Annotated in this window: 108 protein-coding genes and 1 tRNA gene; 40 read left to right on the forward strand and 69 right to left on the reverse strand. The window is 61.2% G+C overall.

The annotated features are described in order from the left end of the window. The coding region (locus CVS28_RS19690; protein ID WP_165788123.1) for an HNH endonuclease signature motif containing protein at window positions 1–458 on the forward strand (458 nt) is incomplete at its 5' end. An 88-nt stretch (window positions 459–546) separates the two neighbouring features. Here CVS28_RS19690 and CVS28_RS10025 read toward each other — a convergent pair. Continuing rightward, entirely contained in the window at window positions 547–2,088 is a 1,542-nt protein-coding gene (locus CVS28_RS10025) for a flotillin family protein (protein ID WP_103481429.1), read from the reverse strand. A 188-nt stretch (window positions 2,089–2,276) separates the two neighbouring features. On the opposite strand from CVS28_RS10025, the gene CVS28_RS10030 reads away from it, so the two are divergent. Together CVS28_RS10030 and CVS28_RS10035 are read left to right on the forward strand one after the other, a co-directional pair. Next, window positions 2,277–4,115, forward strand: coding sequence for a hypothetical protein (locus CVS28_RS10030; RefSeq protein ID WP_133159098.1), 1,839 nt, complete (start codon window positions 2,277–2,279; stop codon window positions 4,113–4,115). Further along, the gene (locus tag CVS28_RS10035; RefSeq protein ID WP_133159099.1) at window positions 4,112–5,212 is read left to right on the forward strand and encodes a hypothetical protein; all 1,101 of its coding nucleotides are present in this window, start codon (window positions 4,112–4,114) and stop codon (window positions 5,210–5,212) included. The genes CVS28_RS10030 and CVS28_RS10035 overlap by 4 nt, the downstream gene beginning before the upstream one ends. On the opposite strand, the gene CVS28_RS10040 is transcribed toward CVS28_RS10035, so the two are convergent. The 6 genes from CVS28_RS10040 to CVS28_RS10065 form a co-directional block, all read right to left on the reverse strand. After that, entirely contained in the window at window positions 5,209–5,472 is a 264-nt protein-coding gene (locus CVS28_RS10040) for a hypothetical protein (RefSeq protein WP_103465646.1), read from the reverse strand. The genes CVS28_RS10035 and CVS28_RS10040 overlap by 4 nt on opposite strands. Then, complete coding sequence (locus CVS28_RS10045; RefSeq protein ID WP_103481432.1) at window positions 5,469–5,948, reverse strand: GNAT family N-acetyltransferase; 480 nt, start codon at window positions 5,946–5,948, stop codon at window positions 5,469–5,471. Before CVS28_RS10045 ends, CVS28_RS10040 begins: the two co-directional genes overlap by 4 nt. A gap of 6 nt (window positions 5,949–5,954) precedes the next feature. Continuing rightward, window positions 5,955–6,461, reverse strand: coding sequence for a phage tail protein (locus CVS28_RS10050; RefSeq protein WP_103465648.1), 507 nt, complete (start codon window positions 6,459–6,461; stop codon window positions 5,955–5,957). A 2-nt stretch (window positions 6,462–6,463) separates the two neighbouring features. Further along, on the reverse strand, window positions 6,464–6,880 hold the full coding sequence (locus CVS28_RS10055) for a hypothetical protein (protein ID WP_103465649.1): 417 nt from the start codon (window positions 6,878–6,880) through the stop codon (window positions 6,464–6,466). A gap of 2 nt (window positions 6,881–6,882) precedes the next feature. Then, a complete protein-coding gene (locus tag CVS28_RS10060) occupies window positions 6,883–8,385 on the reverse strand; it encodes a collagen-like domain-containing protein (protein ID WP_103481433.1) in 1,503 nt (500 codons plus the stop codon). A gap of 294 nt (window positions 8,386–8,679) precedes the next feature. Then, complete coding sequence (locus tag CVS28_RS10065) at window positions 8,680–9,144, reverse strand: GatB/YqeY domain-containing protein (protein WP_103481434.1); 465 nt, start codon at window positions 9,142–9,144, stop codon at window positions 8,680–8,682. 346 nt (window positions 9,145–9,490) lie between these two features. On the opposite strand from CVS28_RS10065, the gene CVS28_RS10070 reads away from it, so the two are divergent. Next, window positions 9,491–10,258, forward strand: a complete 768-nt coding sequence (locus tag CVS28_RS10070; RefSeq protein WP_207797187.1) for a DUF427 domain-containing protein — start codon at window positions 9,491–9,493, stop codon at window positions 10,256–10,258. An 8-nt stretch (window positions 10,259–10,266) separates the two neighbouring features. Here CVS28_RS10070 and CVS28_RS10075 read toward each other — a convergent pair whose 3' ends face one another. Further along, window positions 10,267–11,310 (reverse strand): NAD(P)-dependent alcohol dehydrogenase, encoded by a 1,044-nt coding sequence (locus CVS28_RS10075; protein WP_243399818.1) that lies wholly within the window; start codon window positions 11,308–11,310, stop codon window positions 10,267–10,269. 98 nt (window positions 11,311–11,408) lie between these two features. Between CVS28_RS10075 and CVS28_RS10080 the strand changes: the two genes are divergently transcribed. After that, window positions 11,409–12,086 (forward strand): TetR/AcrR family transcriptional regulator, encoded by a 678-nt coding sequence (locus CVS28_RS10080; protein WP_103481435.1) that lies wholly within the window; start codon window positions 11,409–11,411, stop codon window positions 12,084–12,086. A 4-nt stretch (window positions 12,087–12,090) separates the two neighbouring features. Here the strand turns inward: CVS28_RS10080 and CVS28_RS10085 are convergent, their stop codons facing one another. The 4 genes from CVS28_RS10085 to CVS28_RS19695 form a co-directional block, all read right to left on the reverse strand. After that, window positions 12,091–13,722: an HD domain-containing phosphohydrolase gene (locus CVS28_RS10085; RefSeq protein ID WP_243399819.1), complete on the reverse strand. Its 1,632-nt coding sequence runs from the start codon at window positions 13,720–13,722 to the stop codon at window positions 12,091–12,093. 26 nt (window positions 13,723–13,748) lie between these two features. Continuing rightward, complete coding sequence (locus CVS28_RS20300) at window positions 13,749–13,880, reverse strand: hypothetical protein (protein ID WP_279325067.1); 132 nt, start codon at window positions 13,878–13,880, stop codon at window positions 13,749–13,751. Next, window positions 13,877–14,656, reverse strand: coding sequence for a hypothetical protein (locus CVS28_RS10090; protein ID WP_103481436.1), 780 nt, complete (start codon window positions 14,654–14,656; stop codon window positions 13,877–13,879). The genes CVS28_RS20300 and CVS28_RS10090 overlap by 4 nt, the downstream gene beginning before the upstream one ends. Before the next feature lie 348 nt (window positions 14,657–15,004). Then, window positions 15,005–15,169, reverse strand: coding sequence for a hypothetical protein (locus CVS28_RS19695; protein ID WP_165788124.1), 165 nt, complete (start codon window positions 15,167–15,169; stop codon window positions 15,005–15,007). 194 nt (window positions 15,170–15,363) lie between these two features. Here CVS28_RS19695 and CVS28_RS10095 point away from each other — a divergent pair, with 194 nt between their 5' ends. After that, window positions 15,364–16,071, forward strand: a complete 708-nt coding sequence (locus CVS28_RS10095) for a YceI family protein (protein ID WP_103481519.1) — start codon at window positions 15,364–15,366, stop codon at window positions 16,069–16,071. 7 nt (window positions 16,072–16,078) lie between these two features. Here CVS28_RS10095 and CVS28_RS10100 read toward each other — a convergent pair whose 3' ends face one another. After that, window positions 16,079–16,294 carry a helix-hairpin-helix domain-containing protein gene (locus CVS28_RS10100; RefSeq protein WP_243399820.1) on the reverse strand — a complete coding sequence of 72 codons (216 nt, stop codon included), beginning with the start codon at window positions 16,292–16,294 and terminating at the stop codon, window positions 16,079–16,081. Window positions 16,295–16,347: 53 nt separating this feature from the next. Then, the gene (locus CVS28_RS10105) at window positions 16,348–17,535 is read right to left on the reverse strand and encodes a phosphotransferase (RefSeq protein ID WP_133159100.1); all 1,188 of its coding nucleotides are present in this window, start codon (window positions 17,533–17,535) and stop codon (window positions 16,348–16,350) included. 372 nt (window positions 17,536–17,907) lie between these two features. On the opposite strand from CVS28_RS10105, the gene CVS28_RS10110 reads away from it, so the two are divergent. The 8 genes from CVS28_RS10110 to CVS28_RS10145 all read left to right on the forward strand — a co-directional run bounded on the left by CVS28_RS10110 (window position 17,908) and on the right by CVS28_RS10145 (window position 28,359). Continuing rightward, the gene (locus tag CVS28_RS10110) at window positions 17,908–18,720 is read left to right on the forward strand and encodes a metal-dependent hydrolase (RefSeq protein ID WP_103465656.1); all 813 of its coding nucleotides are present in this window, start codon (window positions 17,908–17,910) and stop codon (window positions 18,718–18,720) included. A gap of 79 nt (window positions 18,721–18,799) precedes the next feature. Next, window positions 18,800–19,432, forward strand: a complete 633-nt coding sequence (locus tag CVS28_RS10115) for a phosphoribosylanthranilate isomerase (RefSeq protein WP_207797188.1) — start codon at window positions 18,800–18,802, stop codon at window positions 19,430–19,432. 108 nt (window positions 19,433–19,540) lie between these two features. Continuing rightward, a complete protein-coding gene (locus CVS28_RS10120) occupies window positions 19,541–20,707 on the forward strand; it encodes an ROK family protein (RefSeq protein ID WP_165788125.1) in 1,167 nt (388 codons plus the stop codon). 192 nt (window positions 20,708–20,899) lie between these two features. Further along, window positions 20,900–21,790: an ABC transporter permease gene (locus CVS28_RS10125; protein ID WP_103465659.1), complete on the forward strand. Its 891-nt coding sequence runs from the start codon at window positions 20,900–20,902 to the stop codon at window positions 21,788–21,790. 9 nt (window positions 21,791–21,799) lie between these two features. Next, complete coding sequence (locus CVS28_RS10130; protein ID WP_103481440.1) at window positions 21,800–22,597, forward strand: ABC transporter ATP-binding protein; 798 nt, start codon at window positions 21,800–21,802, stop codon at window positions 22,595–22,597. 69 nt (window positions 22,598–22,666) lie between these two features. After that, entirely contained in the window at window positions 22,667–23,689 is a 1,023-nt protein-coding gene (locus tag CVS28_RS10135) for an aliphatic sulfonate ABC transporter substrate-binding protein (protein ID WP_103465661.1), read from the forward strand. 6 nt (window positions 23,690–23,695) lie between these two features. After that, window positions 23,696–25,219, forward strand: a complete 1,524-nt coding sequence (locus CVS28_RS10140) for a sulfatase family protein (RefSeq protein ID WP_103465662.1) — start codon at window positions 23,696–23,698, stop codon at window positions 25,217–25,219. A gap of 56 nt (window positions 25,220–25,275) precedes the next feature. Next, on the forward strand, window positions 25,276–28,359 hold the full coding sequence (locus tag CVS28_RS10145; RefSeq protein ID WP_103481441.1) for a family 20 glycosylhydrolase: 3,084 nt from the start codon (window positions 25,276–25,278) through the stop codon (window positions 28,357–28,359). Window positions 28,360–28,497: 138 nt separating this feature from the next. Here CVS28_RS10145 and CVS28_RS10150 read toward each other — a convergent pair whose 3' ends face one another. From CVS28_RS10150 to CVS28_RS10170, 5 genes are all read right to left on the reverse strand, one after another. Then, a complete protein-coding gene (locus CVS28_RS10150) occupies window positions 28,498–29,052 on the reverse strand; it encodes an AAA family ATPase (RefSeq protein ID WP_103481442.1) in 555 nt (184 codons plus the stop codon). Beyond that, window positions 29,043–29,351: an AbrB/MazE/SpoVT family DNA-binding domain-containing protein gene (locus CVS28_RS10155; protein ID WP_103481443.1), complete on the reverse strand. Its 309-nt coding sequence runs from the start codon at window positions 29,349–29,351 to the stop codon at window positions 29,043–29,045. Before CVS28_RS10155 ends, CVS28_RS10150 begins: the two co-directional genes overlap by 10 nt. An 18-nt stretch (window positions 29,352–29,369) precedes the next feature. After that, window positions 29,370–30,371 carry a phosphoribosylaminoimidazolesuccinocarboxamide synthase gene (locus tag CVS28_RS10160; protein WP_103481444.1) on the reverse strand — a complete coding sequence of 334 codons (1,002 nt, stop codon included), beginning with the start codon at window positions 30,369–30,371 and terminating at the stop codon, window positions 29,370–29,372. 21 nt (window positions 30,372–30,392) lie between these two features. Further along, on the reverse strand, window positions 30,393–31,712 hold the full coding sequence (locus tag CVS28_RS10165; protein ID WP_103481445.1) for an RNA-binding protein: 1,320 nt from the start codon (window positions 31,710–31,712) through the stop codon (window positions 30,393–30,395). A 148-nt stretch (window positions 31,713–31,860) separates the two neighbouring features. Then, window positions 31,861–32,622 (reverse strand): dienelactone hydrolase family protein, encoded by a 762-nt coding sequence (locus CVS28_RS10170; protein WP_133159101.1) that lies wholly within the window; start codon window positions 32,620–32,622, stop codon window positions 31,861–31,863. 201 nt (window positions 32,623–32,823) lie between these two features. On the opposite strand from CVS28_RS10170, the gene CVS28_RS10175 reads away from it, so the two are divergent. After that, on the forward strand, window positions 32,824–33,396 hold the full coding sequence (locus tag CVS28_RS10175; RefSeq protein ID WP_103465837.1) for an NADPH-dependent FMN reductase: 573 nt from the start codon (window positions 32,824–32,826) through the stop codon (window positions 33,394–33,396). A 14-nt stretch (window positions 33,397–33,410) separates the two neighbouring features. Here CVS28_RS10175 and CVS28_RS10180 read toward each other — a convergent pair whose 3' ends face one another. The 4 genes from CVS28_RS10180 to CVS28_RS10195 all read right to left on the reverse strand — a co-directional run bounded on the left by CVS28_RS10180 (window position 33,411) and on the right by CVS28_RS10195 (window position 37,367). Next, window positions 33,411–34,604, reverse strand: a complete 1,194-nt coding sequence (locus CVS28_RS10180; RefSeq protein WP_243399822.1) for a GDSL-type esterase/lipase family protein — start codon at window positions 34,602–34,604, stop codon at window positions 33,411–33,413. Window positions 34,605–34,786: 182 nt separating this feature from the next. Beyond that, a complete protein-coding gene (locus CVS28_RS10185) occupies window positions 34,787–35,656 on the reverse strand; it encodes a metal ABC transporter permease (protein WP_103481446.1) in 870 nt (289 codons plus the stop codon). Further along, window positions 35,653–36,396, reverse strand: a complete 744-nt coding sequence (locus tag CVS28_RS10190) for a metal ABC transporter ATP-binding protein (RefSeq protein ID WP_103481447.1) — start codon at window positions 36,394–36,396, stop codon at window positions 35,653–35,655. The genes CVS28_RS10185 and CVS28_RS10190 overlap by 4 nt, the downstream gene beginning before the upstream one ends. Continuing rightward, window positions 36,393–37,367: a metal ABC transporter substrate-binding protein gene (locus tag CVS28_RS10195; protein WP_103481448.1), complete on the reverse strand. Its 975-nt coding sequence runs from the start codon at window positions 37,365–37,367 to the stop codon at window positions 36,393–36,395. Before CVS28_RS10195 ends, CVS28_RS10190 begins: the two co-directional genes overlap by 4 nt. Window positions 37,368–37,672: 305 nt before the next feature. On the opposite strand from CVS28_RS10195, the gene CVS28_RS10200 reads away from it, so the two are divergent. Then, a complete protein-coding gene (locus CVS28_RS10200) occupies window positions 37,673–38,017 on the forward strand; it encodes a hypothetical protein (RefSeq protein ID WP_103465672.1) in 345 nt (114 codons plus the stop codon). Window positions 38,018–38,502: 485 nt separating this feature from the next. Continuing rightward, window positions 38,503–38,892, forward strand: a complete 390-nt coding sequence (locus tag CVS28_RS10205) for a VOC family protein (protein WP_103465673.1) — start codon at window positions 38,503–38,505, stop codon at window positions 38,890–38,892. Here CVS28_RS10205 and CVS28_RS10210 read toward each other — a convergent pair. From CVS28_RS10210 to CVS28_RS10220, 3 genes are all read right to left on the reverse strand, one after another. Beyond that, a complete protein-coding gene (locus CVS28_RS10210) occupies window positions 38,861–40,147 on the reverse strand; it encodes an RNA polymerase sigma factor (protein ID WP_243399823.1) in 1,287 nt (428 codons plus the stop codon). The two genes, CVS28_RS10205 and CVS28_RS10210, sit on opposite strands and share 32 nt — an antisense overlap. Next, window positions 40,129–40,506 (reverse strand): YciI family protein, encoded by a 378-nt coding sequence (locus tag CVS28_RS10215; RefSeq protein WP_103465674.1) that lies wholly within the window; start codon window positions 40,504–40,506, stop codon window positions 40,129–40,131. The genes CVS28_RS10210 and CVS28_RS10215 overlap by 19 nt, the downstream gene beginning before the upstream one ends. Window positions 40,507–40,628: 122 nt before the next feature. Then, window positions 40,629–41,255 (reverse strand): LysE family transporter, encoded by a 627-nt coding sequence (locus tag CVS28_RS10220; protein WP_165788126.1) that lies wholly within the window; start codon window positions 41,253–41,255, stop codon window positions 40,629–40,631. A gap of 68 nt (window positions 41,256–41,323) precedes the next feature. Here CVS28_RS10220 and CVS28_RS10225 point away from each other — a divergent pair, with 68 nt between their 5' ends. Both CVS28_RS10225 and CVS28_RS10230 read left to right on the forward strand, forming a co-directional pair. Continuing rightward, window positions 41,324–41,743 carry an Lrp/AsnC family transcriptional regulator gene (locus CVS28_RS10225; protein ID WP_103481451.1) on the forward strand — a complete coding sequence of 140 codons (420 nt, stop codon included), beginning with the start codon at window positions 41,324–41,326 and terminating at the stop codon, window positions 41,741–41,743. Window positions 41,744–41,897: 154 nt separating this feature from the next. Further along, window positions 41,898–43,376 carry an MDR family MFS transporter gene (locus tag CVS28_RS10230; RefSeq protein ID WP_103465677.1) on the forward strand — a complete coding sequence of 493 codons (1,479 nt, stop codon included), beginning with the start codon at window positions 41,898–41,900 and terminating at the stop codon, window positions 43,374–43,376. Window positions 43,377–43,816: 440 nt separating this feature from the next. On the opposite strand, the gene CVS28_RS10235 is transcribed toward CVS28_RS10230, so the two are convergent. The 18 genes from CVS28_RS10235 to CVS28_RS10320 form a co-directional block, all read right to left on the reverse strand. Further along, entirely contained in the window at window positions 43,817–44,548 is a 732-nt protein-coding gene (locus CVS28_RS10235; protein ID WP_103481523.1) for a polyprenol monophosphomannose synthase, read from the reverse strand. 422 nt (window positions 44,549–44,970) lie between these two features. Further along, a complete protein-coding gene (locus CVS28_RS10240) occupies window positions 44,971–46,614 on the reverse strand; it encodes an amidohydrolase (RefSeq protein WP_103465678.1) in 1,644 nt (547 codons plus the stop codon). 80 nt (window positions 46,615–46,694) lie between these two features. Beyond that, entirely contained in the window at window positions 46,695–49,556 is a 2,862-nt protein-coding gene (locus CVS28_RS10245) for a DEAD/DEAH box helicase (protein ID WP_103465679.1), read from the reverse strand. Window positions 49,557–49,575: 19 nt separating this feature from the next. Then, on the reverse strand, window positions 49,576–50,370 hold the full coding sequence (tatC, locus tag CVS28_RS10250; RefSeq protein ID WP_103465680.1) for a twin-arginine translocase subunit TatC: 795 nt from the start codon (window positions 50,368–50,370) through the stop codon (window positions 49,576–49,578). A 59-nt stretch (window positions 50,371–50,429) separates the two neighbouring features. Beyond that, window positions 50,430–50,741: a Sec-independent protein translocase subunit TatA gene (gene tatA / locus CVS28_RS10255; protein WP_103465681.1), complete on the reverse strand. Its 312-nt coding sequence runs from the start codon at window positions 50,739–50,741 to the stop codon at window positions 50,430–50,432. 21 nt (window positions 50,742–50,762) lie between these two features. Further along, window positions 50,763–51,134 carry a hypothetical protein gene (locus CVS28_RS10260; RefSeq protein ID WP_103481452.1) on the reverse strand — a complete coding sequence of 124 codons (372 nt, stop codon included), beginning with the start codon at window positions 51,132–51,134 and terminating at the stop codon, window positions 50,763–50,765. Between the two features lie 9 nt (window positions 51,135–51,143). Further along, window positions 51,144–53,198, reverse strand: a complete 2,055-nt coding sequence (locus CVS28_RS10265; RefSeq protein WP_103481453.1) for a helix-turn-helix transcriptional regulator — start codon at window positions 53,196–53,198, stop codon at window positions 51,144–51,146. Between the two features lie 133 nt (window positions 53,199–53,331). Next, window positions 53,332–53,727: an FKBP-type peptidyl-prolyl cis-trans isomerase gene (locus CVS28_RS10270; protein ID WP_103465684.1), complete on the reverse strand. Its 396-nt coding sequence runs from the start codon at window positions 53,725–53,727 to the stop codon at window positions 53,332–53,334. Window positions 53,728–53,748: 21 nt separating this feature from the next. Beyond that, entirely contained in the window at window positions 53,749–54,732 is a 984-nt protein-coding gene (locus CVS28_RS10275) for an FKBP-type peptidyl-prolyl cis-trans isomerase (protein ID WP_103481454.1), read from the reverse strand. Between the two features lie 181 nt (window positions 54,733–54,913). Continuing rightward, complete coding sequence (gene pafA, locus CVS28_RS10280) at window positions 54,914–56,284, reverse strand: Pup--protein ligase (protein WP_103481455.1); 1,371 nt, start codon at window positions 56,282–56,284, stop codon at window positions 54,914–54,916. Window positions 56,285–56,298: 14 nt separating this feature from the next. Further along, entirely contained in the window at window positions 56,299–57,045 is a 747-nt protein-coding gene (gene prcA, locus CVS28_RS10285; protein ID WP_103481456.1) for a proteasome subunit alpha, read from the reverse strand. Between the two features lies 1 nt (window position 57,046). After that, complete coding sequence (gene prcB / locus CVS28_RS10290) at window positions 57,047–57,868, reverse strand: proteasome subunit beta (RefSeq protein WP_103481457.1); 822 nt, start codon at window positions 57,866–57,868, stop codon at window positions 57,047–57,049. Between the two features lie 6 nt (window positions 57,869–57,874). Continuing rightward, a complete protein-coding gene (locus CVS28_RS10295; RefSeq protein ID WP_103465689.1) occupies window positions 57,875–58,081 on the reverse strand; it encodes a ubiquitin-like protein Pup in 207 nt (68 codons plus the stop codon). Between the two features lie 112 nt (window positions 58,082–58,193). Next, window positions 58,194–59,771, reverse strand: a complete 1,578-nt coding sequence (gene dop, locus CVS28_RS10300; RefSeq protein ID WP_103465841.1) for a depupylase/deamidase Dop — start codon at window positions 59,769–59,771, stop codon at window positions 58,194–58,196. 14 nt (window positions 59,772–59,785) lie between these two features. Then, a complete protein-coding gene (gene arc / locus CVS28_RS10305) occupies window positions 59,786–61,576 on the reverse strand; it encodes a proteasome ATPase (protein WP_103481458.1) in 1,791 nt (596 codons plus the stop codon). A gap of 51 nt (window positions 61,577–61,627) precedes the next feature. Continuing rightward, complete coding sequence (locus CVS28_RS10310) at window positions 61,628–62,683, reverse strand: tRNA (adenine-N1)-methyltransferase (RefSeq protein WP_103465691.1); 1,056 nt, start codon at window positions 62,681–62,683, stop codon at window positions 61,628–61,630. A gap of 85 nt (window positions 62,684–62,768) precedes the next feature. Next, window positions 62,769–63,929, reverse strand: coding sequence for a site-2 protease family protein (locus CVS28_RS10315; protein ID WP_103465692.1), 1,161 nt, complete (start codon window positions 63,927–63,929; stop codon window positions 62,769–62,771). Continuing rightward, window positions 63,926–64,663: an HAD family hydrolase gene (locus CVS28_RS10320; protein WP_103465693.1), complete on the reverse strand. Its 738-nt coding sequence runs from the start codon at window positions 64,661–64,663 to the stop codon at window positions 63,926–63,928. Before CVS28_RS10320 ends, CVS28_RS10315 begins: the two co-directional genes overlap by 4 nt. Before the next feature lie 139 nt (window positions 64,664–64,802). Here CVS28_RS10320 and CVS28_RS10325 point away from each other — a divergent pair, with 139 nt between their 5' ends. Next, window positions 64,803–65,651: a proteasome assembly chaperone family protein gene (locus tag CVS28_RS10325; protein ID WP_103465842.1), complete on the forward strand. Its 849-nt coding sequence runs from the start codon at window positions 64,803–64,805 to the stop codon at window positions 65,649–65,651. 26 nt (window positions 65,652–65,677) lie between these two features. Here the strand turns inward: CVS28_RS10325 and mshC are convergent, their stop codons facing one another. Beyond that, on the reverse strand, window positions 65,678–66,973 hold the full coding sequence (gene mshC / locus CVS28_RS10330; protein ID WP_103481459.1) for a cysteine--1-D-myo-inosityl 2-amino-2-deoxy-alpha-D-glucopyranoside ligase: 1,296 nt from the start codon (window positions 66,971–66,973) through the stop codon (window positions 65,678–65,680). Between the two features lie 58 nt (window positions 66,974–67,031). Then, window positions 67,032–67,871, reverse strand: coding sequence for an undecaprenyl-diphosphate phosphatase (locus CVS28_RS10335; protein WP_103465695.1), 840 nt, complete (start codon window positions 67,869–67,871; stop codon window positions 67,032–67,034). Window positions 67,872–67,962: 91 nt separating this feature from the next. On the opposite strand from CVS28_RS10335, the gene CVS28_RS10340 reads away from it, so the two are divergent. Further along, window positions 67,963–68,895, forward strand: coding sequence for an aldo/keto reductase (locus CVS28_RS10340; protein ID WP_103481524.1), 933 nt, complete (start codon window positions 67,963–67,965; stop codon window positions 68,893–68,895). A gap of 109 nt (window positions 68,896–69,004) precedes the next feature. Here the strand turns inward: CVS28_RS10340 and CVS28_RS10345 are convergent, their stop codons facing one another. Next, window positions 69,005–69,280 carry a hypothetical protein gene (locus CVS28_RS10345; protein ID WP_103481525.1) on the reverse strand — a complete coding sequence of 92 codons (276 nt, stop codon included), beginning with the start codon at window positions 69,278–69,280 and terminating at the stop codon, window positions 69,005–69,007. Window positions 69,281–69,412: 132 nt separating this feature from the next. Between CVS28_RS10345 and CVS28_RS10350 the strand changes: the two genes are divergently transcribed. After that, window positions 69,413–69,652 carry a DUF5703 family protein gene (locus CVS28_RS10350; protein ID WP_103465696.1) on the forward strand — a complete coding sequence of 80 codons (240 nt, stop codon included), beginning with the start codon at window positions 69,413–69,415 and terminating at the stop codon, window positions 69,650–69,652. 479 nt (window positions 69,653–70,131) lie between these two features. Then, window positions 70,132–70,644 (forward strand): bacterial transcriptional activator domain-containing protein, encoded by a 513-nt coding sequence (locus CVS28_RS10355; RefSeq protein ID WP_165788127.1) that lies wholly within the window; start codon window positions 70,132–70,134, stop codon window positions 70,642–70,644. Between the two features lie 25 nt (window positions 70,645–70,669). Here the strand turns inward: CVS28_RS10355 and CVS28_RS10360 are convergent, their stop codons facing one another. From CVS28_RS10360 to CVS28_RS10375, 4 genes are all read right to left on the reverse strand, one after another. Continuing rightward, on the reverse strand, window positions 70,670–72,253 hold the full coding sequence (locus CVS28_RS10360) for a DUF6895 family protein (RefSeq protein ID WP_103481461.1): 1,584 nt from the start codon (window positions 72,251–72,253) through the stop codon (window positions 70,670–70,672). Window positions 72,254–72,364: 111 nt separating this feature from the next. After that, the gene (locus CVS28_RS10365) at window positions 72,365–72,619 is read right to left on the reverse strand and encodes a hypothetical protein (protein ID WP_133159103.1); all 255 of its coding nucleotides are present in this window, start codon (window positions 72,617–72,619) and stop codon (window positions 72,365–72,367) included. Between the two features lie 175 nt (window positions 72,620–72,794). Beyond that, the gene (locus CVS28_RS10370; protein ID WP_423716395.1) at window positions 72,795–73,955 is read right to left on the reverse strand and encodes an acyl-CoA dehydrogenase family protein; all 1,161 of its coding nucleotides are present in this window, start codon (window positions 73,953–73,955) and stop codon (window positions 72,795–72,797) included. A 9-nt stretch (window positions 73,956–73,964) separates the two neighbouring features. Continuing rightward, a complete protein-coding gene (locus CVS28_RS10375; protein ID WP_103465700.1) occupies window positions 73,965–75,269 on the reverse strand; it encodes a M20/M25/M40 family metallo-hydrolase in 1,305 nt (434 codons plus the stop codon). 189 nt (window positions 75,270–75,458) lie between these two features. Between CVS28_RS10375 and CVS28_RS10380 the strand changes: the two genes are divergently transcribed. Continuing rightward, window positions 75,459–75,541, forward strand: a tRNA-Leu gene (locus tag CVS28_RS10380). A 122-nt stretch (window positions 75,542–75,663) separates the two neighbouring features. On the opposite strand, the gene CVS28_RS10385 is transcribed toward CVS28_RS10380, so the two are convergent. Further along, window positions 75,664–76,500, reverse strand: coding sequence for a PhzF family phenazine biosynthesis protein (locus CVS28_RS10385; protein WP_103481462.1), 837 nt, complete (start codon window positions 76,498–76,500; stop codon window positions 75,664–75,666). 121 nt (window positions 76,501–76,621) lie between these two features. On the opposite strand from CVS28_RS10385, the gene CVS28_RS10390 reads away from it, so the two are divergent. After that, window positions 76,622–78,304 (forward strand): alpha/beta hydrolase, encoded by a 1,683-nt coding sequence (locus CVS28_RS10390; RefSeq protein WP_165788128.1) that lies wholly within the window; start codon window positions 76,622–76,624, stop codon window positions 78,302–78,304. A gap of 424 nt (window positions 78,305–78,728) precedes the next feature. Here CVS28_RS10390 and CVS28_RS10395 read toward each other — a convergent pair whose 3' ends face one another. The 3 genes from CVS28_RS10395 to CVS28_RS10405 are packed head-to-tail and all read right to left on the reverse strand — an operon-like array spanning window position 78,729 to window position 82,379. After that, window positions 78,729–79,640 (reverse strand): MaoC/PaaZ C-terminal domain-containing protein, encoded by a 912-nt coding sequence (locus CVS28_RS10395; RefSeq protein ID WP_103465703.1) that lies wholly within the window; start codon window positions 79,638–79,640, stop codon window positions 78,729–78,731. After that, on the reverse strand, window positions 79,637–81,013 hold the full coding sequence (locus CVS28_RS10400; protein WP_103481464.1) for a 3-oxoacyl-ACP reductase: 1,377 nt from the start codon (window positions 81,011–81,013) through the stop codon (window positions 79,637–79,639). Before CVS28_RS10400 ends, CVS28_RS10395 begins: the two co-directional genes overlap by 4 nt. Window positions 81,014–81,017: 4 nt before the next feature. Then, a complete protein-coding gene (locus CVS28_RS10405; protein ID WP_103481465.1) occupies window positions 81,018–82,379 on the reverse strand; it encodes an acetyl-CoA C-acetyltransferase in 1,362 nt (453 codons plus the stop codon). A gap of 65 nt (window positions 82,380–82,444) precedes the next feature. Between CVS28_RS10405 and CVS28_RS10410 the strand changes: the two genes are divergently transcribed. Both CVS28_RS10410 and CVS28_RS10415 read left to right on the forward strand, forming a co-directional pair. Continuing rightward, window positions 82,445–83,200 (forward strand): TetR/AcrR family transcriptional regulator, encoded by a 756-nt coding sequence (locus CVS28_RS10410; protein WP_103465706.1) that lies wholly within the window; start codon window positions 82,445–82,447, stop codon window positions 83,198–83,200. Then, window positions 83,197–85,272, forward strand: coding sequence for an acyl-CoA dehydrogenase family protein (locus CVS28_RS10415; RefSeq protein WP_103465707.1), 2,076 nt, complete (start codon window positions 83,197–83,199; stop codon window positions 85,270–85,272). The genes CVS28_RS10410 and CVS28_RS10415 overlap by 4 nt, the downstream gene beginning before the upstream one ends. 110 nt (window positions 85,273–85,382) lie before the next feature. On the opposite strand, the gene CVS28_RS10420 is transcribed toward CVS28_RS10415, so the two are convergent. Beyond that, the gene (locus tag CVS28_RS10420; protein ID WP_243399824.1) at window positions 85,383–85,934 is read right to left on the reverse strand and encodes a hypothetical protein; all 552 of its coding nucleotides are present in this window, start codon (window positions 85,932–85,934) and stop codon (window positions 85,383–85,385) included. 362 nt (window positions 85,935–86,296) lie between these two features. Then, on the reverse strand, window positions 86,297–87,085 hold the full coding sequence (locus CVS28_RS20305) for a DUF6318 family protein (RefSeq protein WP_279325068.1): 789 nt from the start codon (window positions 87,083–87,085) through the stop codon (window positions 86,297–86,299). Between the two features lie 269 nt (window positions 87,086–87,354). Between CVS28_RS20305 and CVS28_RS10430 the strand changes: the two genes are divergently transcribed. Beyond that, a complete protein-coding gene (locus CVS28_RS10430; RefSeq protein ID WP_103481467.1) occupies window positions 87,355–89,355 on the forward strand; it encodes an HNH endonuclease signature motif containing protein in 2,001 nt (666 codons plus the stop codon). A gap of 1 nt (window position 89,356) precedes the next feature. Here the strand turns inward: CVS28_RS10430 and glgA are convergent, their stop codons facing one another. Further along, complete coding sequence (glgA, locus tag CVS28_RS10435) at window positions 89,357–90,559, reverse strand: glycogen synthase (RefSeq protein ID WP_103465710.1); 1,203 nt, start codon at window positions 90,557–90,559, stop codon at window positions 89,357–89,359. 105 nt (window positions 90,560–90,664) lie between these two features. Between glgA and glgC the strand changes: the two genes are divergently transcribed. The 4 genes from glgC (at window position 90,665) to pepN (ending at window position 97,344) form a co-directional block, all read left to right on the forward strand. Beyond that, window positions 90,665–92,095: a glucose-1-phosphate adenylyltransferase gene (gene glgC, locus CVS28_RS10440; protein WP_103465711.1), complete on the forward strand. Its 1,431-nt coding sequence runs from the start codon at window positions 90,665–90,667 to the stop codon at window positions 92,093–92,095. Then, entirely contained in the window at window positions 92,092–93,531 is a 1,440-nt protein-coding gene (locus CVS28_RS10445) for an SDR family oxidoreductase (RefSeq protein ID WP_103481468.1), read from the forward strand. The genes glgC and CVS28_RS10445 overlap by 4 nt, the downstream gene beginning before the upstream one ends. An 89-nt stretch (window positions 93,532–93,620) precedes the next feature. Then, complete coding sequence (locus tag CVS28_RS10450; RefSeq protein ID WP_243399834.1) at window positions 93,621–94,634, forward strand: YeiH family protein; 1,014 nt, start codon at window positions 93,621–93,623, stop codon at window positions 94,632–94,634. A gap of 82 nt (window positions 94,635–94,716) precedes the next feature. Beyond that, window positions 94,717–97,344: an aminopeptidase N gene (pepN, locus tag CVS28_RS10455; RefSeq protein ID WP_103481470.1), complete on the forward strand. Its 2,628-nt coding sequence runs from the start codon at window positions 94,717–94,719 to the stop codon at window positions 97,342–97,344. Between the two features lie 12 nt (window positions 97,345–97,356). Here the strand turns inward: pepN and lplAB are convergent, their stop codons facing one another. The 6 genes from lplAB to CVS28_RS10485 all read right to left on the reverse strand — a co-directional run bounded on the left by lplAB (window position 97,357) and on the right by CVS28_RS10485 (window position 101,814). Continuing rightward, on the reverse strand, window positions 97,357–98,418 hold the full coding sequence (gene lplAB / locus CVS28_RS10460) for a lipoate-protein ligase LplAB (protein ID WP_103481471.1): 1,062 nt from the start codon (window positions 98,416–98,418) through the stop codon (window positions 97,357–97,359). 154 nt (window positions 98,419–98,572) lie between these two features. Continuing rightward, the gene (locus CVS28_RS10465; protein WP_103465716.1) at window positions 98,573–98,827 is read right to left on the reverse strand and encodes a type B 50S ribosomal protein L31; all 255 of its coding nucleotides are present in this window, start codon (window positions 98,825–98,827) and stop codon (window positions 98,573–98,575) included. 95 nt (window positions 98,828–98,922) lie between these two features. Then, a complete protein-coding gene (locus CVS28_RS10470; protein WP_103465717.1) occupies window positions 98,923–99,384 on the reverse strand; it encodes a peroxiredoxin in 462 nt (153 codons plus the stop codon). A gap of 18 nt (window positions 99,385–99,402) precedes the next feature. Beyond that, window positions 99,403–100,212 (reverse strand): TrmH family RNA methyltransferase, encoded by an 810-nt coding sequence (locus CVS28_RS10475; RefSeq protein WP_103465718.1) that lies wholly within the window; start codon window positions 100,210–100,212, stop codon window positions 99,403–99,405. After that, entirely contained in the window at window positions 100,209–100,988 is a 780-nt protein-coding gene (locus CVS28_RS10480) for a sulfite exporter TauE/SafE family protein (protein ID WP_370739501.1), read from the reverse strand. Before CVS28_RS10480 ends, CVS28_RS10475 begins: the two co-directional genes overlap by 4 nt. A 40-nt stretch (window positions 100,989–101,028) precedes the next feature. Beyond that, a complete protein-coding gene (locus CVS28_RS10485) occupies window positions 101,029–101,814 on the reverse strand; it encodes an ABC transporter ATP-binding protein (RefSeq protein ID WP_103465719.1) in 786 nt (261 codons plus the stop codon). Between the two features lie 95 nt (window positions 101,815–101,909). Between CVS28_RS10485 and serB the strand changes: the two genes are divergently transcribed. Continuing rightward, the gene (gene serB / locus CVS28_RS10490) at window positions 101,910–102,818 is read left to right on the forward strand and encodes a phosphoserine phosphatase SerB (RefSeq protein WP_103481472.1); all 909 of its coding nucleotides are present in this window, start codon (window positions 101,910–101,912) and stop codon (window positions 102,816–102,818) included. A gap of 122 nt (window positions 102,819–102,940) precedes the next feature. On the opposite strand, the gene CVS28_RS10495 is transcribed toward serB, so the two are convergent. Beyond that, window positions 102,941–103,681: an SDR family oxidoreductase gene (locus tag CVS28_RS10495; protein ID WP_103465721.1), complete on the reverse strand. Its 741-nt coding sequence runs from the start codon at window positions 103,679–103,681 to the stop codon at window positions 102,941–102,943. A gap of 145 nt (window positions 103,682–103,826) precedes the next feature. Next, window positions 103,827–104,561 carry a beta-ketoacyl-ACP reductase gene (locus tag CVS28_RS10500; protein ID WP_103481473.1) on the reverse strand — a complete coding sequence of 245 codons (735 nt, stop codon included), beginning with the start codon at window positions 104,559–104,561 and terminating at the stop codon, window positions 103,827–103,829. A 184-nt stretch (window positions 104,562–104,745) separates the two neighbouring features. Between CVS28_RS10500 and CVS28_RS10505 the strand changes: the two genes are divergently transcribed. From CVS28_RS10505 to CVS28_RS10520, 4 genes are all read left to right on the forward strand, one after another. After that, a complete protein-coding gene (locus tag CVS28_RS10505; RefSeq protein WP_103481474.1) occupies window positions 104,746–105,210 on the forward strand; it encodes a DUF3099 domain-containing protein in 465 nt (154 codons plus the stop codon). Continuing rightward, complete coding sequence (locus tag CVS28_RS10510; protein ID WP_103465724.1) at window positions 105,207–105,446, forward strand: acetone carboxylase; 240 nt, start codon at window positions 105,207–105,209, stop codon at window positions 105,444–105,446. Before CVS28_RS10505 ends, CVS28_RS10510 begins: the two co-directional genes overlap by 4 nt. Window positions 105,447–105,449: 3 nt before the next feature. Further along, window positions 105,450–106,343, forward strand: a complete 894-nt coding sequence (locus tag CVS28_RS10515) for an SURF1 family cytochrome oxidase biogenesis protein (RefSeq protein ID WP_103481475.1) — start codon at window positions 105,450–105,452, stop codon at window positions 106,341–106,343. A gap of 63 nt (window positions 106,344–106,406) precedes the next feature. Further along, the gene (locus CVS28_RS10520; protein WP_103481476.1) at window positions 106,407–106,898 is read left to right on the forward strand and encodes a YbaK/EbsC family protein; all 492 of its coding nucleotides are present in this window, start codon (window positions 106,407–106,409) and stop codon (window positions 106,896–106,898) included. 45 nt (window positions 106,899–106,943) lie between these two features. On the opposite strand, the gene CVS28_RS10525 is transcribed toward CVS28_RS10520, so the two are convergent. Next, entirely contained in the window at window positions 106,944–108,542 is a 1,599-nt protein-coding gene (locus tag CVS28_RS10525; RefSeq protein ID WP_103465727.1) for an ABC-F family ATP-binding cassette domain-containing protein, read from the reverse strand. Between the two features lie 258 nt (window positions 108,543–108,800). On the opposite strand from CVS28_RS10525, the gene CVS28_RS10530 reads away from it, so the two are divergent. Genes CVS28_RS10530 through CVS28_RS10540 form a run of 3 tightly spaced genes read left to right on the forward strand, consistent with a single transcriptional unit; the run spans window position 108,801 to window position 110,718 of the window. After that, entirely contained in the window at window positions 108,801–109,343 is a 543-nt protein-coding gene (locus CVS28_RS10530; RefSeq protein WP_243399825.1) for a biotin transporter BioY, read from the forward strand. Window positions 109,344–109,363: 20 nt separating this feature from the next. Next, the gene (locus tag CVS28_RS10535; protein ID WP_103481528.1) at window positions 109,364–110,059 is read left to right on the forward strand and encodes an energy-coupling factor ABC transporter ATP-binding protein; all 696 of its coding nucleotides are present in this window, start codon (window positions 109,364–109,366) and stop codon (window positions 110,057–110,059) included. Then, a complete protein-coding gene (locus tag CVS28_RS10540) occupies window positions 110,059–110,718 on the forward strand; it encodes an energy-coupling factor transporter transmembrane component T family protein (RefSeq protein ID WP_103481477.1) in 660 nt (219 codons plus the stop codon). The genes CVS28_RS10535 and CVS28_RS10540 overlap by 1 nt, the downstream gene beginning before the upstream one ends. Window positions 110,719–110,754: 36 nt before the next feature. On the opposite strand, the gene CVS28_RS10545 is transcribed toward CVS28_RS10540, so the two are convergent. Both CVS28_RS10545 and CVS28_RS10550 read right to left on the reverse strand, forming a co-directional pair. Then, entirely contained in the window at window positions 110,755–111,963 is a 1,209-nt protein-coding gene (locus tag CVS28_RS10545) for a thiolase family protein (protein ID WP_103481478.1), read from the reverse strand. Next, window positions 111,929–113,446, reverse strand: a complete 1,518-nt coding sequence (locus CVS28_RS10550) for an AMP-binding protein (protein WP_103481479.1) — start codon at window positions 113,444–113,446, stop codon at window positions 111,929–111,931. Before CVS28_RS10550 ends, CVS28_RS10545 begins: the two co-directional genes overlap by 35 nt. Window positions 113,447–113,508: the final 62 nt, after the last annotated feature.

Consider the following 113,508-nt stretch of genomic DNA (forward strand, 5'->3'; position numbering starts at 1 on the left):
TCGAGGGCTACGGACCCATCCCGCCCGAACAAGCCCGGGAACTGGCAGCCGGGGCAACCTCGTGGCAGCGGATACTCACCGACCCCGAGAAAGGCACCCTACTGAGCATCGGCCGCCAATCATACAAACCCCCGGCCGACATGGTCCGGCTCGTCAGACTCAAGGACCCGGTATGCACCGGGATAGGCTGCGACACGCCCGCACGATCCTGCGAGATCGACCACACCATCCCCTTCCACCAAAACCGCTACGGCCCCGACGGCACCCTTCTACCCCAAGGCGAAACCAGCATCGAGAACCTGCGCCCCCGATCAAAGTACTGCCACCGCCTCAAGGACGACCCCACCACCGGATGGACCGTAGAGCCTGATGGTCTAGGCATCACCAAAACCACCACCCCCACCGGCCGCATATACCTCCACACCCAAAACGAAGAAAACCAACCGGCACCCTTCTAGCACCCCATGCAACGCACGCCGGCGACCCACCCCAGGTGAGCCGCCGCCGTGTTGTGCATGTAAGCCGTGCCGGGCAGGTAAATAGCCTCTAGTGCATGAACTCCAGCTCATCGTCAACGGATTCATTGCCGGCAGCCGGTTTGTTGCTGTGAGTAGCAACGGGCTTGGTTCCCTGACTGGGATCCTCAACAGCAGGCGCACCGGCCATCATGCCCTGCAGGAGGCCGATAATGTCCAATCCAGTGGAGTCCTTGATCAGTTGTGTTGTTTGCTGAACGCCGTTCGAGACGTTCTTGCTCAACTGGCTGGCACCGTCGTTGGAGACAACAGTCATGTTCTTGATGGCGGACATGGGCGCCGCAACTTCACGGGCCATGGCCGGGAGAACTTCCAGGACCTTGCTGAGGATTGCAGCCTCATTGAACTTCTCATAGGCTTCAGCCTGCGCGGCAATACCGGCCGCTTCAGCCACGCCCTTGGCCTCGGTGGATTCAGCCTCGGCCTGGCCCAGAGACTTGATGACTGCCGCATCGGCACGGCCCTTGGCCTCGATCACAGCAGCCTGGGCTGTACCGCGGGCAGTTGAGGCAGCCGCATCAGCCTCGGCCGCAACCCTGTCACCCTCGGCGGTGAGCTTGCGCTTGGCAAGTTCCACGGTTGCCTCAATTTCAGCGGCCTCTGATGCACGACGTCGTTCCTCAAGTTTTGCGTCTGCCTGCTGAATGAGCCGGTACTTCTCGGCGTCGGCCGGTTTGCGCACCTCGGTGTCGAGCTCCTTCTCACGCAACTCCGCCCGGCGCAGGGCCACCTGCTGGTCTCGGAGGATAACCTGCTCCTGCTGCTCGGCGGCAGCCAGGGGTCCAGCCGCATCGGCCCGCGCCTGCCGGGCGTCAGCAACTTCCTTGAGCTCGGCACGTTTGATGATCAATTGCTGCTGGGCCAGGGCCACTTGCTCATCGGCCAGGGCCTTGGCCTGCTCGGCTTCCTGGAGGAACTGTGCTTCGGCAATCTTGGCGTTCTTCTCCGCCAGCGCAGCTTCCGGGCGGCCCAGGTTGAGCAGGTAGCCCGAATCGTCGTCAACCGACTGGATCTGGAAGGTGTCAATTTCCAGCCCCTGATTGTGCATTGAGTGCTCGGCCTCCTCCTTCACGCTTTTGGCAAAGGTGGCGCGGTCCTTGATGATCGATTCCACCGTCAGGGTGCCCACAATGGAGCGCAGGGAACCGGAGAGCGTCTCCTGCGTGTAATGGTCAATGGCGTCCTGTTGGTTCAGGAAACGTTGGGCCGCCTTGCGCACCGAATCGGCGTCCCCGCCCACCTTCACCTGGGCAACGCCTGTGAGATGGAGCTTGATTCCATTCATCGAGATCGCCTCAATCTTCAAGGAAACCTGCCGGGATGCAAGCGAAAGAGGGTATGCGCGTTGTGTAAAGGGGTTGATGAAGATGCGGCCAAAGACCACACGCTGGCTGTTGGGATCGGGCTGGCTCTTATTATCCTTGGAGGAGATGACGAGCGCTTGGTCCGGGCTGGCAATATGCAGGGCCATCCGGGAAATGACAGCAGCAATGATGGCAATCACCACCAATGCGCCTAGGGCAATAATCCAGGGAATGAGGGTCAGTAACATGAGACCTTTCGGGTTTCACGGCGGCCTGTTCTGAGACTTCCAGCCCGCCTCCTGCTTACGATCCTACGTAACTCAGCCGAATTCTCCACATGATGGAGTAAAGGTGTCGCACAGAGTCGAAGCTTGAGGGGGCACATGAGTCTTTCCCAGACGCTTCACAGAAACCGTACAGTGGCCCATCATGAAGTATGGACAATCCAGTTACTCGGAGGAACCCGGATCATGTGGTGATTCTGGTTCATGGCATGGGCAAAGCACTCAAGGGTGGAACCCTGCAGGAGTGGACGCAGCCGCTGTTGCAGAGATTGAACGACATTGCCCTTGACTACAGGGATCGCGACGAAACGGCCCCGGAGTTCCGGACCCTGCCACCGCTCATCATCGACTCAGCAGACGCCGTCCGCGAATCACCAAACACGTTCATCAGAGTGCTTCGCGCCAATCCCAGATACAAGGACGACTACGCCTCGATACTGATTACGGAAGCTTCATGGGGGAAAGATTTCCTGCCTGCAACTGCAGGCGCCACCTATGGGTGGGCATGGCTCAGCGCTGTCAAGGTCATTTTCCGCGCCGCCCGGCTGGTCTCCTGGAACATGGGGCCACAAGTCGCGGCCAAGCACGTGAGTGAGCACATGCCTTGGCTGCGGTGGATCTTGGCTGTGCTTGTCACGCTACTGGCGTCTCCATTGATTGCTGTGGGCCTGATAGTGCTGGGAGTGCTGATCGTGCTGACCGCGATACCAGCAGTAGGGCGCCTGACTGGTAGCTTCATATCCCTCTTTGCCGACTTTTTGGGTGATCCTGAAACGTGGCAGCGCAAGCCCCTGCAGGCCGCCGCCATGCGCGAGAGGGTTAGTCACGCCCTTCTGAAATGGTCCGGCGATCCGCAGAAGAAGGTGAAGGCCACGCCAGTCACTGTCCTGGCCCATAGCCAAGACGCCGCCATCAGTGCCCAAGTTCTCTTGCAAGGCGGTGTGGACGCAAAGATTTTCATTTGTGTGGGGAATGGGCTTCCCTTGCTTGGTTATGCCCGGTGGGGTGACTTCATCCTTCTCAAGCACCACATACATGACGAATCGATTTTTGGGGCGATTGGCCTCAGAAAAGTCACTCCAACTCCTCAACAGGATCCGATCCAGGACTGGAAGAACCATGCCTCGAATCTGCGGTGGGTCAATCTCTGGGCCAAGTTTGATTTTGTTCCTGCAGGCCCCGTGGGTGGCACTGCCGGGCAAGACAATGAGGAAGCCTTCAAGAATATGTACACAGGCACCCTGGGCAGCGATTATGGCCCGGAAGAACACGCCATCTACAACAGCTCCGCATTGATCAAAGATCATATTGTTTACTCCAAGAATAGGATTGAAGTCATTGATCCGGTGGCGCAGCTCATTTTTAGAGATTGGGCCATACCGCCCGAAAAGGTAACCGGTGACCTTTGGCTGCCGCCCTTGGCAACCGGCAGCCCGATAATTGACACCCGCATGAAAGTGCACCAGAGGATGGTGAAATGTTTAGGCCTGGGCAGGGTGCTGGCGTTCACGGCCGGGGAGTTGTTGAGTTGGCAGTTACTCAGCAACCCTGCTGTCACCGAAACACTGTTCCGCTTACCTCTGGTGAATATGCCGCAGATGCAGTGGTTCCGGCAGAATGATGAGTTAACGTGGCTTACAGTGACTGCGCTCTTGGGAGTGATCATCCTGCAAATACTCAACAGGTGGCTGTGGGTATTGCTGCATGGGAGAGTTGAACGGCGTCGAACTAGTGACGGGAAACCCGTGGAAGCAGTGGGGCAAGGGTGCTTGGTCCTGTACCTGGCAGCGGTGTTCCTGTTGAGCGTGGCCGTTCCGGCGGCTGTGGTGTCCACGTCCGCAGCGCCTGTTCTGGTGGGACTGCCCCTGATCTGGATTCTCGGCTATGTGGGGCTTTTCGCCGTGCTTGTTGTCATCTCACTTGCAGGGCGTCCAGTGAAACCACTGCCTGCCCGTGTTCCCCAGCCGCCTACGAGCAAGGTCAATAAGTGACGGAAGTAGATTCGGTGACAATTATCATTGAGGACGACGGGCCGGTGCTGGTCATCTTGTTTCTTGTCATCGCCCTCATTTCCATTGGTGTGCAAGTACTGGAAAATTCGCGGCAGCGCAGGAAGCTGGTGGTGGAGGCCGGACACAATCAGGAGACTCGCCAGAAAAGTCGACTGTTCTTTTATACCGTCCTGGTCCTTGGCCTGATCACGGTGGTGGTCAACTACATCACCGGTATCACCTCCAGCATGGCCGCCTCACACTTTGATGACGTCACGGACCCGATCAGTCTGCTGTCGCTGCCGGGAATTGGATTCACCGGACTCACCCTGGGGATCTATGCCGTATCCATCGTGGTGATCGCAGCCCTGTTCCTGAAGAACGAACGCATTGAGCTCCCCGAACTTTTGGCCGACCTCAACGACGCCAGAAAATTCGGGGCCTTGGACAGCCCCCGGCAGATCGCGCACTACTCGGCCGAGCTGGAGCAGTTGCGCCACACCCGCGATGAAGATCGAGCCAAACAGTTCACCGACGGCGACTTTGACCGCTGGTTCACCGCACAGGAGGCGCAGGAGCGGCCCCGCGTACGCCAGCAGATCCACTATCTCAGGAACCACCCGGAACGCCGCGCGCGAACCACGTACCTCCACCGGAGGCTGTTGCTCAACTACCGGCTGGCGGCGGGCAAATGGTTGCTGCCCCTTGGCCTGCTAGCGGCGCTGTCGTTCGTTCTTGCCGCCAAGGAACTGGTGGCTCCTGGCGACGGCGGGACCGACTTTTCACTGGCAGCGGCCTGGGCCGTTGCCAGCCTCTTGGGCATTGCAGCTTTTTCCGGGCAGTACCGCTGTGACGTGGGCAAGGTCTTGCTCAAGGCCCGCAAAGAGTACATCGCTGACCAGACCGAGGCTGAATGCCGCTCCATCCTCGAGGAAGCAAGCGAAGACTTGCCGGATCCCGCTCCCCGGGGATCCGATGCCGGGTCCGCGAGGGAAGGGTTAGGGGCCCCGCTGTTCAGCATGGGACCCTGGGCAGTCTTTCGGCGTAAGGCAATAACCCGCCCCAATGGCGATCCGGCGCCGACACCAGAAGGTTAGGGCTCCATTCCCGCCTGAACGGGAACAAATTCCACGGCGTTCCTGCGGTGGATCTTCTTGTCGTGGCGGTCGAAACCTTTGGCGTCCATGTTGTTGTGGAGCCTGAAGTCTGCCAGCGCCTGGTCGTATAAACCATTGAGTCGCAGCCCCGTGTACTCACCCTCGGTACCATCGGCAAACGTGATGGAGATCAGGGTTTTCGACGGAAAATGCCGGCTCATGCGGACAAAGCCTTCAGCGTCTTGCTTGAGTCTAATCATGAAGTTGTTTCCTCTTTAGCAGCACGCTTCATGGTCAATGAGAGCCCGCTGGTGTCCCCCGCATTCATGCAGGGCTGGAAGTCAAGACTCTCATAGAGATGGCGGGCCACCGCATTGTCAGTGTTGACAGAGAGTTCGAGGGCAAGCCCTGCCGCATCCGCGGCATCGCAAAGATCAGTCATGATGCGCCGGCCCAGACCTTCACCACGAAGGCCGGGAGCCACACTCAAATCCACGACGCGGACACCCGAGGCGCCCCAACCCACCCAAATTCGGGCCACCGGGGCGCCGTCGCGCTCCACTATTGATTCCCCGTCTCCCCAATGGCTGCTCCACTGCTGGCGCTGAAGGTGTTCCTGCAGCTCCAGCATGTCGTGGGGCAGATGCTCGCGTCCTGGTGATGCCGACGTGAACAGGGCGAGCAGCCACTGCGCATCGGTGGTTCGTGGCGCGCGGTACAAGATGAGATCATGCAACAGTCGTCACCACCTCGAAGGGAAGATGCCCTCCAAGGCAATGATGAAGTTCAAAACTAGGCTTGGTTGTGTGTTGTCAAACGGTTGATTGCTTCCCACCACTAGGTCCGGTGCCATGACAGAGTATGAGGCAACTGGACCGTAGGATCCGCCGGGCGCGGGTGCGAGGCCGACGCCCGGCTTGTCGGAACTCTGGCCGTCTGCTGAAGGGACCGCATGAGTGTGCGCGGGCATATTGGCTTGGGTCAGAGATACAGTATTCTGACCGAACTGGTTACCCAGAACCTGCGCCGCTGCGCTTGCGCCTGTGTACGACTGGTGCACAGGAACCCGCCCCTGGAGGTTGGGGAGCTGGAAAGTTACTTGACCGTCGCCGCCGTACGTTGTGCCCAGGAGCGAGAACAAGGCCGAGTTCTGCGAGATGGACATCATCTGGCCATTACAAAGCGCCCATCCTCTGGGCGCGAAATTGCCGGCAAACATTCTGATTTCGGCAAGAAATGGATCTGACATAGTTATCCCTTAAGTTCTGGGGACAGCCACTCGGCGCCCCTGCGGTCGATGGACGCCACGGCCGTGGCGGTTCCTTGAGTGGTAAATAGGACTACGGGCCCTGCTTGGGGGTGCTGCACGGTGATCAGCTCGGCATCCAAGACCCCGGCCACCACTGCAAAATGCAGCCGGAAACGGTCGGCGCTGCTGTCGACTTCACCTTTCACGGCCGGCTTGCGAAGATCAACCACCTGCTCCACGCGCAGGGTTGCGCCGCCGTCGACCATCACCTCCTTGCCCAGAAGGTTTGACCAGGCCTGAAGAGAGTACGGTTCCAGGGCGGTGGCGGTTGAGATTTGAGGGGCAGTCACCAGCAGTGCCGCAGCACCCAAACCGCCGGCGATGAGTGACCGCCTGCTCAAATTCTGTACGTTGCCCATGACTAGTTCCCCTTGAAGGCTAGGGAGAACCGCAAGTTGCGCACGGGCTGACCCGTCGTGGTGTTTTCAACTTTTACTGCCACATTCTGCTGCGCGGCAATGGGCGCCTCCAAGACTGCACTGTTACAGCTGGTGGCACTGGCGGCGATGGTGCACGTAACGGGAGTAGCTACGCCATTCACGACGATTGTCAGCTTCACGGCGGGACCTACGCTGATGTTGGCGTTCAAGCCGCTCAAGGTGCCACTCTGAGGCAGAGTCACTGCCGCGTCACCAACCGCTGGCGACACACTTGAACTACCTGCCAAGGGCAAGAATCCAACCCCGTCGGATGGATCCACAAACTTGACTGACCCGGTAAAGATGCTCTGTGCCGCTGCCACGCCTGCGGGGCCTGCAGGACCAACCGGTCCCGTTAGTCCGGTGTCACCCTTGTCACCCTTGAGCCCGGCGGCACCAATGCTGCCCTGGGCGCCAACAGCACCAGTGAGGCCTTGGTTTCCCGTAAGGCCTTGAAGGCCCTGTGGCCCAATGGCGCCCTGTGGGCCAATCAAGGACTGACTCAGCAAGGGCCACGCGCCCAAAGCCTTGGGACCGTACATCTTGTAGGTAGCCCGGTCTAAGTAGAAGTCGCCATTGGTTCCCAGCGCATCATTCGGCACGCCGATAGCGTTCAACACAGAGTTGCCGTTTGTCCCGGCGATGCCCTGGGCGCCAGTGGCTCCTTGAGCGCCCGTTGCACCCGTTGCGCCTTGGGCTCCAGTGGGACCCGTGGGTCCGGCGTCGCCCTTGGCACCTGCAGCGCCGGTCAGCCCAGCGTCACCCTTCGAGCCTGTGAGCCCTGTATTGCCCTGGGCACCTGCAGCGCCGATTGCACCCGTGGTTCCGGTGTCCCCTTTGGCACCGGTGGCACCTGTGAGCCCTGTATCGCCCTTGGCACCGGTGGCACCATCGGTGCCGTTGCTGCCATTCGAACCAGCTGCCCCAGTGGGACCTGCGGCGCCTGTATCACCTGTGGATCCGGTGGCTCCCGTTGCACCCTGGGTGCCGGTATCGCCCTTGGAACCGTTAGTTCCTGTGTCGCCCTTGATGCCTTGTTGGCCAGTTGAACCAGGAACGCCGTCCTGGCCATTCTCGCCGTTAGCGCCAGGTTCACCGGCGGGACCCGTTGCGCCGGAAGTTCCAGCTGGTCCTACGTCGCCATCCTTGCCCGCTGTTCCATCTTGGCCCGTCTTGCCGTCGACGGCTGCGGCAGCTTCTTTGCCCCAGGAAACACGCACGGCTCCGTCCGCGCAATCGGCGGCAGAGTTGCCACTGGCAATCTGGGTCAACGTTCCTGCGGTGTCGAGGCAGCCAGAAATAGTGCTTGCGTTGGCGTTGCTTGCCGGCGTGCAACCACTTGCAACTACACCAACCAACAGGGCCAGACCAACAGCGGGCAGGATGGTTTTGCGCGAACGTAGGGTCCGGGCAGTGTTCGGATTCTGGGCAAAGTCTTGCGACATGGATTCCCTCTGGGTCTCTGCGCGGCTCACACAAGAGGCTGTTCCGCAGGGGTGAATTCTAGGTTCCGTGAATACGGGATTTCAGGTACACAATACGTGGGAATTCGCATTCCGGCATTCTTGCGTGCGTAATCTTCATAATATGTCCTGATTCATCAGCCAGTGGACAACACAAAGGCCCGCACCGTGTGAGCAACTCACTATTCCCGGTGCGGGCCCCGTCAATCTTTATTTGCCTGTCAACAGATCAGACGGATTGATATTCACACTAAATGGTTGCTGATTCGTGGATTGTTACGCCAGACGCTTGCGCACCATTTCAGAAATGGCTTTCCCGTCAAAGCGTCCGGCAATTTCGGCAGTAATGGGCTTCATGGCCAGACCCATCTGTTTCATGGAGAGTTGACCCTGCTCAGCTTCAAGTGCAGTGATGATCCGGTCCACGATGCCAGCCGCCTCGTCGGCGCTCAGCGGCTGCGGCAGGTAGGCCTCGATGACCTCAGCCTCGCTGATCTCCGCTGCAGCCCGGTCCAGCTCATTCGCCTCAGTGTAAATCTGGGCAGTGTCGCGTCGCTTTGCAGCCTCTTTTTGCAGCAAGGCGGTAACCTGGGCGTCGTCGAGCTCAATGGGGGTCTTGCCTGACTTTTCGCGCGTTTCTATTTCACCCAAGACGTTGCGCACGGTGGTCAAGGCCAGTTTGTTGCCAGCCTTCATATGGACGACGACGTCGGACTTCAGTTGCTGCTTCAGCTTGGACATGAGCTCCCTTACGGTTTGAAAACGTTGCGACACGAACGCCGCGGTAGTAATTATCCTCCCCCCTTCCCGCAGCACCTGCACGCACCCGTCAACGCCGCCTTGGATCGGCACCCAAGGCCATGGAGGATTCCTTGGCAGCAGGCAACGGCTGGCCCGGTCCATCAGTTTCTGTGCCCAGGCAGAGTTTCTGGACCCAACATCCTTTCTCGGTGCCGGCATGATGCGGGTATTCTCGTACGTTTTGTAGGGCGCACCCGTGCTGGAAAGTTGGCGGAACTTTCCAGCAAAGGCGCCTGTAGGGGCGTAGAATTCTTTCTAATTCACCGGCAGAAATCAGGTGGTTCTGGTGCGAACCGAAATCAGCGAAAAATGGGTGCGGGCCATGGTGGGCGGCACGGCAATAGTGGACACCCGCACGCCCATGCTCTTCTGGGAGGATTCATTTCCCGTCCCCTCCTACGCCTTCGCGGCAGCCGATGTCCGCACGGACCTGCTCATCCCCACGGAGCAAAATCCGGCATCGCACAACTTCTTTCACCTGCCCAAGGGTCCCGTGGCCCAGTGGTTCGACCTCCATGTTGACGGCAAGGTCTTCAACAATGCAGCATGGATTCGCGATGACCCGTCCGTGCATGACCGGATCGTTTTCACCTGGCAGGCAGGGGTCGTGGACCGCTGGCTTGAGGAGGACGAGGAAGTCCACAGCCATCCCCGCGACCCCTACAAGCGGGTTGAAGCGCTGCATAGTTCACGCCATGTGCGTGTTTCGCTCGACGGCGTGACCCTCGCCGAAACCAGCAGCCCCGTGCTGCTCTTTGAAACTTACCTGCCCATCCGCTATTACTTCCCCAAAGCGGATGTGGACTTGAGCAAGCTGCGCAGCAGCCACAATCGCAGCCAATGCCCGTACAAGGGGTTTGCCGACGAGTACTGGGATGCGCCAAATACCCCAGGCGTCGCCTGGTCCTACCCGCATCCGTATCCCGGCGTTCAAGCCATCGAAGGCAGAGTGGCGTTTTACAACGAGCTCGTCGACATCGCCGTCGATGGCGTGGATCTGCCCCGCCCCGAGAGCGTCTTCTCGCTGAAGAAGCACCGGCCAGGAAACGATTGAGCGGAACGCTACCTGGGATTCAGCACCGAAATGGCGATCTTGCCGCGCACTCTGCCCTCGGCCAGATGCCTCATGGCCACCTGCGCCTGCCCCAGCGGGTAGACAGTGTCCACACACGGCGCAACGGAGCCCGCCTCCATCAGAACAGTGAGCTTCTCCAAGTCACTGACGCGCTGCTTGGAGATAAACATGATGAGCCGTTGGGAAACCAGGGGAGAAAGTAACGCCGCACGCAGCTGCTTGCTGATGCCGGTGATGGTTTCGCCTTGTTCCCCGCCGCCGACCACCAAGGTGCCCCGCTTCGTCAGCATGTGCCGCATGCGGCGCACCGGGGTGTTGCCAGCAAAGTCCAGAATCACCTCATACCGCTCGGCAGACGTGCTGAAATCTTCGGCCGTGTAGTCGATGACGTGGTCGGCTCCGAGCGAGCGAACCCAATCCATTTTGGCGGTGCTGCACACACCAGTCACCTCTGCCCCGGCGGCCTTCGCGATTTGCACGGCAAAGCTGCCCACTCCCCCTGAGGCACCCGTGATCAGCACCTTTTGGCCGGCACTGACGCGGCCGGCGTCGTGCACAGCTTGCAAGGCCGTGCCGCCCGAAATGGGCACCACTGCTGCCTGCACAAAACTGAGGCTGGCCGGCTTGGCAGCCAGCTGGTTCTCCTTGACGGCGGCAAACTCAGCAAAGGTTCCCTTGCCAAAACCGAACACCTCCACACCGGGTTCGAAGCGGGTGACGGCGGGGCCCACAGCCACCACCGTACCGGCCAGGTCGATGCCGGAAACGGGGTTCCTTGGTCCGCGAAAGCCGAATCCCAGCCGCAGCAAATATGGCCGGCCCGTCATCAGGTGCCACGTTCCACGGTCAAGACCAGCCGCATGAACCCGCACCAAGACGTCGTCGTCTGCCAGCGTGGGCCTGGAGACCTGCGCCACGTGCAGCACCTCGGCGTCGCCGTATTTATCCTGCACGACGGCGTTCATGAACTCCCCTGCCTGACTGGCAGTCTCGCTTGCACCGCCTGCATCCTGCGTTTCTTCGTTGACCATGACTGGAGTCCTTTGCTTCCGTGATCCCCAATGACGCATTACCTTACTTAGTAAGTCAGCTTATCTTACAATGTAAGGCAATGCGATAGGCTGGCGGCATGTCAGTGGAAGAAATCGCCCAAAACGGCCAAGTTCGCGAGCCGCTGAGCCGGGAACGAGTCCTACACTGCGCCGTGGGTATTGCCGATGCCCAAGGCATGGCGGCCGTGACCATGCGCTCCATCGCCGCTGAGTTGGGGGTGAAACCCATGTCCCTCTACTACTATGTGGCCAATAAGGGCGCCCTTCTTGACGGGCTCATTGACATAGTTTTCAACGAGGTTGAGCTACCCACCAACACGGGGCACTGGGAGGCGGCCATGCGGGTTCGCGCCCACTCTGTCCGCCGGGCGCTGGGTCGCCACCCCTGGGCCATTGGCCTGTTGGAGTCGCGTACGGAGCCCGGACTGGCCACCCTGCGCCACCACAACGCCACCTTGGGTGTGCTGCGCCAGGCGGGATTCTCCATTGCTCTCAGCGCCCACGCCTACGCACTCATCGACAGCTTTATATACGGCTTTGCACTCCAAGAGAATTCCCTGCCCTTTACCGGCGACGGCGACGACGTGGCGGAGATTGCCGCTCCCATGGTGGAACAGTTTTCCGGAGGGGAGTTCCCGTTCTTGGTGGAGATTGCCATGGAGCATGTCCTGAAACCCGGCTACAAGTTTGGTGACGAATTTGAGATTGGCTTAACACTCATCCTCGAGGGCTTGGCCCGGTGGCTCCCGCGCTAGCGGCTCATCGTAGCGGCCGGCTGCCAGTTCGCTCCCACAGCCCGTTGTCCAGGGCAAACAAAGTGGCTGCAACCCGGTTTCCAGCACCAATCTTTTGGTAGATGTGCTCAACATGGTTGCGCGCCGTTTTTGGTGCGATGACCAAGGACTCGGCAATGCCCTTGTTGTTCATCCCTTGGCACAACAGCCTGAGCACTTCAAGCTCCCTGCTGGTCAAGCCGGCCGGCAAGCTGCGCCGTGGCGCCTGCCGTTGGCCGGCCGCAACCAGGACGGCGTCGGCGAGATGTCCGTCCAGGCGTCCGCAGCGTACCTCCTCGCGCAGCCGCAGCTGGGCCTGCAGCGGGGTCATCCCGGGCCGGTGCGGGCGAGGTTCCAAGTACGTTTGATAAGCGTCAGCAGCAGCAAGAATACGGTGGCTGGTACTGAGATCAGCACCGCTGATTCCCCGGGGATACCCGGAACCGTCCAGGCGTTCATGGTGTGCGCCAGCCAACTCAGCCACTTTCCGCATGCCCGGAACCCGGCCCAGAATCCGCTCACTCAGGTACGGGTACATCTGCAGCCGTTCGCGATCAACTGCCGACAGCGCCGACTTCTTGTCCCAGATTGCATTGGAGACGCCCATCCTGCCCAAGTCATGGGTCCAGCCGGCCCGGCGAAGCGCCTGTTGCTCGGCCGCGGTGAGCCCGCACTCCCCCGCAGTGGCCGCGGCCAGCGAGGCAACGGCCCGGGAGTGTCCGGCCGTGAAAGGGGATTTGAGATCGGCAAAGTCACCAATGGCCGCCAGCACGGCATCCAGCTCAGCATCGGTCAAGGGGGCGTCATGGGGGGCCGCGGCCAAGGCAGCTGGCCAGGGATCCAGCTCGAGCAACCCCGCGGTCAGCTCCTTGGCCCGCGCGCAGAACAGGTCCGCCACGGCCGGATCAAACTGCGTTCCGCGGCGGTCCGCGACGGTGGCAGTTGCTGCCTCCAATCCGGCCGTGCGCAAGAAGACCTCGGCCGTGTCCGCGAGCTGGGCAATCCGCATCTCGAGCGGAATCTGGACACCGGATTTCCCCGCGGGGAGCCCCTTTCCGTCCCAGCGTTCAAAGGAGTTGTTCAAGATGGCCGGCATGCCATGATCCAAACCCACCCTGTTGGCGAGCTGCCCGGCGGATGTGCAATGCGAGCGGATCAGGGATTTGACAGCAGTATTTGCTGTTGCCGCAAATTCGGAACGGCGGACGGCACGTTGCCAGCGCGGCAGCTCGGCTCCCGTGTGTCGCAGCATCAACGAAAGCATGGGCAGGCCGTGGGCGTCGAGGAGGTAGTAGTCGGATCGGAAGCCGATGTCGTCGCCAAACAGGGCTGCCAGTTCAAAGGAGTCGGCGTGGCAGCCAATCCAGGCCAGCAGATTGGCGTAGTAGATTCGCCCTCGCCCCGCTTGGTCAACGCCCATCAATTCCGCTATCCGCAAGCCCAGCAAGGTGGCTCGGAGCATGTGTTCCATGGGCTGGCCCAGTCCCAGATCGATGGCCAGGGACAAGGCGGCCAAGATTTCCGGACGGCTTGGTGCCGCAGTATTGCGCAGGGAAGGACCCGCTGGCCCGGAGGCTGTGGGTGGCTGGTGAGAGATGCCTGAGCTTTGCTCCGCCACACACCCATTTTACGGCTGGCTGGGACCTAACGGGACATCAGGTCCTCCGCCACCATGAACGTCAGCGACTTCTTGCCGTTGGCCAGCTGGTCATCGGCGTAAATCCGGGAGCCACGTCCTGTGACCAGGACTTCTGGGATGGGTTCTGCGATGCTCATGACGCCCGGCTTTTCTTGCGTGGCACAGCAGTTGTTGGTCCTTCAACCGAGGCGGTCGAGGGGAATCGCAGGCTCAGTTCTGCCACGAACAGCCCGCGTTGAGGCAGCCAGAAGTCCGCCAGCCTGTCCTGTTGAGGCAACGGCCGCGGCACACCTGCGTCAACGCCGCCGATTGAGGCACGGCTTGAGGCGACAGCCCACACCCGCAACGGCTTCGCCTGGAAGGATTGGCCGTTGGGGACCCGCCCGGCGAAGGACAGCTTTCCCGTACCCAGCACAGGTCCCATCAGCGTGCCCATGGCACCAAGTACGCGGTCATTGCGCCATAGTGACGGGGGCATCCGGCGGGCCATCGCGGTGACGGCGGCTGTGCTCACGGTTGCTCTCATCTCAAGCTCCCAATGGACCACACCGGGCACCCTCACCGTGAGCTGACACGGACCGGTCCACTCGGCTGAGACCGGCGAGTACTTGGTTTCCGTCAATGCGGCGCCAAAGTACCTGGCACAGCTAAGTTCTGGCGGGGCATCGGCATAAACGCTCCACTGCTGCTCCGGGCTGCGCAGCCACACGGCATGATAGCCGGGGCCAATGGAGCTGGCAGGGAAGCGCCGGAAGGCCAGGTAGGAGCCGGAGCTAAATGGCATGCCCATGACTGCATAGCCGGCGAATCGTTCGGCCGTATCGTTGAGCAGTGAATTTGGCACTGCTGCCGGGGAACGTAAGGCGTCAGACTCCGCCTGGGCTGCTGCCGTTTGTGGTGTTGTGGTTTTCATGTGGGGCTCCTTCACGGTATGTGATGAGCCTAAAACCGCAGCCGAAACATTGCATGGGGCAGATGCCCCATCTTTTCGGGATTGCTTGGCAGCGGGCCGCAGTCAGGGGGCGTTTGGATCCGATGGCGCCATGGGGTCCTGCGGGAAGCTGGGATCCGGCGGGAACGGCGGAGGGAAAGGCTCCCCGGGTGGCGGGGGCCGGTTGGGATCGGGTGGCCGCGTTGGATCCGGTGTTATGGGTGGTCGGCTGGGATCCGGAATGGTGGCGTGCAAGGTTCCGGCCAGCGGCAGCTCTGGCTTGGTCACAATATTCACCCTCTCTTGTGTTCGATGCTTGCAGCCCGGTACTTAGGACCCTGTAACGCGGGGCTCAATGTCGGGGTCGGTGGTGGTTTCTTCTTCGAGCAGCTCGGGCGCCGGGACTATCAGACCGATGAATTCCTCCAGGGGTGACGTGTCGTCGCCGTGGGTGGAATCGCTGCCCGACTGGCCATGGGCTGGTTCTTTGTTCATCTTTCGACCCTACGCCCATCCACCAGATTCGTGAACCCCTCCTGCTGGCTTGCCTGCCTGCCTCATGGTGCGAGACTCCGGAAGACACACTGCCCACATCGGCACAGAATCCTGACAGAGTGGTCACAGCTCCCGCTCAGCTCGCACCGGCAGAATTCCAAACAGAGAAGGTGCGTCCAATCAAGGGGAAGACCATGCGAAAAAAGTTGATCGTCATAGGAATTGCACTGGTGGTGCTCATCGCCGGCGTGTGGGGCGGCAGTGCCATCTACGCTTCGCTTGAGAACGACAGAGCTCCAGAGCAGCTGGCCCTGTCCACGCCCACCGCCGCGGCAAGCAGCACCGCCACCGAAAGCACCACTTCCGGGGACACCAGCACCCAAACCCCTGCAAACCTTGCCGGTGACTGGAAAATCAGCTCCGGCTCGCAGGCTGGCTACCGCGTCAAGGAGGTCCTGAATGGCCAGGATGTCACAGTGGTGGGCAGGACCAACGACGTCGAGGGCCAGGTGACCATCGACGGGACGAGCTTGAGCGCCGCCCAAGTCACCGTGTCAATGACGAGTGTTGCCACTGACAACAACAGCCGCGACTCACAGTTCCTGGGCATCCTGAAGACCTCGGAATTCCCTACGTCAACCTTCACCTTGACCCAGGCCGTGGACATGGCCGCCATCAAGGACGGCGTCGCCTCGGTGAGCGCGGTAGGTGAGCTGACGGTGGCGGGCGTCACCAAGTCGGTGACCGTGAGCCTGAATGCGCAAACCACCGCTAGCGGCGTGGAGGTTCAGGGATCCATTCCCATCACCTTCTCCGATTTTGGCATCGCCGCCCCCAACCTGGGCTTCGTCAAGGTTGAGGACTCCGGATCAGTTGAAATGTTGCTTCAACTGAACAAGTAGGAACTGGCTAGTCGCCGTCAAATGCCAAGCCGCGCAGCGTTAGCTCCTCACGCAACAGGCGGATTGCCTTGGGTCCCACGCCATGTAGTTGCAACAGTTCCGCCGCACTGACATCGACCAGCTGTTCATAGCGGGTAAGGCCAGCCAAGGCCAAGGCCCGCGTGGCAGGCTGACCCATGGCGCGCGGGAACTCCATGGCGGGTCGGGGGCTTGGCTCCGGCACGATTTTTCCTCCCAGATTTAGATGGTGAGTCCATTGTTGCCCAGTGGCGCCCGTCAGTGCGTTTCCGCCAGCAAGTCCAACACAAACTGGGCCATCTCCAGCCGCCCTGCCATGAAGTCGCGCAGCGAATCCGAATCAGCTTCCCCCAACCGCTGACTCGCCACGGCTGACAGGCCCGTGAACAGGGCCATGGACAGGGCGTGGCCCCGCCGAACCACGGATTCTGCAATGGCGGCGCCAGACTCGGCCAAGCCGTCGCAGTAGGCTGTCAGGCAGAGCGGCTCCAGCCGGTACAGGTCGCGCCCGCGCATGGCTCCCTCATTCACCCAGCCTGACAACAACTGGCCAAGATCAAAGCCGGCGCAGGCGCCCCCGTACATGCCCCAATCAATGACCACAAAGCCCGTGCGACCGTCGGGCTCGGTGGGTATGTTCTCGATCAAGAGGTTCTGTGGGCTGGCATCGCCATGGGCCGGGAAGGTGGGCAGCAGCACAATCTCATCGGCCAGCTCGTAGGCCCGTCCGGCCAGTGCCCGCAATCCGCTAATCAGTCCGGGGGTTGCAGCACAAGCCACGGCCGGCACCTGCCACAGGTCATCGCCTTCAATGCCGGGAATGAACACGTTTCTACCAACGCCATCTAGGTAGAACCGCAGCCTGTCGGCATCCCTTGCCGCAGAAATTTGCGGGCCCAAGCCCGCGACGGCGCGGCTTCCGGCCAGACACCCCAACCAGTACGCGGCGTGGGTGAATGTGGCGTCAGACCACGTGGCAGCTGGGTGCTCCTGGACATCCTCCATCCAGATGGCGGTGCGCTGCGGATCAACCTCGATGACTCGGTAGATCTCAGGAAGCCGGCCGCCCGGGGGCAGCACCTGTCCCAGATCCGAGGCGTAGACCTGCACTTCAGTGCGCCACGGGTACCGCAGGGCGAGCTCCTCCCGCATATGCGGTGGAACTTGATCAATATGCTGCCACAGCAGTGGTGATTGAACCAGTTTCACGACGGCGCTGAACGGCACCTGCGGCTCAGCAGAACCAGCCAACGAGGCAGTCCCCCGCACCCGCCACAACCCACCAGTGGTCATGTTGAGCACGGGCATCTCGATGGCCGATGCGCCAGCCACTACTCCTGTCACGGATGGTTGCTGCAGGGCAGCTTCGGCTATGCCTGCGAGCGCTGTAGGGTTTGGTGCGGCTGGGCCCAGTTGGTCCAGGCTTGCCAGTCTTGGTGCTTCCACGACTGGGTCCCTTCTTGTGGCGATGGGCGTTCACCAGACTCAGAAGGGGTGAACGTGCTTTAGCTGTAAAGCTAGAGTTCCACTCGGTGTGGAGTCAATGCTTTCGGGTGAGCCCATCGCAGGCTGTTCCTGGCTGCGAGTCCGGCTTCACCCTTACTCCGGAGACTGGAAGCCAGCCAATCCCCTTGTTCGAACATAGATTCGAACGTTGGTCCGAATAAGCGTCCTCTATGAGCCTCCCCACAGATCCTTCCCCTGCGGCGGCGCCCACGCGTGGATGTCACGGGCTTCCCCTAGGCTTGAATCAGCAGGTTTTGTCCACGTATCACGGGATCAGAACATCAGAACCCGAGTATGCAAGGACGTGCCCTCATGATGGGAGCCCATCACGCTGCCAGCGGCGCCGCCGTATGGCTGGCCCTGACCACACAATTCAACGTTAACCTGGGCGCCGTGCACCAAGTCCTGCCGCACATACCCGAACAGATCTCCCTTGGCATGGGGCTCCTTGATCTCACCCCCACAGCCGTGGTGGCCGGCGCACTTGTCACGGCAGGGGCGGCGCTGGTGCCCGACGCCGACCATCGGCATGCCACCATTGCCCATTCGCTGCCTCCGCTCTCCAACATCATGTGCATCCAGGTGGGCAAGATGTCCGGCGGGCACCGTCATGGCACCCACTCCATCCTGGGCCTGGCCGCTTTCGTGGGTATAGCTTGGCTGGCGGGGATGTGGACTGTTGAGGTGGCGAACCTGGGCACGATTTTTCCGGGCGCGGGCCTACTGGCCGTTCTCCTTGCTTCCTTCGCCGCCAAGTCACTGAAGTTCATTCCTGACACCATGCGAAAGTTCCCGTGGGTGGTGGGGCTGGCTGTGGGCACCTTTGTCACCTTGTTTGCCCCGCAGGAACCATATTGGTTCCCCTTGTCCATGGCTTTGGGCGTGAGCATCCACATTGTTGGAGACATGCTCACCACCGGCGGCTGCAACCTCCTATGGCCCTTGCGCATCAGGCCCCCGCGGATGCTGCGCAAAATACCGCTGGTGAAGAACATCTGGCGACCCAGCGGAAACATAGCCATCCCCCTGCTGGGCAATGCCGGATCGGTGCGCGAATGGCTGGTTCTGATACCCGTGAGCGGCTATGTCATCTGGGCCATTGCCGACGCCGTCTTCAGCGCATAACATCCTTCGCAGACATGGCTGTTAATATGGGAGCAGGCCCCGCACTTGTGAGTGCCGCCCCGGAGCGATGTCGAGATGAATGGACCGAAACTCAAAAATGTACATCAAGATCTGTGGCCTGCAGACTGTCGAAACCGTTGCAGCCGCTGTGGAGGCCGGCGCCAACGCCGTGGGATTCATCTTCGCCCCCGGCAGCCCCCGGACCATCACGGCCGCGCTCGCAGCCACATTGGTGAGCAGCGTCCCTGAGGGCATTGAAACCGTGGGCGTGTTCCGCGATCAGCCCCTTGACGAGGTTCTGGCAACCTCCCGTGAAGCGCAGTTGACAACCGTCCAGCTCCACGGGAATGAACCACTGGCACATGTCACGCGATTGCATGCGGCGGGTTTCCGTACCTTGCGGGCATTTTCAGTCGCCGCCTACAATGCCTTGAATCCTGAGGACAAGCGTGCGTGGAAATCCGAGCGGATCTTGCTGGACGCCGTCGAACCTGGCGCAGGAGAGACCTTTGACAGCAGCGAACTGGCCCAGGGGGCACCCCAGGGATTCTGGCTTCTGGCAGGCGGACTTAACCCGAGCAATGTGGCGTCCCTCGTTGGGGCTTTGCATCCTCATGGCGTGGATGTGTCCAGCGGCGTGGAATCCAGCCGGGGCGTGAAGGACTCAATGCTTATTCGGGATTTCATTCAGGCAGCCCGCAGCATCAGCTAGGACTGGCCCTGCGCAAGAACCGCGTGGCGCGTGCTCAAAACCTCAATAAAACAATAGACTTTACATAAGCCGTCATGGCCGATTGGTCTACAACTCAAGGAGGCGGACTTGCTGACACCCGATGACAGCGCATTGCAGGCGGTGCGGCGTCGGCATGAGCTCCGAGTCCTGGATTCCCTGGTGACCCACGGCCACCGGACCCGTCGCGACCTCGAGACTGACACCAAGCTGTCCCGCACCACGCTCTCGGCCATCGTGGGGGACCTGCGCCACCGCGGCGTGTTGACCGAGTTTGATCAGGAACGCATCGGGGCCGCCCGCAATGGCCGCCCCACCAAGGTGCTGCAACTGAACCCCGGCGCAGGAGCCGCCGTGGGCATCGAGCTGGGACGTCGCCGCCTGAGCATCTCGGTGGCAGGCTTTGACGGTTCAACGGTTGCCCATGAACATTGGGAACTCACCGAATCCATTGACCTGCAGGGAAAAGTTCAACTCGCAGCAGACATGCTTGGCGAAATGATCCGGGCCGGCAGGATCACCCCCGAGACGGCCGTAGGCATGGGTGTAGGAATTGCCAGCCGCCACGCAAACCCCAACTCCCTCTCCGACGGCGAGGAGCACCAGCTGGACCCCGACGGCGCCACCTTGGCCCCGCTGCGTGAGGCCCTGCCCATTCCCCTGTTATGGGACAACAACATTCGCCTCGCCGCCCTGAGCTACGCCAAGGCCAGCGACAATGTCCTCTATGTGGTCCTTGCCGCCGGCGTCAGCTCAGCCATGGTTGTCGATGGCGCGCCTTTGCGCGGCGGAAACGGCATCGCCGGTGAAATGGGGCATATCAGCGTTGACTTCACCGGCCCCCACTGCTGGTGCGGGCGACGCGGCTGCCTGGAGAGCTTCCTCAACGAAGCCAGTGTGCTGACCGAGGCTGCGAACCGCGGACAAACCTTTGAATCCATTGCCGCCATTGCCGCAGCTGCCGCAGCCGGAAACGAAATCGCCACAGCAGTCGTGGCGTGGGCCGGGAAACTGCTGGCCCGCGCCACCGTGGGCGCCTGCGTCCTGCTGGACCCCAGCCGCGTGGTGTTTGCCGGTGAACTCTCGCAATTTGGTGAACAGCTGCTGACTCCCGTCCGCAGCGCCTTGGCAGAACAGCATCTGGGGTTGGGGCCGCGCACCACCAGCATCACCACCACCCCCTTCGCGCCAACCGCAGGCAGTGACGGCGCGGCCCAAATGGCACTCAAGCACTGGGCCATGGCAACCCTCAGCTAGGGACCTCACCCAACATCCAGCGCACGCACCACCCCAGCGGATGCAGGGGAAGCAAGCTTAGGCGCGCCAAAATAGCGCAGGGTGAGCCCTTGCTTCGTCGTGCAAAAGTACCCATTCGGCGTAAAACTTAACGCAAACCCTACTTATGTAAAGAGCCTTGACAATGTGTGATCCGTGCCATAAGTTTTATCCATGGCACCGAAAGATACCCTCAGCTCCGTGGCGGACCCTACCGCCCGCAGAGAGCGCAGCGCACATCATCAAGCACCACGTAAGTCCCCCGCGCCAGCAAGCAAGTCGGCAAGCAAGAAGTCCGCAACGGGCACCGGCAAGCTCAGCCGCAAGGCCCTGGTAGCCATCAATTTTGCTTCGGTCGCGGCCGGTCTGGGCGCGTGGGCCATCGTTTCCAGCGCCGGAATTGTGGGACTGCCTGGTCCCGGCGAAGTCCTGATTCGGGGTGGGGAGCTTCTGGCGGACGGCACCCTCGCAGAGGACACAGGCGCGTCACTGGCCCGAGTTCTCAGCGGATTCCTGATCGGCAGCCTGCTAGCCGTCCCGGTTGGCTTCCTGATGGGCTGGTACCAAATTGGCCGCGCCATCATTGAACCGTGGGTGCAGTTCTTCCGCACCATTCCCCCACTGGCCCTCCTGCCACTGGTCATGGTGACCATGGGAATCGGCGAAACACCCAAGATCTTCGTGATCTTCCTGGCAGCTTTCCTTTCCTGTGTGATCTCCACCTACCAGGGTGTGGTCAGCGTGGACAAGACCTTGATCAACGCGGCCCGTGTGCTTGGGGCCAACAGCATGGTCATCTTCCGCCGCGTCGTGGTCCCGGCGTCCTCACCGTTCATCCTGGTGGGCATGCGCATTGGTCTCGGCGCCGGTTGGGCCACGGTGGTGGCCGCCGAGCTCCTGGCCGCCCCCAACGGTCTGGGCATGCGCATGCAGCAGGCGCAGCAGTTCTACGACATGCCCACCATCTTGGTCAACGTCATCGTTATCGGCATCCTGGGCCTGCTCATGGACCGCCTGCTCTTGATGATCGAAGCCCACCTGACCCGCTGGCAAGAACGCCGCTAAGGACCACCCATGACAACCACAACTCAAAATGCCATGATCCGCTTTGAAAACCTGCGCAAGGAATTCACCCTCTCCGGCACCACGTTCACGGCCTTGAATGGCGTCAACTTGGACATTGCCGACGGCGAATTCGTCACCGTGGTGGGCCCCTCCGGCTGCGGGAAGTCCACCATGCTCAATGCCGCCGCCGGCCTGCTGGATCCCAGCAGCGGGCGGGTCATGGTTGATGACCGCGAGGTGGACGGACCCAGCACCCGCACCGGCGTGATCTTCCAGCAATACGCACTGTTCCCTTGGCTTACTGTTCGCAAGAACGTGGAGTTCGGCCTGGAGCTGAAGAAAGTTCCCGCCAAGGAACGCCGTGTCATTGTGGACCACTACCTGGAACTGGTGGGCCTAACCCGTTTTGCCGACGCCCTGCCCAAGGAACTCTCCGGCGGCATGAAGCAGCGCTGCGCCATTGCCCGCGCCTACGCCGTGAACCCGGAAATCCTGCTCATGGACGAACCCTTCGGCGCCCTCGACGCACTGACCCGCGTCCACATGCAGGAACAGCTGCTGGAGACCTGGACCAAGGAACGCCGCACGGTCATGTTTGTCACCCACGACGTGGACGAGTCAGTCTTCCTGGCCTCCCGCGTGATTGTCATGGCTGCCCGGCCCGGGCGCATCTTTAAGGAAATCAAGATAGACCTTCCCTACCCTCGCACCGAGGAAATGCGGCTCTCGGATGAGTTCACCCGCCTCCGCGCCCAAGTTTGGGAAGCCGTCTACCACCAGCCAGGCGTGGCAGAAGCCCACCAGTAACACAGCTTTCCGCGTCATCCCCTTCATACCCCCTGCCCCGAGACGGGCAACAACTCTTCAGGAGACACCATGTCCTCAACATTTTCCCGCCGCAACGTCCTGCAACTGTCCATGGGTGCCGCAGCCATCTCCCTGCTGGCCGCCTGCGGCGCAAAAACTGACGAGGCTGGCGCCAACGCAGCCGTCAAAGAGGCTGTGGAGATCAAGGTTGGCTACATCGCCGACTACAACGGCGCAGCCCTGATGGCCGTAGCAGACCAAGAAGGCTACTGGGCCAAGGCAGGGCTTACGCCCAAGTACCTCCCCTTCACCAACGGCCCGCTGGCCATCCAGGCACTGGGCACCGACAACATTGACGTGGCCTACATCGGCTCCGGTGCACTGTGGCTGCCGGCGTCGGGCAAGGCAGAGATCTGGGCCGTGAACTCCGTCTCCAACGCAGACCGGATCATTGCACAGCCCGGCTACAAGACCCTGGCTGATTTGAAGGGCAAGAAGGTGGCAGTTCCGGCCGGCACCTCGGGCGACCAGCTGTTCTCACTGGCCCTGAAGAAGGAAGGCCTCACCCGCGAAGACTTCGAGGTCACTGCCATGGAACCGCCGGCAATCGTGGCAGCCTTCGCCTCCAAGCAGGTGGACGGCGCAGCCCTCTGGTACCCGCTGATCGACAGCGCCAAGAAGGGTCAGCCGGACCTGGTGGAGCTGTACTCCAACGAAGACTTCATCGACCAGCTCACCTTCCCCTCCACCTTCGTGGCAGGACCGGGCCGTGCCGCCAAGGACAAGGAGCTGGCCACCAACTTCATCTCCGTGGTCAAGAGCGCCAACGACTACCGCCACGCCAACCAGGACACCACCATTGCCCTGACCGCCACGTTCCTCAAGCTCAAGGAAGAGGACATGAAGGCCCAGGCCGGCGTGGCCAAGCTGTTCACCTCCAAGGAACTGGAAACTCTTTCCTCGGAAGGGACCGTCTACACCTGGCTGAACGCCCTGCAGGAACAGTTCAAGACGGCTGAAAAGATCAAGGAAGTTGTGGACCCCAAGACGTTCTACAACTCCGAACTGTTTGTCAGCGCACCGAAGGTATAGCTCTCCATGACTTCGCCAACACCGTCGAGCGCTCCAAACAAGCGCCAAAACATGCTGTTCCTGATGACGGACCAGCAACGCATCGACACCCTGGGCTGCTACGGCAACACCTCACAGCACACACCCAACCTTGACAGGCTCGCAGCGCGCGGGACAACGTTTGACCGGGCCTACACGCCCACGGCCATCTGCACCCCCGCGCGCGCCAGCCTGCTCACAGGCCTGCAACCCTTTGAGCATGGCTTGTTGGCCAACTATGAGTGGAACTCCGGGCACCGGGAGGAGCTTCCCGACGGGTTGCCCACCTTCTCCTCAGCCTTGATTGACCAGGGTTACCGGCTGGGTCATGTGGGCAAATGGCATGTGGGCAAGGACCGCGGTCCCGAGCATTACGGTTTTGAGGGAATCCACCTGCCCGGGGCACTGAACGTGTTCGATGATCCGGGCTATGAGGACTGGCTCAAGGCCAACGACCACCCTGACTTCCGCATCTCCTCCCCCGTGTACACCACACGTGCCGACGGCAGCCAGGGCCACCTGATTGCCGGCGTCACCGACCAGCCCACGGAAGCCACCTTTGAGGCCTTTCTGGCGGATCAAACCATCGCAAAACTGCGTGAATTCGCGGCCGGGGCGTTGCAGGGGGAAGACGGCACACCGTTCTTCCTCTCCTGCCACATTTTTGGCCCGCACCTGCCGTACCTGATCCCGCAGCAGTGGTATGACATGGTGGATCCGTCCACGGTGGAACTGCCCGGCTCCTTTGCCGAAACGTTCCAAGGCAAGCCCCTCATTCAGCAGGCCTACGCCGAATACTGGTCCACCGACTGCTTCACGGTGGATGAATGGAAGAAGCTCACAGCCGTCTACTGGGGTTACGTCTCGATGATCGACTACGAGGTGGGCCGCATCCTGGCTGTTCTGGATGAGCTTGGTTTGACTGATTCCACAGCTGTCATGTTCACCGCCGACCACGGCGAGTTCACCGGCGCCCACCGGCTCAACGACAAGGGCCCGGCCATGTATGAGGACATTTACCGCATACCCGCCATCCTGGCCCTTCCCGGCGAGATTGAGCGCCGTGAAGACCGTTTCATCAGCCTGCTGGACTTCACCGCCACCTTCCATGAGATCGCCGGCGCTGACGCATCCGGCGTTCAAGGACGGAGCCTGTTGCCGCTGGCCACCGGCGCGGAGGTTGAGGGTTGGCGCGAGGATATTCTGTGCGAATTCCACGGCCACCACTTCCCGTACGCCCAGCGCATGCTGCGCAACAAGGACGTGAAGTACATTGCCAACCCAGAAGGCATTGACGAGTTCTACGACATGGTGGCCGATCCCGATGAGCTGAACAACGTTATCAACGTCCCCATCTACCGGGAACGAGTTTCGGCCATGCGCCGGGAAATGTACCGCCAGTTGGTTGAACGGGGCGACAAGTTTGCCCAGTGGCTGGCCTTTGCCGGTGACATTCCCGCGAATGAGCGCGTACGCCCAGTGACCGCCGTCGAACGTTTCATCACTCAGTAGCACCACCCGAATCGGATGCCTCTTGCGGTCCCAAGAGAAGTAAAGCGAGTAATCGATTGAAAGCACTTAGAAGAACGACGACGGCCGGGCTCGCCTGCGCCGCCGCGCTCGGCCTGTTTGCTGCTGTCTTGCCCACAGCCTTTACAGCCCCGCAAGCCCAGGCAGCCCCGATTGTGGTGCCTGCGCCGGCACCGGCGGCAAGTCCCATCAATATTGCCAGGACAGGCACCGCCACTGCGCATATTGTTGAGGCCGCCATCCCGGGCAACGTTGCCGCAAACGCCCTGGATGGCAACACCGGCACGCGCTGGTCTTCATCAGCCGGTGACGCCGGCTGGTTCCAAGTAGAGCTGGCAGCCAGCGGCCCGGTAGACAATGTGAGGATCAACTGGCCCGCCGGCGCTGCACGTCAATTCACCTTGCAGACCTCGGCGGATGGCATCACGTGGACTGATGTCAAGTCCGTGACCAGCACCACCGGTCCGGCACGCATTGACGAAATCCTGGTGGGTGCTGCCAACGTTAAATACGTACGGGTGATGTTGGCCAAGCAGTGGGCGACGTTCGGCTACTCCATTTCCGAGTTTGAGATTTATGACAAGCCCCAGCCCGTGGTGCCTGAGAATCTGTCCTTGGTGCCGTTGCCCGTGGCCTCCGCCGTGACCGCGGCGGGAACATTCCGGTTGACCCCGTCCAGTCGCATTATTGCCTCCGGAGCAGCTGTTGACGCGGCCAACTACTTCGCCCAAAAAGCTCGCAAGAGCACAGGGTTTGCCCTGCCTGTGGTGGCCGGAACCGCCACCGCCGCCGACGTATCCTTCACCGTGGCGCCCGACAGCTCCGAAGCCAAGCCGGAAAGCTACACCATCCAAGCGGATGCCAACGGAGTCAAGGTGGCGGCCAACACCTCAGCCGGTGCGTTGAACGGCGTGCAGACCTTGCGCCAGCTGTTCCCGCAGTGGATTGAATCGGACATTGTTGTCAACACGCCGTGGACTGTGGGCGGTGCGGTCATCAGTGACTACCCGCGCTATGAGCACCGCGGCATCCAGATCGATGTGGCTCGCTCCTTCTACACCGTTGATGAGATGAAGGAGCACATCGACAACGCAGCCCAGTTCAAATACAACAAGCTGCACCTGCACCTCACCGATGACCAGGGTTGGCGCATTGCCATTGACCAGCCGGCAGCCAGCCCTGCCGGAATCAAGTACACGGATCTGACGGACATTTCCGGCAAGACGGCCATGACCTACAACGATGCCGGCGTTCTCCAGGGCACCGAGCTGGGCCACACGGGCTTCTACACCAAGGCTGACTATAAGGAGATTGTCCGCTACGCCGGTGAGAACGGCATGGTGGTGGTTCCGGAGATTGACATGCCCGGACACACCACTGCCGCGCTGCATGCCATTCCGCAGCTGAACTCAGCCGGTTCGGCACCCAAGCCGCTGGCTGGCCAGACCACCGCACCTTTCCAGGGCTCCGGCAATGTGGGCGCCTCCACCTTCGACGCGGACAGCGCAGCAACTTATGAGTTCACCAAGGAGGTCCTGACGCAGATTGCCGCCATGACACCCGGCCCGTATTTGCACATTGGCGGTGACGAGTCGCATTCCACTCCTATTAACAAGTACAAGGCGATGATTGAGGCCTTTGCGGCTCAGGTCAAGGACCTGAACAAGCAGGTCATCGGCTGGAACGAGTACTCCCAGGCCACGCTGCCCGCAGGCGCCGTGGTTCAGTACTGGGCCGGGAACCGCCAGGATGTTGCCAACAGGGTTATTGCCAATAACTCCAAGGTGATCCTCTCCCCCGCAGAGAAGACCTACATCCCGCAGAAGCAGGACGCCAGCCAGACCGCCGGCGGCACCTGGGCCTGCGGTGGTGGTGGTTGCACCCTGCAAAACCACTATGACTGGGATCCGGGGACGTACCTGCCCGGTGTTGGCGACGACCGGGTGCTGGGCGTGGAAACCGTGCAGTGGGGCGAATGGATCCGCGGCATGGACCAGACCGAAACCTACCAGTACCCGCGCACCCTGGCCACGGCCGAGGTTGCCTGGTCACCTCAGGCCAGCCGCAAATACACCGACTTCAGCAAACGTGCCAGCACTCTTGGCGGGCGCATGGCCCTCCAGGACTTGACTCACTTCAAGACAGCCGGCATCAACTGGAGCACTGCTCCTGCGGCCCCCGCAGCCAAACCGGCCATTGTGGATCCGGCGACCTTGCCGGCCACCTCACCCGTCAACTTGGCTGTTCCGGGCACCGAACTCAACGGCGGCGAATACCTCACCCTGAAGAACCTGCCCGCAGACACCTGGTTGCTCGCAACAGTTCACGGCGCAGGGATCAACCCACGTACCGTCAGTGGCGAGTGGGTTCGCAGCAATGCCGCCGGCGAGGCACCGTTCGTCATCCCCACGGGACTTGCCGCTGGGGCCCACATTGTGAGTGTTCAGGGCGCCACCGGGACCCTGACGGGGTTTGGCTCGGTGGCCATCGCTGCAGTGGTTCCGCCGACCACCGCGCCAGCAACGACTGCTCCCGCAACAACGGCACCAGCCACCACTGCTCCGGCAACTACGGCGCCAGCCACCACTGTGCCTGCGACCACGGCACCGGCAACACCGAGCGCATCAGTCACTCCTTCGGCAACACCGTCCGCAACGCAGAGTGCGTCGGCTCCGGCTGGTGGCATTGGCTTGAGCGCGGACAGTGTCTTTGCCGGTGGCAAGCTCACGATTACCGGCAAGGGCTTCAAGCCGGGGACGAGTGCAAGTTTCACTCTGCATTCCACGCCGGTGAACTTGGGTACTGCCACGGTTGATGCCCAGGGTGTTGTGTCCTTGAGTGTGAGCCTGCCGGCGGATGTGGCTGCTGGCCAGCACTCCATTGTGATTGATGGTGTGGGTGTTGACGGCCAGGCCCGTCAGCTGAGTGCTGCTTTGACCATCACGGCTGCAGCAGTCACCCCGACAACCACCCAGGGAACCGCTGCAACAACCACCCCGGCTGAGGATGACTTGGCAAACACCGGGGCCAACGCCACCGTGTTTGGCGGACTGGCAGTGTTGCTGCTCCTGGCAGGTGGCACCGTGTTCGCGGTGAACCGTCGCAGGACGGCCAGCCACTAACCACAGTCAGTGATTAGCAGCCAGTAGTTAGCAGTCAGCTTGTCCTTGGGGCGGGCACCGGAAACCACTTCCGGTGCCCGCCCCAAGTTCTTGGTCCCGATTCCGCAGCAGCGTCCAGGGCTGCGGGAGCGAAAGACTTTAGTGCGCGGCGTTTCCCAGCAGGGCGAGAACTGCCAAGGCCATTTCAGCTGTTGAGTCTTCTTCGCTGGCATGGGAGGTGTCTACGACGGTGCACCCGTTGGCCTCAGCAAGCTCTTTGTATCGAGCAATGTAGTGGCGGTGCGCGGCCAGGGATTCTTCGGGCTCATCACGTTGCGCCAGCCTAGCCAGCGTTGTGGGAAGGTCGGTCCAGCACACAATGGTGGGGATCCACAACGTCCAGTGGTCCTGGAAAGCCTTGCCATCCACCAGCGAAGCCACAGTCATCCACGACCTGTCCAAAATGGCAGGTCCAGCGTGGCTCGCTGACTCGAGGGCGTGTTCCAGCGCTGATGCGCCAATGCGGAGCACCTCAGCAGTGTCTCCCGACTCGCTGGCTCGGGTCAGTTCCTGCCCACGGCTCCCCCCAAAGGGACGCAGGTAGGACATGCCCAACTGGGCAGCGACGTTCTTGGCAATGGTGGTCTTTCCGGTGCCATCATGGCCATCGATGCCCACCACGCCCCGAATGACCTGCCCATCAACTACCCCCATGGATGCAACGCAACGGTGTGCGACTCGTCATCCAATTCGAAATAGAAATGCCGCTCCTTGCCGCCTTCGAGTACCTTCAAGGCGTCCCCACGCACCTCCATTTGGCCGCTGGGCGAAACCCGGAATCCGCCGTCGGCCGTTGCCGGGGCGAGAAGCACAACGTCTCCCTTAACAGCAACTGTCACACGGGAGCCGGTTTTGGGCTTCATGCCCAGGGCCTTGCGCGCAGACACCGGCAAGGTGATGACACCCCCGGGCGAAACCTTTGTTCTGGTGTTCTTGATGGTTAACATGCTCATGACGGAATCTCCTTTGCGTTATTGCTGGTGGCTGGTGTGTGATGGCCCAAAAAGCATGGAATGCAGGCGGGCATAGCGTTCAAGAATCGAGTCCGGACCGCCGCCGCTGCGCCATTGATCCTTGTCGAGAGCGTCAGCGTCATCCGCGGCATGGGTTCGCACCCGCATGCAGTCAGGGCTGATTTCCCCGTAGACAGTGCCGCTACTTTGATCGATGAAGAAGCAGATGTCGATGAGCTTCAGCCCTCCGGCCGTGAAAAAATCTTCCAGCCAGCCGAAAGTGTCCCGAGCAAGGTGTTTTGCCCGCTGCACGTCTTTGGTCCACAGCGCGGCGTAGTCGTCTGGCAGCGGTTCGTCAGCCAGCCGGTTGCCCTCACGATCCGTCAGGGGGTGCCGCCAGTCGAAACAGACGATTGGATCAGCGAAGCGGTCCCAGCGCTGCAGCGCAGGGCCGGAGACAGTGGGGTGTTCGTCTGTGAAAAGATACCTGTGGATCGGAGAACCAATGTGGTAGCGCTTGACGCGCGTCTCCAGGTTGCACACCTCCACCCGGCGCTCCGCCAGCAGCGGACCTGCCGGTGACTCCACCAGGGCAAGAAAGGCCGAGGAGAGGGTATAGGCGCCCGGTGACAACGCCATGGCCCGGAAGATTTCTGCCGAGAACCGGGCCCGAATCTCCTCGGTGCCCTCCACCACCCCATAACGGTTGTTGGTGAACGAATACAAGGTGGGCAAGAGCTTGGCCAAGGCAATCTTGGGGGTCAGCAGGCGGATTTCCTTGCTGTCGCCAAGCACCAGGAGTGGTAGCTTGGAGAAATCAAACGTGATTTGCTGCAGGATCTGGTCCATGAAGGAGTGCCGTGGGTGGCTCAGGTCCACCCGCAATTCCTCACCGCAGGGCCCGCTCAGGACTACCTGCGCCGCGGTGGAGGCAAGGAGTTCCACCTCCAGCTCCACGTCAAGACATTGGTCAAGGATGAGGCTGGCGGCCGGACTCCGGTGGAGGGTGGAGGTGGGCATGGGTGATCTCCTTTTCTCGGTTCACGCTTGCTGGCGGACAACGCTAAAGCGCTCGTTCAGGGCACGCAGCGCGGCACCTGTTGCCACCGCTGATTCCGCCAACGCCAGTCCGGGGTCACCCTCGCCGACAAGTCGCTGCATCTCGGGGGTGCGGAAGCCGCAGACCGACTCCAACCACTCATGTACCTGGTTTTTGGTGAGCTTCTGGTCCATGGCACCAAAGGTTCCCTTGGCGATGTTGGCTGGAATCTTCACAAAATACTCAAAAAGGTTGTGCAGGTCATCTCCTGAATCCGGCTGATGCGCCAGGGCAGCGCCCACCATCCCCAGCTGCTGGCGTTGCCGGACCATTCCGAAGCTGAGGTTGCGCATCATCAGATCCGGCGTGGATTTGGCTGGCACCCTTGCCTCACCGTAGATGCAGAGGCCGTAGCTGGCCAGATTGTCGCCCGAGAGACACTGCATACGCCACAGTTCCTGCGCCGAGTAGATGCCAACGTTCAATTCCTTGCCGGCAAAGCTTGGCGAGGTGCCATGCAGTTTCCGCAGAACTGTTTCCGGATGTTTCACCACCAGGACCAGATCGTAGTCGGCAAAGTTCTGGCTGTTCACACTGGAGCCATACACCACCACACACTCGAGCTCAGGGCCGAGCCGTTCTTTAAGGTCATTCATGAATGCAAACCGCGGCCGCAGCTCCAACGGGACTTCGCCGTGCGACAGGCGGACTTCGGTGACAGTGCCCGGACCGTCAAGATGGTTGATGATTTCTTCAAAACAGCGGCGGATCCCCAGAAGCCTGTCCAGATCCGCGATGTCGGAGCTGTGGGCCATAACATTCACCTCATCCGTCAAGGTTTGGCCTGAAACACCGGGAATCAAACCCATGGAAGCGTACCTGCCTGCCTGCCAGAGCCGGTCGTACTTGCTGCCCAAGGTACCGGAGCTGTAGCGGGATTGGACCACGGCGGCGGAAAGCGTCACCGAGGCCAGAAACATCACCGACTCCAGCCACAGCCGCTGCAGGGCGCCATCGCCGAACTGGCCCTGCGTGGGTGCCATCGGGGCCCCGGCGGAGATCCCTGAGCGCACAGCTGCCTGGTAGAAACGGGGGTGAAAAACTGAAGCCCACTGCAGTGAGAACGGTGAAATGACGCGGGGGTTTTCAAGGTGCTCCCCGGCCGCCCACGTATGGATGCCCAGGAGTTCGGCACCGGAAACTTCACGGTCAGTGTAGATGTAAGTGACTCGGAAGGGTGTCCCACGCCATGTGGGCGGCCGATCGACGGCCATCACCTCGCGGACAGCGGCTGGAACTACTTCCGCCAATCCAGCAGACATCACAGCCCCCTGCCCCAGGCGGCCTACCGCTCCCCAGCGCCCCACAGCCACCTCGCCATTGTTACCCCAATGTTCCGCCCGGTGAAAGCGAGTGTCAATTGACCAAACGGACAATGAAACGTATGCCACGCATTGCCGGGCACCGACGTCAGGGCGCAGCCACCAGGCGCTCACGCAGGAACGAGCGGACACCGGCCATGGCTTCCCCGCTGGCCGAAGGTCCGGTGAGGGTGGAGTGCTTGCGTCCTTCGGATCCGCTCAAGGGAAACGTCTGCATTCGCTCGCCTCCGAGCAGTCTTTGGGCGGCCGCAAGCTTGGCTGCCGGTGACATGCAGTCACGACGGTACCGGTAGCCGTGCACCCGCAGGTCGATGCGGTCATTCAAGGTTTCACGGTCCTTACGGGAGAGCCCCAACGCGCAGGGCCAAACCGGAATGGCGGGCTGGGCCATCACAGCCGCCGCCACGCGAGGATCGACGGCAAGCGCAAGCGCAAAGTTGCCGGAGAAGCACATCCCGATCACACCGTATGGATCATTGCGCCGACGCGCCACGTGTTCGTCGGCAAAATCCCTGAGCCAGCCCACATCCGCACTAACCGCATGCCTGGCCATGACATGCACTTCGCGGCGCACGCATATCTGCTTGAGGGACTGCAAGCCCTTCGGGTCACCATCACGCCCAAGGATGGACGGAACAACCACCCTGAAGTCCTGGGACAGTGTGTCGACCAACGGTACGAGATTCCGCTTGATTCCAGGGAACTCGTGCATGAGCATCACGCTCGGCAGCTCAAATTCAGCTCGGCCATGGTCGATCACATAAAACGCATGGGCATGGTCCATGTGCGGAAAGGAATGCTCTTGCCAATGGTCCGGGGGCCATTTCGCCCCGGCGCCCGCCTCAGTCATGTGGCCCCCATAGCTTCAACCCGATGGATTACTGCCCCATTGCGCCTAGTGTAGCCGCGGCCGGCTGACGCGCGCCAGAAGTTTTAGGGGCCGCCGTGGTGCTCCGGGATAAGCCGCCGGGAAAGCATGGACGCGGCGGACAGCGAGGTCTACATTGAGAGCTGCGGGCAAGTGCCCGGCACAGTCTCCACGGAAGGACAGCTGATGAGCTACACAGTGGGAGTTTTTGTTGGCAGCACGGCATCAGATTCCATCAACAAGAAGTTGGCAAAGGCCTTGGTGAAACTGGCGCCGCCGGAACTCAAGCTCGTGGACATTCCCATTGGCAAGCTGCCGCTGTACAGCCGCGACTACGACGCCGATTTCCCGGCCGAAGCCCGCGCCTTCAAGGCGTCCGTGGACGCAGTGGATGCGATCATTTTTGTGACCCCGGAGTACAACCGCAGCATTCCCGGCGCCTTGAAGAACGCCATTGACTGGGGGTCGCGGCCGTGGGGTTCCAATTCTTTTGCCAAGAAGCCCTCAGCCGTGACCGGCACCTCCCCCGGCCACATCAGCACGGCTGTGGCCCAGCAGCACCTGCGCAGCATCCTGTCGTTTGTGAATTCGCCCGAATTGGCCAACCCGGAGTGCTACATCCATTTCACCGAGGGCCTGATCGACGATGACGGCAACGTCACCGTTCCGAGCACCGAGGAATTCCTGCGGCACTGGTTGCAGGAGTTCCACATTTTTGTTGTCAAGGTGGTGGGTGCGCAAAAGATCACCGTGTAGGCCGGTGGCCGAGCTCAGGCACCGAAGGGCGCCCCTGGAGCGAACGCCAGCGCGGCGAAGCGCTCCCCGATGACGTGATGCGTTGTTTCATCGGGGTGCAGGGCGTCAGGGAGCGGGAGCTCGTACTCATCGTGCGCGCCGTAGAGTGCCAGCCCGTCCAGATAGTGGATGTTGGCATCGTCTTGGGCCCGCTGGCGAACGATCCGCTCCAGCTCTTGCCGAATCACTTGGAGCGTGAGTTTCCCGGCAGGAATATCAGCCGGGTCCCCTGTTGCACAGAATCGAATCTCACCGGATGACAGTGCCGCCAGGTCAAAAGCCCCGGGGCCCGGAGTTCCCTCATGGATGGCACAGTGGATGGGCGACACCACCAGAAGAGGCGTGCTGGGGTGGCCGTCACGGAGGGTGTCCAGGAAGCCATGAACTGCCGGCCCAAAGGCACGCAGCCGCATCAAGTCCAGGTTAACGAGGTTGATGCCAATTTTCACGCTGATCAGATCGGCGGGGGCATCGCGCATGGCCCGTGCAGTGAATTGGTCCAGAAGTGCACTTCCGCGCAATGCCATGTTGCTCAGCTCCACACCGCCCAAGCGCGCAGCAACGGCCGGCCAAATCGCCGTAGGCCGGGTGGCATTGGAGCCGTGGCTGATGGAACTGCCGTGGTGCAACCACACCGGCAACCCGGTTGCCGGAGCCAGCTCCACGGAGGCATCCGTGCGCAGCGCCACGACCTCCGTCTGCTCATTGTGCGGCAGCCACAGTTCAATGGAGTTGGTGCCCTCCGGCAGCCCAGTGAAGCGACTGGTGCACACCGGGCCCGCTGCCTGGCTGACGGCACCGGTGGCCATGTCGATGGTGGTGGTGTTGCCGCCGCGGGTGGCGGAGCTGGCCATCACTGCGCCATTCACCACAAGTTCAATCACGCCGTCGGGCTGCGCCGGAGCACCGGAGTAGGAAAGTCTGGAACGCACTGTGTCCAGCTCCACCGTGCTGGCGCTGCTGCGAAAGGCCAGGCGCACCCCGGAGGGCTGGGCTTCCGCCATCACTAACTGGGCGTCGTGGTTCGCTTGGGCCAATGCCTTTGCCGGGAGCCGGTGCGGCACAGTGCCCCGGCCTGTTTGTTCAAGCTCCTGCGCACCTTTGAAGAAGCCTGCCGGGATGGGTGAGGTGGTGGTCCAGTTCAAGATGGCAATGCTCCCGTTCTTCACCTGCACCGTCTGGGCGCATGGGGTTGTACGTGGGGTCCCTCGTGTTGGGCTCGACCGAAAATCCGGCCAGGAGACCAGCCTAATACGCTAGCTTGCCAGTCATGCAAGGAATGACGACGAACGGCGCCAAAGCAGTCCCGGCGGGGCAAATACGCTGGGCCGGGTCGCCGCTCTGGAGCCGCTTAGGCGGCAGCCAGCTTCCGGCGTCGTACGGCTTTGATACGGGTGACCAGCAAGCCATGACGCGGACTGAACAAGTAAACCAGGGTAAATGCTGCGCCCTGAGTCAGGACCACCATGCCTCCGGAAGCGGCGTCAAGGTAGTAACTGGCGTAAAGGCCCACCACGGCGCAGACTGCCGAGATGCTGGGGGCCAGGATCAGCATCCGACCGAAACGGTCGGTGAGCAGGTAGGCCGTGGCCCCGGGAATGATCAGCATGGCCACCACCAGCACCACACCCACCGCCTGCAGTGCCACCACCGAGGTCAGCGCCAGCAGCCCCAGCAGGAACGCCCCGAGCATGCGTGGATTCAGCCCGATCGCGTGGGCGTGGGTGGGGTCGAACGCGTAGAGGGTGAAGTCCCGGCGCTTGATGACAAGGATGACCAGGGTGATGGCGCCCAGCACCAGCACCTGGATCAGGTCGGAGTGGCTGAGCCCCAGCAGGTTGCCGAAAATGATGTGGCTGAGGTCGGTTTGGCTGGGCGTGACGGAGATGAGCACCAGTCCCAGGGCAAACAGCGTGGTGAACACAATACCAATGGCTGCATCCTCCTTGACCCGGCTGGTGTCGCGTACGGCGCCGATCAAGGCTACGGCCAGGAAGCCGAAGATCACGGCCCCAACGGCGAAAGGCGCGCCAACAATGTAGGCCAGGACAACCCCCGGCAGGACTGCGTGCGAGACGGCGTCGCCCATGAGTGACCAGCCAATGAGCACCAGCCAGCACGACAGGACGGCGCAAACCACAGCAGCTATGACTGTCACGGCCAGTGCCCGCTGCATGAAGACGTAGTCGAAGGGTTCCAGCAGGAAATCAAAGATGGTCATGGGGTGCTCTCGCTTCGGATGGCGATATCCAGGCCAAAGGCAAGCGCCAGGTTTTCTGGCTGCAATACGTCGTTGGGCGTGCCATGCAGCAGAACCCTGTGCATGAGCAGCACGGCTTCATCAGCCAAATCGGGCAGCGCATGGAGGTCGTGGGTGGAGACAAGAATGGTGGCACCGTCCCTGGCCAGTTCCCGCAGGAGCTCACAGATCGTGGCCTCGGAACGTTTGTCCACACCGGCAAATGGCTCATCGAGCAGGAGGGTGGTTGCCTCCTGGGCAATGCCGCGGGCCACAAAGGCACGCTTCTTCTGGCCCCCTGACAGCTGGCCAATCTGGCGGTGCGCGTACTTGGCGAGCTCAACACGGTCCAAGGCCTCGGCCACGGCCAGCTTGTCTGCCTTGCGTGGCCGGCGGCTTGGCCCCATGTGTCCATACCTGCCCATCATGACAACATCCTGCACCGAGAGTGGGAACTGCCAGTCCACGTCCTCGCTTTGGGGAACATAGCTGACGACGCCGGACCGGCGGGCTTTCGCTGGCGTGGCACCGTCGATGGTGACGGTTCCGGCGTCGGGCTTCACCAAACCCATGATGGCCTTGAACAAGGTGGATTTGCCCGAACCGTTCATGCCCACCAGGCCGCAAATCCGCCCTTTGTCAAGGCTGAGGGTGGCCTGGTCCAGCGCCAGCACATCCCCGTAGTGGACGGTTACAGCCTTAACATCAATGGCGACGCTCATGATGTGCCTCCTGGCTGGGTTCCTGCGGGTGCGCCGGTGAGGGCGGTGGTGATGACCTTGGCGTCGTGCCGAATCAAATCCAGGTAGGTGGGGACGGGGCCGTCGGCTGCTGACAGCGAGTCAACGTACAGCGTTCCACCAAAGCTGGCATGGGTGGCCTCCACCACTTGCTCCATGGGGGCCGCGGATACGGTTGACTCGCAGAAAACAGCCGGAACCTTGTTGCTACGGACAAATTCAATCACCCCGGAGATCTGCTGGGGTGTGGCCTGCTGTTCTGCATTGACGGCCCAGATGTACTTTTCCGTTAGTCCAGCATCACGGGCCAAATAGGAGAAGGCACCTTCACAGCTGACCAGGGCACGCTGGTTTTCCGGCAGGACCGCCAGATCTGCCACCAGGTCATCCTGCACCCCCTGAAGCGTCGCGTTGTAGGCGGCGCCGTTGCTTTCATAAACGGAAGCGTTGGCCGGATCCAGTTTGGTAAAGGCCTTCACCATGTTGTTCACGTAGATCTGCACGTTGGCCGGCGACATCCAGGCGTGCGGGTTTGGCTTGTCTTTGTAGGCGTCCTCTGTGATGTTGATGGACTCCACACCGTCGCTCATCACAGCGTGCGGCGCCTTCACGTCCTGCACAAATTGTCCAAACCACGCTTCAAGCCCCATGCCGTTGTCCAGGATCAGATCCGCTTTGCTGGCCTTGCGGATGTCCGCCGGGGTGGGCTCGTAGCCGTGAATCTCCGCACCGACCTTGGTGATCGATTCGACGCGCAGCTTGTCTCCAGCCACATTCTGGGCAATGTCGGCCAGAACCGTGAAGGTGGTCAGCACCACGGGGCGGTCATCCTGGCCGCCACCGTCTGGCAGGTCAGCAGCCCCGCACGCCGTGAGGGTCAAGGCGAGAAAAGCGGCACCGGCCGCCAGCGCACGACGGAGGAGTTTGGGTCGCGTGGAGGAAAATATTGCCATGCCCTGAGAATAGTTTAGGCGCGCCGAAATTTCAAATGTCGGAGCGCCGTAATATACGACTCGTGGCATGTTGTGCGGCCATGTGCACCTCCTGTCCCCGTCCACGGCAAGCAGCCCGCGGAAGCCGGCGAAGATTCTCTCCTTTGACCTGATGTTTGGCGTTTTCTGATGGCTGCTTGGGACAGAATCGACCTATTGACCGGGGCAGGTGATTCTGCCAATGTGGAGTGTGTGACACCTCGTTCATTGCTGGGCGTTGGCCGAGTTGCCCGCATAATTGTCCCGCACAATCGAAGGGGTTGGACATGAGAATCAACAAGGCAATCCGACTGGCAGTACCGGCCGCGGCCGCTACAGTGTTGCTGGTGCTCGGAGCCTCCGGGCCAGCACTGGCCGACCACACCCACGTCAAAGTTGTCGGCAACGGCGAATGCATCACTGTGGCCGCAGGCTCAGGTGAATCGGAGGTCGACCTTCCCACAGCCGTGTTCCAGGGCAACCCCAACGTCGACATCATCGAGGCGGACGGCCTGACACATCCCCTGCACGTGCTGGTGCACCGTGGAGTGCCCGGAGATCACCTGTCTCTCTACGTGCTGGGCAGCCCGGCAGCCCTCGCGGCCTGCCCGGGTGAATTGCTTAACCACTAGAGGCACGGCCCAGAAACCCGAATCCGGGGCCAGACCGGAGCCCCAACGTCTGATCATTCAGGCCAATAACGACCGCACGTGGCGACAGTCATCGTGTTGGCATCCGCGCTGCGTTCTTGGTCGGCAACAAGCGCTTCGCCACGTGCTGCCGCAAGCCCAGTTGGCCACCTCGTTGCGTCGGGCCACAGCCAATCAGCCGTGCGGCCCGGTCCGCTGCCGTTCGGTGCTGCCCCATGTTTGGGCGGACGTCTCGGTTACGCAGGCTGTCGCCGGTTGGGCCGGCTCCACCGCTACCGATCGTCGTTGCGCCATGAATGCTGGTTTGGCCGACGACCAAGACCCAACGAAATGTCCGTCACCGCATGCACATGCAAAACGTGGAATGAGTCACAGGGAAAAATGGAAATCGAGCATTGCGTCGACTGCCAGCTGGCGTTGGCCGGGAAATCTACCGCGTGGGTAGGGCTGCAACGAAGGGAATGATCATGACTGACATCAATTTGGGCCCGGTGGGGCAGATCTCCCGGAGGGTGGGCAACATTGACCAGGCCGTTGCCTGGTACCGGGACGTACTGGGCTTGACGCACCTGTATACCTTTGGCGAGCTTGCGTTCTTTGACCTGGCCGGCACGCGGTTGTACCTGACCACTGCGGATGAAGACCCCGGGAATCCAGGCGAATCAGTCCTCTACTTCAAGGTGCCGGACATCCACGGCGCCCACCTGGCGCTGGCGGCGCGAGGGGTCACGTTCGCAGCCGCCCCGCACATGATTTTCAGGCACGAATCCGGCGCTGAGGAGTGGATGGCGTTCTTCACCGACCCCGACGGCCACACTCTGGCCATCATGGCGCAAACCGATCCGGTTCGGCCCTGACGTCAGCCGCGCGGTGCAGGAGGTACTCGCGCACTGCGGGCCGCCCAGTCAGGGCAGCTGCCGTGGCGAAGGCAGCCTGGGCTTCTGCACTTCGCCCGGCCCGGTCCAGAAGCTCCGCCCGTGTGGCGTGAAAAGGCTGGAAATTCTCGACAGCGGATGCTTCCGTGCGCTTGTCCGTTGCCGCCATGGCCTCCAGCTCCGCGAGCCCTGCCGCCGTTGACTCGGCCCGCCCCATGACTGCCGCCAGGGCGACGCGCGATCCAAAGCTGGGAGCCACCACCAATAGCGCAGAATACAGGGTGCGCAGTGCAGCCCAGTCGGTCTGCGCAGTGCGGAACCTGTTGCAGTGAACGGCCTGGATGGCTGCCTCCAGCTGGAATCGCCCGGGCGTGCCCGCCGACGTTGCCCGGCGCAGGAACTGCTCCCCTGCACCGATGAGGCGCGCATCCCACAACGTTGTGTCCTGCTCATCAAGGGGAACAAAGCCGTGTACTGATGCGTGTGTCCGGGCCAGGGAGAGCGTGATGAGCGCGGCCAGGCCCCACGGTTCCGGCTCCGAGTCCAACAAGGCAGCCAGTGTGATCGCCAGGTACTGTGCTTCGCCGGAGAGATCCCCACTGTCCTTGCCGTGATCGGAGAAGGCGATGGCGTAGCAGCCGTAAATGGCCTCCAGCACTGCCGGCAGCCGTTCCGGCATGGCGTGGCGGTCCGGCACGGCAAAGGGAATGCGGGCATTCTTAATCCGCTGTTTGGCTCGTACCAGCCGTTGCGCCATGGCAGTGGCAGGTACCGCGAACGCCGCAGCTATCCGCGAAGCGTCAAAGCCAAGAACCGTTTGGAGCATCAGCGGGGTGCGCACGCCAGGTTCTATGGCGGGATGGGCGCACACAAAGAGCAACTCCAGCCGTTTGTCGCCAATGGCGTCAGGATCGACGGCACCCAGAGGGGACACGGCGTCGTATGCACTGTCTGCGGCAGCATCCAACGGCGCAGAGGTGCGCTGAAACGAGGACTTCCAAAGGTCGCGCTGCCGGTTACGGGCCACAGTCAGCAACCACCCTTCCGGATTGCGGGGAACACCGCCGCCGGGCCACTTCACGAGAGCCTGCTCAAACGCTGAGGCAAGGGCATCCTCGGCCAACGCCACATCTCCGGTGGAAGCGGAGAGCAGCGCAATGAGGCGCCCGTAGGAGGCCCGGGCCACGTGCTCGGCAGCGACCCGGGCCTCCGCAGAGCTCAGGTGTTGGGCTGCCACGTTCCGTCAACCGTGTACGTCGCCCCCGGCCGCACCTCCACCGCACCCCACGCAATGGATGGCGCCTGCCTGCCCCAGCCGATGGCGACGTCCAGATTCTCCACGTCGATCACGAACGTCCCGCCCAACTGTTCCTTCGTGTCGGCGAACGGCCCATCCTGAACCTGCAGGACGCCGTCGGGCATGCTCAGGGTTGTGGTGCTCCCCGACGGTTGGAGAACCTCCGCGCTGACCAGGACACCGGCTTGCTGGAGTGCCGTGGCATAGCTGGCGAAGGCGCGCTGGCCCTCCGCCATCGCCTCGGCACCGATCGATTCAACATCACCCTCCGGGTAGTGCAATAACAATGTGTAGCGCATGACGTAAGTCTCCTACTTCCTCGTGGCGCCGTCTAGGGAACGGTGCTTCATAGCCATGACGATTGACCGCGACCCCAATCGACACAGGATCAACTACACGAGCTCGACGGCGCGGGGAACCTCTACGTGGCCGCGGAAGAGATGATGGCGGCCACTCCCAAGGCCAGAACTAGTGAATGTCCCGCCATGTTCAGCAGGCGCTGGGCACGGGCGGTGATCCGGCCGCGCAGGGCATGTCCCACCAACACCAGGCCAAGCTGCCAGCCGAACGAGGCCACGGCAACGCCCAGAACAAAGGCCAGTGCGGCGCCAGGTGAGCCCAGAGCGGCGCCCAGACCCACCGTCAACGCGGCAAAGTAGACAAGAGTTGCCGGGTTGATCGCGGTGAGGCCTGCAAAGACCAGAAATCTGTGTCCCTTGGCCGGCGGTGAAGACAGCTCGTGGCGTGAAGGACTGGCAGCGAGGGTTTTGAACAGGCCGGTTCCGCCCAAGGCGATGAGTGCCAGTCCGCCCAGCAAGCGCGGAATGCTGCCCCACGATGCCACGATGGGAGCCGCCATTGACCCCACGGCCACGGCCAGGGCGCAGTAGCTGGCGTCCATAAGCCCCACGGCAAGGGCGGCCGGTGACGCTCTCTTGAAACCGACGGTGAGCCCCTCCCGGATCAGAAGTATGCCGATGGCTCCCAGGGGCGCTGCCAGTCCGATCCCGGCTAGCAGTCCCCCGGCGAAGGCATAAGTGATGTCCATGGATCCACTATCTGCCCCTGCCATCGCGTTCACTGAGAATCTGACGGCTCAACGGATAGAATCGCGGCATGGACAGTACAGACGAGACTATTCTCAGCATTTTTCGGCAGGAAGCGCGGATTTCCTTCAGTGAGCTGGGTGCCCGCATAGGGCTGAGCACCAACGCGGCATCCGCCCGGGTGCGGCGGCTTGAAACGAACGGCGTAATTGTGGGCTATCAGGCCGTTCTTGCCGGTGACGTGACCCAGAACGGACCCCATCTTGAAGCCTTCATCGATGTACGCCTGAAGCCTGACGGGGACTCGACCGCATTCCTCGCCTGGACCAGCGCCGAGCCCGCAATCCGTGATGCCGTCCATGTCACCGGTCCCTACGACTACATCCTTCACGTGGTGGTGCCGAGCACCAAGGCCCTTGACCAGCTGCTGCGCAAACTCAAGGCCGACGGCGGCGCCGCTCAGACGCAGACTCGGCTGGCCCTGCGTTAGAACCTTCAGACCATGGGAAAGAATGTTCCAAAGCCCGGGAATAGATACAGTCAGTTCAGCGCTTGCAAGGAGTGAGTCGGCAGCGCAAGCGGCAACCCAGCACTGCGGCGCCTCGGCACCACCACATTTTCACATCCAGGATCAGGAACCATTCATGTCAAAACCCAGCACAACCGTGCCTGAACGGCTCTCGGCGCGGGACCGCACCACTATTACAGTGCTGCTGGTTTCGGCGTTCGTGGTGATCTTGAACGAAACCATCATGAACGTGGCTTTGCCGCGCCTGATGCATGAGTTCGACGTCTCCGCCTCCGCCATCCAATGGCTGGCAACCGCGTTCATGCTCACCATGGCAGTGGTGATCCCGGCAACGGGCTACCTGCTGACCCGTTTCCCCATCAGGACAGTTTTCATCCTGGCCATGGGGCTGTTTTCCGCCGGAACTTTGCTTGCCGGTCTGGCTCCGGGCTTTGAGGTTCTGCTGGCAGCCCGCGTCATCCAGGCATCGGGTACGGCCATCATGATGCCCTTGCTGATGACCACCATTTTGGATCTGGTTCCCTCCCACCGCCGCGGCGCTGTGATGGGCAACGTGTCCATCGTGATCTCGGTGGCTCCGGCCATTGGCCCCACGCTCTCCGGGATCATCCTGCATTCCCTGTCCTGGCGCTTCATGTTCTTGTTTGTGCTGCCCATTGCGGTCATTGCACTGATCCTGGGCTCACGCCTGCTGCCCACCACCTCCGAACGGGCTGCTTCAAGGCTCCACATTCCTTCCGTGCTGATCTCCATCCCGGCGTTTGGTGGGCTAGTCTACGGGCTCAGTGGCATCGGCTCGGTTGATGCAGCCACCCAGCAGCTGGCCATAGTTGCCCTTGTTGTGTCACTGATTTCCCTGCTGGCATTCGTGCTGCTCCAGCTCCGCCTGCAGCGCAACGACGGCGCCCTGCTGGACATGCGCCCGTTTGTCTACCGCCAGTTCACGCTGTCACTGTCCCTGATGGTCATGGCCATGGTGGCCTTGTTCGGTGTGATCATCTTGCTGCCCATGTACCTGCAGAACGTGCGCGGCTTGGAAGTCCTGAACACGGGATTGCTGATGCTCCCCGGCGGGCTACTCATGGGCCTGCTGGCACCATTTGTTGGAAAGCTGTTTGACAAGGTAGGCGCCCGACCGCTCCTCATCCCCGGCGGCATGCTCCTCTCCGCTGTCCTGTTCGGCTACACCCGGCTGGATGAAAACACCTCGCTGGTCATCATTGTTGGCCTGCACCTGCTGATGTCCATTGCACTGGCGTTCATCTTCACCCCGGCCTTCACCGCCGGACTGAACCCGCTGCCGCATTCGCTGCACTCACACGGCTCCGCGATGCTCTCAACCCTTCAGCAACTGGGTGGCGCAGCGGGCACGGCCCTGCTGATTGGTGTCATGACGGCTGGAACGTTGTCAGCCGCTGAGGCAGGCAAGGATGCCATTGCTGCACAGGCCAGCGGATTCAGCAACGGATTCATGGTGGCAGCGTTCGTTTCGCTGGGAATCGTGGTGATCGCAGCCTTCATGGCCCCGGCCAAAAAGGCCAAGGCCGAAGCGGCTTTGGACAACCATGAACTGTCCAGCCAGGGAGTTCACTAGCCTTCTCTAGATTGATCAACAAGTCGCTCGGCGTCGAAGGGTAGTCCCCACGCCCTCCCGTTCGAGAAATGCGCCCCGTTCCGCTTGTGGCACCCGGTTAACGGGGCGCCTGAAGCGGGACGGGGCGCATTTTTCATGGGCCCTGCTGTTGGGTTCCGGCTTGGGCGTCAATGAGCAGGCTACGGAGGCGAAACAGGCGATTTCTCGCCCCTGACTGGACAGATCATGCCGCTTCGGCGGATTTTGGCGGCATGATCTGCCCAGTGACCGCGCAGTCAGGCCACGTGACGCCGCATCGCAGCGCTATCCACCGGCGCCACCGCCTGCGGCAGCCCGCGTCGCGTATGTAGGCGGCGCCCATCGAACCCACACCAAAACACCACGGGACAGCAAAAGGCCCCTTCCGCCGTCGTGAGCGAAAGGGGCCAAAGGCAAAGAAGCTACTTGTTGCGGCCTGTCAACTTGTTCCAGCGCGCAGTCAAGCCCCACTTGGTTACGTTGACCATGGCTTCCTGGACAATGTTGCCGCTCATCTTGGAGGCACCAAATTCGCGCTCCACGAAGGTAATGGGAACTTCCACAACCTTCATGCCTTTCTGGCAAACGCGCCAGAGCATGTCCACCTGGAAGCCGTAGCCCACCGACTCAACAGCGTCGAAATCGAGCGCTTCAAGAGTGCTGCGACGGAAGGCCCGGTAACCGCCGGTCACGTCGCGGATCGAGATGCCCAAGATGACGCGTGAGTACAAGCTGCCGCAGGTGGAGATCAGCTTGCGGTGCAGCGGCCAGTTAACCACCTTTCCACCGGGAACCCAGCGCGAACCCAGGACCAGGTCTGCGCCTTGGTCAATGGCATCCAACAGCAGGGGCAGTTGCTCGGGCTGGTGGGAGCCGTCGGCATCCATTTCCACCAAAACGTCGTAGCCGGCGTCAAGGCCCCAGGTGAAGCCCGCCAAATAGGCAGCCCCCAGGCCTTCCTTGCCCGCACGGTGCAGCACATGCACAGCGGGATCGTTGGCAGCGAACTCGTCAGCCCATTGGCCTGTTCCATCGGGACTGTTATCATCAGCGACCAGCACATCCGCGTGCGGGACGGCTGCACGCAGGCGAGTCAGCGTTTTAGGCAGCGACTCAATCTCGTTGTAGGTGGGAATGATTACAAGGACACGCAACAATTGGTGCCTTTCCGTGGTGAATGTAGAAAAGAGTGGAGAGCCCTGGTCAGCAACCGCTGGTGCCAAGTCACGGCATATTCCACACAGCGGCGGGGAAGTCAGCGCCAAATGACCATTATAGGCGAAGCGGCTGGGGCAAAGATAAGTCCACGCGCCTTCGGACCAATTAAGACACGCGCCAATGGCACCATGCTTAGTTGTTTTCTAGTGGCGCGTGAACCTATCTCCCTAGCGTCGGTCAAGCTGAACTTAACACCGACCGGGACTCTCCCAAAGGAGGTTCTCCGCTCCCCTAAAACTAATTGCCCAAGACCTGCCTGTCAACACGTTCCTGACCTGCACGGATAGGTGTTTGTGCAGGTCAGAGTACTTGTTACCGCGAGGTAATTGCTGGTGGGCAGTTGAAAAACCTCCCAATACTAGGGCTGTGTGTCTGCGGTGCTGAAGTCTTCGCTGGAGTACAGTTCACGGCCCAGGTGCACCGTTTGCAGGCAACGTGGGTCGTTCCCGGTATCCAGGGCTGGCAGCAATGGAGTGCGGGCGCGCGGATCCGTGGACCAGGACTGCACCCTGTCATCGGCCACCTGAACCATGAGGGCATCCACATCCCAAATGGCAAAGCTGGCCGGGGCGCCAGGAGCCAGCTGGCCAAGGAATGGATTCTCGGACTTTGCTGCCCTCCACCCGGCACGGGTGTGGCCAATAAAGGCTGCCCGCGCCGAGATGCGGGAGGTCGACTCATGGTGATTCAGCGCAGCCCGGACACTGGCCCAGGGGTTCAACGGTGTCACGGGAGCGTCCGAGCCGAAGCACAGCGGAACACCTGCCTCATAGAAGCGCGCCAGTGGGTTAAGGTCACGGGCCCTCTCTACACCAAGACGTTGGGCATACATGCCTTCCGGGCCGCCCCAGAGGGCGTCAAAACCCGGCTGCACGGAGACCGTGACAGCGTGCTGTGCCAAAGTTGCCATGGCCTGCGCGTCAACCATTTCAGCATGTTCAAGACGGTGGCCGGCAGCCCGGATCTTGTCGATGCCTACCCGCGCAGCAGCAATCTCGAGGCCTTCAAGGGCAAGGTCCATGGCGCCGTCACCGATGACGTGGAAGCCACCGGTCAGGCCCAGTTCAGAGGTTGCAGCAAAATGGTCCGCAACTTGTTCAACACTCAAATGTGCAGCACCGATGGAGTTGGGGGCATCGGCATAGGGAAGTCGCAGGAGTGCTGAGCGGGAACCCAGTGAGCCGTCAATGTTGATGTCGCCGGCCAAGCCCAGCACTGCCGGGCCCAGAAGGGCCAGAAGCTCACGCGCCTGGTCAACACTGGAGACCAGTTCGCCCCAGTACGGCAAAATTTGCGGCAGCGCCTCGGCGGCATCGGCTGCGGTCAACGCTGTCAGTGCAGCCAGATCATCAATGGAGCCCACATGCGGCGCACTCATTTCGGCCAAGGCCACATAACCGTTGGCAGCAGCGTGGCGCAGGGCCCGCTGCTGGGTCGCCTGGCGTTGTTCCGGAGTCAGGGAACGGGCCACTTCTCGGGCCTTGATGTGCGCGGCGCCACTGACCAGGCCCTCACCGTCCCAGCCCGCCAAGGAACTCAGTCCGCAGCGCTGCGCCAGGGCGGAGGAGACAACACCCGAGTGCACGTCCACGCGGGCCAGATAGACCTCGCGGCCTCCTGTAGCCCTGTCCAGTTCGGCAGCAGTGGGTGGCCTGTTCTCCGGCCAGTCTGTGCTGTCCCAGCCATATCCGAGCACCAGTCCCACGGTGTTCCCCGCGGCTGCCGCCACACTGTCCAGCAAATCCTTCACCGACGTGGCCCCGGCCAAGTCAACGGAGTCCAGGGCCAAGCCCGTTTCCGTGACGTGAACATGTGAATCCACAAATCCGGGCGCCACCAGTGCCCCGGCAAGATCCACCTCCCGCATCCTTGAATCCAACAGCGACGTGGCGGCATGTTCGGAGCCGACCCACGCCACCACGTCCCCGTCCACCAGCATGGCCGTGGCGAGAGGATCGGCTGCGCTATACACAGAACCATTCCTGTACAAAGTCAATGACATGAGAAATGCAGTCCTTTCAACAAACTGTTCACAATCTTTTTTCCAAGGGGCATCCGCGCAGAGATGCCGCGGTAGGGGTTTTAGTCCACCACGGCCGTGTAAGTGACAACGCCACGGCGGAGCATCTCAATGGCCGATCGGCACACGGGCGCAAACCCGGCCGGTACGGCGGGGACCTGGGCCAGCTGGCCCAGCAGGTCAATGACTTGCTTGGTCCAGCGCACAAAGTCGCCTGCGGCCAGCTCTGTGCCTGCCAGCGAATCCTGCAGGCTGCGACCCTTGGCCCACTTGTACATGGGCCACACCAAACCCATCTCAGGCTCACTGGTCAGCGGCAGTTTATGAGATTCCTCGGCGTCTTGGAGCCTTGACCACGCGATGACAACATCTTCCACCGACTGTTCCAGGCTCACACTGGGCATCCGGGGACGGGACCCTTCGCCGTCGCGCTTGGCCTGGTAGACCAAAGTGGTGACAAAGGCTGCCAGCTCGGCCGCGTCCAGACTTGAAAACGCGCCCTGTCGCAAAGCCAGGGCAATCAGCAGATCCTTCTCGCCGTACACTCGGCGCAGGCGTTGGCCGTCCTCGCTGGGCACTAACTTTCCGGAGCCGTCGGCAACCACAAAACCGTAGCCAGCCAGCAAGTCAATGACCCTGTCAAAGGTGCGGGCGATGGTGTTGGTGCGCGCCTGGATGGCCCGCACAATTCCGTCAGTCTCGCGCCGCAGCTTCCACCAGCGCTCGGACCAGCGTGCGTGGTCCTCCCGATCGCTGCACCCGTGGCAGGGGTGGGACCGGAGGTTCCTGCGCAAGGTGGTGATGGCGGCATCCTCGCCCGTGGCGGCATATTGGAAAGCAGCAGTCCGGTGCGGGAGCTGCGCTGATGTTTCGGCCAACTTGGCCTCCAACGCTGCCAACAGATTGCGTTTGTCCTTGGGCACCTTCGCATTGAATCCCTTGGGCAGGCGCAGCTGCGCGGCAACCTCCACCGGTCCGGTCAGGTCGTGCAGGTTCAGTTTCCGCAGCTCCCGATCAACCGTCAGAATGGTGGGCCGCGGTTCGCGCGTGTTGCTGTCAGGACCAACCACGACGGCGTGCCCCGGGTTGCGTCCGCCCGGCACCAAAATCACGTCACCGGCACGCAGGCTGGCAATGGAATCAACCACCGCGTTGCGGCGCTGCTTGGACTTTGACGCGGATGCCCCTGACTCGTGGTCGGAGAGCTCGCGGCGTAGTTTGGCGTACTCGTTGAAGTCACCCAGATGGCAGGTCATGGCTTTTTCATAGCCGGCCAGGGACGCTTCCCGGGACCGCACCTGTTTGGCCAGGTCCACCACCGAACTGTCTGCCTGGAACTGCGCAAAAGACGATTCAAGAATGTCGCGGGTTCTGTCCTGGCCAAATTGTGCCACCAGGTTGATGCTCATGTTGTAGGTGGGACGGAAGCTGGAGTTCAGGGGGTAGCTGCGCTTTGAGGCCAAGCCGCCCACGGCAGTGGGGTCCGTGCCCGGCTGCCACAACACCACCGCATGGCCCTCAATATCGATCCCGCGGCGTCCGGCACGGCCCGTCAGCTGGGTGTACTCCCCCGCTGTGATGGCAACATGGGCTTCACCGTTGTACTTTTCGAGTTTTTCCAACACCACTGTGCGGGCGGGCATGTTGATGCCCAGGGCCAGGGTTTCGGTGGCAAAGACTGCACGCACCAGTCCGTCGACGAACAGGTCCTCCACCACCTCCTTGAAGCTGGGCAGCATGCCCGCATGGTGGGCTGCCAGTCCGCGCAACAGGCCGTCCCGCCAGCCCCAAAAACCCAGCACGTCCCTGTCCGAGTCGGGGAGTTCGGCGCAGGCCGCGTCAACGCGCCGGGCAATTTCAATGCGCTCGGCATCCGTGGTGAGCCACAGCCCTGCAGCGGCACACTGGTTGACGGCCGCGTCGCAGGCAGCGCGGGAGAAGATGAAGGTGATGGCGGGGAGCAGGTTCTGCTTCTCCAAAGCGCGAATGACTTGGGGCCTGGAGGCGGCGCGGGTCATGCCAAAGCCGCTGGTGCGCCCACTGCCGTACTTGCCGCCGCCTTGGTACCTGCCACCTGCGCGGTCGGAGCCGTCCCGGCGGCCGTTGCGTGAATGGCCGTTGGCGCTGACGGTTTCCGAGCGCGCCAGCTTCAACAGTTCGGGATTGATCTTGGGGGTGCGGGAGTTATCCACGGTGTCATTGCCGGGGGCAGCTTCGTCAAAGGCCACATTCTCGGCAAACAGGTCAACCAGGTCCCGCTGGACCATCACGTGCTGCCATAGCGGCACGGGCCGGTGCTCAGAGACCACCACAGCGGTGTCGCCCCGGACGGTGCCCAACCAGGCACCAAACTCTTCTGCGTTGGAGACCGTGGCGCTCAGGGAGACCACGGCAACCTCACTGGGCAGGTGGATGATGACCTCTTCCCAGACGGCGCCGCGGAAGCGGTCAGCCAGGTAATGGACTTCATCCATGACCACATAGGCCAGGCCGTTGAGCGTGTTCGAGTCTGCGTAGAGCATGTTGCGCAGCACTTCGGTTGTCATGACAACCACGGGAGCTTCGGAGTTAACGCTGGTGTCGCCCGTCAACAGGCCCACGTTTTCTACACCGTACTTCTCGCAGAACTCTTGGTACTTTTGGTTGCTCAGAGCTTTGATGGGAGTTGTGTAGAACGCCTTGTAACCGCGGGTGAGAGCCAAGTGCACAGCAAACTCACCAACAATGGTTTTGCCGGCGCCGGTGGGGGCTGCAACTAAAACACCGCGGCCGGCCAGGACGGCACGGCACGCGGTGTTTTGAAAATCATCCAGCTCAAAGGAGAGGCCTGCCTTGAATTCTCCCAACTCGGTGCCTTGGTCTCGAACTCGATCCTTGGCTGCCAGGTAACGTTCGGCAGGGCTTGTCATCTCGGAGCTTGGCATACTACAAGCCTACGTCAGCTCAGAGCACTTCCAGATCCGTTGAGGGCGTGGCCACATCGGCCATCGACTCTGATTCCTTGACCTTCTTCGCATCACGCCGGTCGCGGCGCTTGTCGTTGAGAACGCACAGTCCAATGGCACCAAAATACAGAACCAACAAGGGGGCGCCCAGGAAGAACATGCTCATGACATCCGAGCCCGGTGCTGCCATGGCAGCAACGATCGTGACACCCAAAATAGTGAAACGCCAGGCCTTCAGATACGTCTTTCCACGCACCATGCCGATTGCATTGAGCGCAAAGAGCAGAACCGGTACCAGGAAGGCCACGCCCATGAAGAGCATCAACTGCAAGGCAAATTGCAAGTAGTCAACTGCCTTCATGATGTTGCTGCCGCCCTCGGGCGTGAAGGACGTCAGTCCACGCACAATGTTGGGCCACATCAACCAGCCCGCGTAAATGCCGGCAAGGAACAACGGCACGGAGGCGAACATGTACGACAGCGTGTAGCGGCGTTCCTTCTTGGTTAACCCTGGGGTGATGAAGGCCCACAGCTGATAAATCCAGACGGGGGATGCCAAAACCAGGCCAAGAATCAAGGAGATCTGAATCTTCAGGTCAAAGGAAGTGGTGACACCCTCAAAGTTCAGGGCAGCATCAATGTTCCGGGATTGGCTGATGTCACGCAGCGGCTCAGTGATGGCATACATGAGCGGATCATAAATAATCCAGCCAATGATCACGCCGGGGATCATCGCCAGGGCGCTCTTGAAAAGCCGGTTGCGGGCCTCAATGAGGTGCGCTTTAAGCGGCATCCTGCCTTCAGGATTGGCTTTACGGCCCTTTGTGGCGCCCACCGGCTCTTCGACCGTTTCTATGACTGAGCGCCAGTACCGGTTCCGGTACCGTCGCCCGAGACGTTGCCCTGTGCCGGGTTGTTAACGATCTTGCCTTCCATGGGGGCCTCAGGGGCGGCCGTGGCCGAAGGGGCCGCTGACGCGGTCGGCGTGGTTGAGGGCTTCTCGTCCTTGCCGTCGTTCTTCATTTCCTTGACCTCGGACTTGATAATCCGCATGGACTGTCCCAGGCTTCGGGCCATGCCGGGCAACTTCGGGGCTGCGAAGAGCAAGAGAACAACAATGATGATGATGGTGATAGCCCAGGGGCTCTCAAAAAGTCTTCCCACGGTAACGCCTTTCCTTTTGGTTCATCCTACGTCTTGTAATGCTTCGATGTCGCGCAAGGATTGGAGCTGTCCGCGTTCTTTCCTGCGGGCGACGCGCCGCTGAAGTCGGGCAAAACGCCGTTCCTCCTTGGTAGCTAGGTAATCATCCTTCATTTCTTCAGGTGACGCAAAAACGGCGCTGCCGGGAACCACCGTTCGCTCTTCTGTGACGTGCTCCACTGTGGCTTTCGACAGTTGCTGGTCCCAGTACGCTGCCCGCTCATCACTCACATCTGTGAAAGTGCGCATGGTTGCCGACGCCTGGCGCCAGAGCTTGAGACCCAAAAAGGCCATGAAAAGCAGGGACAGCGCAATCAGCGCAATCCAGAGAAGGATCCAAAACCACCAAGGCATTTTTTGAGTCTAGCCGTCCAGTCTGGGAACAGCCGGGGTGTTTTCGCCCACAGCGTGATAGCTGGCCTCGGCCTGCGCTAGCCAGGCGGCCGTTTGAGCAGTGGCCGCTGGCGGACCCACCACGCGTGCCTGCCCGCCCATCCTGGCCATGAGCGGGGCGAGTGTGGCAATGTCCCCCACCAGCAGGCGCATACCCACCTCACCGCCGGCCAGGGCAAAGAGCGAGGCGTTGTAGGCCGGCCCCAACCGTTGCACGGCGGCGGCGCTTGCCACCACCTGCACAGCGTGGTCGTTGCTGCCGGGATCATAAATGCCGGTGTTGAGCTGCCACGGGAGCCCCGCCGCAGGCACATGGTCTTGCGCTCCGGCGTCGGCCAGTTCCTTGATGGCATCCACCCGGAAACTGCGCAGCTCCCCCGCCTTGTGGCACCAGGCACGCAGGTACCAGAGCGAATCGAGCGAGAAGAGCCGAATGGGTTCCACCCTGCGTTCGCCCAGTTCATCACGGGCCCGGACCAGATAGGTCATGGTGCAGGCACGCTTGTTGATGATGGCGTCTTGCAGCACAGCTATGGTTTCCACCTCGGGGCCGGTGATCAGTTGAAGCCCGACGGCGTTGGCCAGCCAGGCGTCCTCCCCCGCCACGGCGCGCAGCGATGTGATGGCAGCGTTGAGTGTATGGGCCTGCTCGGTGCCGGGCAGCGCCGTAAGCGCCTGGAGGCCCACCAGAACTGAGCAGGCTTCTTCCTGGGTCAGGCGCAGCGGGTTGGACAGGGTCTCGGCATCCCTGATGAATACGTGCCCGGCCTCCGTGGTGACATCCATCAGATCGCCGTGGAGGTAGCCGGGCAGGCCGGAGACGTTCAGCGTGTCCCGGTCCTTCTCCCACTCCTTGGCAGTGATGTTGAATTCCGCCAAGACCTCAGCTTCTTCCACCCCCGGATTGGCCACCAAATACGGCACCATGGACAGCAGCCGGATGAGCCGGTCCCGTGAGTCCTTTTTCTTGGCCGCGGGGCCCGGCAGCGGGACGGTCCAGTCAAGGGGACCCTGTTCGGAATCGGCGGCCACTGCAGCGCGCTGCAAGCGGGCGGCCACGGCGTCGCGCAAGGCGGGCGGAGCAATAACCAGCGCTTGGGCACCCATGGCGGCGACGTCGTCGGCCATCAACTCCGGCTCACGATAGCTGACCTCCAGCACTTCCCAGCCCTCACGGTGCCAGGCGCCGTCGGTGACCCGTTCGGTGTCTTGGCGGCCGCGCAACCAATGAGCAGCATCGCGCGGCACAGCAATCTGGGCCGTGTGCGGGGTGCCGGTGCCCAGGCTATCCAACACGGAGGCGATGGTGAACTCTTCGGGACGTTTGAACGTCTCCTGGGCGTGGACGCTGACCTCAGAGGCGATGCGCGAGAGCCGGAAACTGCGCTGCTCTCCCCTGTCCAGGTCAAAGCCTGAGAGGTACCACTGGCCATACTTGTTGCCAAGGCCCCAGGGCTGAACGGTGCGCACAGTGGTGGTGGCGGCCCCGGCAGCGCTGTAGCCAAAGGTCACGGGGTGATGGCTGCGCAGCGCTGTCCAAAGAGGCTCGAAGGAAGGATCGGCGGTTCGGATGCGCGACTGCGAGGTGGCGGCATCCTCATACCAGCTGGTTCCTGCCCGGGTGGCAATCTTGCGCAGCGCTGACTGGGCCGCGGCACCAAAACTTGCTTCGGCCCAGACATTGGCGGCAACTGCCAGCAGCGTCATGGCCGACTCGTCGAGGCGGACCTCGGGAACCCGGTAGTCCACCGGATCAATGCGGTACAGCGATTGATCCTGGGCATCGGTGTCATAGTTGGTGGTCACAGTCATGGGAATACCCAGCTCCTGCAGGGTCTTCTTGTCCCGTTCAAACATCCGCTCAAAGGACGCCTGGACCTTCTCTTCCTCGGCAGAGGTTGAAGCCACCGGCGGGTAGCCGTTGATTCGTTCCCGGAGGTAGCTCTTGCTGTGGCCGCGCCGGGTCCCCAAAAGGGCAATCACCAGATTCAGCAGGCGTTCAGTGGCATCAATTTTTGTGGACACACAGCCCAGCGTACCGGCAGCGGAACTGTGTTACTGACCCGCTCTTAAACAACTGACCCGCAGTAGTGGTCGAAAAAACGCGATTTCGCGCCGTTTTTCGACCACTACTGCGGGTCAGTTGGAGTGGGGGTGCTTAGCGCACGGCCACCAGGTCAACCACAAAGATCAACGCTTCATTGGGGCCAATGGCTCCACCAGCACCGCGTGAGCCGTAAGCCAACTCGGAGGGGATTTCCAGACGACGGCGGCCGCCCACCTTCATGCCGATCAAGCCCTGGTCCCAGCCCTGGATGACCTGGCCGATGCCGGCGCGGAACTCCAGCGGGTTGCCGCGTCCCCAGGAAGAATCAAATTCTTCGCCGGTGGAGAATGCGACGCCCACGTAGTGGGTGGAAACGGTGCTGCCGGGGACTACTTCGGTGCCGGTGCCTTCGATGAGGTCTTCAATGACCAGTTCGGTGGGAACGGCGTGTGCCGGGAATTCAATTTCGGGCTTGGTGCGATCGTAGTCGCGTGTTCCAAAAGACATGGTTCTCCTTGCGGGTTTTAGTTACTTCTTCGCTTCAATCTTAACAACAAATACCAGAGTTCCGGCAGGCTTGCCGCCGGCCGCTGCATCCTCGCCGTACGCCAACGACGCCGGGATGGTCAGCTGCACAGTTGAACCAACTTTTTGGCCTGTCAGACCCTTGGTCCAGCCCTCAATAACTCCCTGCAAGCTGAATGTTGCAGCCTCGCCACGCTCATAGGCGGAGTCGAACTGCTTGCCGTCGGACCAGGTCCAGCCGGTGTACAGGGCGGAGATTGAATCGCTGGCGGCCAGGACGTCGCCCGTACCTTCGGTGAGAACCTGAACGGCCATGTCTGCCGGCGGATCGTTCTTGGGGATGGTGATGCTGGGGACGCCCTTGTCATCAAACTTTGCAACGGGCAGTTTGCCGTCCTTGGCAAGAGCCGCAACGTCATCAGCGCTCATGAGCTTTGCCGGCGCCGGCGCATCCGTCGCGGAGACGACCTTGAAGACACTCATGGCGGCAGGCTGCTCGGGCTGCTCCGGGGCCTCCGTTGAACCTGCAACGGCAGGCACGGCAGGGGTTGCGTAGGCGATGTAGGCGCCTACCTTGGCACCGGCAAAGGTCGAGTAGACCAGGGCGAACTGGGTCTTGAAATTATCATCCAAGGTGATCTTGTTGGACTGTTCCTTGGTGAACGACTCGCCGATGGTCTCACCATCTGTGGCGTTCAGCATGACCTGCTGGAACGCAACGATTTGGCCGGCCTTGATCTGCTCGCCGTCACCGGGGGTGACCAGGCGCATGGACTCGGCCTTGATCTCCAACGGCATGTCAAAGGTGACCTTGGGTGCTTTACCCTTGCCGAGGTCTTCCACCTTGACGGAGGCCAAGGCCTCCGCGTTCGACGGCGGAATCGACACCGAGGCGCTGGGTGCCGGCGCGGCGGAGTCCGTTGAACCGGGTGCACACGCTGTTGCAAGCAACAGCACTGGAAGAAGCAGGGCAAGAAGTCGGCGCACAGAAACTCTTTCGATTGCAGGTTTGATGGGGGGAGGGCAATAACGCGGCGCCCTATGACACGGTGCCCCATCAAGCACGTGGATGAAAAGGGCTGCGTCCAGCTTATCGCTTGAAACTGAACGAAAGCTGCGTGGCAGCCCAACATGTCCTTGGTTGGGCTACTGCTACACGGTTTTTTTATTACTCGTGGCGCAAGGATGCTATGAGTTCATCGACGCGTTCGTCGCTGCTCTTGAACGGGTCCTTGCAGAGAATTGTTTGGTGGGAGCGGTCATTGAGTTTCAGGTGAACCCAGTCAACCGTGTAGTCCCGTCCGGAATCCCTGGCCGCGCTGACAAACTTGCCGCGCAAGTGGGCGCGTGTTGTGGCCGGCGCCGTATCCACTGCAGCAAGGATTTCTTCGGCGGTGGCCACCTTCGCGGCGGCGCCGCGCCGTTCGAGCATGTTGAACAAGCCCCTGTCCGCGGAGATGTCGTGGTAGCGCAAATCGAGTTGCGCCACCTGGGGTGAGCCCCACGTGACGTTGTGCCGGTCAGCGTAGGCGCCAAGCAGCTTGGCCTTGATGGCCCAGTCGATTTCGGTGTCGATGCTGGAATAGTTTTCACTTTCCACGGCATCCAGGGTGCGTTCCCAGAGATCCAGGATTCGGGGCACCAAATCATGGTGTGCTCCGTGCGAGCGGACAAAAGCGCTCACTTTTTCCAAATAGTGTCGCTGAATCTGGATCGCTGTCATGGTGCGGCCATCGGCCATCTTCAGCGGATGCTTGCCCGTGATGTCATGGGAAATCTCGCGAATGCTGCGGATGGGGTTCTCCAGGCGCATGTCGCTCATGATGGAGCCCGCCTCAACCATGCGCAGAATCAAGTCGACACTGCCTACCTTGAGCATGGTGGTGGTTTCAGACATGTTGGAATCCCCCACAATCACATGCAGGCGGCGGTACAGTTCGGCATCGGCATGGGGTTCATCACGGGTGTTGATGATGGGCCTGGAGCGGGTGGTGGCTGAGGAGACGCCTTCCCAAATATGGTCGGCGCGCTGGGAAAACGCATACTGCCCGCCCTGCTGGGCCGGCAGCACCTTCCCGGCCCCGGAAATGAGCTGCCGGGTGACCAGAAACGGGATGAGGATATCCGCCAAACGGTTGAATTCGCCCTTGCGGGTGATCAGATAGTTCTCGTGGCTGCCGTAGGAGTTTCCGGCGGAATCCACATTGTTCTTAAAGAGGAAGATCTGCCCGTTGTAACCCTCCAGTTCCAACCGTGCCTGGGCTTCGTGGACAAGATCGTTCAGGATGGCTTCCCCGGCACGGTCGTGGGCTATAAGCTGGGCGATCCCGTCGCACTCTGCCGTGGCGTACTCGGGGTGTGAGCCCACATCCAAGTACAGCCGTGAGCCGTTGGGCAGGAACACGTTGGAGGAGCGTCCCCAGCTGACCACCTTGCGAAAAAGGTACCTGGCAACTTCTTCCGGCGACAAAGGCCGTGAGCCTGGGGCTGAATAGGCCACACCAAACTCGGTTTCAATGCCAAAAATTCGCCTGTCCACCAGCTAATTCCCCTCTAGTCTGTTCTCAGTTGTGCTGCAACATCTGCAGCGGATAAACGCCGAAAGGCCCTGTGCGAGCCACCCACAGCCGCCGCATTGCGATCCAGGACCGCAACCTCCAAGGTAGGAGCCCCCAGCCGGACCGCAGGGCCGGCACCTGCTGTGGCGGCACCCGTCGTGGCGGCCTCGAGCCGGGGAGCCTCCAAGGCATTGACAGCCCAGCGCAGCGCTTGGCCAAGTTCGGCCCCGGCACTCCACACTTTTGCCAAGGTGGCCTGCACCAGCTCGGCCTTGCCGCCCATGGCCAAGTAGCCTGACTCATCTGAAATGGACCCGTCAAAGTTCAAACGGAAGATGTGGTCTTCACCCTCCCGATCCCCCACTTCGGCAACAGCCAGTTCCACCTCAAAAGGCTTTTGCTCGGCGGTGAAAACAGTGCCAAGGCTTTGCGCATAAACACTGGCCAGGCCCCGGGCCGTAACATCCACCCGGTTGTAGGAGTATCCGCGAACATCGGCATAGCGCACACCGGCCTGGCGCAGGCTTTCAAATTCGTTGTACTTCCCTACTGCGGCAAAGGCAATGCGGTCATAGATTTCACCAATCTTATGCAGGGTCGGTGAGGGGTTCTCTGCCACCAGGGCCATGCCGTCACGAAAACTCAGGACCACGACGGATTTGCCCCGGGCAATTCCCTTGCGGGCAAAATCTGCCCTGTCCTTCATGACTTGTTCGGGAGAAACATAGAATTGCTGCGCCATTTTATGCCTCCCTGCGTTCGGCCATTCGCCGAGCGGTAATGGTTTCCACCACGGCAGCTAATGTTTCGGGGCTGACCCGGGTGGCGCCTTGCTGCGTGACAACATAGACCACAGGCCACAATTGCCGCACCAGGTCCGGCCCTCCTGTGGCGGAGTCGTCGTCGGAGGCGTCAACCAATGCCTCAACAGCCACGGCTACGGCCTCCTCGGGACCCATCTCCGGGCGCCACAGTTTTTTCAGCGCACCCCGGGCAAAAACGGCGCCGGAACCAACACTGTGGTGTTCCAATTCTTCATAGCGGCCCCCCGTTACATCATAAGAAAACAGGCGGCCGGCGGGCTCCTCTGGCTCGACGCCGGCGAACAATGGAACCACCGAAAGGCCTTGCAGGGCCATGGGCAGATTGGCGCGGATCATGGCGCCGAGCCGGTTTGCCTTGCCCTCAAGACTCAGCAGGGTGCCTTCGATTTTCTCGTAGTGCTCAAGTTCCACCTGGAACAATCGCACAATGTCGATGGCGATGCCTGCCGTGCCGGCAATGCCGAGCACGGAGTACTTGTCAGCCGGAAAGACTTTTTCAATGTGCCTGTTGGCAATCATGGACCCCATGGTGGCGCGCCGGTCCCCCGCCATGACAACACCGCCCGTGCAGGTCAGCGCCACAATGGTGGTGCCGTGCGGGGTGGCCGGCATGCTGCCCGGCGGCAAGACCTGGCCAAAGGGCAACAGCCCGGGATGGCTGCGGCTCACATAGTCAAAGAACGACGACGAAGAGCCGGCAGCTTCCAGCGCCGGAAACTCACTTCTGCGCTGAGAGTCCATGAGGTGCTACTGTCCACCCTTTTGCACAAACCCGCGGACAAACTCTTCCGCGTTTGATTCCAGCACGCCGTCGATCTCATCCAGGAGATCATCCACCCCTGAGGTGGCCGCCTGGGCAGCGCCAGAATCTGGTGCCGGAGTGGGCAGGGGCGCCTCATCGACGTGTTCTTCCTCGGTGCGGGAGGAAACGTTTTTTTGTTCCTGCGAAGCCATGGTTAGTCCCTCATATCCGGATCCCTGATACCCGTAGCTGGTATCTGACTCCATCCTGCCACGGACCTGCCCAGTTTGCGTGCCACCGTGGTGTTTGTGTTTGGGCCGCCAGCTAGTGTGGGCCGGAGAGCAACTGGGCCAGGAAATCGGCAAGCCCAGTGTTGGCATCAAACAACCCGGCGGTCAGCGCATGTGTGCCGCGTAGGGGTTCCTTGGTGGACACCCGTTGGAGCCGGCGAAGTTGCGGAAGTTCAAAGATGACTGAATCCCAGCTGGCCCCCACCACGTGGGCACCAAACTCCTGGATGCACCGGCCCCGGAAATATGCCCGGGTGTCAGTGGGTGGCGCCAGCACTGCTGCGGCGATGGACTCATCCGTGACAAGACGCTGCATGCGGCCATGCTGCAGGAGCTTGTAATAGAGACCCTTTTCCGGGCGGACATCTGACCATTGCAGATCAATCAGGCCCAGTCGGGGATCATTCCACGCCATCTTGTCCCGGGCACGGTACTGCTGGAGCAGATTGAGTTTGGCCACCCACTCCAGTTGGCTGGCCAGGCTCATGGGGTCGTTGCCCAGAGCTGTGAGCACTTCCTCCCACTTGGCCAAGAGTGCGGCTGTGTGGCTGTCGCCTGTTGTGGGATCGGTGGAGCCGTTGGCAGCGGCGTGGGCCGTGGCTGCGTTAAGGTAGAGCCACTGCACGTCCAACGCACTAACCCTGGTGCCGTTGCGTAGCAGGTGGGTTTGCTGCAACTGCCAGTCGTGGCTGATCTCCCGCAGCGTGGACACGGGGTCGGCGAACTCCAGTTCCGGGGCGTTGCCGTGCTCAATCATGTCCAGTACCAGCGCCGTGGTGCCGAATTTGAGGTAGTTGGAGACTTGACTCAGGTTGGCGTCGCCAATGATCACATGCAGGCGGCGGTACTTCTCAGCCACGGCATGGGGTTCATCCCTGGTGTTGATGATGGGGCGGCGGATGGTGGTTTCCAGCCCCACCTCGGCTTCGAAGAAGTCTGCTCGCTGGCTGATCTGAAACCCCATGCCGGAGCCGTCCTGGCCCAGTCCCACCCGGCCCGCCCCACACATGATGGCCCGGGTTACAAAGAACGGCGTCAGCCCGGAAACAATGTTTTTGAAGGGCACGTGCCGCGGCATCAAGTAGTTCTCGTGGCTGCCGTAAGAAACAGATTTGTTGTCGGTGTTGTTTTTGTACAGGTTGATTTCCGGCAGGCCCGGGGTTGCGGCGATCCTGCGCACGGCGGCCAACGCCACCAAATCACCTGCCGCATCCCAGCGCACGGCGTCGAGGGGGTTGGTGACCTCCGGTGAGGAGTATTCAGGGTGTGCGTGGTCAACATACAGCCGTGCACCATTGCCCAACACCATATTCATCATGAGGGGAATGCTGGGGTCGCCGGTTTCGCCGCCCTCAAGGGCAATCTGCGCGGCAGTGAGTTCGGATTCATTGTCCGTGAGCTGGCTGGGATGGGCCACATTTCGTGGCATGGACCAGCCGCGGGCGTCAGCGAGCGGATCCTCGTCAGTGTAGTCCCAGCGGGTCTCCCCACCGGCTGCCGCCCGCTGCTTGGTCTCCTGCGAATAGGCATGGACCACCTGGGTGGACAGCCAGGTGGCGTTGAACGAGCTGCCACCGGGGGCATGGATGCCATATTCGGTTTCCGCCCCCATGACCCGCACAACACTCACAAGTACTGCCCGGTGTTGCTCAGCGTTTCCAGCGGCTCCAGCGTCTTGCCGGGGACCTGGCCTTCCTTGCTTTGCACGATGGTGCGGATGTACGTGATCCGCTCACCCTTCTTGCCCGAAATCCGGGCCCAGTCGTCGGGGTTGGTGGTGTTGGGCATGTCCTCGTGTTCACGGAACTCATCCACCACGGCACGGAGCATGTGCTCAATCCGGATACCCTTTTCAGCGTGCGTCAGCAGGTCCTTGATGGCGTACTTCTTGGCCCTGTCAACAACATTCTGGATGACAGCACCGGAATTGAAATCCTTGAAGTACAGCATTTCGGTGTCGCCATTGGCGTACGTGACTTCCAGGTACTCATTGGACTTGTCCGTGGCGTACATGGCCTCAACCGTGCGCTGGATCATGGCGTCAACCGTCTCCTGCAAGCTGCCGTTGTTGGCGGCCACATCATCGGCGTGGAAGGGAAGAGCCGTGGTGACGTACTTGGCAAAAATATCGGCGGCAGCCTCAACATCCGGGCGCTGAATCTTGACTTTCACATCCAGGCGGCCCGGGCGCAGGATGGCCGGGTCAATCATGTCCTCGCGGTTGGAGGCGCCAATGACAATCACGTTGTCGAGGCGTTCGACGCCGTCAATCTCACTCAGGAGCTGGGGCACGATGGTGGTTTCCACATCGGAGGACACACCCGTTCCACGGGTGCGGAACAAGGAGTCCATCTCGTCAAAGAAGACCACCACGGCACTGCCGTCCGAGGCTTTTTCGCGGGCGCGGCTGAAGATGAGCCGGATCTGGCGTTCCGTCTCACCCACATACTTGTCCAACAGTTCCGGGCCCTTGATGTTCAGGAAGTAGCTCTTTTGATCCTTCACGCCGGAGCGTTCGGCAGCCCGTTTGGCCAAGGAGTTGGCAACAGCCTTGGCAATGAGAGTTTTTCCGCAGCCCGGCGGGCCGTAAAGCAAAATGCCCTTCGGCGGTTTGAGGCCGTGTTCGCGGTACAGGTCCGGGTGCAGGAAGGGCAGCTCCACAGCGTCGCGGATCTGCTCGATCTGGGATGCCAGGCCGCCAATGTCGGAGTAGGAAATGTCCGGAACTTCCTCCAGAATCAGGTTTTCCACCTCGGAGCGCGGAATCTTTTCCAGGGCATAGCCCGTGCGCCCGTCCACCGTGAGGGCATCCCCCACCTTCACTGAACCGCCCTGCAGTACGCCGGCCAGACGAACCACCCGCTCCTCATCGGCACGGCCAATGACCAGCACCCGGGTAGTGCCCAGCAGCTCCTTGACGGTGACAAGTTCGCCCACACGCTCATAGCCCAGCCCGGCGATGACAGTGAAGGCTTCGTTGAGCAGCACCTCCTGGCCAACGTTGAGATCACTCATGCGCAGCAACGGGCTCAGCCCCACGCGCATCTTCCGCCCGGAGGCAAAAATGTCCAGGCTCTCCTGGCTCACAGCAGTGCTGACTCCCCCGCCAGCGCTGTGGCGGTTGAGCGCAACGATGGTGCCGAAGCTGTAGGGGGGTTCGCCGTCGTGCTCCAAAGCAGAACGGAGCTTGAGGATCTCCGACTTAGCCGTTTCCAGCATGGCCACCAGCTTGGAATTGTTGGTGGTTGCCGATGCCAGCTGGCGGTCAAGGTTGCGCGCCTTGTCCCGGAGCACGTTGAGCTGGCGCTCCAACACTGCCTGCTGGCCGGGACCTGTGAGATAGCTGGCCTCGGCCGAACCCGGCGACGGGGCGCCTGTGGCAGGGATGTCGGGCGTGGGGTGCTGTGATTCGCTCATGACAATTGATCCTTCCGGAGCCGGGTCGGGCTGCTACTGCTGAGTGTAGTGCTACGCGTCAGTGACAGTCTCTTCGTCAGCAACTTTGCTCTTGGTGCGGCGGGTCTGCACGGTGGAGGACGCATCCCTGGCTGCCCGGCGCAGCTTCTTGTCGGAGACGGCACGCTCGCCCACGGCTGCAGGGGTCCAGGCGTCCAGGTCTTCCTGGGCAAAGTCCGTCTTCGAGGCGCGGCGCTTGAGCGTCATGCCGGTGACACCGTCGGCAAGGCGGCGGGTGACCATCAAGAAACCGGTGTGGGCCACCATACGGTGGTCGGGGCGCACAGCCAAACCCTCCAGGTGCCAGCCGCGGACCATGGACTCCCAGGCGTCAGGTTCAGTGAAGCGCCCGTCGGCGCGGATAGCTTCGGCCGTGCGGGACAGCTGGGTCACGGTGGCCACATAGTTGATCCACACCCCGCCCGGGGCCAGCACCGTAGCCACGGCATCAAGGCATTCCCAGGGTGCCAGCATGTCAAGGACAACGCGGTCAACGCTGCCGGGGGCTTCCTGCTCCACTACTTGGTCCTGGAAGTCACCGAGGGAGATCTTCCAGGCCGGGTGCGGTCCGCCAAAGATTGTTTCCACGTTGCCACGGGCAATGTCGGCGAATTCTTCACGGCGTTCGAAGGAGTGCAGGTAGCCGTTGTCGCCCACTGCCCGGAGCAGGGAGATGGACAGTGCGCCGGAGCCAACGCCAGCCTCCACCACGCGGGCACCGGGGAAAATGTCACCCATGGTGATGATCTGGCCGGCGTCCTTGGGGTACACCACGGCTGCGCCGCGGGGCATCGAGAGCACAAAGTCGGAGAGCAGCGGGCGCAGCGCCTGGTACTGCTGGCCCACGTTGCTTTCCACCATGGAGCCCTCCGGGGCACCAATCAGCAGATCGTGATTAAGGAAGCCCTTGTGCGTGTGGTACGCCGTGCCGGGGGTCAAGGTGATGGTGTTCATGCGTCCACGCTCGTCCGTCAGCTGCACACGCTCACCGGCGCGGAAAGGTCCGCGACGGGCAGCTGCGCCATGGGGCTGCAGGGAGGTCTCTTGGCTGGAATCGCTGTGAGTCATGGGGTAGTTCCTAACGTGTTGGTGCTGAAGCGTTCGTGGGGTTGGCCCGTGGAGGCGGGGCCGCATGCTGTTGTGGACGTGGGTCCTAGGGTCCGGACTTGCCGGTGATGGCCGAAACAACTTTCGCCTGGCTCAGCAACCCTGTCACCCTGCCATCGAGGTTGATCACCGCATATTCGGTGTCCGGGAGCTGGGCCAGGTAGGCCACCAGTTCCTCCCCCTTGGCAACATCAGGCACGTAGGCGCCCAATGAGAGGGTCCTGGCCACGGCCGTGGCGGGGGTTGTTGCCGCAACCTCGGGTGGCACATGGGCCAGCGCAAACTCATCAACCACGGCACAGGGGCGGCCATCGGGGCCGTACAAAACGATGGGTTCCTGGGGGTATTGTCCACGAAGTGTCCACAGCTGGGCCACGGTGCAGGCGTTTGATGCACTGATGGCCGGCGTAGCCAAGGTGCCCGCACTAATGTCCGGCAAACGCAGGCGGATGCCGGCGCCCTTGATGGAGGCCGAGGCGCCCATCCAGAGAAAACCGGCCATCAGGATCACGATGAACGCGGTGGTCAGCTCGGGTTGCCCACCCAGCAGGTAGGGAATTCCCAGGACCGCAACGGCCAGCACCACCGCAATGATGCGCCCGGCCCAGCCAGCAGCAACAGTGCCCTTCTCCTGGCTGCCGGTTAACTTCCACACAATGGACTCCACCAGGCGTCCACCGTCCAGCGGCAAACCGGGCAAGACGTTGAAGGCGCCAATGAGCAGATTGGCAACAACAAAAATGTTGGCCAGCAGCAGGGCAACGGCAGTTCCCAGGGAGGTGCGTTCCGGGAGCGCCAGCACCACCAGCTGGCCCAAGCCGGCTAGGACAAAGTTCGCCACGGGGCCGGCAAAGGCCACCACCAAGGCCCTGCCGGGAGTTGCCTTGCCGAAATCAAATTCCGTGTGGCCGCCCCATAGGTTCAGGACAATCTTGTGCGTTGGCCAGCCATACATTTTGGCTGCAACGGCGTGGGCCAGTTCATGGATCAGCACCGAGAACAGCAGAAGCAGGGCGTAGGCAAAGGCGACCAGGTAGGCGCTTGCGCCCAGGCCCGGCAAGTTGGTTTGGAGCTGCGGGCCGAAAATCAGCACCGTCACACCGGCAATGAAAAACCATGAGTTCGCCAAGATGATGGGGGTGCCGCGTACCGAGCCAATAACAAAACCCTCACGGCGCGCCTTGGCACCGTTGGCAGGACTACTCACAAAGCAGCCCCGGAGGAGGCGAACGTGGAAGCGAGAACAGCATTGACGTCGTCGTACGTTTTCCCTGAGAGCGTCTCCCACGTGGTCCGGCGAGCATCATCAGCCAGCGGCACGGCGTTGGGAATGGCAATCGTGGCAACACCTGAGGCCAAGGCTGAGGCAACCCCGGGAACCGAGTCTTCCAAGGCCGCGCAATGAGCCGCCGTGATGGTGGGATCTGTCTTGCGGAGTATGTCGATGGCCGTCAAGTACGGTTCGGGATGCGGCTTGCCGTTGTTGACGTCATCGCCTGTCACCAGGAATTCAAAGTACTCGTGGTCCAGCGCCTGGGCCACTTCCGCGGCCAGGTTGCGCTCGCTCATGGTCACCAGCGCGCAACGCACGCCACTGTTGTGCAGATCCGCCAGCAGTTCCCTGGCTCCCGGACGCCACGGCAATTCACGGCGCACCTTGGCAATGACCGCATTGGATAGGTGATCAATGATCTCCCGGCTGGTGAGATTGACACCGGCTTCCTGGAGAATCCTAGCTGAGGCGTCCAAGGCACTGCCCACCAAAAGGTGCGCCTTCTCCTCATCCCATTGCCCGCCATGAGCAGTCACCAACTCAATTTCGGCAGCAATCCAATAGGGTTCTGTGTCCACTAACGTCCCGTCCATGTCCCAGAGGACAGCTTTGAGCGTGGGAGAGGTCGGAGTCGCAAGGGGCGCGGCGGCGGCACTGGGTGAAAGCATGCCACTAGTCTACGGGGCGTGAACGGCTGCACGGTTTTCAAAGCGGGTTCCGCGTGGTGAGTATTGCCATCGGCTGCCAGAGCCTTAGGCTGGAGCCGTGAGCAGATTCAATGATGCGGAATCAGGCGAACCCGGGCTGATGCTAACTCCCGCAGCGGGTGAGGACCGGGTCACTGTCATGCTGGCGGCCTTTGAGGGCTGGAACGACGCCGGTGAAGCAGCCAGTGATGTGCTGAAGTACCTGCACAAATTCTGGGACGCCAAGAGAGTTGCCGTCATTGAACCGGATGAGTACTACGACTTTCAGTTCACCCGCCCCGAGGTGCGGCTCAATTCCGCCGGCCGGCGCAAGATCAAGTGGCCGGTGACAAAAATTGCCAAGGCCAGTATTCCCGGGACCGAGGTGGACGTCATTTTGGTCCACGGCATAGAGCCGTCCTACCGCTGGCGCGCCTACACGGCAGAGCTGCTGGCCAAGGCGGCAGAGCTACGCGTCAACTATGTGGTTCTGGTGGGTGCCTTGCTGGCCGACGTTCCACATTCGCGCCCCATTCCCGTCTCGGCTTCGTGCGACGACGCCGAGCTCGCCAAACGCTTGAACCTGGAACCATCCGCCTATGAGGGCCCCATCGGGATCGTGGGTGTCTTAAATGAGGTGTCGTTGCTGGCCGGACTGCCCACGGTTTCCGTGTGGGCCGCCGTGCCGCACTACGTGGCCCAGGCACCCTCCCCCAAGGCCGAGTTGGCACTGTTGAACAAAATTGAGGATTTCCTGCAGGTGACCCTTCCCATGGCCGAACTGTCCGACGACGCCCAGGCGTGGGAGCGCGGCGTCAACGACCTCGCGGCCCAGGATCCTGAAATCGGTGCTTACGTGAAGCAATTGGAGGAAGCAAAGGACACGGCCGAGCTGCCTGAGGCAACCGGCGATTCCATTGCCAAGGAGTTTGAACGCTATTTGCGTAGGCGCGGAACGGATCAGCCCTAGGGCAGGCCCGTTCCGCGCGAAGCGTTTTAGAGCTCGATACCCAACAGTGCCTCAATGGCGTCCGAGACCAGCGCGGCATCTCGCACGCAGATTCCGCTGGCCGCAGGAGTGCCAGCGTTGGCTTGGGCAGCCCACGCGTCAATGCCTGCCAGGGCACGTGGAGCGTCAAGGTCCTGTGAAATTGCCGCCCGCATTTCGGCCAGCAGTGGCATGGCTGTTCCTTCCGGGGCCACGGCCACCGCTGCACGCCAGCGCGCCAGGCGATCCTGTGCCGAAACAAGCAGCTCCTGCGTCCAGAACCAATCGCTGCGGTAGTGGTGGGCCAAGATGGCCAGCCGGATGGCCGCGGGGTCAACTCCCTCGGCACGCAAAACAGAGACAAACACCAGGTTGCCCCGTGATTTGCTCATCTTCTCGCCGTCAAGACCCACCATGCCTGTATGGGCGTAGTGCTGGGCCATGGGAGTGTTGCCCAGCGCATAGGCGTGGCCCGCACCCATTTCATGGTGCGGGAAGATCAGGTCACTTCCGCCGCCTTGAACAGTAAACGGCTTGGGCAGGAAACGCTGGGCGATGACTGTGCATTCGATGTGCCAGCCAGGACGCCCATCGCCGAGCGTGTCACCGTCCCAAGACGGCTCACCGTCGCGGGCGGCACGCCACAGCAGGGCGTCCAGGGGGTGCCGTTTCCCGGGCCGTTCGGGGTCGCCGCCACGTTCGGCAAAGAACGGGAGCATTTCCTCCTGGCTCAGGCCGGAGATCTGACCCAACCACCAAGGGGCGTCCAGGCCGCCAGTCTTGGCCGCCGCCGAGGCGGCCTCCACTGAGAAGTAAATATCGCCGTCGGGCTCTCCGCCGGTCCCAGCAACAGGGTAGGCGAGGCCGGCTTCAATCAATTTCGTCACTTCCGGAACAATCCACTCGATGGCCTCGACGGCGCCGATGTAGTGTTCGGGCGCCAGAACGTTCAACGCCTCCATGTCGGCCTGGAAGAGGGCGGTCTGGGAGATGGCAAGTTCGTGCCAGTCCTGACCGTCGCGGGTGGCTCGTTCCAGCAGAGGGTCATCGATGTCTGTGACATTTTGCACGTAAGTAACTGTGCTGTCGGCATCGCGCCAGGCCCGGTTGAGCAGGTCGAAGGCAACGTAGGTTGCCGCGTGGCCCATGTGGGTGGCGTCGTAGGGCGTAATGCCGCAGACATAGAGGCTGGCCTGATCCGAGTCAGGCAGTGCGACTACTCGTTGTTGGCTGGTTTCATGCAGATGAATGCTGGGCATAACGCCTGGCAGCTGCGGGAGGGCGAGGGACTTCCAAGTTTTCACAGAGCTAAGCCTATCCTCCGGGGGACCCGAAAAATCGCGAAGCGGTTTTAGGTCGCCGTCAGTCAGGGGTGATGACGTTGAAACCAAGCAGAATGTAGAGCAACAGGCCCAGGCCAATCCTGTACCAGACAAAGGGGCGGAAGCTCTTGGTGGAGATGAACTTCAGGAACCACCCAATGATGAGATATCCCACTCCGAACGCAATGACCGTGGCAAGAATGGTTTCGCCGATGCCGAAGGGGCCCTCGGCATTCTCATGGCCCGAGACGATCTTGTATAGCTCGTAAAATCCGCTGCCAAAGACGGCCGGGATCGCCAGCAGGAACGAGTACCTGGCAGCAGACTCACGGGTGTACCCCATGAGCAGGCCGGCGGTAATGGTTCCGCCCGAGCGTGACACGCCGGGGATGAGCGCCAGTGCCTGTGCAAAGCCGTAAATGATGCCGTGCTTGACGGAGAGGTCCTTCAGCTCCCTCTTCTGGCTGGCCACCGAATCGGCCACGGCCAAAATGAGTCCAAAGACGATCAGCGTGGTGGCCACCAGCCACAGATTCCGCAGCGTCGATTCAATGTGGTGTGCGAACACGACACCCAGCAAGGCAATCGGCAGGCTGCCGACGATGATGAGCCAGCCCATGCGGACGTCCGGGTCGGTGCGCGGCACCCGGCCCCGCAGGGAACCAAACCAGGCCTTGATGATGCGCACAATGTCGCGCCAGAAGAAGACAACAACGGCAGTCTCGGTCCCCAATTGACTCACTGCGGTAAATGCTGCCCCCGGATCGGCGCCCGACGGGAGGAATTTGCCCACGACAAATAGATGGGCGCTTGAGGAAATCGGAAGGAATTCAGTCAAGCCTTGTATGAGGCCCAGGAAGGCCGCTTCGAACCAGTTCACGGGATTCAGCCTAAAGCATGAGCGAGTTCACAATGATCCCCACCGCGGCGGACGCAAAAAAGGGGACACAGATCACCGTAAGCTTGCAGGCATGGAACAACGATTCATGGGGACCAGCGGATTGCGCGTCTCAGCGTTAACACTGGGGACAATGTCCTGGGGTAAAGAAACAGACGCAGAAGCTGCACGCACACAATTACGTGACTTTGTGGATGCTGGCGGAACTTCGCTGGACACTGCCGTCAGTTATGTGGAAGGCCGCAGCGAGGCCATTCTTGGCGAACTGATAGGTGACGTTGTCCCCCGCAGTGACGTTGTCCTCATCTCCAAAGCAGGCATCAGCCACCGCAACGGAAAAAGCATGGTGGACACTTCCCGCAGAGCCATGTTGGCTGGTTTGGATGCATCCTTGGCGCGGCTGGGAACGGATCATCTGGATCTATGGTTGGCGCATATTTGGGATGACAACGTGCCGCTGGAGGAAACCTTGGAGGCGCTTGAGTACGCCGTCAGCAGCGGCAGGGTTCGCTATGCCGGAGTCTCCAACTACAACGGCTGGCAGTTGGCCCGCGCAGCAACGCTCAGCGATACAGCACTTGTGGCCAACCAGGTGGAGTATTCCCTGTTGGCCCGCACTGTGGAGAAGGAGGTGGTCCCCGCCGCGGAACATGTGGGTACAGGTCTGCTCTGTTGGGCTCCCCTGGGCCGCGGTGTCTTGAGCGGAAAATATCGGGGGCAGATTCCCAGCGATTCCCGGGGCGCCAGCGCCACGATGGGCAGTTACGTGGAAAAGTATTTGGAAGGCCGCCCGGCTAGCATTACCGAGGCTCTGCTGACTGCCGCCAAGGGCCTGGGCCGGCCGCCGCTTGATGTGGCATTGAGCTGGCTTCTGGACCACCACGGCGTCTCCGCGGCAGTCATTGGTCCGCGCAGTCCCGAACAGCTCAATGAAATTCTCAAATCGTCCTTGGCACCGCTGCCCGAGCCAATCCTCAGCGTGTTGAACGAGGTCTCCGCGCTGTAACAGCCAGGAACTTCAGCCAAAACGGCACTTAAATTGTGAAAGCCCTCAAAAGAGGGCTTTCACAATTTAAGAATCAAGAACAATCAGCCTCAAAGGGGCCGAAGGAAAACTATTCGGCGGCCGGTTTGGGCTCTTCGTCAGAATCATCGGAGTCTTCAGAGTCCTCATCGAACTCTTCACCATCTTCACCGTAAATTACCAGGGGTGTCACTTCGTCAAAGGCATCGAAAAGTGCCTCTTCATAGGCTTCAAAAGCGTCAATGATGCCTAGGAAGGTGGCCTCAACAATGGGGTCTTCTTCCCCACGGCGGGCTGACGCGGCCACCAGATGTTCTTCCAATGCTGTGGTCAATGCACTCAGTGCTTCGCGGGGATCAATGCTCATGCGATTGACGGTACCAGTGAGTTCCCCAACATGAAAGTCCTTTTCGTCTTCCACGGTAGGTCGCTGCCGGGTCAAGGGGTAGGTTTTGTAGATGACGGGCAGTTCGCAGGCCTTGACGAGAAAGGACAGTCCATGAGGGAAACGCTGAAACCAGCACTGACAGGGCGTGGGACACCGCTGCGCCAGTACGAATATCTACTCATCACTGTGTCGCCCGGCGAGTCTGTTCCCATCGCCTATCAACGCGTGCGTGAACATGCTGAATACGGCAAATGGGAGCTTGAACGCAGCACCCTCTACTTGGGCGGAGAGCGAAAATACCTCATGCGCCGCAAGGTGCTGCGCGTGGAACGGACCTTGACCGTCTACTAGGTGCCAGGGCAGTCTCTCCGTCCAGACTGTCAACAGCTGCGTCGATTCTTCATACGATTGGACAAGGGGTGACTCAATTTATTGACTCCTCCCAATGATGCGCCCATGATCAAGCTGATGGGCGAACAATCGCAAAGACGACTCTCACGCTGGGGCAGAGTACGTGGCCTGCAAGTCCACTTAACGGTGGCGTCGTCGGGGTTGGGGGAAGAATGAGCTGTGAGTCACCCCATGTATGGGAGCTCAACCTTATGGGTTTCTGGCTCCTTAAACTCGACGGCCATCCCGTCATCGTTGGCCACCGTCAACAACGCCTCATCGCTGCACTGGCTATCCTTGGGGGCCGGTCAAGATGCTCCATGGCGGGCCTGCTCTGGCCAGAGAGTTCCCAGGCACAGTCCGCAGGGAACCTGCGTGCGAGCCTGTTTCAGATCACACACAAACTCCCTGGGCTTGTTCATCCTTCGCGTGAAATCCTGATGTTGGAACCGCAAGTCGCCATTGACTTTCACAAAGTTCAATCACTTATTGCCGGCATCCAGGAAACCGGCAATACTGTGGCGGCGGATTCGGCCTATGCGCTCTATCATGCAGACCTCCTGCCCGGCTGGTACGACGATTGGGTTGTGTTCGAACAGGAACGACTGCAGCAGTTGCGCCTCGACGGGCTGGAGGCGCTGGCGGCACATTGTCTGCAGGTGGGCGCCAACGGGCGGGCCCTGGAAGCTGCACTTGCTGCCACCTGGATTGAGCCGCTGCGCGAAAGCGCACAACTGATCCTGCTGCAATGCCACATTCAAAATGGCAACATTGCCTCCGCCTGGCTCGCGTTCCACGAATTTCGCGCACTGTTGGACCAGGAACTGGGGGTGGGGCCCTCCGCAAGTTTCAGCGACTTAATGGAATCTCTTGGCCCCAGACGGGCACTGGAAACCCGCGCGCAGCCCGTCCACGCAGCCCAGGGCCGCACCCCATGGCGATCAGGTAGTTGACGAGCGGGTTTTTGGACGTGGGGTTTTAGACGCCCCGGGCAGCGATATCCCAGCCTTCATTGGCACCCTCGAGAGTGCTGAGTTCTGGTCCGTCTGTTCGGTCTGCCAGCAGGTCGAATGCCTCCGCGGCCAGATAGCTGACGATGAGGGTCGTGTTTCCTTGGGACGTGGCACCGCTCGCCCAGCCACCAACAGCGCCATCCGCGTTCTGTTGATGGAGAAGGTAGCTCGCGGCGGCCAGAGCCGTTTCGGAGACATTGCTGGCATCCTGGGAGGCCACGGCCAGTTCCTGCGCAAGCACATCCAGCCGGTACTCATGCGCCGCGAGCAGCAGGATGGCATCTGAGAGTAGCGCTTGCGATGCGCCGTCCATCGGGTGCCGTTTCACGGTGTTGGACAGAAGCTGGCGCCGGGGGCGGCCAAGCCCATCGAAAAAATGTTGCAGCCGCTCCGTCGGCGAAGCAGGCATGGATGCGCCGCGGATTGGCACCAAATCCCCCACGTCGCCTGCGCGTCGGCAAAAAACGTAGGCGCGTTCCGCGGCGTCGCGAAGTTCCCGTGCCGTGGGGAGGGCCAGACCCGGGTGCAAAGGCTTCCTGCCGCTGTTCGCCCATCCATATGACTCGGCGGGCAGAGGCTCAAGCAGCAGGACTCCACAGAGCAACCCTGCCACAAATGTTGTGTGATAGGTGTGCTCGAACGCGTAGGCTCGGCGGGCAGTTCCTGCAAGCCCTGCGAACTCATCGGCGCGAAAACTGGGACAGGGCAGAAAACCCAGGTCATCCCACGTGTCCAGCAGGGATTCGATGCCGAGGGTGACTGCCAGAGTGGGTTCCAGATCGAGAATGGCGTGGCCCAGGAGACCTTCACCAGCGACGTCCAGATTTTCATCGGCCAGTTGCCACGCAATGATGGCCTGTAGCTGCTTCGAGAGAAAGCCACGGTCGATCTCCTCGACAGCCCTCAACCCAAAGTCGCCCAGGAACATCAACGCATGGGTGATGGCGTAGGCATCATCACCGGACATGAAAATAGGGTGAGTGGGGGACGCGATGGTGGCTCCTTGCACCTGTTGCTGCCAGTCCGGAACATAGGCAGGGTCCACAAGCTGGTTCAGCCAAGAAAATTCCATCCACCGATAAGGTAACCGCTCGACACCGGCGGCGTGTCCACTGTGCAAAGCGGAACGGAACACGGCGTCGAAATCTGTATCGACGCTGCCTGCATGGGTGAGGATTGCGTGACCAATGCCCACTGAGGCGCACATCTCCGGGTACCGCATGATCAAGAATTTGTTGCGCGGGCTCCGAACCTGCTGCCCGAGCACTGTTCCGAGCCGTTCAACGGCAGCCGCCAGTTCCGGTTCATTCCGGGCCACCCGCTGGCCCACAAGGACAAGCAATGCCGACTCAATAAGGATCTTGTCGGTGAACCGGACTCTGGAGCCTTCGCCAAAGTCGGGGAGATATTCCTCGTAGTCGCCCAGCCGCGGGATTTGCTGGCTGGCAAAAACGATGACCTCGCTTAGCCGGGTGAGCAGTTCCTCCCTGGACAACCCCCAACGATCGCCGCGGTGAGGAACGTTGGGTGCATGGCCATTTGAGTCCATGGCTATTCCCTCTTCCGTTCAGGTCAGGGCCCAAGCGGCACGGCGCAGGTGGGGAAGTTTGCAAGAACTTGCCCACCTGCATGTCAATCGTGCGGACCGGGGTTGCGGCGACTACTCGGACAGGGCTTCGCGGACTGAATCTGCTTGGCCCCTCACCTCTTCCAGCTGCGGTGCAACAATGCCTGTGACGAGAAAATACTCATTGCAGCACAGAATGTGCAGACTGAGCTCATCTCCCTTGTTGGAGACTACCCCGGCAACACTTTCCACCAATTGGCGAATGGAGACATCCATGTTGACGGTCTTCGACTCGTCAAGGGATTTAACGACTTGCTGAATATCTCCGTGGCTTAGTTTTTGTGACATGTGGATCACCCTCTTACGGTTCATTGCGATTTTTCGTTTGGCCCGACCAAACGAACATTCCACCCCATAAAAGGCTTGGCTGCCTATTGCTGAGGTGGTATCGATTCTCCGCCCGCAAGCGTTATCCGCTCGTTACTGCAGCTCACCAACGGAATCCGACCCACCGTCCACACCTCTAAGGTTCGATGGGCCCCAGCCAGGCATTGGCGATGGTGGAGTGGGCTGATTCGTCGTCCGAGGGTTGGAACATGCCAGCCAAAACATCCCTGTACAACCGGCCCAGTTCATTGCCGGCAAAGTAGCTTCCGCCACCACTCACACGGATGATCAGGTCCACTACTGTGCGTGCTGTTTCGGTGGCACGAACCTTCAGCCCCACCAATTTCGGGAACCACATGCCGCCATGGTCCACTAGCTGATCCACATCTCTGGCGACCGATTCCAGCTGGGGGTACAGCCCCTCCATGGCCATGGCAGCGTCGGCAATCCGCCAACGGATATCCGGATCCTGCGCGTAGCTCTTCCCGCCATTTTTCTTGGATGTGCGCTTGTGGACTGTGGCCACACCTATCTGCAAGGCCCGCTCCCCCAGCCCCGTGTAAACAGCCGCCAGGAGGGTCTCAAAACAAGCAAAGATGGCAAAAATCAGCGGGTCCGCGTTGGGACCTACCGGCAGTTTCCTAAAGACGCGCTCTGCCGGGGCGACTGCGCCGTCCAGGACAGTGGTGTTTGACTGGCTGGCGCGCATCCCTAGCGTGTTCCAGTCGTCCTTGATGGTGTACCCGGGAGTTTCACGGGTGATAAACCCATGCACAAGAACAGGCTCCTCCGCCGTGGAATCCTTGCCAAAAATCCCGAGTCTTGTCCAGGCCGGGGACAGGGACGTGAAGATCTTGGTGCCAGTAAAGGAATAGCCGCCGTCGCCCAGCGGCACTGCGACTGTGTTGGAGTCAAAAAGCACCTGGTCATTGCCGGCCTCGGAATTGCCAAAGGCAAACACCTCCCCCGCCACCGCCTCGGTCAGCACGTAGTGCAGGGAATCATCACCCCGCACTGCTAAAAGGTGGGCAACGCCTGTCCACACCAGATGCATGTTGATGGCCAATGCCGTTGCCGGGGCAGCAGTTGCCAACCTGCGTTGCGCGGCGGCGACCTTTTCCAGCCCAAAGCCGAGACCGCCGTCGTCCGTGGAAGCAAACATGGCCAAGTATCCTGCCGACTTCAACTCGGCCAGGTCCTCATGGAAGAACTCATTGCGTTCGTCATAGCCCCTGGCACGGTCTCGGAACCGTTCCAGCAGCTCATCGGGCAGGAGTTCTTTGAGCTCCACACTCATGGGCGCCCCTTAGTAGTTGCTCAGCAGGCGGTCCAGCACGCGGACACCAAACTTCAAGGAATCCACCGGCACGCGCTCATCCACACCGTGGAACATGCCCGTGAAATCCAGCTCCGGCGGTAATTGGAGCGGAGCGAATCCGTAGCCCGTGATACCCAGACGGCTCAGGGACTTGTTGTCAGTGCCTCCGGATAGCGTGTACGGCAACACCGTGGATCCGGGATCTTCAGAGTGCAGGGAATCGATCATGGCATCCACCAAATTACCGGCGAAGGGGGTTTCCAGGGACACATCATTGTGAATGGTGGAGATGTCAATGCCCTCGCCCGCCAATTCACGAACCAATTCCAGCACCTGCTCATGCTGGCCGGGCAACGTGCGAATGTCGATCATGGCCTCAGCCGTGCCCGGAATCACATTTGCCTTGTAGCCACTCTTGAGGAACGTGGGATTGGCCGTATTTTGCAAGGTGGCGCCCACAAAGCGGGACACCGTACCGAGCTGACTCAAGAGCGTTTCCGGGTTGGACTCATCAAATTCGACGCCGGTCAGTTCAGAGACGCCTTCCAGGAAGGCCCGCGTCGTGTCGGTGTATTCGATGGGCCACTGGTGATCGCCGATGCGGGTGACGGCTCGGGCCAGCCGCGTTACAGCGTTGTCGGTGTTGATGTGTGAGCCGTGGCCGGCGCGGCCATGGGCTGTGAGCCGCAGCCAGGCAAGGCCCTTCTCGGCGGTCTGCAGCAGGTAGGCGCGTTTTCCATTGATTTCGGTGGAGAAACCGCCCACTTCGGAGATGGCCTCCGTGGCTCCCTCAAAGAGCTCCGGCCTGTTGTCCACGCTCCAGCGCGCCCCGTACGCGCCGCCAGCTTCTTCATCAGCGAAGAAAGCAAAGATGATGTCCCGTTTGGGCTTGCGGCCCTCCCTGCCCATGGAACGCATCACCGAGAGGATCATGGCGTCCATGTCCTTCATGTCCACGGCGCCGCGGCCCCAAATGAGCCCGTCGCGTTCTTCACCGCCGAACGGGTCGACGCTCCAATCGTGGGCCTGTGCCGGGACGACGTCCAGGTGACCGTGCACCACCAGGGCCGGCAGGGAGGAATCACTGCCTTCCACCCGGGTCACCACGTTGGCACGGCCAGGTGAGGACTCGTACAGCTCAGGTGCAAATCCAACCTCAGCAATCAAAGCTGCCGTGTGTTCAGCAATGGCCCGCTCTCCGGGACCTTCATTGTCGGCAAAGTTGCTGGTGTCAAAGCGGATGAGATCGGCGCAGATGCCTGCAACTTCATCCTCGGGCCTGACGGTATTCACAGGGAAACTCCTTTGTGCGGTGGCGTACAACTCAGCCTACCGTTTGGGCCCATCGAGCCCCTGTCAGGACTAAAAAATGGACAGGAAATGCTCGATTGTTGTTTTACGCAAAAGTCATGCTATTGTTTTCATCGCTGCTGAGGGAGACAACGATTCAACCGAAAGGAAGAATTGCTCCCGACATCACCTGCGCGAGTGGCGGAATGGCAGACGCGCCAGCTTGAGGTGCTGGTCCTGGAAACGGGGTGAGGGTTCAAGTCCCTTCTCGCGCACGGACAGACTCCCTGAGAACTTAGGTTCTCAGGGAGTCTTTTGTTTTAGCTCAAGTGACTCTCTTAGACCTGAGAGTAGCCGAAAGAAACACCAGTTGGCGGGCCCGGCGGTGAAAAATGAGCTAGATTTCCAGCCGCACGGCCGATCCGGACACCTGAATGCCGCCCGTCTCCGGAATGGTGATCTGCAACTGCGAGGGGCTGCCCATGTGGTGGCCCTGCAGGACGGAAACGACCGCGGGCAGTTCCAATTCATCCACCTGCCGAAGGTATCCGCCCAGAGATGCGGCCGCCGATCCCGTTGCCGCATCCTCACGAACCCCTCCTGGCGGGAAGGGATTGCGTGATTCAAAAGAATTACCTGTGAGCCTGAACACAACGTTCACGGTTGCTCCCCAGCCCTGCTCAGCCATGAGTGCCGCAAGCAGGTCAAAATCGTAATCAAAGGACGCCAGGATTTCTGCCGAGGCCACCGGAACTATGGGGTGCCAGTTGCCAGCAAAGGACACCAGCACCGGCAGCGCCGGGTCAAGTTCATCGGCCCGCAGCCGCAACGCCGTCAAAAGCCGCCCGCGCACCTCTGCGGAAAGCTCCGCCACTTGTGTGTCAACACTGGTCAGCGTGGCCCGGGCAGCGCCGTCGTGGACAAAAGTGTCCAGTGGAATCTCCCCCACCGGCGTATGGAACATCAGCGGGCCGGTTCCGAAGGCCTGGGCGAGCGCCACGGCCGCCGCGATGGTTGCATGCCCGCAGAATTGCACTTCGGTTGAGGGGGCAAAATAGCGCACGTTGTAGCTGCCATCTTCCCGACGCGTGAGGAAGGCGCTCTCGGAGTAGCCAAGCCGTGTGGCAATCGCCTGCATCTGGCTGCTGTCCAGAGTACTGGCGTCAAGAACCACGCCCGCCCTGTTGCCGCCGGTGGGGTCAGTTGTAAATGCCGTGTAGTGAAGTATCTCCATGCCCCTACGTTACTGCTGCACCGGTATGGACTCCCGCGTCATTCGGTGTCCAAAGAGAAAAAAGTGGCCTGTTGCAGCGGATAGGCTGGTACTTTCATATGACGCGTATCAGAGGGTTAGCTTGATAAACCACAGCCGCTCCACCCGGATATTTGCACTTCTGGCAGGTGTGGCCGCCGCTGGATTGGCACTCACACCGTCCCTCGTCCCCCGCCCCGCACTTTTTCAGGGATTCCTGGTCGGCTTGACGTTTGGTCTGAGCTATCTGGGGGCAGCCTGGCTGTTCAGCACGGTTACCCGAGAACTGGTACGACGCCGGATCCTCACCCTCCCCCGCAAGCTCACCTTGCCGCCGTGGGCATGGCTGGTGATTGCGGCGTCGGTGGCTCTTTATATTGCTGTCCTTGGCGCCCTGGCGGTGCGGTGGCAAAACGATGTGCGCAGCCATGTTGAGATGCCGCCGGTGGACGGCCTGGACCTGGCGACGTTCTTTGCGGTTGCCCTGGTCATGGCGGCAGTGGTTTACGCAGCCCATCGGGGCCTGCGAAAAATGGCTTCCCTGGGGAGGTCATGGGCCTCACGTGCCACGCCGAAACCAGTCTTGGTCAAGGCCGGTGGTCTTCTGACGGGCGCGCTGACTGCCGTGCTGGTCTTGACGATCTTGGTCAGCGCCGCATTGTTTGGCACTGACAACGTCTATGCCGCCCGCAATGCCACCACTCCTGAGGGCATCAGCGAGCCGCCCTCGGAGTTCCGCTCGGCCGGGCCGGATTCGGCTGTGGAGTGGGAGAAGTTGGGCATGCAGGGCAGGGCGTTTGTTGGTGGCGGCCCCTCGGCCGCCACCATCGAAGAGCTCACCGGCCGGCCTGCCCGTCAGCCTGTCAGGGTCTACGTTGGTTCGGAACAGGCAGATTCCATGGCCGCCAGGGCCCAGCTTGCCGTCGCCGAACTCAAGCGGACAGGCGGCTTCAACCGTTCGGCGCTCATGATTGCCACCCCCACGGGATCGGGGTGGCTGGAGCGCCAAGCCGTGGATTCGCTGGAGTACCTGCACAGTGGCGACACGGCAGTTGTCTCCATGCAGTATTCGTACCAGCCCAGCTGGGTTTCCTTCCTCTTTCACCAAAACCTCCCGCGCGAATCCGCACAAGCCCTCTACCAGGCGGTACGGAGCGAATGGGAGTCCATGCCGGAGCAGGAGCGCCCCAAACTGCTGGTTTATGGCCTGAGTCTGGGGGCCTCGGGCATGCAGTCAGCCTTCACCGACGTGGATGATCTCATCAGCAGCGTGGACGGGGCAGTCTTCTCCGGCGCCCCCAACAACTCACAGCCTTGGGGCACCCTGCAAGAGGCGCGTGATGCCGGGTCGCCGCTCTGGCAGCCCACGTTCGACGGCGGCCGGCACGTCCGCTGGCTTTCCAACAATGGCGATTTTTCCCGGGTTGCTGGCCCATGGGAATCAGGCCGGATAGCGTACCTGCAACACGGCACGGATGCCGTCACCTGGCTGACACCACGGCTGATCTGGGAGAAGCCGGAATGGTTGGGCGGCAGTGCCGAGTCTGGCGGGCGGGCTCCGGATGTCAGCGACTCCATGCGATGGGTCCCACTGGTGACCTATCTTCAGGTGGCCTTTGACATGTTCCTGGGCGAATCTGTGCCCCACAGCCACGGCCACAACTTTGGTGACGTGGCCGTGGAATCGTGGAACAACGTCCTGCCCAGTGGCTTGGATCCGGCCTCAGTGGAGCGGATCCAGTCGGTCATCGAGAGCTACCCGTACCAGGAATCGATGACCAACTAGTCCCCACGCCCGAGAGTTCCCTGGCCAAGGAACGAGGCGAGGGAGGGCGTGGGAGGGTCAGTTGCCGGGCGGATTCGCAGCGCCAGGGGCACCTGTAAATTCTGCCGTGGCTTATGCGCAGCCTTGGCAACCAGTGTGGCGCATAGACCGCTTTCTGGGCGCGCGTGCTTTGGGTATGCGTCGTGCCAGGACCCAGTGCGGCGCAGCTTTGACACTGGCGCCACGCCCGGTACCAGCAGCGCGCATGCCCAAAGCGGACCCGGCTTATGCGCCACACCAACTCCCAAGCTGGCGCATAAGCTGCCAAAACCACACAGCCGGCCATTAGCAGACACTTGAAGAGCTAAGGGCAGCTCGGATACTGGGGTCGCCCCTCTCCAAACTGCCTAACTCACCCAATTTACGTATCAGTTGCAATGGCTGTTTAGGCGCAGCCTGCCCACACTGTGCCGCTGAAGTACTTCCTGGCGCTGCGCGCGTGCCACGCGGTGAACTCGGAACTCAGCCATGCGCCGTCGTCCGTCCTGTGATCCAAAACCTCAAGGGACACAGTTGCCGGCAGGAACACCGGCGAATCGAAGGAGATGTCCCAGCTAAAGGCGTGGGGCTTGGCCTGCGGCACAGTGGCCAAAACACGCGCTGCGGCGTACATGCCGTGGGCGATGGAGCGGCGCAAACCCAAGGCCTTGGCGGTAAGGACGCTCAGGTGAATCGGGTTGAAGTCACCAGAGACGGCCGCGTAGGCGCGGCCAGTGTCAACGCCCAACTGCCACTGCGCTGTGGGTGCTGGCGGGACGAAATCCACCCGCGGTTGAGCCGGCGAGGGCTTATCCAACCCGGGCAGGAACACGCCCTTAGCCAGGTATGTGGAAACACCGCGCCACAGCAATTCCGTACCCTCGGCATTGTGAATCTCGGCAACGATCTGCACCTGCGTGCCAATCCTGTGCCCACTCAGATCCCGCGCCCAGGCCCGCACAGACAGTTCATCGCTGAACAGCACCGGTACAAAGTGCTGCACCTGGTTGCGCAGATGAACCATGCCCAGCAGCGGCAGCGGGAAGTCCTCCTGAACCATCACGCTCATGGCCACAGGGAACACGAGGGCGTGCAGATAGCCTGAGGGCAGGATGTCGCGTGCCGGCTCGCCCATCAGGTGGGCGAACTCTGTCAATTTGGCCAAGTCGGCCCGCACACCGCGGACTTCCACGGCGCGGGCAGGCAGACTCGTCACCAACGCGGGGCGGGTGAGCCGGGCCCTTGCCGCCGTGGCTGCCGCATTGACGTACAGCTTGGAGAGCGAGGGCATCTCGGTCAATACTGTCTCGGCTGTCATTGCCCCACCAGGTTCTGTCCGCACACACGCAAAATGTTTGCGCTCACCCCCGCCGCGTTGGGGGATGCGAAGAACGCAATGGTCTCCGCCACGTCACTGGGCTTGCCGCCTTGCTGCAGGCTGTTCAGACGCCGGGCAACTTCGCGGGTGGCAAAGGGGATCTTGGCTGTCATATCCGTTTCGATAAACCCCGGCGCCACGGCGTTGACGGTGCCTCCGCGCGCCGCCAACAAGGGTGCTGTGGAACGGACCATGCCCATGACGCCCGCCTTGGAGGCCGCGTAGTTGCTTTGGCCGCGGTTGCCGGCGATGCCGCTGGTGGAAGCAACGCTGACAATGCGCGGGTTCTGGGTGAAGTGTTCGCTGGCCAAAAATGCCTTGTTCATGCGCAATTGCGAATCAATATTCACGGCGATCACCGAGTCCCACCGGGCGGCATCCATGTTGGCCAGCAATTTGTCGCGCGTGATTCCGGCGTTGTGGACAACAATGTCCAGGCGACCGTAGCGCTGGATGGCATGTTCTAGGATTCGCTCCCCGGCTTGTGGATGGGTGATATCCAGTTGCAGGGCGGTGCCGTGAATCTGATTGGCGACGGCGGCCAGGTGGTCCCCCGCTGCCGGCAGGTCCACAGCTATGACGGTGGCGCCGTCGCGGGCCAGGGTGCGGGCAATGGCTGCACCGATCCCGCGGGCAGCACCGGTCACGACCGCCACGCTTCCCTTCAGTGGCGCCTCCCAATCGGGTGCCTCTGTGGATCCCTCGGAGGAGGCCGTCAGAAACTGGCCGTCAACGAAGGCCGAGCGCCCGGAGAGGAAGAACCGCAATGCGGACATGACGCTGGGTGAATCCGCCGCAATACCGTTGGCCAGCACCACTCCATTGGCTGTGGCACCGGCCCGCAACTCCTTGGCCACGGACCGGATGATCCCGTCGACTCCGGCGCGTGCGGCAGCAATGCCCGGCTCATCGTCCGTGGTGGCCTGGCGGGAAATGCTGACAACGCGGGCGTTCCTGTTGAGATCCCGCAGTGCTGAGCCCACGGCCAGCATGGGTGCCGAGAGTCCTGTGGGGTGCTCCAGTTCATCCAGGACCACCACAATGGCGCCCAACTTTTCCTTGGGCGTTGCATGCCGGCGCACGTCTTGGTGCCAGCCGAGCAACACTGTTGCAACGGCGTCGGCCCCGGCGCCAGCACCCACCACAAGAATGGGACCTTCCACCAAGGGGGCCTGGGGGCTGTAGCGGCGCAAGATGGCTGGCTGGGGCAGGCCCAGGCGTTTGGCCAAGTCCTTGCCGAAGCCGCGGCTAACAAATTCGGTGTACTTGTCGGCTTGTTCGCGAACACCAAATGATTTGTGTTGAGAAGTCATTGGCCTACCTCGCTTCCAGGATGGCTACAACGCCTTGGCCGCCTGCAGCGCACACGGAAATCAAGCCGCGCGCTGGGCGCCCGTCCACCGGACCGCGTTCATGGAGCATCTTGGCCAAGCTGGCCACCAAGCGTCCGCCGGTGGCGGCGAAGGGGTGGCCTGCCGCCAGCGAGGAACCGTTGACATTCAGTTTGGCTCGGTCGATGGAGCCGAAGGCGCCGTCCAGACCCAGGCGGGTGGTACCAAACTCTTCATCTTCCCAAGCGGCCAGCGTGCTCAGCACCGTGCCGGCGAAGGCTTCATGAATTTCAAAGTAGTCAATGTCATCCAGCGTCAGGCCGTTGCGGGCCAGCAGACGCGGGACGGCGAAGGCCGGAGCCATCAGGAGCCCGTCCTTGCCGTGCACAAAGTCAACGGCAGCTGCTTCACCGTCAACCACTTCAGCCAGCACGGGCAGGTCCCGGGCGGCAGCCCAATCCTCCGACGCCAACAAGACGGTTGATGCGCCGTCGGTGAGCGGCGTGGAGTTTCCTGCCGTCATGGTGGCCGCATCCCCCAGCTCCTTGCCGAAGACGGGTTTTAGCTTGGCAAGCTTCTCAACGGAGGTGTCCGCGCGAAGGTTTGAATCACGGCTCAGGCCGCGGAACGGGGTCAACAGGTCATCGAAGAAGTGGTTGTCGTAGGCGGCGGCAAGGTTCTTGTGGCTGGCAAAGGCCAGCTCATCCTGCGCCTCACGGCTGATTTTCCACTGTGCAGTGGTGAGCGCCTGGTGTTCGCCCATGGAAAGTCCGGTGCGCGGCTCTCCCGTGGACGGGGCGTCGGGGGAAAGGTGCTTCGGACGGATGCGGCTGGCAATTTTGGCCTTGTCGCCCAGAGACTTGGCACGGCTGAGATCCAGCAAAATGGTGCGCAAGCCTTCACTGACGGCGATGGGGGCGTCCGAGGCAGAATCCACGCCGCCGGCAATGGCGGAATCGATCTGGCCCAACTTGATCTTGTTGGAGAGTCCAATGACGGCTTCCAACCCGGTGGCACAAGCCTGCTGAAGGTCGTAAGCGGGTGTGGTGGCAGCCAAGGCCGAGCCAAGAACCGCTTCACGGGTGAGGTTAAAATCCCGCGAGTGCTTCAAAACGGCACCTGCGGCAACTTCACCAATTTCTTCATCGGCCAGGCCGAAACGGGCCACCAATCCATCCAACGCAGCCGTGAGCATGTCCTGGTTGGAGGAATGCGCATAGGCTCCCCCACTTCGGGCAAAGGGAATGCGGTTGCCGCCCACGACGACGGCCTTGCGAATGCCAGCGCTGCGTGCGCCTGTTGTTTTGGTTCCCACGTTTTCACTGCCTGCTGCTGTTGGAGTAGTCATGAAGCTCTCTCTTGGTAGAACGCCGTCTGTTACTGATACTCAGCGTACCTGATACGCTGAGTATCGTGAACACGTTACAACAAGAGTCCGGGGCGCCGACTGCCGCTTCAGCGGCCGCTGGCACCGGCAGCGCACCCCAGCCCAGCCCAGCCAACGGCGCCGGGACAGTTGATGGGCGTTCGGCGAGGTGGGACGCGCACCGTGAGGAACGGCGTCGTACCTTGATCAAGGCAGCACGCCGGGCCATCCACCAGCTCGGCTCCGACGCCTCAATGGAGGACATTGCAGCCAACGCAGGCACTTCCAAGTCTGTGTTCTACAGGTATTTCGGCGACAAGTCGGGACTCCGCCATGCCGTTGGGGCTGTGGTGATCAGGCACATGCAGGACACCATCGCAGCCGCCAGGCAGGGCGCAAGCGAGCCCCGGGAGGGCGTGACGGCCATGGTCAGCGCCTACCTGCAAATGGCGCAGACGTCCCCCAATGTCTACTTCTTCGCGACGATTCCCACGGACGGCGACACCCGGCCATCAGGGGAATTGAGCGGCTTCTTCAATTCCGTGACTGCCATGATCACCGAGCCGATGCAGCAGTTGGTGGGCGATCCGGCGTCGCCCCTCATGGGCTACTGGCCAACGGCGGCTATCGGCCTGGTGCGCACCGCGGGTGAATTGTGGCTACAAGCGCCGGCTGATCCCAACAAACCAGCAGCCAACGCCATGGCCGAACAAATTTCGGCATGGCTTTTCGACGGCGTGGGCCAGTTCATCTCCCCCGCCGCGCCCCACCAATCAGTTACCGCAGCAGAAGGAAAATCATGACCAACGTTTTGACACCAGTTTCTCCCGCAGCTCACGACGACGGCGCAACAGTTGACGTTGCATCGCTCGGTGAAGTGTTGCTTGGCAGGTGGGCACAGGTTCGTTTGGACGCCCGGAAACTGGCCGGGAATCCCGAGCTGCACAAGATTGAGGGCTTGAGCCACACCGAGCACCGCGAACGGGTTTTCAAGCAGTTGGGGATCCTGGTTGAGCAGGATGGTGTTCACAGGGCATTCCCCACTCGGCTTGGCGGGAGCGATGACCATGGCGGCAATGTTGCTGGGTTTGAGGAACTGGTCATTGCCGATCCGTCCCTGCAGATCAAGGGCGGGGTCCAGTGGGGCCTGTTTGGCTCGGCCGTGATGCACCTTGGCAACGAAGAGCACCAGAACAAGTGGCTGCCTGGCATTATGAACCTGGAGATCCCCGGCAGTTTCGCCATGACAGAAATTGGCCATGGTTCCGACGTCGCCTCCATTGCCACTACTGCCACCTTTGATGCCGACACCGACGAATTTGTTATCAACACACCATTCGCGGCTGCCTGGAAGGAATATCTGGGCAATGCTGCCGTTCACGGTGTGGCTGCGGTGGTGTTTGCGCAGCTGATCACCAAGGGCGTCAACCATGGCGTGCATGCCTTTTATGTGGACCTTCGCGATCCGGCCACCATGGAGTTCCTGCCCGGAATTCAGGGCAAAGATGACAACATCAAGGGCGGCCTGAATGGGATCGACAACGGCCGCCTGGCCTTCGATCACGTGCGCGTGCCGCGCACCAACCTGCTCAACCGCTACGGTGACGTGGCAGCTGACGGCAGCTACAGCTCACCCATTGCCAGCCCGGGCCGCAGGTTCTTCACCATGCTGGGAACCTTGGTTCAGGGCCGGGTCTCCTTGAATGGAGCCGCCGTGGCCGCATCCAAGGTGGCGTTGAAGATTGCCATTCAGTACGCCACCGAGCGTCGCCAATTCAACGCGGCCTCGGACACTGAGGAAGTGGTGTTGTTGGATTACCAGCGTCATCAGCGCCGGTTGCTGCCCCTCTTGGCCACAACCTATGCAGCCGCCTTTGCCCACGAAGAGTTGCTCATTAAGTTTGACGACGTGTTCTCCGGCAAGCACGACACCGATGAAGACCGTCAGGATTTGGAGACGCTTGCAGCTGCGCTGAAGTCTATGAGCACTTGGCATGTTCTTGACACGCTTCAGGAGTGCCGGGAAGCGTGCGGTGGCGCGGGCTTCATGGTGGAAAACCGTTTCACTTCACTGCGCGCAGACCTTGATGTGTATGTGACCTTCGAAGGCGACAACACGGTCCTGCTGCAATTGGTGGCCAAGCGTTTGCTGGCTGATTACAGCAAGGAATTCCGCAACCTTGACATTGGCATTCTGGCCCGGTTTGTGGTGGGCCAAGCAGCAGACCTGACGCTCAACAAGACCGGACTGCGCCAAGTGGCCCAATTTGTTGCCGACTCCGGTTCCGCGCAAAAGTCCGCCAAGGCTTTGAAGGACGAGGACACACAGCGCCAGATGCTCGCCGATCGCGTGCAGACGATGGTGGCCCAGGTTGCCGCCGCGCTCAAGGAAGCAGCAAAACTGCCCAAGGATCAGGGGGCCGCAGTTTTCAACGACCACCAGAATGAACTCATTGAGGCTGCCCGCGCCCATGCCGAATTGCTTCAATGGGAAGCGTTCACGGACGCCCTGAACCGTGTGACTGATGCCGGAACCAAGAAGGTTCTGACGCGCCTGCGCGACGTGTTCGGCCTTGGCTTGATCGAGAAGCACCTTGACTGGTACTTGATGAATGGCCGCATCTCCATGCAAAGGGCCCGCACTTTGTCCCCCTACATCAACCGGGTGTTGGCCAAATTGCGTCCGCACGCCCTGGACTTGGTGGACGCGTTTGGCTACGGCCCCGAACACCTGCGCGCCACGATTGCCACCGGCATTGAGCGTGAACGCCAAGACGAAGCCCGCGACTACTACCGCAAACTGCGGGCCAGTTCAGCCGGCCCCATCGATGAGAAGGTGCTAATCCATAAGGCTAAGTCAGCTTCCAAGGTCTAGGCTCTGTTTCTTACTGGTCAACTTCTTACTAGTCAACCTTCTTACGGATCGACTTCGCGCTCGACGGCGGCACCTAACTTGGGTGCCGCCGTCGCCGTTTCATGGGGTAACTAGCAGCCCACGCCATGGGGGTTCTGAATGCAGTTATCTGCGTAGAGGCGGGTTTCCGCACGCCACACGGTGAGGCCAAGCGGGGCCGAGGGGATGTTGCCCTGACCCGGGATGGGCAGGCTGGGCCCGCCGTTGACGCTGTAGGTGCCGTCGAAGTGGGTGGTGACGGTGAGAGCGAGCCTGCCCGTTGCTGTGTAGATGTGACTGGTTTGGGTTTGTTCACCGATTCTGTCTTGATGCAGGGGCGCACCATGGTGGGGTGTAGGGCCCCAGATGGTGCCATCGCCGTAGTTCCAGGTGTACCCCACCGGTGTGGCGGTGATGGTGACCTGCTGGCCGAGCATCGTCAGGTTGAACGATTGTGTGGCAGCATCGGCATAGACGTTGGTTTCCTCGCCGCGCAGGGTGTGAGGCCCCGGCTGGCTCCCGATCGTGGCCGGGGCGACCGGTGTCCTCTGGAATTCCTGAGCGATTTGGGCCGCGATTTCGGCAAGGATATCGCGGGGCTTCTCGCCATAGACGCACTCCGGACCGGACAGGTATGTCCACACTGCCGGTGTGGCCTTCGAAGCTCGATACCAATATATTGCGACCCCAGGTTTCCCTTCGTCACTGCCAGTGCCTGCGGAACAGGATGGCATCACTTGTGCACAGGCGGGGAAGATGACGCTATCGCCGTCTGTACACGCGAGTCGGGCTTCGTAGTTGTACCTATCTTCAGGCCCGACGGACGGGGACTGACCAAACTGATTTTCAGCGCCAGGAATTGAGACCCAGCCATCGGTTTTTATGCCGTTGTTGCCCCAGTTTCCTTCGATGTCAACAGCATCCGAAGCAAAGGATGGGCTCGGCAAGACAACAAGTCCAAGGAGAAGTAGCAGGGCCATATGCCACCCAACGGATGATTGCCTCATCACGACCCGTTACTTCCATCCAGGTGCTCCACTGTAAGGGCTATCCACCTTCCACCCTTGTAGTCACCAACTAGGATGTCACCTTCGGCAATGGTGACACCGAGATCTTTGGACAGTGTTTTGTCGGCCTTGAAATATTTAACCTGCTCCTGACGAGCCATGGTGATGGCCTGATAAGTTTTCTCGGCTGTCAAAGTAAATGAACTTGCTGGAGCCCCGATAACCATCTTCCCTCCCACGATCCATTTCCCACCGGCATGGCCCGAGACGACCATCTTCTCTATTGCCTCGCACGTACGGCACCCGGGGTCACTGATGCTCATCATGGGAGCGGGATCGCCAGTTTCGAAAGCATAGCCGAGGGTTTCATACCAGTATTCAGTGAAGGCTATGAGTCCTTCCTTGCTGAATTCCTTGGCTTTCCCAGGCAGCACGGGCACTGGAACGTTTTGCGCAGGACCTTCGGCAGTTGCCGGCTGGTATGCAGCTACGGTTGTGGGTGCCGGTGTAGTGATGGCGGGTGTGGGTGCGCTGCTATTTGCGCCGCTGCTACTCCCGGGTTGCGTGGTTGCACCGGTACCCGGCGGCGATGAAGTGCATGCGCTCAGGACGAGTAAAGCGCTAAGCGCTGCGGCTACAAGGCCGTGATGTGAGACTCGGAGAGCGTCCCGCAAGCGACTCTTGTTACTTTGGCTGGACGGGTCGCGAAGCCCAGATGAAAGACCTTGGGCTTCCAGAACCCCGGCACAGATGGTGGAGCTATTCCTTGTTGTGTGGCTATCCCTCATCGCCGACCCCTGCTGTGAGTGCTGAGTGGGCGGTAGACGTAGCCATTAACATCACTGCCCGGTGGCTTGCTACTAAGGTACACGCCATGGGGACGACGTGCCAGAAGTTATCCACAATCCAAGTAGGCCGCCACCGCCTGGCCAATAATTCAAGATCATCGGCTTGCGGCCACCATGTTTGTTAGTGCACAGGCCAAGCTAGGGCCGTACTTCCCCACATGTAGGGCTTTCTCTCGGTGAATGTCAGTGCCTTGTTTTAGAATATATGTATGGAAGCAATGGCAAAGGAGCCGGGAATCCCGGACTCCACAGCAGGCGAATCTCGAGTTGGTGAACACATTCATCAACTCCTCAACCTTGCCTCCGCCATCATCAAGGCAGCCACCACCCGCTCCCGCACAGCTGAGGCTCCAGCCGCTTCCGTTGACAGTGGCCCCGATCGCCATTCGACTCCGCCATTTGGATTGGACGTTGGGTCCTTGAGCGACACCGAGTGCGTTCAGTGGGCAAAGGATTTAGAGTGCCTGGGCCGGTTTCAGCAGGCGCTGAATGTTCAGATCGCTGGAGAATTAGCGCAGCGAGTATCGGCTGGCCGATTTGTGCAAACCGGAGTCCATGCGCCCGTGGCTTTGTTGGTTCAGACGGCGAAGATCAGCGCCGTTGAGGCCCGTCGCAGGATCCGCTTGAGTGAAACACTGCTGCCACTCAGGGACAACCTCACAGGAGATGTGAGCCCAGCTCTACAGGCAACGGTCGGTGACGCCTTCTTCCATGCTGAACTGTCCGCAGAACAGGCGCTGATGATTTCAAACTTCGTTGAAGAAGCCCAAGGCCTTGCCAAGGCGGGCTTGATCACAGATGAACGATCCCTTGAAGTACAGGCCAGCCTTGTAGCAACAGGGCGGGAAGCGGACCCTGACTTTCTTCGGCACGCAGGCAACCGCATCATGGCCCATCTGGATCCCGACGGTCAAGAACCCACTGAAGGAGACTTAATTGCGAAGCAAGGCATTTTCTTTCGCAAACCTCGCCGCGGTTTGATTCACTTCGACGGTCACATGATCATCGAGCAATATGAACACTTCATGTCAGCCGTAGGAACCGCTACCAACCCGAACAAGCATGGGGTTATCAATCCCACGGAGGATCAGAGTCATGACTCAGGGCTGGCAGACGGGCCCAACGATGCCTCGGATAGTGTGTTCGGGCATCTGGGTGAAATCTTAAGCGTCTTTGGACCCGGTCTCCAAACTGCCGCTTCCTCAACTTCACAGTCTGCACCACCAACACAGCCCGCGGCACCGAATCAGCCACAGGATTCAAAGGCGCCACATGAACCCCGGGATCAGCAGAATCCCTCCGCTGAAGACCGAAGAGACCACGAAAGTGGCGAACCCGGCAGCGTGGACAGTGAGGAGAATCCGTGGATGGTTGACGGGGTGCGTATCCCCCGCCCAGAGTCATGGGAAGAACTGGACGGACTGGATCCAATCGACCCCAACAGCATAGACCCGGTAGTCAAGGATCGCCGCACCCGTGCGCAGAAACTGCTTGACGGGCTTCTTGACTGCGTGAAACTCGCGGCCCGGAGCGGAAAACTGCCACTGAACGGCGGCTTAAAAACACAACTGATCATCACAACCAGTGAGCAGGACATCCATCGGAGTGACGGAGCCGGGACTGCTTTCACTCCCTACAGCGGCCCTGCTCCACTACACCTCTTTGACCAATCACTCTGCGATCCTGACATTACCCGCCTCTACCTAGGCGAAGGACAAAACATCCTCAACGTGGGCCGCGCCCAACGGCTTTTTACCCCAGTCCAACGAAAAATCCTGTTCGCACGGGACCTCGGCTGTTCGTTCCCTGATTGCACCATCCCCGCCCACTGGACCGAGGCCCACCACATCATTTCGTGGCAGGACGGCGGCGAGACCAACATCGACAACGCAGTGTTGCTCTGCAGCCACCACCACTCGCTTCTGCACCACAGTAACTGGACCGTGACGCTGCAGAACGGCACCCCCTACTTCACCGCCCCGTATCTCATTGACCCCGCCCAGACTCCTCGCCGCAACAACTTTCATCATGGACTTATGCAAGAGAAAGAGGGCAAAATGCGCGGCTCCGCTCCCAGCAACAGCAGAAATTGGACAGGATCCGCAATCTTGCCAGAGGAAAACTCCGCTGCTGAACGCGGCGAAGGCCCCGAGCAACAGATCGGGGCCTTCGCCAAAACTAGATTAGAGCAAGCAGATGACAGCAGTTGAGCTACTCCTGGGGAAGGACACTCCTGTAGACATCAAGGGTTTGTTCCACTATCGACTCCCAAGAGAAATGATCCTGGGCGCGCTGACGGCCCTTTTGTCCCATGACGCGGGCACGGGCAGGGTCATTCACAACTTCGATCATGGCGGCGGCAAAATCAGCAATGAACTTCTCCGGGTCCAGCGGGGTCCCTGTTCCGTCGCTGACCTGCTCCAGCGGAACAAGCAACCCGGTCTCACCGTGGGCCACAACTTCCGGAATTCCACCGGTGGCACTGGCCACAACCGCAGCACCGCAGGCCATGGCTTCCAAATTCACAATTCCCAGGGGCTCGTAGATGGAGGGGCACGCAAAAACAGTTGCATGACTCAGAACCTGAACCAGCTCGGCGCGGGGCAACATGCGCTCAATGACAATTACGCCGTCGCGTTGGGCCTTCAATCCTTCAATGAGGGCGTTGACCTCGGCACCAAGTGCCGGAGTGTCAGCGGCTCCAGCGCAAAGCACAAGCTGGACTTCCGGCGGCAAAGCTGCCGCAGCCTTCAACAGGTACGGCACACCCTTTTGGCGAGTAACCCGACCAACCCACACCACACTGGGGCGATCCGGATCAATGCCAAGGGACCGGATCACGTCGTCGTTCTCATCGCGCTGCCAGGTGGCCACGTCGATGCCATTGTGAATAACCTTCACCTTGGCTGGATCAACATCGGGGTAGCTACGCAGAATGTCCTGGCGCATGCCGTCGGAAACAGCAATGATGGCTGCGGCAGCTTCATATGCCGTCTTCTCAACCCAAGAAGAAACGGCATACCCGCCACCGAGCTGTTCGGCCTTCCACGGACGCAATGGCTCCAAACTGTGGGCGCTCAAGACGTGTGGAATGCCATGGAGCAAGGCGGCAATGTGCCCGGCCATGTTGGCATACCAGGTATGGGAGTGCACCAAATCCGAACCGGCAATGGCAGGGATTACCTGCAAATCAACACCCAGCGTTTGAATTGTCGCGTTGGCATCGGCCAATTCCGGCAGATCCGAATACGAGGTAACGGTTGCACCATGGAAGTCAGCATCGCGCTCCTTACCGAAGGCATGAACACGCAGATCAACCTTTTCGGCAAGGACGCGGCTAAGCTCGGCTACATGCACACCAGCCCCTCCGTAAATCTCGGGCGGAAACTCTTTTGTCACAATATCTATACGCACATACTCAAGGTAGTCTGTGCGGACGAAATTGTTCTAGTGTGAAGTTATTGTGAACCTAACGGGACGCAGTTTAAGGGCACCAGTGAAGCTGTGGGAGGTTGAAACATGTCAGTAAAGAAGGTTTTGGCGATCGTTTTGGCAGGCGGTGAGGGCAAGAGACTGATGCCCTTGACGGCTGACCGTGCCAAGCCAGCAGTACCTTTTGCTGGTTTTCGCTTGGTCGATTTCGCTTTATCCAATCTGGCGAATTCCGGCTATTTGAAGATTGTTGTATTGACACAATACAAATCGCATAGCTTGGATCGTCATATTTCCGAAACGTGGCGCATGGCCACGCAATTGGGAAACTATGTTGCCTCTGTGCCGGCTCAGCAGCGTCGCGGCAAGAGCTGGTTCCTGGGCAGCGCAAACGCCATTTACCAGTCTATGAATCTGATCGGCGACGCCGAGCCGGACATTGTTGTTGTGGTCGGCGCCGATCACGTTTACCGCATGGACTTTGAGCAGATGGTACAAAGCCACATCAAGTCAGGAGCCCGCGCCACAGTCGCCGCGGTGCGCCAGCCCCTGGAACTGGCCGATCAATTTGGTGTCATTGAAATTGATGATGCAGAAGTTCCCGGTGCCATCGGGGCACACAAGATTTCCGCCTTCGTGGAGAAGCCGGAATCAACTCCAGGGCTTCCGGATGCCCCCGATCAGTTCCTGGCATCCATGGGCAACTACGTATTCGACGCCGATGCCTTGGTCGAAGCCCTCGAACAGGACGCCGCCAAGAAGGACACCAAGAATGACATGGGCGGGGACATCATCCCTTACTTTGTGGACCGAGATGAAGCCTATGTCTATGACTTCACCACCAACGACATTCCCGACGCCACCGATCGGGACAGGAACTACTGGCGTGATGTGGGGACCATTGACTCCTACTACGACGCACACATGGACCTGATTTCCCCGCTGCCCATCTTCAACCTGTACAACCGTGCGTGGCCAATCTATACGCGCAGCACTGTTTCTCCTCCCGCCAAATTTGTCCGGGGTGAGCACAATACGGTGGGAACCGCTTTGGACTCCATCGTTGCCCCTGGTGTAGTTGTGACGGGTGGCGTTGTAGAAAACTCAGTTCTCTCCAACGACGTGTTCGTTGGTACGGGTGCTCGCGTCCAGGACTCCGTCTTGATGGACAAGGTCATTGTGGGATCGGGCGCCGTCGTGCGCCGGGCCATCATTGACAAAAACGTCAGGATTCCGGCGGGAGCCACCATTGGTTTGGACCCGGAGCTGGACAGGGCACGGGGCTTCCTCGTCACCGAGTCTGGCCTCACTGTATTAAGCAAGGGTCAAATTGTTCCCGCACCCGATGATGCGGAGAGGGCGCTTGCCTTGGCTGCCGCAGCCGAAATTCCTGAAGCACTGTCACTGGCCGTTGGGAATGAACTGGTATCCCAGGAAACCGTAGATCTAGTGGTCAAGAACCAGATCGACGCAATTGGGTCAGTGGCATCTGTCGAAGAGGCTAAAATTATGGGGTGACTGCCCCTGACTTAACACCCGAAGAAATCCAAAATTGTCTTAAAGTTTTGGAGAATATCCATGTCTATGACGAAGAACATCCCGACTATGTCTTGGTTCGCCGAGCCACAGGAAAGATGTTCAAGGCAGTCAAGCGGTACCGTCGCACTGCAAAGCGCGACGCCGTCAACGAGGCCGACAAGGCAGTGCTTGCAAAGACTGCCACGGCGGCCCCCGACCGCATAGATGATGAAACTCGCGGTAACAAACTCAAGCCGTCAACCACCGGCGACACAGCGGGGACGCTATTGCGTCCCCGCCCCTGCTACATCTGCAAGCAGCCTTACACCCAGGTTGACGCTTTCTACCACCAGCTTTGCCCCGAATGTGCTGTATTCAACCATTCAAAGCGTGACGCCCGCACAGACTTGAGCGGCAAAAGGGCGCTGCTCACCGGCGGCCGGGCCAAAATCGGCATGTACATTGCCCTACGCCTGCTTCGCGACGGTGCCCACACCACCATCACCACACGATTCCCCAAAGATGCCGCCCGCCGGTTCTCCGCCATGGAAGACAGCAGTGAGTGGATCCACCGCCTACGCATTGTTGGGATCGATCTCCGGGACCCCACCCAAGTGGTGGCCTTGACCGACTCCCTCAACGAGGCCGGGCCGTTGGATATCATCATCAACAATGCCGCCCAGACGGTCCGCCGCTCAGGGAACGCCTATAAGCCCCTGGTGGACGCCGAGCTGGAAGAGCTCCCCACCGACTCCCCCATGCCAGAACTGGTCACCTTTGGGCACGCCCATGACAAACACCCACTGGCTTTGGCAACGCAAATGATGGAACACCCGCAGCTGGCTGGCGACGAGATTGCCGCACTGGCACTGTCCATGGGCTCGGCCTCTTTGGATCGCATTGAAGCCGGCACCGCCATCGATGCTGGCGGACTTGTCCCCGATGTTGCCACGATCAACAGCTGGACCCAGGTGGTGGACCAGGTGGATCCCCTGGAAATGCTGGAAGTTCAGCTCTGCAACGTGACAGCGCCCTTCCTGCTGGTCTCAAGGCTTCGCCCCGCCATGAAGGCCTCCACCGCGCACCGCAAATACATTGTCAACGTCTCCGCCATGGAGGGCCAGTTCTCCCGCGCCTACAAGGGCCCCGGGCACCCGCACACCAACATGGCGAAAGCGGCCCTGAACATGCTCACCCGCACCAGCGCCAAGGAAATGCTGGAGACGGACAGCATCCTCATGACTGCCGTTGACACTGGCTGGATCACCGACGAGCGTCCCCACTACACCAAGGTGCGCCTAGCCGAAGAAGGTTTCCATGCACCGCTTGACCTGGTTGACGGTGCCGCTCGGGTTTACGATCCCATTGTGATGGGCGAATCGGGTGAGGACCAGTACGGGGTCTTCCTCAAGGACTACAAGCCCAGTCCGTGGTAAATGGCGGCGAGGAAACTGGCGGCAACAGCGCACGTGGCAACTCCACGGTAGCTGCCTTCCTCGCATCCGCCCGCAAGCTCGCCCCAGGACTGGCGGTGGCACTATTGGCCGTGGGTGTCTCCTTGCTAGTCCACGCTTTGGTGCCGATGCTGCCCGCCATGACCATCGCCGTCGTCCTTGGAATTGCGGCGGTGAACGTCCCGGGAACGTCAAGCCTGTGCCAGGGACCGTGGCGTGCCGGCCTGAATTTCGCAGGCAAGCACCTCATGCGGGTGGGAATTGTGTTTCTGGGGCTCAAACTGAGCCTCGGCGACATTGTGAATCTTGGCTGGGTCAGCGTGCTGCTGGTAGCCGGGGTGGTGTTGCTCAGTTTTGCCGGCACCTATGCCCTCGGCAAACTCTTCAGGCTCGACGGCGATGCGCCGCTGCTGATTGCCACAGGATTCTCCATCTGTGGGGCCTCGGCCATCGGGGCCATGGCTGCCGTGAAGGGCACCAAGCACGAGGACACGGTCCTGCCCGTGGCGCTGGTGACCCTGTGCGGCACCCTTGCCATTGGCATTCTGCCGCTTCTGATGAACCCCCTGGGACTTAATGCGCTGGAGTTTGGCCAGTGGGTGGGTGCAGGCGTTCACGACGTCGGCCAGGTTGTGGCGACTGCCCAAACAGCCGGTGCAGTGGCCCTGAGTGCTGCGGTTGTCATCAAATTGACGCGCGTGATTATGCTGGCACCCATTGTGGGAGTGGCTGGCGTTTTGGAACGCAAACGGCACACCAAGGATCGTCTTGCCCAGGATGCCAGAAACGCCCTGACCGGTGAGACCGTGGCAGCCCCGCGGTTCCCCCCTGTTGTGCCGCTCTTTGTCATTGGATTCCTGCTCATGGCGGCCCTGCGCTCCACTGGGTGGCTGTCGCATGGGGCCATCGAAGCAGGGGCCCTGGCCCAAGACATTGCCCTGGGCGCAGCGCTCTTTGGTTTGGGTTCCAGTGTGCGGATGAGTGAATTGTTTGATACAGGCCTGCGCGCCACGGTTATGGCCTTGTGCGCCTGGGCTCTCATCGCCACCCTCGCGTTTGGCGCCGTTCACCTCATGGCAGCCTAAAACCCGCACTGCGGTGTCCGTCGTTTCAGGTCCGCAGTGCGAGGCGGGCAACAAGTCACCGAACCCGTGATTAGATGGCTGGGTGTTGAATTCCAATTTGGCCCGCAATGAAGCGGCCGCCCGTAAGTCGCAATTGAACGTCCATCACTATGACGTACATCTAGACCTGAGCCGGGTTCAAGACCTGAGCGTGCATGGCTTCCCCACCCGCAGCAACATTAGCTTTGCGGCCAGCAGCCCCGGCAGCACTTTTCTGGACTTCATGGGCCCGGAAGTGGTTTCCGTGATCCTCAATGGCGAGGAATTGGACGTTGACCACGTTGTTGACGGTGCCAGAATCCACCTGCCGCAGCTGGCCCCCGAGAACCAGGTCACCGTAAACGCCATTGCGGCGTATTCAAGCAGCGGAGAGGGCCTGCATCGTTTTGTGGATCCAGCCGACGGGCAAACGTACACCTACACGCAATTTGAGCCCTCGGATGCACGCCGGGTGTTCGCTAACTTTGAGCAGCCCGACCTCAAAGCGCCGTTCACGTTCCACGTTATTGCGCCGTCGGCGTGGGAGGTGGCTTCCAACCAGAGCGTCGTGAACCAACAGCAGGTGGCTGGCAATGGTTCCGGCGGGGCACCCTCAAGCCTCTGGGACTTTGCCCCCACAGTGCCCATCTCCACCTACATCACCACGGTCCTGGCCGGCCCGTATTTCAAGGTGGAGGACCACTTTTCCATGGTCTTCGGGCCGGAGAGTTCCCACGCCGGCCAACAGTTGGAGATCCCGTTGGCAGCCTACTGCCGTGCCTCCCTTGCCCCGCACTTTGATGCGGCAGAAATCTTCAACATCACCAAGTCAGGGTTGCAGTACTTCAACGACCTGTTCGACTTTCCGTACCCCTTTGGCAAATACGATCAGGCCTTCGTGCCTGAATACAATCTCGGTGCCATGGAGAATCCGGGCCTGGTGACCTTCACCGAGACGTATCTGCACGCCTCCCGCGCCACTGACACTGCCTATCAACAGCGGGCCAACACCATCATGCATGAGATGGCGCATATGTGGTTTGGCGATCTTGTCACCATGGCCTGGTGGGACGATCTGTGGCTGAAGGAATCCGTGGCCGACTTCATGGGGCACTTGGCAGTCGCCGAGGCCACGGCCTGGGGCCAAAAATCATGGACCTTGTTCGCCAGCCGCCGCAAGGCGTGGGCGTATGTGCAAGACCAGTTCCCCACCACCCACCCCATCGCGGCGGACATCCCCAATGTGGAAGCCGCCAAGGCGAACTTTGACGGGATCACGTACGCCAAGGGCGCATCGGTGCTCAAGCAGCTGGTGGCCTATGTTGGCCAAGACGCGTTCGTGGCCGGCTCGCGCGAATACTTCGCCTCCCACGCTTACGCAAACACCTCACTGACCGATCTGTTGAAGCCGCTGAGCGATGCCTCAGGCCGTGATCTGAGCTCCTGGGCCAGCGACTGGTTGCAAACCTCCGGCATGTCCACGCTGACACCCCACATCGTTGTCGAGGATGGCAAGGTCACCTCCTTCACCATTGCGCAGGAGTCCGTGGACCCCGTGACAGGGAAAAGTGCGCTGCGACCGCACCGGCTGGCCGTCGGCTTCTTCGATAACGACGGCGAAACCTTGGAGCGCAGCCAAGCGTTTATCCTCGATGTCCGCGGTGAGCTGACGGAGGTCGGTGCCGCCGTGGGCCTGCCCGCCCCGGACATGGTCCTGCTCAACGACCAGGACCTCAGCTACGCCAAGGTACGGTTCGACGCCGGATCCCTCACCACAGCACTTGCCTGCGCCGGGGCGGTGAGCGATCCTCTGGCCCGCAGTTTGGTGTGGTCAGCGTTGTGGAATGCCACGCGGGATGCCCTCCTGCCGGCCACCAGCTATATCCGGGCTGTGGTGGAGCAAAGCGGCCATGAATCAGACATCAGTGTCTTGCAGACCTTGGTGGACAATGCTTGCTATGCCCTGAACCACTACACTTCCCAGGAACTCCGTGCAGCGGCCCTGGGGCTCCTCACAGGCGGCGTCTCGAACAACCTTGATGCCGCCAGTTCCGGCAGCGACGGGCAATTGGTGTGGGCCCGCGCCCTAGCTGTTGTGGGACGCAGCAGCGATGCTGCTGTGGACCGTATCAGAGGATTGCTCAACGGTGTGGACGTACCTGCCGGATTGACCATGGATGGCGACCTGCGCTGGCAACTGTGGCAGTCCTTGGCCGCCCGGGGAGCCGCAACCATGACTGAACTCAATGCGGAACTTGCAGCTGACACCACCGCCGAGTTCAGGGCAGCCCACTGCACGGCCGCGGCGGCGTTCCCCAACGCCGACCACAAGCAGCTGCTGTGGCATCAAGTCGTTGAGGGAACCGAACTGAGCAATGAACTCCTGAGCGCCACCATTGCCGGGTTCACCATGGCACCGGCTACCTTGCTGCAGCCATTTGAGGAACCTTACTTTGTTGCGATCCATCAAGTCTGGACTGAGCGCAGCCTGGAAATTGCGGGGCGCATTGTCCGCGGGCTCTACCCTGCACGGCAGGAATTGGCTCCTGGCACAGCGCCTGGCAGCCATCCCGTGTTGCAGCGTACCGATAGCTGGCTGGAACAGCACAGCGACGCTCCCACGGGTCTTCGCCGGATTGTCTTGGAACAACGCGACCAGTTGCTGCGGTCGCTCAGGGCGCAGGCCATGTAGCCCGGAACTGAGCTACGGGACCCTGTGCAACCATTCCCCGGTGCCGAACTTGGTGTCCACACGGCGCGCTGCCTCGGCAAGTTCTTCTGCACTGAGCACGGCAGGACGGGCGCCATAGCGGTCGGTGAAAATTCCTCTCATCACGTCAAGGATTTGCGCACGGCTCAGTCCGCTCTGCCGGCGCAGGGGGTCCACCCGCTTTTTGGCGGAGCGGTGGCCCTTATCGGAGAGTTTTTCCTTGCCGATGCGCAGCACCTGCACCATCTTCTCGGCGTCGATGTCATAGCTCATGGTCACGTGGTGGAGCATGGCACCATTGCTGAGGCGTTTTTGGGCTGCGCCGCCAATCTTGCCAAGATCCGTGGCAATGTCATTAAGCGGCACGTAGAAAGCTTGCACACCAATGGCTTCCAGGGAAGCCAGCACCCAGTCATCGAGGAACTTGTAGGAATCTTCAAAGGTGAGCCCGTCCACCAGGCTCTGGGGCACGTAGAGCGAGTAGGTGATGCAGTTGCCGGCCTCCATGAACATGGCCCCGCCACCGCTGATCCGCCGGACCACGTTGATGCCGTGCCTGGCCACACCGTCGGCGTCCAATTCATTGCGCACCGACTGGAAACTGCCAATGACCACGGATGGCTCATCCCAGTCCCAAAAACGGAGGGTGGGGTTGCGCCTGCCAGCGCCCACTTCTTCGGTGAGGATCTCATCCAGGGCCACGTTGATGGCCGTGGGCAGCACGGTGGGGGCAATGATGTCCCAGTCGTGGTCCAGCCAGCTGGTGGCTTTGGTCAGGGCACGGCGCACAGCCACGGCAACAGCCGCTGCGGAGAAACCAAACAACACTGCGTTGGCCGGCAGGGCGGCTGTGATGGCGTCGCTGAGTGCAGCGGCCGGCAGGTCGGCAGAAAGCCCCGTCAATGCGGCATTGATGTCATCGAGAGCTTCGTCCGGATCGAGGAAGAAGTCACCGCTGACGCGCACGTTGTTCAGCAATCCGTCAACCACGCTGCAGTCGACCACCACCAATTTGCCGCCAAGAACCTTGTATTCGCCGTGAAGAAAAGAAACCATGACTCCATCATCCCCAGTAGTGGATTGGATGCGCAAAAGCAGCGGCCCGCCCCAAACAAAAAACTGACCCGCAGTAGTGGCTGAAAATCGCGCAAAAAGCGCGTTTTTTCGACCATTACTGCGGGTCAGTTGGAAAAGCTGTGGGTAAGAAGTATTACTTCTTGCCGAAGCCTTCGAAACGAGCGTTGAAGCGCTCAACACGGCCGGCGCTGTCCATGATGCGCTGCTTGCCGGTGTAGAACGGGTGCGACTCTGAGGAGATTTCAACATCGATGATGGGGTACGTGTTGCCGTCTTCCCACTCGATGGTCTTCTTGGAAGTCGCGGTGGAGCGCGTCAAGAACTTGGTGTCGGAAGCCAAGTCGTTGAAAACGATTGCTTCGTACTTGGGGTGGATGTTCTGCTTCACTATAAACCTCAAAGTGTTATCGTCTGGTTTTTGCCAGACTGATGAATGGATTGGTCACGAGGACCAGCTAGAAACTTTACCGGTTCGAGCCCAAATCACCAAGCCCGCACGCCCAATTCCGCCAGCGCGCGGTTGGCGTGCACATCCATGTTGGTTTCACTGGCCACCTGGAACTGCAAAGTCTGTTCGGCATCAACAATGAAAGTGGCCCGTTTGGTGGGCAGCGTTCTGGCCAGCAGACGGCGCCGGACACCAAATTGGTCTGCAACGTGGCCCTTGGGGTCGCTTAGGAGCGGGTAGCTGAAACGGTTCTCGGTGGCAAAGGCCAGCTGCTTGGCCGGCGAGTCCGTGCTGATGCCCACAAGGGTTGCCCCGGCTTCGGCAAATTCCGTTTCCAGATCACGGAAGCGGCAGGCTTCCTGGGTGCAACCGCCGCTTCCGGCCAAGGGGTAAAAAAAGATCACCACGGGACCGTCAGCCACCAGCTCCGAGAGCCGCCGGGGCGTGCCATGTTGATCCAGCAATTCGAAATCCGCTACCTTCTCACCAGTCTTCATGGCTTCACACTACTAGGCTCAGTTGTGACTTGCCTGAGTGGCGAAAAAAGCCACGGCACTGGCGGCCGCCACATTGAGCGAGTCCACCCCTGAAAACATGGGGATCATGACCGTGTATTCGGTCTGGGCCAGTGTCGCGGCACTGAGCCCGTCTCCCTCGGTCCCCAGGATCAGGGCAAGTTTGTCATCGTTGCGGGCGGCAAGTTCGTGGATGGTCAACGAATCGGGCTTCAAGGCAAGTGCCGCCGTCGTAAATCCAGCCTCATGAAGCAGGGCCATGCCCTCGGGCCACTCCGGCAACCTGGCCCAGGGAACCTGGAACACTGTGCCCATGCTGACCCGGATGCTGCGGCGGTAGAGCGGATCCGCGCATCGCGGGGTGACGAGCACGGCGTCAACGCCCAGAGCGGCAGCCGAGCGGAAAACCGCCCCAATGTTGGTGTGGTCCACCACATCCTCCAGCACCGCCACCCGGCGCGCACCAGCCAACAGTTCAGGGATGCTAACGGCCTCAGGCCGGTGCATGGCAGCCATGGCGCCACGGTGCAGGTTGAATCCGGTGATCTGTTCCAGAATTTTTGCCGTGCCCACAAAGACAGGGATGTGCGGGTACGGCTCCAGTACGGGCGCCAGGTCCGGCAGCCACCGCTCCGTCATGAAGAACGAGCGGGGCTGGTGCCCTGCTGCCAGCGCTCGGCGGATCACCTTCAAGCTTTCTGCGATGAACAAGCCCTCAGCGGGTTCCTTGACTTTGCGCAATTGCACATCAGTCAGGGACAAATAATCGCTGACCCGGGGATCGGCGGCGTCGTCAATGTGGACGATCATGCATTTACCAGTTTCATCACCATAAAGTACAGGGCCACCAGGCCAAGCGTCACAATGACGCCGCGAAGGACCAGCGGAGGGAGGCGGCGCCCTATTTTGGCGCCGAGGAACCCGCCGGCCAGGGAGCTGATCGCGATGAGCCCAACCACTGCCCAAATGATCTTGTCGGGGGCAAAGAGCAGGTAGGAAACCGCAGCCACGCAGTTGACTCCCAGCGCCAGGACGTTCTTGACGGCGTTGGCGTTTTGCAAGGTGCCACTCATGAAGATACCCAAGATAGCCACGAGCAGGACGCCTTGGGCAGCCACAAAATAGCCGCCATACACGCCGGTCAGAAACACCAGAAACACCATGACCAGCTCATGGGAGCGGGCGTTGGGTGTGTTCTGCCGGCGGGCCTTGATGGCTGCCTGCAGGCGGGGCTGGAAGATCACCAGCATCAGCGCCACAACAATCAACACCGGTGCCACCACCAGGAAAACCTGTTCCGGCAGGTGGAGCAACAGGTAGGCGCCGGTAATTCCGCCCAGCAGTGAGGCCGGCAGGAGCCGCACCAGGTTGTGCCGCATGCCCCGCAACTCGCTGCGATAGCCCCAGGCGCCGGAGACTCCCCCGGCAATCAAGCCCATGGCGTTGCTCACCACGGCCATGACCGGGGTGATGCCCAAGGCAATGAGGATGGGGAAGGTGACCAGCGTTCCGGAACCCACCACGGTGTTGATGGTGCCGGCCCACAGCCCACCCATCAGGATGAAAAATGATTCGAGCGCGTTCACTTAGCCTGTTTTCACTGACACGTAAAAGTCCGACGCCGGACTAGTTGCGTGCCGTTGCCGTGTAGCGGCCGGCGTTGCTGGTGACGGACAGCGGCAAGCCAAAGGTGTCGCTGAGGTTTTCTTCCGTCAAGACATCGGCAATCGGGCCCTGTGCCACTACGCCGCCGTCGCGCAGCAACAGTGCGTGGGTGAAGCCCGGAGGAACCTCTTCCAAGTGGTGTGTGACCAGGACCGTGCAGGGAGCCAGGGGGTCGGCAGCCAACTCGCTCAAGCGGCGCACCAGGCCTTCACGTCCGGCAAGGTCCAAACCTGCGCCGGGCTCATCCAGCAGCAGCAGTTCCGGATCGCTCATGAGGGCGCGGGCAATCTGTACGCGCTTGCGCTCACCCTCGCTCAGGGACACGAAGGTGCGGTTGAAGAAGGTTGAAACGCCCCACTCCTCCAACAGACTGAACGCGCGGCGTTCGTCGTCACGGTCATAGTCCTCGCGCCAGCGTCCCGTGACACCGTAAGAGGCGGTCACCACCACGTTAAGAACTTTTTCAAGCTCAGGGATCTGCCCGGCCAAGCTCGCGGAGGCCAGACCAATCCGCGGGCGCAGCTCGAAGACATCAACGGCGCCCATGACCTCATCCAAGATCCCTGCAACGCCGCGCGTGGGGTGCATGCGGGCGCCAGCAATCTGCAGCAACGTGCTCTTGCCAGCGCCATTGGGGCCAAGAACCACCCACCGTTCGCCCTCAGCCACACGCCAGTCGACGTTGTCCAACAATGTTTTAGTGCCGCGGACCACGCTGACACCGGCCAAACCCAAAACTTCACTCATAAACAAGGAGCCTATGACACTAAAGGCAGCCAACGCTAACCAGAATGCCCTTGAGTCGTGCGCGGGCGGTGGCGCTATTTCGCTAGAATGCATTCATGCCCTCCACATACACCGCAGTCAGCTATGGCCAAACGCTCTCCCCCGAAGCCTTGGACCAGGTTCGCGCAGTGCTCGCCGACCATGGCTGCGCCATCGTTTCTGAACAAAACCGGAGCCACCCCGGCTTTGAGACCACCAGCTTTGAGCTGTCCTGCGGGCAGGAAAGCAACGCGATTTCAGGCCAGGAAGCCCTCACTTCCCTGCGCACGGCCCTTTCGCAGGCCACCGCCGAAGACATCACCACGGCCGTGGTGCCCAATTCCTTGCGGAACGCGGCCCGCAAGTTCATCATCATGGATGTTGATTCCACACTGATTCAGCAGGAAGTCATTGAGCTGCTGGCCGCCCACGCCGGCACGGAAGCTGAAGTGACCAAGGTCACCGAGGCGGCCATGCGCGGAGAGCTGGACTTTGCTGAAAGCCTGCACCACCGGGTGGCCACGCTGGCCGGACTCCCGGAGAGCGTCTTGGCCGAGGTGGGGGCCGCGATTGTGCTCTCCGTGGGCGCAGAACGCTTGGTGGCCCAGGCCAAGGCTGCCGGCCACGTGGTGGCAGCAGTTTCCGGTGGCTTCTCGCAGATTTTGGCACCCCTGGCACAGCGTTTGGGTCTGGACTACGCCTTGGCGAACGATCTGGAAATCGTTGACGGCCACCTGACAGGCAAAGTAACAGGAGCCGTGGTGGACCGCGCCACCAAGGCCGTGCAATTGCGCACCTGGAGCGGGGAGTCCGGCATTGCCCAGGACGCCACCATGGCCATTGGTGACGGCGCCAATGACCTGGACATGATGGCGGCGGCAGCCCTGGGCGTTGCCTTCAACGCCAAGCCTGCCGTGCGCCGGGCCGCTGACGCCCAGATCAACCTGCCCAATTTGGATGTTGCCCTGGCGTTGGCCAACATCTAAGGCGCCGCGCCCCGTTCCACCGCAAAAAACTCGGGCCTGGTGAACTGCTCTTACAGCAGTTCACCAGGCCCGAGTTTTTTATATCTCTTACACCGGGTTCAGTTCCGAACCAGAAGTGTTCCCTACTTGAACGAGTCCGCTCCGCCAACGTATTCAGTGTGTCCGGTGGGAACATCGGCAGTTGCCATGGCGGCGATTTCGCCAGCAAATTCAGCCACGGAGTAAAGGCGGCCGGCTTCAGCGCGGCGGGCCTCGATGGCGCCCGGGTTGGCGCGGTCCAGCAGGGTTGCCGTCACGGTGCCTTCAATCATGTCCGCGGAAACCACCACCAAGGAGATATCCTCGGCGGCCAGGTTGGGGATCAAGGCACGGAGGGCGTCCTCGCCGGCACGCTTGCTCTTGGCCACAGGCAGGTATTCGGCCATGGTGGGCACTGTTTCGATGAAGTGCGCCTGGTGGCTGGTGACAAACACGACCCGGGATCCGGCCGGCATGACCGGCATGGCCGCGTTGAGCAGATTGACCTGGGCGTCACGGTTAAGCAGGAGGGCGTAGTTTTCAGCCATGCCGCTTTCCATGCCGCCAGAAGCGTTCAGGACCACCAAATCCAGGGAGCCAAAGTTCTCCAACGCGGCGCTGACCAACGCCTGCACGCCTTCCTGAGTGGTGAGGTCGGCACCCACGGCAACTGCGCGGCCGCCAGCTTCAACGATCTGGGCAACAACCTTGTTTGCACGCGGCGCCTTCTGGCGGTAGTTCACTACAACTGCTGCACCCTCGGCAGCCAAGAACTTGGCAACGTCAGCACCCACCCCACGTGAGGATCCGGTGACAATGGCTGTTTTTCCGTCAAGCTTTCCCATAAACATTTCCTTTAGGTTTAGCAATAAATATTCAAAAACTGTGCGGTCAAACCCGCACAAAAGACTCATGCAAGATCTTATCGGCGCACCCGGCTACTACCGAGTATGGCGCTTTGCATCCCGAGCAGGTGTTGAGTGGGCGGGTCTAGTGGCCCATGCCCAAGCCGCCGTCAACGGGGATAACGGCCCCGGAGATGTAGGAAGCCTCATCACTGGCGACCCACCGCACCACGTTGGCCACTTCCTCTGCGGAAGCAAAGCGGGCGGCCGGGATGCTGGCGAGGTACTGCTTTTGGGTGTCCTCTGGCAAGGCGGCAGTCATGTCGGTGCTGATGAAGCCCGGAGCCACAACGTTGGCTGTGATGCCGCGTGAGCCCAGCTCACGGGTCAGGGAGCGGGCAATGCCCACCAACCCTGCCTTGGATGCTGCATAGTTCATCTGGCCGGCCGAACCGTACAGTCCCACCACTGAGGAAATGAGTACCACGCGGCCCTTGCGCAGGCGGATCATGCCCTTGGATGCACGCTTGATGACCCTGAACGCACCCGTGAGGTTGGTGTCAATGACGGATGTGAAGTCATCTTCACTCATGCGCAGCAGCAAGGTGTCCTTGGTGATGCCGGCGTTGGCGATGAGGACTTCAACGGGCCCGTGGGCTGCCTCAACTTCGGTGAACGCTGCGTCAATGGACGCCGCGTCGGTCACATCGGCCTGGACACCCAAGATTCCAACGGGCAGCTCGGAGGGGCTCCTGTAGGTCACGGCAACTTTGTCGCCGTTGGCCAGAAATGCCTGGGCAATGGCCAAACCAATGCCGCGGTTGCCGCCCGTAACCAAAACACTGCGACTCTGGCGCTCGGCGCTCTGCGCTGCACTCATGTATTCCTCCATTGTTGTAACACATTGTTGTAACAGCCATTCGGGCGCCTCTAGCGGGCACCCGGCTGGCCCATTGAAATTCGCTTTTGTTAACGAATCCTACGGTGAAAGCCGCGCAGGCACACAGTTTGCTTTTGGTTGTGCACAGCTGCAGTGAGAGAATGGAAGGGTCCCTTGGAGTGTGATGAAAGAGCAATCAGCTACGCCGAAGTTCGGTGCTGGCCGGCGCAGCAAGTACCGTCATGGCGCGCCTGCCCGCGACGTTCCCGCCATTACCAATGCAGCCGTTGCGCATAGCGATGAAATGCATCAGCGCATGGTGAAATACGCCACAGCCATGGGTATTCGGATGGTGTGTTTGGTGTCCATCTTCATTTTCGACGGCTGGTTCAAGCTGATTCCCGTCATCGGCGCAGTGATTCTTCCCTGGGTGGCTGTGGTGATTGCCAACGGTGGATCAGACATTGTCCACCAAGACACTGTTGACCTGTTGGATGAGGCGCCCATGTATGCCGTGGACGCCGGCGCTGAAGCCTCAGCGGATGAGGCAGCCGCCGAGGTGCTCACCGGGGAAATTGTTCCCGACGACGAGGCCGCCGCCGAACACGTCAACACCGAACCATTGGACGCGCAGGAGCACAAGACGTGAATATTTTTGATCTGCTGCCCGCCCAGGATGCACCCCAGGCAGCCATCTGTTCCCGCAAGGGCTGCCGCGAAGTGGCCACCATGCAACTCCTGTGGAACAATCCCAAGATTCACACAGCCGACCGTCGTAAGATCTGGTTGGCTTGCCAAGACCATGTGGCCTGGCTGGAGGACTACCTTCAAAGCCGTTCCCTGTGGAAGGAAACTCTGCCAATGAGCCCTAAGGATTCCGCCTAGTTCATGAAGACGTATAAATTTCTTTTCTCCAGCCGCTGGGTTGGCTACTTCGCCTTGGCACTTGTTTTTGCCTTGGCCTGCGTGGCGTTGGGGAACTGGCAGATGAACCGCCGCAATGCGGTTGTTGAGAACATCACAAAGATTCAAAACAACTATTCCGGCGCCATTGTGGATTACGACGCCGTGGCCGGCAACTTTGAGGCGCTCGATCCAGCCAGGGAATGGACTCAGGTGCGCCTGAAGGGCACCTACCAAACAGCCGACCAGAGGGTGGTCCGCAACCGCCCGCTCAATGGCGCTCCCGGCTATGAAGTACTGGTTCCCTTAACGCTGGAGAATGGCGACACCGTCATCATTGACCGTGGCTGGCTGCCCATTGGCTACACCCAACCCGGCCACCCCGACGTTGTGCCACAGCCTGAAAGCGGAGTCGTCACGGTGGTGGCACGACTAAAGCCCGCCGAGCCCAAACTGGACCGAAGCGCCCCCGCCGGTCAGCTGGCCTCGATTGAACTTAACGACTACGCAGCCCAACTCAGCTATCCCATCAAGACCGGCGCCTACGGCCAGCTCGCCACGGAAACACCAGCCGCCGCCAGCAACCCGGTGGCGTTTCCTGCTCCCTCGATCGATGAGGGATCGCATCTGAGCTATGCGCTGCAGTGGATAGCCTTCGGCGTTCTGGCCTTTGTCGGCTTTGGCTACGCTGCCAGAATGCAACGGCGCAACGACGAGTTCGACGCCCTTGAAGCGGAAGAGTCGGGCGTCCCCGTGGAGGAACTCTACGGGCGAGGCTCGGCGTTCCATCCACGCCAACTGCCCAAGAACAAAAAGCCGGGTTCACGGCCCACCGCAGAAGAGGCCGAAGACGCCCTGCTGGATTCCCAAGGCTTCTAACAACCGCTCAAGCCGCTGAGCGACCCCATCACACCCTGTGATACTTGTCATAGACTGTCAGGCGTGAACACTGAGACAAACACAGAGAACCGCAACCCCGTTGTTGAGAACGTGCGCGCAGCCCTGGCCGCGGCAGGGCTTGCCGACACAGTCATCGTGGTGCCGGATTCCGTTGCCACCGCTGCCACCGCCGCCGCCGTCCTGGGCTGCGATGTGGGAGCCATTGCCAACAGCCTGATCTTTGAGTGCGACGGCGCTCCCCTGCTGATTCTTGCCAGCGGAGCCGCCAAGGTGGACGTCAAATTGGTGGCCCGTGAGCACGGCTTGGCCAAGATCAGCCGGGCCACGGCCGACTTTGTTCTGGAACATGCGGGCCAGCCGGTAGGCGGCGTGGCACCGCTGGGCCACCCCTGCCCAATCCGCACCTTTTTGGACACCTCATTGGCACAGTACCCCGTGCTGTGGGCGGGGGCAGGAAGCCACCAGGCCATGCTGTCCATCAGCTACGAACAGCTCCTGGCAACCACCACCGCAACAGAAACTGCCGTGCGCTGAAGTCAGCGCACGGCAGTTTCTGTTGGTTTGGGCAGCAGTTGGGGACTAGGCCAGCGTGATGAGGTCCAGGTACTCCGGGTTCCACAGGTCTTCGTCGCCGTCGGGCAACAGAACCACACGCTCGGGGTCAAGGGCCGCAACTGCTCCCTCATCGTGACTGACCAAGACAACGGCGCCTGTGTAGTTCTTCAAGGCCCCCAGGATTTCCGCACGGCTGGCAGGGTCCAGGTTGTTGGTGGGCTCATCGAGCAGCAGCACGTTGGCGCTGGAGGCCACGATGGTGGCCAGAGCCAGACGCGTCTTTTCACCACCGGAGAGAACGCCTGCAGGCTTGTTGACGTCGTCGCCGGAGAACAGGAATGAACCCAAAATGCCGCGAACCTCGGCGTCGTTCATGGTGCCTGCAGCCGAGCGCATATTCTCAAGCACCGTGCGGTTCACATCAAGGGTGTCGTGCTCCTGGGCGTAGTAGCCAACCTTGAGCCCGTGGCCGGGAATGATCTCACCCGTGTCCGGCTTTGAAACACCTGCCAGCATGCGCAACAGCGTGGTCTTGCCGGCACCGTTGAGGCCCAGGATGACCACCTTGGATCCACGGTCAATGGCAAGGCTGACGTCCGTGAAAATCTCCAAGGAGCCGTAGGACTTACTCAGTCCTTCCGCCATCAGCGGGGTCTTGCCACAGGGCGAGGGATCCGGGAAGCGCAGCGCTGCAACCTTGTCGCTGGCGCGTACTTCTTCCAGACCGGCCAACAGCCGTTCGGCCCGCTTGGCCATGTTCTGGGCGGCAACGGCCTTGGTGGCCTTGGCGCGCATCTTGTTGGCCTGTTCCATGAGGACGCCGGCCTTCTTTTCAGCGTTGGCGCGTTCACGACGTCGGGCACGCTCATCGGTTTCACGCTGGGCCAGGTACTTCTTCCAGCCCAAGTTGTACTGGTCAATCGTGGCGCGGTTGGCGTCCAGGTGGTAGACCTTGTTCACCGTGGCTTCGAGCAGCTCGGTGTCGTGGCTGATCACAATCAAGCCACCATTGTGGCTCTTGAGGAAGTCCCTGAGCCAGGCGATGGAGTCGGCGTCCAAGTGGTTGGTGGGCTCATCAAGGAGCATTGTCTGGGCACCGGAGAACAAAATGCGTGCCAGCTCAACACGGCGGCGCTGACCACCGGAAAGGGTCTTCAAAGGCTGGTTCAGAATGCGCTCAGGCAAGGCAAGGTTCGAGGAAATGGCAGCTGCCTCGGCCTCTGCGGCATAACCGCCAGCAGCCAGGAATTCCGCCTCGAGGCGGTCGTAGCGGCGCATCGCCTTGTCGCGGATGGCGTCGTCGTCGCTGGCCATGTCATTCTCTGCCTTGCGCAGCTTGGTGATGACCTTGTCCATGTCGCGCGCGGCAAGAATGCGGTCCTTGGCCAGCTGCTCCATGTCAGGGGTGCGCGGATCCTGCGGCAGGTAGCCGATCTCACCCGTGCGGGTGACCTTGCCGCCTGCGGGCAGTCCTTCACCGGCCAAAACACGTGTCAGGGTGGTCTTGCCGGCGCCGTTGCGGCCCACAAGTCCGATCTTGTCACCGTTGTCGATGCGGAATGATACTTCGTCCATGAGCAGGCGCGCTCCAGCACGTAACTCAAGGTCTTGGACCGATATCAACGTAGTAACCTTTCACGTAAGCGGGTATGTGCCGCGAAACGAATCCTGAGCCCCTGCGGGCTAGACGAGCGTTGCACAACCTGTCCAGTCTAACGAGGTTCCCGGGCCACCAAGTCCTGCGCCCGGAGAAATTTACTGAAAGTTGCACTAATGACTTCATCACAGTCGATGAAAGAGACGTTGGGTACATCCGGCGGGCAGCCCGGCGGATCGCCCTCGCGCCATAGTCTATACTCACGGCGGAAACGCTGGAGTGCCATGGACCTGTCACTCATTGCCGTTTTTGCTGCTCTGCTGGCTGCTTCCATTGCCGTTCCCGGAGTGAATGTTGGCCCCCTCGGTGTGGCCATCACCCTCCAAACGCTTGTTGTCAGCTTGTGCGGACTGGTCCTTGGTTTCGGCCGTGGCACTGCGGCTGTGGGCCTTTACATTCTGCTGGGCCTCATTGGACTGCCCATTTTTAGCGGCTTCCGCGCCGGTCCGGCCGTGTTGGCCAGCCCCTCCGCCGGCTACATCATCGGCTTCATCTTCGGTGTTGCCGTGGTGGGCCTGCTCGCCACCTGGGCGCTCCGGCGCCGCTGGCGTGCAGCCGCATTGTTTGCGGCCGCCATGGCTGGCACAGTGGTCATTCATGCCAGCGGAATTGTGGGCTTTGTCATCAAGGGCATGAGCCTGCCCACAGCCATTGCGGCCGACGCCATTTACCTTCCCGGAGACATCATCAAGAACGTCTTGGCTGTGGTGATTGCCCTGAGCCTGCACAAGGCCTTCCCCGATCTTTTGGTGCGACGCCGCAAGTGAGCCCCGCCCCGAGCTGCAGAATTGAACTGGCCCAGGCCAGTGTCAGCATTCCCCCCAGCGATCCCCGCATCAAAGAGTCAAAAACCATTCTGGCTCCACTGTCCCTGACCCTGACCCAGCAGCGCATTGCCGTGATTGGGGCCAACGGCTCCGGAAAATCAACGTTTTTGCGGCTCATCAATGGCCTCGTCCTGCCCACCACGGGCACGGTTGAGGTCAACGGCCGCAGCACCCACCGCGAGGCTGCTGCCGTGCGGCGTAGCGTTGGCTTTGTCTTCACGGACCCACTCTCGCAATTGGTGATGCCCACACCGCAGGAAGACATTGAGCTGTCCCTGCGCCGGGCGAAGCTGAGTAAGAAGGAACGCCGGGAGCAGGCCCTGGCCATCCTGCGCGAATACCGCCTGGAGCATCTGGCCCAGAGCAGCATTTACGAACTCTCCGGCGGCGAACGGCAACTCACAGCGCTGGCCACGGTATTGGCGGTGGTCCCGGACATTCTGGTGCTCGATGAGCCCTCCACCCTCCTGGACCTGCGCAACACCAGGTTGTTGATGGAACGCTTGGCAGCACTGCCCCAACAGATCATTCTCTCCACCCACGATCTGGCGCTGGCTGCCACTTTTGAGCGGGTCCTGGTCATGGATCAGGGTGCCCTGGTGTTCGACGGCGACCCCCACCAGGGCGTTGCCGCGTACCGGGAGCTGGCAGGCTAGTGCGCGGCCACGCCCACTTGGTGGCCGGCTACGTTCCGGGCTCCTCTCCCCTGCACCGCATGCGGCTGGGGCTCAAGGCAACCCTGCTGTTTTCCGTGGCAGTGCTCGCCCTGGGATCGCCCATCATCTCAACCCGGGTGGGGGCAGTGGTGACAACCCTGACCCTGTTGGCGGTGATGGTGGCCCACTTTGTGGCCGGGCTGGGTTGGCATCGGATGTGGCGCGCCATCCGGCTCATGCTGATCTTCCTGATCCTGATTGCCGGGTACCAGTGGTGGCAGCACGGCCCGTGGGTGGCCTGGCAGGTCATGGCGGCCATCGTGGCGACCGTGCTGGCGTCAAATGTGCTCACCTCCACAACACCCGTGGATGAACTCCTGGACGGCCTGGCCGCAGTGGTCAAGCCGCTGGAACGGTTCGGGGCCGATCCGGAGCGTTTCTCTCTCACAGTGGCTCTGATGTTGCGGAGCATTCCGTTTGTCATTGGAGCCTTTGGCGATGTGCGCGACGCCGCCCGCGCCCGCGGTTTGGAACGCAACCTCTTGGCCCGCTCGCTGCCCGTGGTGATTGCCACCGTGGGCTATGCCCGCGCCACGGGGGAAGCCTTGGCCGCCCGTGGTTTGGGTGATCCCGAGGACGACGACGCGTCCCGGCCCTGAAGGTCAGTCATGGGACCGCCGGCACCAAGCATGCGGCTACAGTTTTACCCACTGGAATTGCGCTGAAATGCCCATCCCGCCTGCCATGCTGATCATGGCCACGGCAGTCCTGCCCGGCTCATCATTTCGGCGCGCCTGGGCCAGCAGCCTCGTCACCGACACGGCCCCCGAGGCACCGTACGGGTGCCCCAAAGCCAGCGCCCCGCCGTCGTGGTTGAAGAGTTGCGGGTCAAGGCCCAAAAGGTCGGCAACGGCCAGGACCTGGGCTGCGAAAGCCTCGTTGAACTCGATCAGGCTGGTGCCCAGTGCGGCGGAACTCAGACCCGTGCGCGCCATGAGTTCCCTGGTGGAGTGGGCGGCCCCCACGCCCAGCAGGTTCGGATCATTGCCCGTCACGGCACTGTCACGGAACAGCAGTCCAGCGGCGCCCATGCGCCGGGCCTTGGCCAGCGACGTCACCACCACAACAGCCGCGCCGTCACTGTCGGGGCAGGAATTGCCGGCAGTCACCGTTCCTCCAGGCACAAAGACTGGCGGGAATCTGGCCATCAGCGCAGCGTTGAGATTGTGGCGGGGCCCTTGATCTGCTGCCAGTGACTCAAACGGCACCAGTTCCTGAGCGAAGCGCCCTTGCGCGGTGGCGGCCACGGCACGCCGGTGACTTTCCAGGGCGTACGCGTCCTGGCGGCTCCGGCTGATGGCATAGTGCGTGGCCACGTTCTCTGCCGCCACACCGGCATCGGGGTCGCCCAGTTCTAACGGGGAAAACTGCGCCCGCCGATAAAACTCCAGGGTGCCGTCGGGATGGCGATGCGCGCGGGCGGGGGCAGTGCTGATGCTCTCCACTCCCCCCGCCACATACAGCTCACCGGCGCCGGCCTGAACCAGTCGGCAGGCCAGTACTATCGCCTCAAGCCCCGAGCCGCACTGCCGGTCCACCGTGAGGCCCGGTACGTGGTGCGGCAGGCCGGCGCTCAAGGCAGCCAGCCTGGCCATGTTCCCGCCGCCGCCCGTGGCATTGCCCAGGATGACGTCATTGATGTCCTGCGGAAGCACGTCATTGTCAGCCACCAGGGGTTTGATCACCGCAGCGGCAAGGTCGTGCGCCCTGATGTGCTTGTAGGCCCCGCCGGCTTTGGCGTTGGGCAGGCGCTTGGCGGCAACAATGACAGCGGTGGTCCGCGCGGCGTGGCCGGTCACCTGGGCCAGATCAGTGGAGTCGTTGTGCACGGGGGTCCCCTTCATTGAGCCACTGTGTGAAGATGGCTCGGCTGATCTTTCCGCTGCCCGTCAACGGCAATGCGTCCAGTAGATAGTACTGGCTTGGCCGGTGCGATGCCGGGAGTTTGGCAGCAGCGAGACGGCAGCGGGCCAGCAACGCGGTAGCGTTGCGTTCCCCCGCGCCCGCTGCAATCCCTTCGCTGGCGTAGAGCCCTGCCACAAGGCGCTGCCCCCGCAAAGGATCCTCCCGCCCTGTCACCAAAACGCTGACGTGCCGGCCGTCGAAGGAGGCCGCCGCGGCGGCTGCGAGGGCTGCCTCCACCGCGTGGGGATAGACGTTCGCCCCTGCCGTGATGATCATGTCGCTGGCCCGGCCCAGCACGTGCAACCGTCCGGCGTTGTCAAGGCGTCCCTGATCGTGAACCGTAAACCACTCCCGCGCATCCGATTCGACTCCCAGTTCCGATTCGACTCGATCCTGGCCGTCTTGGCGCCACGGCGCATTGGCTGCGAGTGAGCTGAAGGCAAGTCCGTCGTCGCCCCAGGCGTAGCCGCTGCAAACATAGGGGCTCTTGACGTAAATGGTCCCCTCCACGCCGCGGTCCACACGTTTCCCGTGGCCATCACGGATGCTGATCTGAACGCCCGGAAATGCGGTACCCACACTGGTTTCCGGCATGGCGGGCGTCCCGGTACGGTCGACGCCGGACGCGGCCACAAAACCCAACTCGGCGGCACCGTAGTACTGGTGGATGGCTGCGTTGGGCGCCCATTCACGGGCCAAGGCCAAGGCGCCTGCCGAGAGTGCCGAGCCGGCGCACACGATTGAGGCCAGTTGCTGGCCAGACTGTTGTGTGCGCAACCCGGCGCCGGCCAGTAGCTCCAGAACTGTCGGCACCAGAACCAGCCTGTTGACGTTGTGCTCTGCCATGGCCGCCAATGCTGCCGCGGTGCTGAAGTGCGGCAGCGCCACAAAAGTGGACCCTGCATAGATGGACTCGCCCAAGGCATAAAGATTCATACTGGCGGCCAGGGGTCCCGGAGCCAAGGTGACGGTCCGTTCTGTGACCTCGAAGAACTCGACACTGCGGCCCATGGATTCTTGCCATGATGCGCTGCTGCGGGTGAACGCCTTAGGCAGTCCGCTGGTGCCTGAGGACAGTCCCAGCAAAAATGGTGGCTCCGCTGATCCCCCATGGTCGGCCCCGTTGGCCCAGTCCAGTGCAGCATCGCGTAGCCGGTGCCGAAGGTCGGGTGACCCTTGGGCGTCGATCACCATGGCCACCTTGCCTGAGTAGACGGCTGCACAGAATCTGGCGGCCAAGGCTGTGCTGGTTGGCTCGTCAATGACTTCCACAAGCTCCGCTGCGGCGGGGGTGGACGTGGCGGCGGTGGACGTGGCGGCGGCAAGGAGCTGGGCGAAGGTGAGCCGATGCTCCCCCACCACCACGGCGGCGTTCTGGCCCGCGGTGCGGGCCCAGCGCTGGAGCTGGTCAATGAATGGCATTGACTACATGCTAGCGAAACACTGTCCGGAAAATTGCCGCACAGCTCAACCAGCCGAGGTTA

The organism is Arthrobacter glacialis, assembly GCF_002909415.1.
In the GTDB taxonomy this organism is placed as follows: domain Bacteria; phylum Actinomycetota; class Actinomycetes; order Actinomycetales; family Micrococcaceae; genus Specibacter; species Specibacter glacialis.

Excerpts from the sequence above, each read along its gene's own strand:
- CVS28_RS20305 (WP_279325068.1), bottom strand. The coding sequence starts at position 87,085 with ATGAGGGATAGCCACACAACAAGGAATAGCTCCACCATCTGTGCCGGG.
- CVS28_RS10080 (WP_103481435.1), top strand. The coding sequence starts at position 11,409 with ATGTCAGTGGAAGAAATCGCCCAAAACGGCCAAGTTCGCGAGCCGCTG.
- CVS28_RS10415 (WP_103465707.1), top strand. The coding sequence starts at position 83,197 with ATGACCAACGTTTTGACACCAGTTTCTCCCGCAGCTCACGACGACGGC.
- CVS28_RS10165 (WP_103481445.1), bottom strand. The coding sequence starts at position 31,712 with ATGTCTGCTGGATTGGCGGAAGTAGTTCCAGCCGCTGTCCGCGAGGTG.
- CVS28_RS10245 (WP_103465679.1), bottom strand. The coding sequence starts at position 49,556 with ATGCCAAGCTCCGAGATGACAAGCCCTGCCGAACGTTACCTGGCAGCC.
- CVS28_RS10385 (WP_103481462.1), bottom strand. The coding sequence starts at position 76,500 with ATGGAGATACTTCACTACACGGCATTTACAACTGACCCCACCGGCGGC.
- CVS28_RS10150 (WP_103481442.1), bottom strand. The coding sequence starts at position 29,052 with ATGGGGGTAGTTGATGGGCAGGTCATTCGGGGCGTGGTGGGCATCGAT.
- CVS28_RS10110 (WP_103465656.1), top strand. The coding sequence starts at position 17,908 with ATGATGGGAGCCCATCACGCTGCCAGCGGCGCCGCCGTATGGCTGGCC.
- CVS28_RS10295 (WP_103465689.1), bottom strand. The coding sequence starts at position 58,081 with ATGGCTTCGCAGGAACAAAAAAACGTTTCCTCCCGCACCGAGGAAGAA.
- arc (WP_103481458.1), bottom strand. The coding sequence starts at position 61,576 with ATGAGCGAATCACAGCACCCCACGCCCGACATCCCTGCCACAGGCGCC.
- tatC (WP_103465680.1), bottom strand. The coding sequence starts at position 50,370 with ATGCCGCTTAAAGCGCACCTCATTGAGGCCCGCAACCGGCTTTTCAAG.
- CVS28_RS10370 (WP_423716395.1), bottom strand. The coding sequence starts at position 73,955 with ATGAGTGTGGAGCTCAAAGAACTCCTGCCCGATGAGCTGCTGGAACGG.
- CVS28_RS10470 (WP_103465717.1), bottom strand. The coding sequence starts at position 99,384 with ATGAAGACTGGTGAGAAGGTAGCGGATTTCGAATTGCTGGATCAACAT.
- dop (WP_103465841.1), bottom strand. The coding sequence starts at position 59,771 with ATGGGGGCGGAAACCGAATATGGCATCCATGCCCCCGGTGGCAGCTCG.
- CVS28_RS10515 (WP_103481475.1), top strand. The coding sequence starts at position 105,450 with ATGAAGACGTATAAATTTCTTTTCTCCAGCCGCTGGGTTGGCTACTTC.
- CVS28_RS10350 (WP_103465696.1), top strand. The coding sequence starts at position 69,413 with ATGAGGGAAACGCTGAAACCAGCACTGACAGGGCGTGGGACACCGCTG.
- CVS28_RS10485 (WP_103465719.1), bottom strand. The coding sequence starts at position 101,814 with ATGAGTGAAGTTTTGGGTTTGGCCGGTGTCAGCGTGGTCCGCGGCACT.
- prcB (WP_103481457.1), bottom strand. The coding sequence starts at position 57,868 with ATGGACTCTCAGCGCAGAAGTGAGTTTCCGGCGCTGGAAGCTGCCGGC.
- CVS28_RS10545 (WP_103481478.1), bottom strand. The coding sequence starts at position 111,963 with ATGAAGGGGACCCCCGTGCACAACGACTCCACTGATCTGGCCCAGGTG.
- CVS28_RS10135 (WP_103465661.1), top strand. The coding sequence starts at position 22,667 with ATGTCCTCAACATTTTCCCGCCGCAACGTCCTGCAACTGTCCATGGGT.
- CVS28_RS10130 (WP_103481440.1), top strand. The coding sequence starts at position 21,800 with ATGACAACCACAACTCAAAATGCCATGATCCGCTTTGAAAACCTGCGC.
- CVS28_RS10405 (WP_103481465.1), bottom strand. The coding sequence starts at position 82,379 with ATGACTACTCCAACAGCAGCAGGCAGTGAAAACGTGGGAACCAAAACA.
- CVS28_RS10205 (WP_103465673.1), top strand. The coding sequence starts at position 38,503 with ATGACTGACATCAATTTGGGCCCGGTGGGGCAGATCTCCCGGAGGGTG.
- CVS28_RS10050 (WP_103465648.1), bottom strand. The coding sequence starts at position 6,461 with ATGTCAGATCCATTTCTTGCCGAAATCAGAATGTTTGCCGGCAATTTC.
- CVS28_RS10195 (WP_103481448.1), bottom strand. The coding sequence starts at position 37,367 with ATGGCAATATTTTCCTCCACGCGACCCAAACTCCTCCGTCGTGCGCTG.
- CVS28_RS10200 (WP_103465672.1), top strand. The coding sequence starts at position 37,673 with ATGAGAATCAACAAGGCAATCCGACTGGCAGTACCGGCCGCGGCCGCT.
- CVS28_RS10320 (WP_103465693.1), bottom strand. The coding sequence starts at position 64,663 with ATGCTTTCACCCAGTGCCGCCGCCGCGCCCCTTGCGACTCCGACCTCT.
- CVS28_RS10360 (WP_103481461.1), bottom strand. The coding sequence starts at position 72,253 with ATGGACTCAAATGGCCATGCACCCAACGTTCCTCACCGCGGCGATCGT.
- CVS28_RS10155 (WP_103481443.1), bottom strand. The coding sequence starts at position 29,351 with ATGAGCATGTTAACCATCAAGAACACCAGAACAAAGGTTTCGCCCGGG.
- CVS28_RS10040 (WP_103465646.1), bottom strand. The coding sequence starts at position 5,472 with ATGATTAGACTCAAGCAAGACGCTGAAGGCTTTGTCCGCATGAGCCGG.
- CVS28_RS10340 (WP_103481524.1), top strand. The coding sequence starts at position 67,963 with ATGGAACAACGATTCATGGGGACCAGCGGATTGCGCGTCTCAGCGTTA.
- CVS28_RS10260 (WP_103481452.1), bottom strand. The coding sequence starts at position 51,134 with ATGCCTTGGTGGTTTTGGATCCTTCTCTGGATTGCGCTGATTGCGCTG.
- CVS28_RS10395 (WP_103465703.1), bottom strand. The coding sequence starts at position 79,640 with ATGACAGCCGAGACAGTATTGACCGAGATGCCCTCGCTCTCCAAGCTG.
- lplAB (WP_103481471.1), bottom strand. The coding sequence starts at position 98,418 with ATGGTTTCTTTTCTTCACGGCGAATACAAGGTTCTTGGCGGCAAATTG.
- serB (WP_103481472.1), top strand. The coding sequence starts at position 101,910 with ATGCCCTCCACATACACCGCAGTCAGCTATGGCCAAACGCTCTCCCCC.
- CVS28_RS10550 (WP_103481479.1), bottom strand. The coding sequence starts at position 113,446 with ATGCCATTCATTGACCAGCTCCAGCGCTGGGCCCGCACCGCGGGCCAG.
- CVS28_RS10030 (WP_133159098.1), top strand. The coding sequence starts at position 2,277 with ATGGACAATCCAGTTACTCGGAGGAACCCGGATCATGTGGTGATTCTG.
- CVS28_RS10345 (WP_103481525.1), bottom strand. The coding sequence starts at position 69,280 with ATGAGCATTGATCCCCGCGAAGCACTGAGTGCATTGACCACAGCATTG.
- CVS28_RS10170 (WP_133159101.1), bottom strand. The coding sequence starts at position 32,622 with ATGACTGAGGCGGGCGCCGGGGCGAAATGGCCCCCGGACCATTGGCAA.
- CVS28_RS10505 (WP_103481474.1), top strand. The coding sequence starts at position 104,746 with ATGAAAGAGCAATCAGCTACGCCGAAGTTCGGTGCTGGCCGGCGCAGC.
- CVS28_RS10060 (WP_103481433.1), bottom strand. The coding sequence starts at position 8,385 with ATGTCGCAAGACTTTGCCCAGAATCCGAACACTGCCCGGACCCTACGT.
- CVS28_RS19695 (WP_165788124.1), bottom strand. The coding sequence starts at position 15,169 with ATGAACAAAGAACCAGCCCATGGCCAGTCGGGCAGCGATTCCACCCAC.
- CVS28_RS10495 (WP_103465721.1), bottom strand. The coding sequence starts at position 103,681 with ATGGGAAAGCTTGACGGAAAAACAGCCATTGTCACCGGATCCTCACGT.
- CVS28_RS10365 (WP_133159103.1), bottom strand. The coding sequence starts at position 72,619 with ATGTCACAAAAACTAAGCCACGGAGATATTCAGCAAGTCGTTAAATCC.
- CVS28_RS20300 (WP_279325067.1), bottom strand. The coding sequence starts at position 13,880 with ATGAGCATCGCAGAACCCATCCCAGAAGTCCTGGTCACAGGACGTGGC.
- CVS28_RS10095 (WP_103481519.1), top strand. The coding sequence starts at position 15,364 with ATGCGAAAAAAGTTGATCGTCATAGGAATTGCACTGGTGGTGCTCATC.
- CVS28_RS10075 (WP_243399818.1), bottom strand. The coding sequence starts at position 11,310 with ATGGTCAACGAAGAAACGCAGGATGCAGGCGGTGCAAGCGAGACTGCC.
- CVS28_RS10185 (WP_103481446.1), bottom strand. The coding sequence starts at position 35,656 with ATGACCATCTTTGATTTCCTGCTGGAACCCTTCGACTACGTCTTCATG.
- prcA (WP_103481456.1), bottom strand. The coding sequence starts at position 57,045 with ATGGCGCAGCAATTCTATGTTTCTCCCGAACAAGTCATGAAGGACAGG.
- CVS28_RS10125 (WP_103465659.1), top strand. The coding sequence starts at position 20,900 with ATGGCACCGAAAGATACCCTCAGCTCCGTGGCGGACCCTACCGCCCGC.
- CVS28_RS10090 (WP_103481436.1), bottom strand. The coding sequence starts at position 14,656 with ATGAAAACCACAACACCACAAACGGCAGCAGCCCAGGCGGAGTCTGAC.
- CVS28_RS10065 (WP_103481434.1), bottom strand. The coding sequence starts at position 9,144 with ATGTCCAAGCTGAAGCAGCAACTGAAGTCCGACGTCGTCGTCCATATG.
- CVS28_RS10160 (WP_103481444.1), bottom strand. The coding sequence starts at position 30,371 with ATGCCCACCTCCACCCTCCACCGGAGTCCGGCCGCCAGCCTCATCCTT.
- CVS28_RS10400 (WP_103481464.1), bottom strand. The coding sequence starts at position 81,013 with ATGACTTCTCAACACAAATCATTTGGTGTTCGCGAACAAGCCGACAAG.
- CVS28_RS10215 (WP_103465674.1), bottom strand. The coding sequence starts at position 40,506 with ATGCGCTACACATTGTTATTGCACTACCCGGAGGGTGATGTTGAATCG.
- CVS28_RS10475 (WP_103465718.1), bottom strand. The coding sequence starts at position 100,212 with ATGATCGTCCACATTGACGACGCCGCCGATCCCCGGGTCAGCGATTAT.
- CVS28_RS10500 (WP_103481473.1), bottom strand. The coding sequence starts at position 104,561 with ATGAGTGCAGCGCAGAGCGCCGAGCGCCAGAGTCGCAGTGTTTTGGTT.
- CVS28_RS10025 (WP_103481429.1), bottom strand. The coding sequence starts at position 2,088 with ATGTTACTGACCCTCATTCCCTGGATTATTGCCCTAGGCGCATTGGTG.
- CVS28_RS10240 (WP_103465678.1), bottom strand. The coding sequence starts at position 46,614 with ATGTCATTGACTTTGTACAGGAATGGTTCTGTGTATAGCGCAGCCGAT.
- CVS28_RS10270 (WP_103465684.1), bottom strand. The coding sequence starts at position 53,727 with ATGTCTTTTGGAACACGCGACTACGATCGCACCAAGCCCGAAATTGAA.
- CVS28_RS10230 (WP_103465677.1), top strand. The coding sequence starts at position 41,898 with ATGTCAAAACCCAGCACAACCGTGCCTGAACGGCTCTCGGCGCGGGAC.
- CVS28_RS10190 (WP_103481447.1), bottom strand. The coding sequence starts at position 36,396 with ATGAGCGTCGCCATTGATGTTAAGGCTGTAACCGTCCACTACGGGGAT.
- CVS28_RS10140 (WP_103465662.1), top strand. The coding sequence starts at position 23,696 with ATGACTTCGCCAACACCGTCGAGCGCTCCAAACAAGCGCCAAAACATG.
- CVS28_RS10530 (WP_243399825.1), top strand. The coding sequence starts at position 108,801 with ATGGACCTGTCACTCATTGCCGTTTTTGCTGCTCTGCTGGCTGCTTCC.
- glgC (WP_103465711.1), top strand. The coding sequence starts at position 90,665 with ATGTCAGTAAAGAAGGTTTTGGCGATCGTTTTGGCAGGCGGTGAGGGC.
- CVS28_RS10355 (WP_165788127.1), top strand. The coding sequence starts at position 70,132 with ATGTTGGAACCGCAAGTCGCCATTGACTTTCACAAAGTTCAATCACTT.
- CVS28_RS10055 (WP_103465649.1), bottom strand. The coding sequence starts at position 6,880 with ATGGGCAACGTACAGAATTTGAGCAGGCGGTCACTCATCGCCGGCGGT.
- CVS28_RS10225 (WP_103481451.1), top strand. The coding sequence starts at position 41,324 with ATGGACAGTACAGACGAGACTATTCTCAGCATTTTTCGGCAGGAAGCG.
- CVS28_RS10325 (WP_103465842.1), top strand. The coding sequence starts at position 64,803 with ATGCTAACTCCCGCAGCGGGTGAGGACCGGGTCACTGTCATGCTGGCG.
- CVS28_RS10115 (WP_207797188.1), top strand. The coding sequence starts at position 18,800 with ATGGACCGAAACTCAAAAATGTACATCAAGATCTGTGGCCTGCAGACT.
- CVS28_RS10220 (WP_165788126.1), bottom strand. The coding sequence starts at position 41,255 with ATGGACATCACTTATGCCTTCGCCGGGGGACTGCTAGCCGGGATCGGA.
- CVS28_RS10310 (WP_103465691.1), bottom strand. The coding sequence starts at position 62,683 with ATGACTCACAGCGATTCCAGCCAAGAGACCTCCCTGCAGCCCCATGGC.
- CVS28_RS10430 (WP_103481467.1), top strand. The coding sequence starts at position 87,355 with ATGGAAGCAATGGCAAAGGAGCCGGGAATCCCGGACTCCACAGCAGGC.